At 69.4% G+C, this 112731-nt stretch carries 117 protein-coding genes and 1 tRNA gene (2 of these 118 running past the window's edge); 71 read left to right on the top strand and 47 right to left on the bottom strand.

Annotated elements, in window-relative coordinates; genetic code table 11:
* Positions 1–440, bottom strand: the 5' portion of a protein-coding gene (locus ACQEU1_RS25195) for a tryptophan 2,3-dioxygenase (protein WP_433206385.1). The gene continues 376 nt to the left of window position 1, outside the view; only the first 440 of its 816 coding nucleotides appear in the window; it begins with the start codon at positions 438–440; the stop codon falls past the left edge of the window.
* Positions 441–546: 106 nt separating this feature from the next.
* Between ACQEU1_RS25195 and ACQEU1_RS25190 the strand changes: the two genes are divergently transcribed.
* From ACQEU1_RS25190 to ACQEU1_RS25180, 3 genes are all read left to right on the top strand, one after another.
* Positions 547–987, top strand: a complete 441-nt coding sequence (locus tag ACQEU1_RS25190) for an Lrp/AsnC family transcriptional regulator (protein WP_211257779.1) — start codon at positions 547–549, stop codon at positions 985–987.
* Between the two features lie 333 nt (positions 988–1320).
* On the top strand, positions 1321–1752 hold the full coding sequence (locus ACQEU1_RS25185; protein ID WP_433206381.1) for an RrF2 family transcriptional regulator: 432 nt from the start codon (positions 1321–1323) through the stop codon (positions 1750–1752).
* Positions 1749–2879 carry a globin domain-containing protein gene (locus ACQEU1_RS25180; protein WP_433206378.1) on the top strand — a complete coding sequence of 377 codons (1131 nt, stop codon included), beginning with the start codon at positions 1749–1751 and terminating at the stop codon, positions 2877–2879. The genes ACQEU1_RS25185 and ACQEU1_RS25180 overlap by 4 nt, the downstream gene beginning before the upstream one ends.
* On the opposite strand, the gene ACQEU1_RS25175 is transcribed toward ACQEU1_RS25180, so the two are convergent.
* From ACQEU1_RS25175 to ACQEU1_RS25165, 3 genes are all read right to left on the bottom strand, one after another.
* Positions 2868–3779 (bottom strand): N-acetylmuramic acid 6-phosphate etherase, encoded by a 912-nt coding sequence (locus ACQEU1_RS25175; RefSeq protein WP_433206375.1) that lies wholly within the window; start codon positions 3777–3779, stop codon positions 2868–2870. The two genes, ACQEU1_RS25180 and ACQEU1_RS25175, sit on opposite strands and share 12 nt — an antisense overlap.
* Positions 3776–4696 (bottom strand): MurR/RpiR family transcriptional regulator, encoded by a 921-nt coding sequence (locus tag ACQEU1_RS25170; RefSeq protein ID WP_433206372.1) that lies wholly within the window; start codon positions 4694–4696, stop codon positions 3776–3778. The genes ACQEU1_RS25175 and ACQEU1_RS25170 overlap by 4 nt, the downstream gene beginning before the upstream one ends.
* A gap of 71 nt (positions 4697–4767) precedes the next feature.
* Positions 4768–5214, bottom strand: a complete 447-nt coding sequence (locus tag ACQEU1_RS25165) for a carboxymuconolactone decarboxylase family protein (RefSeq protein ID WP_433206369.1) — start codon at positions 5212–5214, stop codon at positions 4768–4770.
* Positions 5215–5263: 49 nt separating this feature from the next.
* Between ACQEU1_RS25165 and ACQEU1_RS25160 the strand changes: the two genes are divergently transcribed.
* Complete coding sequence (locus ACQEU1_RS25160; protein ID WP_433206366.1) at positions 5264–6598, top strand: PLP-dependent aminotransferase family protein; 1335 nt, start codon at positions 5264–5266, stop codon at positions 6596–6598.
* Here ACQEU1_RS25160 and ACQEU1_RS25155 read toward each other — a convergent pair.
* The 4 genes from ACQEU1_RS25155 to ACQEU1_RS25140 all read right to left on the bottom strand — a co-directional run bounded on the left by ACQEU1_RS25155 (position 6581) and on the right by ACQEU1_RS25140 (position 12391).
* Positions 6581–8104, bottom strand: coding sequence for a serine hydrolase domain-containing protein (locus ACQEU1_RS25155; protein ID WP_433206363.1), 1524 nt, complete (start codon positions 8102–8104; stop codon positions 6581–6583). The two genes, ACQEU1_RS25160 and ACQEU1_RS25155, sit on opposite strands and share 18 nt — an antisense overlap.
* A gap of 7 nt (positions 8105–8111) precedes the next feature.
* On the bottom strand, positions 8112–9317 hold the full coding sequence (locus ACQEU1_RS25150) for an exo-beta-N-acetylmuramidase NamZ family protein (RefSeq protein WP_433206360.1): 1206 nt from the start codon (positions 9315–9317) through the stop codon (positions 8112–8114).
* Entirely contained in the window at positions 9314–10969 is a 1656-nt protein-coding gene (locus ACQEU1_RS25145; protein ID WP_433211740.1) for a glycoside hydrolase family 3 protein, read from the bottom strand. Before ACQEU1_RS25145 ends, ACQEU1_RS25150 begins: the two co-directional genes overlap by 4 nt.
* 630 nt (positions 10970–11599) lie before the next feature.
* Positions 11600–12391, bottom strand: a complete 792-nt coding sequence (locus ACQEU1_RS25140; RefSeq protein WP_433206357.1) for an HAD-IB family hydrolase — start codon at positions 12389–12391, stop codon at positions 11600–11602.
* Positions 12392–12849: 458 nt separating this feature from the next.
* Between ACQEU1_RS25140 and ssd the strand changes: the two genes are divergently transcribed.
* From ssd to ACQEU1_RS25095, 9 genes are all read left to right on the top strand, one after another.
* Positions 12850–13884 carry a septum site-determining protein Ssd gene (gene ssd, locus ACQEU1_RS25135; RefSeq protein ID WP_433206354.1) on the top strand — a complete coding sequence of 345 codons (1035 nt, stop codon included), beginning with the start codon at positions 12850–12852 and terminating at the stop codon, positions 13882–13884.
* A complete protein-coding gene (locus ACQEU1_RS25130; protein WP_433206351.1) occupies positions 13881–14054 on the top strand; it encodes a hypothetical protein in 174 nt (57 codons plus the stop codon). The genes ssd and ACQEU1_RS25130 overlap by 4 nt, the downstream gene beginning before the upstream one ends.
* Before the next feature lie 494 nt (positions 14055–14548).
* Entirely contained in the window at positions 14549–15664 is a 1116-nt protein-coding gene (locus ACQEU1_RS25125) for a TadA family conjugal transfer-associated ATPase (protein WP_433206348.1), read from the top strand.
* On the top strand, positions 15661–16425 hold the full coding sequence (locus ACQEU1_RS25120) for a type II secretion system F family protein (protein WP_433206345.1): 765 nt from the start codon (positions 15661–15663) through the stop codon (positions 16423–16425). The genes ACQEU1_RS25125 and ACQEU1_RS25120 overlap by 4 nt, the downstream gene beginning before the upstream one ends.
* Positions 16422–16949, top strand: coding sequence for a type II secretion system F family protein (locus ACQEU1_RS25115; protein ID WP_433206342.1), 528 nt, complete (start codon positions 16422–16424; stop codon positions 16947–16949). Before ACQEU1_RS25120 ends, ACQEU1_RS25115 begins: the two co-directional genes overlap by 4 nt.
* Before the next feature lie 10 nt (positions 16950–16959).
* Complete coding sequence (locus ACQEU1_RS25110; RefSeq protein WP_433206339.1) at positions 16960–17121, top strand: DUF4244 domain-containing protein; 162 nt, start codon at positions 16960–16962, stop codon at positions 17119–17121.
* Positions 17102–17431, top strand: coding sequence for a TadE family type IV pilus minor pilin (locus ACQEU1_RS25105; RefSeq protein WP_433206336.1), 330 nt, complete (start codon positions 17102–17104; stop codon positions 17429–17431). Before ACQEU1_RS25110 ends, ACQEU1_RS25105 begins: the two co-directional genes overlap by 20 nt.
* The gene (locus ACQEU1_RS25100; RefSeq protein WP_433206333.1) at positions 17428–17853 is read left to right on the top strand and encodes an Rv3654c family TadE-like protein; all 426 of its coding nucleotides are present in this window, start codon (positions 17428–17430) and stop codon (positions 17851–17853) included. The genes ACQEU1_RS25105 and ACQEU1_RS25100 overlap by 4 nt, the downstream gene beginning before the upstream one ends.
* Before the next feature lie 197 nt (positions 17854–18050).
* Complete coding sequence (locus ACQEU1_RS25095; protein ID WP_433206330.1) at positions 18051–18671, top strand: bifunctional DNA primase/polymerase; 621 nt, start codon at positions 18051–18053, stop codon at positions 18669–18671.
* A gap of 454 nt (positions 18672–19125) precedes the next feature.
* Here the strand turns inward: ACQEU1_RS25095 and ACQEU1_RS25090 are convergent, their stop codons facing one another.
* Entirely contained in the window at positions 19126–19899 is a 774-nt protein-coding gene (locus ACQEU1_RS25090) for an aminoglycoside adenylyltransferase domain-containing protein (protein ID WP_433206327.1), read from the bottom strand.
* Between the two features lie 277 nt (positions 19900–20176).
* Positions 20177–22474 carry a DEAD/DEAH box helicase gene (locus ACQEU1_RS25085; protein ID WP_433206324.1) on the bottom strand — a complete coding sequence of 766 codons (2298 nt, stop codon included), beginning with the start codon at positions 22472–22474 and terminating at the stop codon, positions 20177–20179.
* A gap of 216 nt (positions 22475–22690) precedes the next feature.
* Between ACQEU1_RS25085 and ACQEU1_RS25080 the strand changes: the two genes are divergently transcribed.
* From ACQEU1_RS25080 to ACQEU1_RS25025, 12 genes are all read left to right on the top strand, one after another.
* Complete coding sequence (locus tag ACQEU1_RS25080) at positions 22691–24991, top strand: sodium-translocating pyrophosphatase (protein WP_433206321.1); 2301 nt, start codon at positions 22691–22693, stop codon at positions 24989–24991.
* Positions 24992–25058: 67 nt separating this feature from the next.
* On the top strand, positions 25059–25631 hold the full coding sequence (locus tag ACQEU1_RS25075; RefSeq protein ID WP_433206318.1) for a hypothetical protein: 573 nt from the start codon (positions 25059–25061) through the stop codon (positions 25629–25631).
* Between the two features lie 29 nt (positions 25632–25660).
* Positions 25661–26221, top strand: a complete 561-nt coding sequence (locus tag ACQEU1_RS25070) for a hypothetical protein (protein WP_433206315.1) — start codon at positions 25661–25663, stop codon at positions 26219–26221.
* A gap of 81 nt (positions 26222–26302) precedes the next feature.
* The gene (locus ACQEU1_RS25065; RefSeq protein ID WP_433206312.1) at positions 26303–26911 is read left to right on the top strand and encodes a hypothetical protein; all 609 of its coding nucleotides are present in this window, start codon (positions 26303–26305) and stop codon (positions 26909–26911) included.
* The gene (locus ACQEU1_RS25060) at positions 26908–27495 is read left to right on the top strand and encodes a hypothetical protein (protein WP_433206309.1); all 588 of its coding nucleotides are present in this window, start codon (positions 26908–26910) and stop codon (positions 27493–27495) included. Before ACQEU1_RS25065 ends, ACQEU1_RS25060 begins: the two co-directional genes overlap by 4 nt.
* Before the next feature lie 4 nt (positions 27496–27499).
* A complete protein-coding gene (locus tag ACQEU1_RS25055) occupies positions 27500–28039 on the top strand; it encodes a hypothetical protein (protein WP_433206306.1) in 540 nt (179 codons plus the stop codon).
* Between the two features lie 64 nt (positions 28040–28103).
* Positions 28104–28676 (top strand): hypothetical protein, encoded by a 573-nt coding sequence (locus ACQEU1_RS25050; RefSeq protein WP_433206303.1) that lies wholly within the window; start codon positions 28104–28106, stop codon positions 28674–28676.
* Positions 28677–28817: 141 nt separating this feature from the next.
* Entirely contained in the window at positions 28818–31589 is a 2772-nt protein-coding gene (gene topA / locus ACQEU1_RS25045; RefSeq protein WP_433206300.1) for a type I DNA topoisomerase, read from the top strand.
* A 17-nt stretch (positions 31590–31606) separates the two neighbouring features.
* Positions 31607–32026: a hypothetical protein gene (locus tag ACQEU1_RS25040; protein ID WP_433206297.1), complete on the top strand. Its 420-nt coding sequence runs from the start codon at positions 31607–31609 to the stop codon at positions 32024–32026.
* A 72-nt stretch (positions 32027–32098) separates the two neighbouring features.
* Positions 32099–34135 (top strand): bifunctional MFS transporter/dTMP kinase, encoded by a 2037-nt coding sequence (locus ACQEU1_RS25035; RefSeq protein ID WP_433206294.1) that lies wholly within the window; start codon positions 32099–32101, stop codon positions 34133–34135.
* Positions 34136–34158: 23 nt separating this feature from the next.
* Positions 34159–35355 (top strand): DNA polymerase III subunit delta', encoded by a 1197-nt coding sequence (locus tag ACQEU1_RS25030; RefSeq protein WP_433206291.1) that lies wholly within the window; start codon positions 34159–34161, stop codon positions 35353–35355.
* Positions 35348–35749, top strand: coding sequence for a hypothetical protein (locus ACQEU1_RS25025; RefSeq protein WP_433206288.1), 402 nt, complete (start codon positions 35348–35350; stop codon positions 35747–35749). The genes ACQEU1_RS25030 and ACQEU1_RS25025 overlap by 8 nt, the downstream gene beginning before the upstream one ends.
* Here the strand turns inward: ACQEU1_RS25025 and ACQEU1_RS25020 are convergent.
* The 4 genes from ACQEU1_RS25020 to ACQEU1_RS25005 all read right to left on the bottom strand — a co-directional run bounded on the left by ACQEU1_RS25020 (position 35726) and on the right by ACQEU1_RS25005 (position 39332).
* Positions 35726–36343: an IclR family transcriptional regulator gene (locus ACQEU1_RS25020; RefSeq protein ID WP_433206285.1), complete on the bottom strand. Its 618-nt coding sequence runs from the start codon at positions 36341–36343 to the stop codon at positions 35726–35728. The genes ACQEU1_RS25025 and ACQEU1_RS25020 overlap by 24 nt on opposite strands.
* A complete protein-coding gene (locus ACQEU1_RS25015) occupies positions 36340–37065 on the bottom strand; it encodes an SDR family oxidoreductase (protein ID WP_433206282.1) in 726 nt (241 codons plus the stop codon). Before ACQEU1_RS25015 ends, ACQEU1_RS25020 begins: the two co-directional genes overlap by 4 nt.
* Entirely contained in the window at positions 37062–37889 is an 828-nt protein-coding gene (kduI, locus tag ACQEU1_RS25010; RefSeq protein ID WP_433206279.1) for a 5-dehydro-4-deoxy-D-glucuronate isomerase, read from the bottom strand. Before kduI ends, ACQEU1_RS25015 begins: the two co-directional genes overlap by 4 nt.
* A 72-nt stretch (positions 37890–37961) precedes the next feature.
* Positions 37962–39332: a hypothetical protein gene (locus tag ACQEU1_RS25005; protein WP_433206276.1), complete on the bottom strand. Its 1371-nt coding sequence runs from the start codon at positions 39330–39332 to the stop codon at positions 37962–37964.
* 108 nt (positions 39333–39440) lie between these two features.
* Here ACQEU1_RS25005 and ACQEU1_RS25000 point away from each other — a divergent pair.
* Positions 39441–39514, top strand: a tRNA-Thr gene (locus tag ACQEU1_RS25000).
* Between the two features lie 84 nt (positions 39515–39598).
* Here ACQEU1_RS25000 and ACQEU1_RS24995 read toward each other — a convergent pair.
* Positions 39599–40174, bottom strand: a complete 576-nt coding sequence (locus ACQEU1_RS24995; protein WP_433206273.1) for an HNH endonuclease family protein — start codon at positions 40172–40174, stop codon at positions 39599–39601.
* Positions 40175–40442: 268 nt separating this feature from the next.
* Between ACQEU1_RS24995 and ACQEU1_RS24990 the strand changes: the two genes are divergently transcribed.
* The gene (locus ACQEU1_RS24990) at positions 40443–41258 is read left to right on the top strand and encodes an endo alpha-1,4 polygalactosaminidase (RefSeq protein ID WP_433206270.1); all 816 of its coding nucleotides are present in this window, start codon (positions 40443–40445) and stop codon (positions 41256–41258) included.
* On the opposite strand, the gene ACQEU1_RS24985 is transcribed toward ACQEU1_RS24990, so the two are convergent.
* Both ACQEU1_RS24985 and ACQEU1_RS24980 read right to left on the bottom strand, forming a co-directional pair.
* Positions 41231–41971, bottom strand: a complete 741-nt coding sequence (locus ACQEU1_RS24985; protein ID WP_433206267.1) for an SRPBCC family protein — start codon at positions 41969–41971, stop codon at positions 41231–41233. The genes ACQEU1_RS24990 and ACQEU1_RS24985 overlap by 28 nt on opposite strands.
* A complete protein-coding gene (locus tag ACQEU1_RS24980; RefSeq protein WP_433206259.1) occupies positions 41968–42570 on the bottom strand; it encodes an ArsR/SmtB family transcription factor in 603 nt (200 codons plus the stop codon). The genes ACQEU1_RS24985 and ACQEU1_RS24980 overlap by 4 nt, the downstream gene beginning before the upstream one ends.
* A gap of 145 nt (positions 42571–42715) precedes the next feature.
* Here ACQEU1_RS24980 and ACQEU1_RS24975 point away from each other — a divergent pair, with 145 nt between their 5' ends.
* On the top strand, positions 42716–42889 hold the full coding sequence (locus ACQEU1_RS24975) for a hypothetical protein (protein WP_433206256.1): 174 nt from the start codon (positions 42716–42718) through the stop codon (positions 42887–42889).
* On the opposite strand, the gene ACQEU1_RS24970 is transcribed toward ACQEU1_RS24975, so the two are convergent.
* From ACQEU1_RS24970 to ACQEU1_RS24960, 3 genes are all read right to left on the bottom strand, one after another.
* Positions 42871–43833 carry a TIGR03617 family F420-dependent LLM class oxidoreductase gene (locus tag ACQEU1_RS24970; RefSeq protein ID WP_433206253.1) on the bottom strand — a complete coding sequence of 321 codons (963 nt, stop codon included), beginning with the start codon at positions 43831–43833 and terminating at the stop codon, positions 42871–42873. The genes ACQEU1_RS24975 and ACQEU1_RS24970 overlap by 19 nt on opposite strands.
* A gap of 13 nt (positions 43834–43846) precedes the next feature.
* On the bottom strand, positions 43847–44566 hold the full coding sequence (locus tag ACQEU1_RS24965) for an excalibur calcium-binding domain-containing protein (protein WP_433206250.1): 720 nt from the start codon (positions 44564–44566) through the stop codon (positions 43847–43849).
* A 99-nt stretch (positions 44567–44665) separates the two neighbouring features.
* Positions 44666–45118 (bottom strand): DUF4442 domain-containing protein, encoded by a 453-nt coding sequence (locus ACQEU1_RS24960; RefSeq protein WP_382443127.1) that lies wholly within the window; start codon positions 45116–45118, stop codon positions 44666–44668.
* A 249-nt stretch (positions 45119–45367) separates the two neighbouring features.
* On the opposite strand from ACQEU1_RS24960, the gene ACQEU1_RS24955 reads away from it, so the two are divergent.
* Together ACQEU1_RS24955 and ACQEU1_RS24950 are read left to right on the top strand one after the other, a co-directional pair.
* Entirely contained in the window at positions 45368–45820 is a 453-nt protein-coding gene (locus ACQEU1_RS24955) for a MarR family winged helix-turn-helix transcriptional regulator (protein WP_433206246.1), read from the top strand.
* Between the two features lie 2 nt (positions 45821–45822).
* Positions 45823–47463, top strand: a complete 1641-nt coding sequence (locus ACQEU1_RS24950; protein WP_433206243.1) for an MDR family MFS transporter — start codon at positions 45823–45825, stop codon at positions 47461–47463.
* Positions 47464–47521: 58 nt separating this feature from the next.
* Here the strand turns inward: ACQEU1_RS24950 and ACQEU1_RS24945 are convergent, their stop codons facing one another.
* On the bottom strand, positions 47522–48028 hold the full coding sequence (locus ACQEU1_RS24945) for an inorganic diphosphatase (protein WP_433206240.1): 507 nt from the start codon (positions 48026–48028) through the stop codon (positions 47522–47524).
* 454 nt (positions 48029–48482) lie between these two features.
* On the opposite strand from ACQEU1_RS24945, the gene dacB reads away from it, so the two are divergent.
* Genes dacB through hpt form a run of 4 tightly spaced genes read left to right on the top strand, consistent with a single transcriptional unit; the run spans position 48483 to position 52699 of the window.
* Positions 48483–50153 (top strand): D-alanyl-D-alanine carboxypeptidase/D-alanyl-D-alanine endopeptidase, encoded by a 1671-nt coding sequence (gene dacB, locus ACQEU1_RS24940; RefSeq protein ID WP_433206237.1) that lies wholly within the window; start codon positions 48483–48485, stop codon positions 50151–50153.
* A 28-nt stretch (positions 50154–50181) separates the two neighbouring features.
* Complete coding sequence (locus tag ACQEU1_RS24935; RefSeq protein ID WP_433206234.1) at positions 50182–51225, top strand: zinc-dependent metalloprotease; 1044 nt, start codon at positions 50182–50184, stop codon at positions 51223–51225.
* A complete protein-coding gene (gene tilS / locus ACQEU1_RS24930; protein WP_433206231.1) occupies positions 51222–52133 on the top strand; it encodes a tRNA lysidine(34) synthetase TilS in 912 nt (303 codons plus the stop codon). Before ACQEU1_RS24935 ends, tilS begins: the two co-directional genes overlap by 4 nt.
* Before the next feature lie 17 nt (positions 52134–52150).
* Positions 52151–52699, top strand: a complete 549-nt coding sequence (gene hpt / locus ACQEU1_RS24925; protein ID WP_030477529.1) for a hypoxanthine phosphoribosyltransferase — start codon at positions 52151–52153, stop codon at positions 52697–52699.
* 118 nt (positions 52700–52817) lie between these two features.
* Here hpt and ACQEU1_RS24920 read toward each other — a convergent pair whose 3' ends face one another.
* Positions 52818–54479 (bottom strand): substrate-binding and VWA domain-containing protein, encoded by a 1662-nt coding sequence (locus ACQEU1_RS24920; protein WP_433206227.1) that lies wholly within the window; start codon positions 54477–54479, stop codon positions 52818–52820.
* 366 nt (positions 54480–54845) lie between these two features.
* Between ACQEU1_RS24920 and ftsH the strand changes: the two genes are divergently transcribed.
* The 7 genes from ftsH to ACQEU1_RS24885 are packed head-to-tail and all read left to right on the top strand — an operon-like array spanning position 54846 to position 61330.
* Complete coding sequence (ftsH, locus tag ACQEU1_RS24915) at positions 54846–57026, top strand: ATP-dependent zinc metalloprotease FtsH (protein WP_433206224.1); 2181 nt, start codon at positions 54846–54848, stop codon at positions 57024–57026.
* Positions 57023–57670, top strand: coding sequence for a GTP cyclohydrolase I FolE (gene folE / locus ACQEU1_RS24910; RefSeq protein WP_433206221.1), 648 nt, complete (start codon positions 57023–57025; stop codon positions 57668–57670). Before ftsH ends, folE begins: the two co-directional genes overlap by 4 nt.
* 32 nt (positions 57671–57702) lie before the next feature.
* The gene (gene folP / locus ACQEU1_RS24905; RefSeq protein ID WP_433211737.1) at positions 57703–58488 is read left to right on the top strand and encodes a dihydropteroate synthase; all 786 of its coding nucleotides are present in this window, start codon (positions 57703–57705) and stop codon (positions 58486–58488) included.
* Positions 58481–58873 (top strand): dihydroneopterin aldolase, encoded by a 393-nt coding sequence (gene folB / locus ACQEU1_RS24900; RefSeq protein WP_433206218.1) that lies wholly within the window; start codon positions 58481–58483, stop codon positions 58871–58873. The genes folP and folB overlap by 8 nt, the downstream gene beginning before the upstream one ends.
* Entirely contained in the window at positions 58870–59364 is a 495-nt protein-coding gene (gene folK / locus ACQEU1_RS24895) for a 2-amino-4-hydroxy-6-hydroxymethyldihydropteridine diphosphokinase (RefSeq protein WP_433206215.1), read from the top strand. The genes folB and folK overlap by 4 nt, the downstream gene beginning before the upstream one ends.
* Positions 59361–59813 (top strand): DUF3180 domain-containing protein, encoded by a 453-nt coding sequence (locus tag ACQEU1_RS24890; RefSeq protein WP_433206212.1) that lies wholly within the window; start codon positions 59361–59363, stop codon positions 59811–59813. Before folK ends, ACQEU1_RS24890 begins: the two co-directional genes overlap by 4 nt.
* A 50-nt stretch (positions 59814–59863) precedes the next feature.
* Complete coding sequence (locus tag ACQEU1_RS24885; RefSeq protein WP_433206209.1) at positions 59864–61330, top strand: DUF6779 domain-containing protein; 1467 nt, start codon at positions 59864–59866, stop codon at positions 61328–61330.
* A gap of 167 nt (positions 61331–61497) precedes the next feature.
* On the opposite strand, the gene ACQEU1_RS24880 is transcribed toward ACQEU1_RS24885, so the two are convergent.
* Positions 61498–62577, bottom strand: a complete 1080-nt coding sequence (locus ACQEU1_RS24880; protein WP_433206206.1) for an NADH-quinone oxidoreductase subunit D — start codon at positions 62575–62577, stop codon at positions 61498–61500.
* Between the two features lie 124 nt (positions 62578–62701).
* The gene (locus ACQEU1_RS24875; RefSeq protein WP_433211734.1) at positions 62702–63004 is read right to left on the bottom strand and encodes a DUF1203 domain-containing protein; all 303 of its coding nucleotides are present in this window, start codon (positions 63002–63004) and stop codon (positions 62702–62704) included.
* Here ACQEU1_RS24875 and ACQEU1_RS24870 point away from each other — a divergent pair.
* Positions 62937–63116, top strand: a complete 180-nt coding sequence (locus ACQEU1_RS24870) for a hypothetical protein (protein ID WP_433212017.1) — start codon at positions 62937–62939, stop codon at positions 63114–63116. The two genes, ACQEU1_RS24875 and ACQEU1_RS24870, sit on opposite strands and share 68 nt — an antisense overlap.
* A gap of 25 nt (positions 63117–63141) precedes the next feature.
* Here ACQEU1_RS24870 and ACQEU1_RS24865 read toward each other — a convergent pair whose 3' ends face one another.
* Positions 63142–64056 carry an SAM-dependent methyltransferase gene (locus ACQEU1_RS24865; protein ID WP_433206203.1) on the bottom strand — a complete coding sequence of 305 codons (915 nt, stop codon included), beginning with the start codon at positions 64054–64056 and terminating at the stop codon, positions 63142–63144.
* Positions 64057–64185: 129 nt separating this feature from the next.
* On the opposite strand from ACQEU1_RS24865, the gene ACQEU1_RS24860 reads away from it, so the two are divergent.
* The 5 genes from ACQEU1_RS24860 to ACQEU1_RS24840 all read left to right on the top strand — a co-directional run bounded on the left by ACQEU1_RS24860 (position 64186) and on the right by ACQEU1_RS24840 (position 68462).
* Positions 64186–65289, top strand: coding sequence for a PrsW family intramembrane metalloprotease (locus ACQEU1_RS24860; protein WP_433211731.1), 1104 nt, complete (start codon positions 64186–64188; stop codon positions 65287–65289).
* 102 nt (positions 65290–65391) lie between these two features.
* Positions 65392–66282 (top strand): Rossmann-like and DUF2520 domain-containing protein, encoded by an 891-nt coding sequence (locus ACQEU1_RS24855; protein WP_433206200.1) that lies wholly within the window; start codon positions 65392–65394, stop codon positions 66280–66282.
* A gap of 1 nt (position 66283) precedes the next feature.
* On the top strand, positions 66284–67174 hold the full coding sequence (gene panC / locus ACQEU1_RS24850) for a pantoate--beta-alanine ligase (protein WP_433206197.1): 891 nt from the start codon (positions 66284–66286) through the stop codon (positions 67172–67174).
* 9 nt (positions 67175–67183) lie between these two features.
* Positions 67184–67654 (top strand): aspartate 1-decarboxylase, encoded by a 471-nt coding sequence (panD, locus tag ACQEU1_RS24845; protein WP_433206194.1) that lies wholly within the window; start codon positions 67184–67186, stop codon positions 67652–67654.
* Between the two features lie 10 nt (positions 67655–67664).
* Positions 67665–68462, top strand: coding sequence for a type III pantothenate kinase (locus ACQEU1_RS24840; protein ID WP_433206191.1), 798 nt, complete (start codon positions 67665–67667; stop codon positions 68460–68462).
* Here ACQEU1_RS24840 and ACQEU1_RS24835 read toward each other — a convergent pair.
* Complete coding sequence (locus ACQEU1_RS24835; RefSeq protein ID WP_433206188.1) at positions 68452–69207, bottom strand: class I SAM-dependent methyltransferase; 756 nt, start codon at positions 69205–69207, stop codon at positions 68452–68454. The two genes, ACQEU1_RS24840 and ACQEU1_RS24835, sit on opposite strands and share 11 nt — an antisense overlap.
* A 169-nt stretch (positions 69208–69376) precedes the next feature.
* On the opposite strand from ACQEU1_RS24835, the gene lysS reads away from it, so the two are divergent.
* The 5 genes from lysS (at position 69377) to ACQEU1_RS24810 (ending at position 74500) form a co-directional block, all read left to right on the top strand.
* The gene (gene lysS, locus ACQEU1_RS24830) at positions 69377–70831 is read left to right on the top strand and encodes a lysine--tRNA ligase (protein WP_433211728.1); all 1455 of its coding nucleotides are present in this window, start codon (positions 69377–69379) and stop codon (positions 70829–70831) included.
* 113 nt (positions 70832–70944) lie between these two features.
* Entirely contained in the window at positions 70945–71295 is a 351-nt protein-coding gene (locus ACQEU1_RS24825) for a histone-like nucleoid-structuring protein Lsr2 (protein ID WP_285647728.1), read from the top strand.
* A 315-nt stretch (positions 71296–71610) separates the two neighbouring features.
* Positions 71611–72603, top strand: a complete 993-nt coding sequence (locus tag ACQEU1_RS24820) for a FecCD family ABC transporter permease (RefSeq protein ID WP_433206184.1) — start codon at positions 71611–71613, stop codon at positions 72601–72603.
* An 11-nt stretch (positions 72604–72614) separates the two neighbouring features.
* On the top strand, positions 72615–73685 hold the full coding sequence (locus ACQEU1_RS24815; RefSeq protein WP_433206181.1) for a FecCD family ABC transporter permease: 1071 nt from the start codon (positions 72615–72617) through the stop codon (positions 73683–73685).
* On the top strand, positions 73682–74500 hold the full coding sequence (locus ACQEU1_RS24810) for an ABC transporter ATP-binding protein (protein WP_433206178.1): 819 nt from the start codon (positions 73682–73684) through the stop codon (positions 74498–74500). The genes ACQEU1_RS24815 and ACQEU1_RS24810 overlap by 4 nt, the downstream gene beginning before the upstream one ends.
* A gap of 21 nt (positions 74501–74521) precedes the next feature.
* Here the strand turns inward: ACQEU1_RS24810 and ACQEU1_RS24805 are convergent, their stop codons facing one another.
* A complete protein-coding gene (locus ACQEU1_RS24805) occupies positions 74522–75325 on the bottom strand; it encodes a (2Fe-2S)-binding protein (protein ID WP_433206175.1) in 804 nt (267 codons plus the stop codon).
* Positions 75326–75642: 317 nt separating this feature from the next.
* Between ACQEU1_RS24805 and ACQEU1_RS24800 the strand changes: the two genes are divergently transcribed.
* The 6 genes from ACQEU1_RS24800 to ACQEU1_RS24775 all read left to right on the top strand — a co-directional run bounded on the left by ACQEU1_RS24800 (position 75643) and on the right by ACQEU1_RS24775 (position 82480).
* Entirely contained in the window at positions 75643–78204 is a 2562-nt protein-coding gene (locus ACQEU1_RS24800; RefSeq protein ID WP_433206172.1) for an ATP-dependent Clp protease ATP-binding subunit, read from the top strand.
* 188 nt (positions 78205–78392) lie between these two features.
* Positions 78393–79061: a YbaB/EbfC family nucleoid-associated protein gene (locus tag ACQEU1_RS24795; protein WP_433206169.1), complete on the top strand. Its 669-nt coding sequence runs from the start codon at positions 78393–78395 to the stop codon at positions 79059–79061.
* Positions 79058–79378, top strand: a complete 321-nt coding sequence (locus ACQEU1_RS24790) for a WXG100 family type VII secretion target (protein ID WP_433206166.1) — start codon at positions 79058–79060, stop codon at positions 79376–79378. Before ACQEU1_RS24795 ends, ACQEU1_RS24790 begins: the two co-directional genes overlap by 4 nt.
* Positions 79379–79387: 9 nt before the next feature.
* A complete protein-coding gene (locus ACQEU1_RS24785; protein ID WP_433206163.1) occupies positions 79388–80548 on the top strand; it encodes a WXG100 family type VII secretion target in 1161 nt (386 codons plus the stop codon).
* Positions 80548–81363 (top strand): hypothetical protein, encoded by an 816-nt coding sequence (locus ACQEU1_RS24780; RefSeq protein ID WP_433206160.1) that lies wholly within the window; start codon positions 80548–80550, stop codon positions 81361–81363. Before ACQEU1_RS24785 ends, ACQEU1_RS24780 begins: the two co-directional genes overlap by 1 nt.
* A gap of 73 nt (positions 81364–81436) precedes the next feature.
* A complete protein-coding gene (locus ACQEU1_RS24775; RefSeq protein ID WP_433206157.1) occupies positions 81437–82480 on the top strand; it encodes an endonuclease/exonuclease/phosphatase family protein in 1044 nt (347 codons plus the stop codon).
* Here the strand turns inward: ACQEU1_RS24775 and ACQEU1_RS24770 are convergent.
* From ACQEU1_RS24770 to ACQEU1_RS24760, 3 genes are read right to left on the bottom strand one after another with little or no spacing between them, the layout of a single operon-like run.
* Positions 82452–83246 (bottom strand): SIR2 family NAD-dependent protein deacylase, encoded by a 795-nt coding sequence (locus ACQEU1_RS24770; RefSeq protein ID WP_433211725.1) that lies wholly within the window; start codon positions 83244–83246, stop codon positions 82452–82454. The two genes, ACQEU1_RS24775 and ACQEU1_RS24770, sit on opposite strands and share 29 nt — an antisense overlap.
* Positions 83246–83557 carry an antibiotic biosynthesis monooxygenase family protein gene (locus tag ACQEU1_RS24765; RefSeq protein WP_394614285.1) on the bottom strand — a complete coding sequence of 104 codons (312 nt, stop codon included), beginning with the start codon at positions 83555–83557 and terminating at the stop codon, positions 83246–83248. Before ACQEU1_RS24765 ends, ACQEU1_RS24770 begins: the two co-directional genes overlap by 1 nt.
* A gap of 10 nt (positions 83558–83567) precedes the next feature.
* A complete protein-coding gene (locus tag ACQEU1_RS24760; RefSeq protein ID WP_433206153.1) occupies positions 83568–85013 on the bottom strand; it encodes a M1 family metallopeptidase in 1446 nt (481 codons plus the stop codon).
* Positions 85014–85028: 15 nt separating this feature from the next.
* On the opposite strand from ACQEU1_RS24760, the gene ACQEU1_RS24755 reads away from it, so the two are divergent.
* Positions 85029–85775, top strand: a complete 747-nt coding sequence (locus ACQEU1_RS24755) for an alpha/beta fold hydrolase (protein ID WP_433206150.1) — start codon at positions 85029–85031, stop codon at positions 85773–85775.
* Here ACQEU1_RS24755 and ACQEU1_RS24750 read toward each other — a convergent pair.
* The 3 genes from ACQEU1_RS24750 to ACQEU1_RS24740 all read right to left on the bottom strand — a co-directional run bounded on the left by ACQEU1_RS24750 (position 85724) and on the right by ACQEU1_RS24740 (position 88356).
* Complete coding sequence (locus ACQEU1_RS24750; RefSeq protein ID WP_433206147.1) at positions 85724–86233, bottom strand: 2'-5' RNA ligase family protein; 510 nt, start codon at positions 86231–86233, stop codon at positions 85724–85726. The genes ACQEU1_RS24755 and ACQEU1_RS24750 overlap by 52 nt on opposite strands.
* A 670-nt stretch (positions 86234–86903) precedes the next feature.
* Entirely contained in the window at positions 86904–87773 is an 870-nt protein-coding gene (locus tag ACQEU1_RS24745; RefSeq protein ID WP_433206144.1) for an A/G-specific adenine glycosylase, read from the bottom strand.
* Positions 87774–87843: 70 nt separating this feature from the next.
* Positions 87844–88356, bottom strand: a complete 513-nt coding sequence (locus tag ACQEU1_RS24740) for a beta-class carbonic anhydrase (RefSeq protein WP_363845665.1) — start codon at positions 88354–88356, stop codon at positions 87844–87846.
* Positions 88357–88510: 154 nt separating this feature from the next.
* Between ACQEU1_RS24740 and ACQEU1_RS24735 the strand changes: the two genes are divergently transcribed.
* Positions 88511–89182: a hypothetical protein gene (locus tag ACQEU1_RS24735; RefSeq protein ID WP_433206141.1), complete on the top strand. Its 672-nt coding sequence runs from the start codon at positions 88511–88513 to the stop codon at positions 89180–89182.
* 3 nt (positions 89183–89185) lie between these two features.
* On the opposite strand, the gene ACQEU1_RS24730 is transcribed toward ACQEU1_RS24735, so the two are convergent.
* Together ACQEU1_RS24730 and ACQEU1_RS24725 are read right to left on the bottom strand one after the other, a co-directional pair.
* Positions 89186–90289, bottom strand: coding sequence for a LacI family DNA-binding transcriptional regulator (locus ACQEU1_RS24730; RefSeq protein ID WP_433206138.1), 1104 nt, complete (start codon positions 90287–90289; stop codon positions 89186–89188).
* Positions 90290–90423: 134 nt separating this feature from the next.
* A complete protein-coding gene (locus ACQEU1_RS24725) occupies positions 90424–91461 on the bottom strand; it encodes a LacI family DNA-binding transcriptional regulator (protein ID WP_433206135.1) in 1038 nt (345 codons plus the stop codon).
* 222 nt (positions 91462–91683) lie between these two features.
* Here ACQEU1_RS24725 and ACQEU1_RS24720 point away from each other — a divergent pair, with 222 nt between their 5' ends.
* Genes ACQEU1_RS24720 through ACQEU1_RS24710 form a run of 3 tightly spaced genes read left to right on the top strand, consistent with a single transcriptional unit; the run spans position 91684 to position 94816 of the window.
* Positions 91684–92943 carry an extracellular solute-binding protein gene (locus tag ACQEU1_RS24720; RefSeq protein WP_382445976.1) on the top strand — a complete coding sequence of 420 codons (1260 nt, stop codon included), beginning with the start codon at positions 91684–91686 and terminating at the stop codon, positions 92941–92943.
* Positions 92944–93002: 59 nt separating this feature from the next.
* Positions 93003–93920, top strand: coding sequence for a carbohydrate ABC transporter permease (locus ACQEU1_RS24715; protein WP_433206132.1), 918 nt, complete (start codon positions 93003–93005; stop codon positions 93918–93920).
* Positions 93920–94816: a sugar ABC transporter permease gene (locus tag ACQEU1_RS24710; RefSeq protein WP_433206129.1), complete on the top strand. Its 897-nt coding sequence runs from the start codon at positions 93920–93922 to the stop codon at positions 94814–94816. Before ACQEU1_RS24715 ends, ACQEU1_RS24710 begins: the two co-directional genes overlap by 1 nt.
* 1 nt (position 94817) lies before the next feature.
* Here the strand turns inward: ACQEU1_RS24710 and ACQEU1_RS24705 are convergent, their stop codons facing one another.
* Positions 94818–95507 carry a phosphotransferase family protein gene (locus ACQEU1_RS24705; RefSeq protein WP_433206126.1) on the bottom strand — a complete coding sequence of 230 codons (690 nt, stop codon included), beginning with the start codon at positions 95505–95507 and terminating at the stop codon, positions 94818–94820.
* 117 nt (positions 95508–95624) lie between these two features.
* On the opposite strand from ACQEU1_RS24705, the gene ACQEU1_RS24700 reads away from it, so the two are divergent.
* The 4 genes from ACQEU1_RS24700 to ACQEU1_RS24685 all read left to right on the top strand — a co-directional run bounded on the left by ACQEU1_RS24700 (position 95625) and on the right by ACQEU1_RS24685 (position 99329).
* Entirely contained in the window at positions 95625–96719 is a 1095-nt protein-coding gene (locus ACQEU1_RS24700) for an ABC transporter ATP-binding protein (RefSeq protein WP_433206123.1), read from the top strand.
* A gap of 98 nt (positions 96720–96817) precedes the next feature.
* Positions 96818–97729, top strand: coding sequence for a metal ABC transporter solute-binding protein, Zn/Mn family (locus tag ACQEU1_RS24695; RefSeq protein WP_433206120.1), 912 nt, complete (start codon positions 96818–96820; stop codon positions 97727–97729).
* Positions 97726–98517, top strand: coding sequence for a metal ABC transporter ATP-binding protein (locus ACQEU1_RS24690; protein WP_433206117.1), 792 nt, complete (start codon positions 97726–97728; stop codon positions 98515–98517). The genes ACQEU1_RS24695 and ACQEU1_RS24690 overlap by 4 nt, the downstream gene beginning before the upstream one ends.
* Positions 98514–99329: a metal ABC transporter permease gene (locus ACQEU1_RS24685; protein WP_433206114.1), complete on the top strand. Its 816-nt coding sequence runs from the start codon at positions 98514–98516 to the stop codon at positions 99327–99329. Before ACQEU1_RS24690 ends, ACQEU1_RS24685 begins: the two co-directional genes overlap by 4 nt.
* On the opposite strand, the gene ACQEU1_RS24680 is transcribed toward ACQEU1_RS24685, so the two are convergent.
* The 6 genes from ACQEU1_RS24680 to ACQEU1_RS24655 form a co-directional block, all read right to left on the bottom strand.
* Entirely contained in the window at positions 99315–100673 is a 1359-nt protein-coding gene (locus tag ACQEU1_RS24680; RefSeq protein WP_285647682.1) for a GGDEF domain-containing protein, read from the bottom strand. The genes ACQEU1_RS24685 and ACQEU1_RS24680 overlap by 15 nt on opposite strands.
* A gap of 309 nt (positions 100674–100982) precedes the next feature.
* Positions 100983–102209 (bottom strand): MFS transporter, encoded by a 1227-nt coding sequence (locus ACQEU1_RS24675; RefSeq protein ID WP_433206110.1) that lies wholly within the window; start codon positions 102207–102209, stop codon positions 100983–100985.
* 564 nt (positions 102210–102773) lie between these two features.
* Positions 102774–103745 carry a 23S rRNA (guanosine(2251)-2'-O)-methyltransferase RlmB gene (gene rlmB, locus ACQEU1_RS24670; RefSeq protein ID WP_433206107.1) on the bottom strand — a complete coding sequence of 324 codons (972 nt, stop codon included), beginning with the start codon at positions 103743–103745 and terminating at the stop codon, positions 102774–102776.
* Between the two features lie 5 nt (positions 103746–103750).
* Positions 103751–105145 carry a cysteine--tRNA ligase gene (gene cysS / locus ACQEU1_RS24665; protein WP_433206104.1) on the bottom strand — a complete coding sequence of 465 codons (1395 nt, stop codon included), beginning with the start codon at positions 105143–105145 and terminating at the stop codon, positions 103751–103753.
* Positions 105142–105765 (bottom strand): HAD family hydrolase, encoded by a 624-nt coding sequence (locus tag ACQEU1_RS24660; RefSeq protein WP_433206101.1) that lies wholly within the window; start codon positions 105763–105765, stop codon positions 105142–105144. Before ACQEU1_RS24660 ends, cysS begins: the two co-directional genes overlap by 4 nt.
* Before the next feature lie 25 nt (positions 105766–105790).
* Positions 105791–106735, bottom strand: coding sequence for a toll/interleukin-1 receptor domain-containing protein (locus ACQEU1_RS24655; RefSeq protein ID WP_433206098.1), 945 nt, complete (start codon positions 106733–106735; stop codon positions 105791–105793).
* A gap of 53 nt (positions 106736–106788) precedes the next feature.
* Between ACQEU1_RS24655 and ACQEU1_RS24650 the strand changes: the two genes are divergently transcribed.
* Entirely contained in the window at positions 106789–107082 is a 294-nt protein-coding gene (locus ACQEU1_RS24650) for a DUF6191 domain-containing protein (RefSeq protein ID WP_433206095.1), read from the top strand.
* On the opposite strand, the gene ACQEU1_RS24645 is transcribed toward ACQEU1_RS24650, so the two are convergent.
* The 4 genes from ACQEU1_RS24645 to ACQEU1_RS24630 are packed head-to-tail and all read right to left on the bottom strand — an operon-like array spanning position 107079 to position 109160.
* Positions 107079–107474: a PPOX class F420-dependent oxidoreductase gene (locus tag ACQEU1_RS24645; protein ID WP_433206092.1), complete on the bottom strand. Its 396-nt coding sequence runs from the start codon at positions 107472–107474 to the stop codon at positions 107079–107081. The two genes, ACQEU1_RS24650 and ACQEU1_RS24645, sit on opposite strands and share 4 nt — an antisense overlap.
* 4 nt (positions 107475–107478) lie before the next feature.
* Entirely contained in the window at positions 107479–107946 is a 468-nt protein-coding gene (gene ispF / locus ACQEU1_RS24640; protein WP_433206089.1) for a 2-C-methyl-D-erythritol 2,4-cyclodiphosphate synthase, read from the bottom strand.
* Positions 107943–108635, bottom strand: a complete 693-nt coding sequence (gene ispD, locus ACQEU1_RS24635; RefSeq protein ID WP_433206086.1) for a 2-C-methyl-D-erythritol 4-phosphate cytidylyltransferase — start codon at positions 108633–108635, stop codon at positions 107943–107945. The genes ispF and ispD overlap by 4 nt, the downstream gene beginning before the upstream one ends.
* A gap of 36 nt (positions 108636–108671) precedes the next feature.
* Complete coding sequence (locus ACQEU1_RS24630; protein ID WP_012782996.1) at positions 108672–109160, bottom strand: CarD family transcriptional regulator; 489 nt, start codon at positions 109158–109160, stop codon at positions 108672–108674.
* A 254-nt stretch (positions 109161–109414) separates the two neighbouring features.
* Between ACQEU1_RS24630 and ACQEU1_RS24625 the strand changes: the two genes are divergently transcribed.
* A complete protein-coding gene (locus ACQEU1_RS24625; protein ID WP_433206081.1) occupies positions 109415–110179 on the top strand; it encodes a hypothetical protein in 765 nt (254 codons plus the stop codon).
* Positions 110180–110238: 59 nt separating this feature from the next.
* Here ACQEU1_RS24625 and ACQEU1_RS24620 read toward each other — a convergent pair whose 3' ends face one another.
* Positions 110239–110676 carry a hypothetical protein gene (locus ACQEU1_RS24620; RefSeq protein WP_433206078.1) on the bottom strand — a complete coding sequence of 146 codons (438 nt, stop codon included), beginning with the start codon at positions 110674–110676 and terminating at the stop codon, positions 110239–110241.
* A 525-nt stretch (positions 110677–111201) separates the two neighbouring features.
* Between ACQEU1_RS24620 and radA the strand changes: the two genes are divergently transcribed.
* Together radA and ACQEU1_RS24610 are read left to right on the top strand one after the other, a co-directional pair.
* Positions 111202–112593 carry a DNA repair protein RadA gene (gene radA, locus ACQEU1_RS24615; RefSeq protein WP_433206075.1) on the top strand — a complete coding sequence of 464 codons (1392 nt, stop codon included), beginning with the start codon at positions 111202–111204 and terminating at the stop codon, positions 112591–112593.
* A gap of 89 nt (positions 112594–112682) precedes the next feature.
* On the top strand, positions 112683–112731 hold the start of the coding sequence (locus tag ACQEU1_RS24610) for a hypothetical protein (protein ID WP_433206072.1). 485 nt of this gene lie beyond the right edge of the window; 49 of the gene's 534 nt are visible here — the first part of the coding sequence; its start codon is at positions 112683–112685; the stop codon falls past the right edge of the window.

The raw sequence follows: 112731 nt of genomic DNA, 5'->3' as shown, positions 1-112731 counted from the left end.
TGCATCGCCGGCACGGCGCGGTGCGGCACGAGCATCGAGGCGGACTTCTCGCCGAGCAGGAACTCCATCTCGCGGTACATGCCGGACTGGAACCCGGAGCCCTCGCCCAGGGCGTCGCGGAACGAGTTGAACTCGGTCGGGGTCATCCTGGCGATCGGGCGCCAGGCCGCGGACAGGGCTTGGAGGTGCAGGTCGGACCTGCGCAGCGTGCTGACGGCGGCGCGGATGTCGTTCTTGCGCAGTTCGCTCTGGGCCTGGCGCCACTCGAAGCAGAGCAGGCCGAAGTACAGCTCCATCACCTGCGTGATGACCAGGAACGACATCTCGCGGGGATCCTTGGACCACTGCTGTTGAAGGGTGTGCAACACCGACGCGTGCACGTAGTCCTCGTACGGCGTGGTGCCGCCGAAATCCAGCTTGGGGGACACGGGGCAGCTCATGCCCTCAATCGTCGCTGGCTCGGGCCGTCACCTGAATGGGCGTCTGAAGGCGTTCGGCCCGAACTTCTTCCGAACGTAAAGTGCCTGGCCTTGTAGCTTTGTGGTCATGTTGGACGAGGTGGACAAGGCCTTGTTGGAGGCCCTCCAAGAAGACGCGCGGCTGTCGTACAACGAGCTGGCGCGCCGCGTCCACGTGTCGCCGCCGACCGTGGCCCAGCGGGTGCGGAGGCTGGAGAACATGGGGGCCATCACCGGGTACCGGGCCGTCGTCGACCCCACGGTGGTCGGGCGTCCGGTCGTGGCGTTGGTGCGGATGAAGTGCTACGGGCCGCGGTGCATCACCGTGCACCCCGAGTTGCTGGACGACCTGCCGGAGGTGGTCGAGGTCGTGCGGCTGACCGGGGACATCTGCTCGGTGGTCAAGGTCGTGACGACTTCGATCGTGGAGTTGGAACGGTTGCTCGTTCGGTTGGCGGCTCATGGGGAGACGTCCAGCGCGATGGTGCTGTCGACGCCGATCCCGTGGCGGCCCGTTCTGCCTGGGTGAGGTTGCTGTGGCCCGGTTTCGCAGGCCGGTTCCTGTTCCAGCGGGGTTGGTTGCGTTTTGTTGGTTGGGCTGCGGTTGCGAGGGTGGTCCAGCGGGTCCTGTCGAAGTGCGGGGTGGCGATTGGGGCTGATCGCTGACCAGCCGGGCAGCAGCCCGTTCGGGCTCGCCTTCGGCTTCGCGTGCCAGGACTCGTAGGTGGTTGGCTTGCGTTGACGGCTGTCCGGTCGAGAGTGCGCGCCGGGCCTGCGTGCGTGGTCGGCTTGCGTTGACGACTGCGGTTGGGTGTGCCAGATAACATGCATCTGAGATTCCAATTAAGCTAGCCTCGATCTTGTGAGGCTGACCAAGAGCACCGACATCGCGCTGCGCATCGTGATGCGGCTGGCCGTCGCCGGCGAGGCGAACCCGACCACCCGCGACGTCGCCGAGGTCATGGGCGTGCAGTACACCCACGCCGCGAAGGTCGTCGCCCAGCTCCAGCACCTCGGTGTGGTCGAGGCCCGGCGCGGCCGGGGCGGTGGGCTCACGCTCACCGGCACCGGCCGGACCACCTCGATCGGCCGGCTGGTGCGGCAGCTCGAAGGCGTTGGCGACGTCGTCGACTGCGAGGGCGACGTGCCGTGTCCGCTGGCTGCCGCCTGCCGGTTGCGGCGGGCGTTGCGCCAGGCGCAGGAAGCCTTTTACGCCTCGCTCGATCCACTGAGCGTCGAGGACCTCGTCGCTGATCCCACCGGACCTGTGCTGCTCACCCTGCAGCTGAAGTGAGGAAGACGATGCTGTCCGCGAAGTCCAGGGAGTTGGTCGAGGCCACGCTGCCCGCCGTCGGTGAGGCGATCGGCGAGATCAGCAAGTTGTTCTACGCGCGCATGTTCGAGGAACACCCTGTGTTGCAACGGGATCTGTTCAACCGGGGCAACCAGGCGAACGGCACGCAGCCGCAGGCGTTGGCCGGGTCGATCGCGGCCTTCGCTGCCGGGTTGCTGGCCGGGCGGACGCCGGACGCGATGTTGCGGCGGATCGCGCACAAGCACGTGTCCGTCGGTGTGACGCCGGGGCAGTACGCGGTGGTGCACAAGCACTTGCTGGGGGCCGTGGCCGACGTGCTCGGGGTGTCGGAGGAGGTCGGCGCGGCCTGGAGCGAGGTCTACTGGTTGATGGCCGACACGTTGGTCGGGATGGAGAGGTTCCTGCCGCGCGGGTGGGAGGAGCACCGGGTGATCGCGCGGTTCCAGGAGACCGAGGACGTCGTGACGTTCGTGGTGCGGCCGCTGGACGGACCGGTGCCGGCGAGCAGGCCGGGGCAGTACGTGTCGGTGCAGGTCGAGCTGGCGGACGGGGCCCGGCAGATCCGGCAGTACAGCCTGTCCGGGCGGACCGACGACGCGTTGCAGTTCTCGGTCAAGCGCGACGGCGAGGTGTCGAACCACCTGCACGACCTGGCGGTGGCGGGCACCACGATCAGCGTCAGCCAGCCGTCCGGGGACGTGACCTTGGTGCCGGGGGACGGGCCGGTGGTCCTCGCGTCGGCCGGGATCGGGTGCACGCCGATGGTGGCGATGCTCGCCGAGCTCGCGGCCGTCGGCTCACCGCGGCAGGTCGTGGCGATTCACGGCGACCGCGACCAGTTCTCGCACGCGTTCCGCAACGAGCTCGGCCAGCTCGTGGCGAAGCTCGACGACGCGCAGGCGCACGTGTTCTACGAGCGGCCCGTCGGGGAGTGGCCCGCTGAACGCACCGGGTACGTGGACCTCGGGAGCATCGAGGTGCCCGCGGACGCCACGGCGTACCTGTGCGGGCCCACGCCGTTCCTCCAGGCCATGCGGGCCCAGCTGCTCGCGGCGGGTGTCACGGACATCCACTACGAGGTGTTCGGGCCCGACCTAACCCGCTAGCCGGTCCAGCGCGTTGCGGACGTGGCCCTTGGTGTCCTCCAGCGCGGCGGCGGCCCGGTCTGCCGGGACGCCTGCGAGGAGGTGGACCAGAGCCACCTTGAGGTCGCCGGACGCGTCCGCGAGTGCCTGTTCGCAGGCGGTCTCGGGCTGGCCGGTGGCCTCGTGGAGGATGCGGATCGTGCGGCCGCGCAGCTTCGCGTTGGTGGCGCGCATGCTGACCATCAGGTTCGAGTAGGTGCGGCCGAGCTTGACCATCACGGCCGTGGAGAACGACGTCAGCACGAGCTTCTGGGCCGAGCCCGCCTTCATCCTGGTGGAGCCTGCGATGGCCTCCGGACCGGTGTCGAGGACGACCAGGACGTCCGGCGTGAACGGCACCGAGGTGTTGTTCGAGACCAGGACGGTGTGGGCGCCAAGCGCTTGCGCCTCTTCCAAGGCGCCGATCACGAACGGCGTGCGCCCGGACGCCGTCACGCCCACGACCAGGTCCTTCGACGTGGCGTGGCGGCGGATCTGGGCGGCGCCGGAGTGGTCCTCCACCTCTTCGACGGCGCGGACGAGAGCTTCCGAACCGCCGGCGTGGTGGGCGACGAACCAGTCCGCCGGGGCGTTGAAGGTAGGGACGAGCTCAGCCGCGTCCAGGGTGGCGAGACGCCCGGACGTGCCCGCGCCGACGTAGTGGACGCGGCCGCCGGACATGATCGCCGCGACGCCCAGGTCCACCGCGCGGGCCAGGTCCGGCAGTGCCTGCGCCACCGCGGCCGGGACCGTGCGGTCCTCGTCGTTGATCATGCGGAGCACGTCGATCGTGGAGACCCGGTCGATGTCCGCGGTGCGCGGGTTCCGTTGCTCGGTCGGAGAGTTCACGCGCACCACCACACCGTTCCGGGGGGAGGTCATTTAGACGTCTCCCGCGGCCGTCGCCGGCCGTCTGGTCTTGCCCCGAGACGGTGACCCGAGACCGCCTCGTAGGTCGCTTCGAGCGCCGTCTTCGCCGTGTCCACGTGGTGCTGGGCGACGCCGATGAACAGGCAGTCGATCACCGTGAGCTGGGCGATCCGGCTCGCCATCGCGCCGGAGCGGAACGTCGTCTCGCGCGCGGCCGTGGTCAGCACGTGGTCGGCGACCTCGGTGATCGGCGAACGCGGGAAGTTCGTCAGCGCGACGGTCGTGGCGCCGGACTCGCGGGCCACCCGCAGGGCCTCGACGGTCTCCGCGGTCGAGCCGGTGTGCGAGATGCCGACGGCGACGTCCGCCTCGGTCAGCACGGCGGCCGACGTCAGCGCGATGTGCGTGTCGTTCCACGCGAAGCAGGTGAGCCCTATGCGGTGCAGCTTCTGCTGGAGGTCGAACGCCACGAACGCGCTGGCGCCGAAGCCGTAGACGTCCACGCGGCGGGCGCCCGCGACGGCCTGGACGACCTTGTCGAGCGACTCGACGTCGAGCTGCTCCGCGGTCTCCTCGACGGCGCGGGCGTCGGCGAACGCGACCTTGCCTACGACCTGCTTGAGGTCGTCGCCGGGGCCGATGTCGCCGCCCATGTCGTGGTTGGCCCGTGCCTGGCTGCGCGCGGTGTCGGCAGCCAGTGCGATCCGCAGCTCGGGGTATCCACCGACGCCGATGGCCTTGCAGAACCGCGTCACCGTCGTCTCGCTGGTGCCCGCCTGCTCGGCGACCTCGGTGATGCTGCGGTGTGCGACCGTCGCCGGGTTCTCCAGCACCACCTTCGCGACGCGCTGCTCGGCGCGCGCGAGACCCGGCAACAACGACCGGATCCGCACCAGCGGGCTGGACTCGGCACTGCTCTCAGTGGACACGTGGGAAACTTACTAACCGCAACACCGACGGTCAACGCACTGTGTCCGAAAGTCACTCTGTCGCGAGCGGTCTAGTGGACGTCCGGCTTCATCCGGGTGGACACGGCGATCCGGTTCCACGCGTTGATGGTGAAGATCAACGCGATGAGCTGCGCCAGCTCCTCCTCGCCGAAGTGCTTCGCGGCCTGCGCGTAGACGTCGTCGTTCACGTACTCGTGGCTGCTCAGGACCGTGATCGCCTCGGTGAGGCGCAGCGCGGCCTGCTCCTTCTCGGTGTAGACGTCGCCTGCCTCCTCCCACGCGTTGAGGAGGTAGATGCGAGCCTCGGACTCGCCGAGCTCGCGGGCGTCGGTCGTGTGCATGTTGATGCAGTGGGCGCAGTGGTTGAGCTGCGAGGCCCGGATGCGGACCAGCTCGGCGAGCTGCTCGTCGAGGCCCTCCCGTGCGGCGGAGTCCAGCGCGATCATGGCGCGGTAGACCTTCGGGGCCTTCTTGGCGAGGTTGATGCGGTTCGTCATGGCTCAAACCTATGGCGCGGATTGGCCCTGGGCGTGGTGCAATCCCCTGGTGGAAACGTGGGCCAATCTTGACTTCCACCTGGATCTGTCCGGTCCGGGCGGGCTGCGGCAGCGGTTGACGGCGTCGTTGCGCGAGGCGGTGCGGTCGGCGCGGCTGCCGGCCGGTACCCGGTTGCCCGCCTCGCGGTCGCTCGCTCTCGACCTCGGGATCGCGCGCAACACCGTCGCCGACGCGTACGCGGAGCTCGTCGCCGAAGGGTGGCTGACCGCGCGTCAGGGGTCGGGAACCGTTGTCGCGCAACGGGTCGAGCCACCTCCGCCGGTGACGCGCCGGGTGGCGGAGGCCGTCCGGTTCGACCTGTCGGTGTCGACGCCGGACGTCACGGAGTTCCCGCGCGCGGACTGGGTGCGGTCGACGCGGCGGGCCGTGCTGGCGGCGCCTTCGGAGGCGTTCGGGCCTGGCGATCCGCAGGGTCGGATCGAGCTGCGGATCGCCTTGGCCGAGTACCTGGCGCGGGCTCGCGGGGTGCGAGCCGATCCCGAACGGATCGTGCTGTGCTCCGGGTTCGGCGGTGCGGTCAAGATGTTCGACCGGCTGCTGAAGCCGCCCGTGGTCGTGGAGGAGTACGGGCTGGGCTTCCACCGGTCGATGTGGACGTCGACAGTGCCGTTGGCGGTGGACGACCACGGGGCGAACACCGAGCAGTTGCCTGATGACCGGCGTGCGTGCGTGTTGACGCCCGCGCACCAGTTCCCGTTGGGCGGCCCTCTGCACCCGAGGAGGCGCGCGGCGGCGGTGGCGTGGGCACGGCGCGTGGGTGGCGTTGTGCTGGAGGACGACTACGACGGGGAGTTCCGCTACGACCGGCAGCCCGTCGGTGCGGTGCAGGGGCTCGACCCGGAGCACGTCGTGTACCTCGGCACGTCCAGCAAGGCGTTGTCACCGGCGTTGCGGATCGCGTGGATGGTGCTCCCGGACCGGTTCGTGGACCCGATCCTGGCGTTGAAGACCGACCGTGAGCAGCACATCAGCATGATCGACCAGTTGACGTTGGCGGACTTCCTGTCGTCGGGCTCGTACGACAGCCATGTGCGCCGGATGCGGTTGAAGTACCAACGGCGGCGGGACAAGCTCGTGGAGGCCGTGTCGCCGTACGTCTCGGTGTCGGGCATCGCGGCGGGGATGCACGCTGTGCTGGAGACGCCGCACGAGGAGGAGGTCGTGCGCACGGCTCGTGAGCGTGGCATCGAGGTCAATCCGCTCTCGTGGTTCCGGCACGAGAAGAGCGACGACGACCGGACGGGGATCGTGGTGAGCTTTGGAGCGCCCGCGTTTCCACGGGCGCTGCCAGGGTTTGTCGAGGCGCTAGCGGCGTGCCACTGACCAGCCATCGGCCGTGACGTCGCCACGGGCGTGCACGTAGACGCCGCGGCCGTTGTACAGGCCCGCCTTGGTGTAGACGAACCTCGACTTCACGGATTCCGTTGGCACCCAACGACGTCCGGTCGTCGTGATGGTGCGGGCGTCCTGCCAGTCCGTGCCGTTCCAGTGCTGGATCGTGAGCTTGTCGCCCTTGTCGACGTCGACGAAGACCTCGACCGGGCGGTCCGCGGTCAGCGTTCCGCCGGAAGTCGTTGCGCGCCACTGCTTTCCGTGCGACTGCACGGCGAGCGCGTTGGCGAGGCCGTCGGCGACCGCCCGGCGTGCGGGGTTGACGCTGCCCCAGTCACGGCTCGGGTGCACGCGGTTGGTCAGCAGGATCGCGATCGAGCGCGAGGCCTTGTCGATCACGAACGACGTGCCGGTGTACCCCGTGTGACCTGCGGTTCCGGGGCCGCTCAGCGCGCCCATGTACCAGCGTTGGTCGAGCTCGAAGCCGAGGCCGTGGGCGTTGTCGGGGAACTGCTGGTTGAAGTTCGTGAGCATCAGCTCGACGGAGTGCTCGCTGAGGATGCGGCGGCCGTTGTACGTGCCGCCGTTGAGGATCGTCTGGCCGAGGATCGCGAGGTCTTTGGCCGTGCCGAACACACCGGCGTGTCCTGCTACTCCTCCGAGGGACCACGCGTTCTCGTCGTGCACCTCGCCGCGAACGATGCCGCGTGGTGGTGCCGTTTGGAACTCGGTGGCGGCCATGCGGTCCTTGGCCTTCGGGTTGTAGCCGGTGTCCTTCATGTTGAGCGGCCTGGTGATGCCGTCTTTCACCGCCTGGTCGAGGCGCTTGCCACTGACCTTGAAGACCAGCTCGCCGAGCGTGATCAGGTTCAGGTCCGAGTAGACGTAGGTGGTGCCCGGCGTGGACTTCGGCGTCACGTCCATCACGGCCTTGATGCGTGACGGGACGTCCGGGTACTTCTGCCACAACGGGATGAACGGTTCCAGGCCGCTCGTGTGTGTGAGCAGCTGCTTGACGGTGATGTTCTCCTTGCCGTTCACGCCGAACTCGGGCAGGTAGGTGGCGACTTTCTCGTCGATGGCGACGCGCCCCTGCTCGACCTGCTGGATCACCGCGATCGACGTGAAGAGCTTGGAGATGGAGGCGAAGTCGAAGATCGTGTCCTTCTTCATCGGGATGCGTTCTTCTTCTGGCAGCTGGGTTTGCTGGTCCTTGTAGAGCACCGCGTAGCCCGTGCGGTCGTGCGTGACGATCTTGCCGTCGTGCACGTACATCGTGACGGCGCCGGCGAACAGCGGTTTGCCGTTGGCCTGGGGTTTCTGGAAGTCCCGGAGCTGACGAAGGGCGGTGTTGATCGGCTCGGGGTCGAGGTTCGCCCAGTACGGGTTCGACTCGCGCAGGGTCGTCCACGCGGGCGCGAAACCGTCCTGGGGCTGGTCGAAGTGGCCGGGGAGCGCGGTCGTCACGAGTGCGACGGCCAGGGCAGGGATGAGCATGGCGTCCTCACCGGTAGCGCAGGTAGGGCAGGCGGGTGCGGCGGAACTGCTGGAGCTCCTGCTGCCACGCGCCGGTGATCTCGGCCAGCGGTGCCTGGGCGTCGATCATCTTGCGCAGCCGGTCGGAGCCGCTGAGCTTGTCGATCCAGTTGTCGGGACGCCACGCGAACACACCGGGGTACAACGACTTCGCGGTGATCAGCATGGCGACGGCTGCCTGGATCGCGTCGAACTTCACCGCGTCGGTGACGTGCAGGGTGACACCGCCGCAGGTCTTGCCCTGGAACTTGTTGAAGGTGGGGGAGAAGTAGGTCTCGCGGAACTGGACGCCCCTGAGGCGCAGGGCGTTCAGCGCCTCGGCCCAGCGCCAGTCGATGCCGGGAGCGCCGACGGTCTCGAACGGGCGGGTGGTGCCGCGGCCCTCGGACAGAACCGTGCCCTCGAACAGGCACGTGCCGGGGTAGACCAGCGCGGTGTCCTGGGTGGGCATGTTCGGGCTCGGCGGGACCCACGGGAGGCCGGTGTCGAGCTGGGTGCGGCGCCAGTTGCGGACGTTGACGACCTCGAGCCTCGTCTTGAGGCCGAACTCGCCCTTGAAGAGCCTGGCCAGTTCACCGACCGTCATGCCGTGCTGCTGCGCGATCGGTTTGAGGCCCACGAACGTGGCGTAGGCCGGGTCGAGCTGCGGGCCGTTCGCGGTGCCGCCGATGGGGTTCGGGCGGTCCAGCACGATGAAGTCGAGGTTCTGCGCGGCTTCCATCGCCTGGTACAGCGACCAGATGTAGGTGTAGAAGCGCGCGCCCACGTCCGCGATGTCGAACACGACCGTGTCGATGCCGGCCTTCTCGTACATCGCCTGGATCTTCGCCGGAGTGGCCTGGTAGGTGTCGTAGACCGGGATGCCGGTGCGCGGGTCGGCGTAGTCGCCCTCGGAACCACCTGCCTGCGCGGTGCCGCGGAAGCCGTGTTCAGGGCCGAAGACGGCGGTTGGTTTCGCGCCGTGCGCGACCATCGAGTCGACGATGTGCGTCTGGTCGTTGAGGATGCCCGTCGGGTTCGTGAGCACGCCTGCCTTGCGGCCCTTGAGCTTGCGCCAGCCGTCACCGGCCAGTTGCTCGGAGGCGGTGGCGAGCTTCGGGGCCGCGTTGGCCGGGGTGGTGTTCAGGAGGGGGACGGACAGGGCGCCCGCGGCGAGGAAGCTCCGCCGCCTCACCACGTCACCCCGTGGCCGAACGGGTAGGGGGTCGGGCCTGGGACGTCGACCGGGAGCTTGCCCTGCGGCTTCGCCTCGCCGAGCAGGATCCTCGCCAGCGCCTCCATCGACACGGTGGTGGTCGAGTAGGTGGCGAGCCAGGTCTTGGCGTTGCTGTGGGCGACGTCGTAGGGGTTGGCGGTGGCGGCCGCGACGACCGGTTTGCCGGTGGCGACGAGCTGGTTGATCAGGTCGACCTGGGCCGGCCTGGTGCTCGCGTTGTTGGTCAGCACGACGATCTTGTCGGCGTTGGCCGCGGCCGTGAGCGCCTGCTGGATCTGGGCGGGCGTCGGCGACGTGGCCGTGACGACCTTGGTGCCCTTGAGGCGCGTGGCCAGTGCGGCGACCTGGGCGTCGCTGGTGCCGACGATCAGGGGCGCGGTGGCGTTGAGGGGCAGCGCCTGGCCGTCGTTGCGGACGACCGTGATGGTGCGGTCGGCGATCTTCTGCGCCTGTTCGGCGTTGGAGCCGACGACCTGGTCGACCTTGTTCTCGTCGACCTCGGCGGTGAGCATGACGCCGCGCAGCAGCTTCATCTTGAGGATGCGCAGGACGCTCTGGTCGATGCGCTGCTCGGTGATCTCACCCGACTTGACCGCCTTGACGACGCTGTCGATCGCGAGGCCGAGGTTCGGCGGCATCAGCAGCTGGTCGACGCCCGCCTTGATGGCCAGCACGGGGATCTCGGCGTCGGAGTGCAGCTTGCGGACGCCCGCCATCTCCAGCGAGTCCGTGACGACGACCCCGTCGTACTTGAGCTCTTCCCGCAGCAGCCCGGTGATGATCTTCGGGCTGAGCGTGGCCGGGTTGCCGGACGGGTCGATCTGCGGCACCTGGATGTGCGCGGTCATGATCGAGTCGATCTTGGCGGCGATGGCGGCCTGGAACGGCGGCGCGTCGATGGTGCGCCACTGCTCCAGGCTGCGGTTCGAGACCGGGAGGGCGGTGTGGCTGTCCTCGGACGTGTCGCCGTGGCCGGGGAAGTGCTTGGCGGTCGAGGTCACCGAGCTCATGTCGAACCAGCGGCGGCCCTCGTAGCCCTGGACCTGCGCCTTCACCATGTCGGCCGCGAGCTTCGGGTCGCTCGAGAAGCTGCGCACGCCGATGATCGGGTTCGCCGGGTTGGAGTTGACGTCGGCGTCCGGCGCGAAGTTCTGGTTGATGCCCATCGCGCGGAGCTCCTGGCCCGTGATGCGGGCGGCCTCCTCGGCGTCCTGGGTGCTGCGACCCGCGCCGAGGGCCATGTTGCCCGGCAGCTGGGTGGCCGGCGGGCCGATGCGCGTGACGAGACCCATCTCCTGGTCGGTCGAGATGAGCAGCGGGATCTTGCTGGCCTTCTGCAGGCCGTTGGAGAGCCGCGCGATCTGCTTGGGGGTGTCGATGTTGTCGCGGCTCGAGTTGTTGAAGTAGATGACGCCGCCGGGCTGGTACTTGCGCACCATCTCGGCGGGCGTCGCCACTCCGAAGTCGGTCTGGTTCTTGGGGTGCGGGACGTCGGCGGCCTGGCCGTTGACGTACGTGACGAAGAGCTGGCCGACCTTCTGTTCCAGCGACATCCCGCGCAGGGTGGTCACGGCGGCGTCCGCTCTCGCCACCGGCGTGAGGGCGACCATGGCTGTGACCAGCGTCAACGCGGCGAACTTCCGCACTTGTCCGTGCCTCCCGGTGATGTTCCCACAGGTAACTGGCGCATTTCGCAAGTTACTCACGGCTGCGTGGTGGGTCAACGGGGGTTGATTCTGCCGTTAGAAGGCATTTTCGACGGAACAAGCAGACGGGGCACCCTCGGAAGGGTGCCCCGTCTTCAGCGCGGGCTTGCGAGTTACCAAGCGTGCAACTCCAGTCGTACAACCCTGGCCTCGGCGTCCGGCGTCCCGGTACGCAGGCCCTAGACGACAAGCCTCCCGCGGCGTGCTGCGCGTGGGTACTCGAAGTCCGCGCACGGAGCCCTGCCGGGGTGGATTCTGGCTTCTCTTCGCCAGGTCCCTGGCCGACCCGAGTTCCGCACCACCCATTTAAGTGCGTGGGCCCGGTCACAGCAAGGGCTCGGACGGGTGCACCGTTCAAGCCACGTTCAGTAAGGAAAGTACTGGCGTTTCTGGATTTGTGAGCTCGTGTTCGTGTTCGGGTACCGCTGGGCGGGCGGCTCGTGCCACTCACGCGGGCACCACGTGTGCGGGGCGTTGCCGCTACTCGTCAGTACCCGCCACTTCCCGGTGCTTGTGGTTGCCGGGGCTTGACTTTCAGCTGTTGCGGCGGCGGCGAAGGCCGTACCAGGCGGCACCCGCGGCGGCGACGGCGCCGAGGCTGATGGCCGTGACCGCGACCGCCTTGCCCGACGGGGTGGGGATGCGGGCGCGCAGGCTGACCGGGTCGACGAACTGCTGGATCGGCCAGTCCTTCTCCGTGGCGACGCGGCGCAGGCCCCGGTCCGGGTTCACGACCGTCGGGTGGCCGACGACCTCCAGCATCGGGAGGTCCGTGACGCTGTCCGAATAGGCATAGCTCCTGGCGAGGTCGTAGCCGTGCTCCGCGGCGAGCTGCTTGATCGCGACGGCCTTGTTGTCGGCGGCGCAGTAGAACTCGACGTCGCCGGTGTAGCGGCCGTCCTGGATCACCATCTTCGTGCCGACGCTGTAGTCCGCCCCGATCATCTGGGCGATGGGGGCGACGAGCTCCTCGCCCGACGCGCTGACGATGACCACGTCGTGGCCCTCCGCCTTGTGGTCGGCGATCAACTGTGTCGCTTCTTTGTAGACGAGCGGGTCGACGATGTCGTGCAGCGTCTCGCTGACGATGCTGCGGATCTGCTCGACGTCCCAGCCGGCGGCCAGCGCCGTGATGTGCGCCCGCATCCGGTCCATCTGATCCGCGTCCGCGCCCGCGAGCATGAAGACGAACTGCGCATAAGCGCTCTTCAGCACCGCGCGGCGGTTGATCAGTCCCTCCTGGAAGAAGGGGCGGCTGAACGCCAGCGTGCTCGACTTCGCGATCACGGTCTTGTCGAGGTCGAAGAAGGCGGCGATCCGGCTCATGGGGCTCAGCTTAGGTGTACTCGTCAGTAGGCCGTTCGGGCGGCATTTCGTTCGTGTACGAAACCGTTGCGCTGCACGGTTACCGAAACTTGGCCCTCAGCTGTTGCGGAAGTTGCGCGCGGCACTGGCGCATGGGGATACAGTAGGAGAGTCCGGTTCGACGGACGGGTTCAGTCCGACCCCCCGGGACTGAACCATTGACGACCCCCGTCCCTCCCCCCTGGCGGGGGTCGTCCCATATCCAGACCCCGTTTCCAGCGGGTTGAGACTGGACCTCTGCCTCTTTCGCGGCCTGTGCCCGCGCGCCGTGTGCCCAACCCTCCAGAGTCGCACGCACCCCCGACACTTCCGCCCTGCCAAGGGTTTCAAGATCGCGACTTGTCCACAGCCGCTGGTTTGTCCACATGTGGATCTTCACCCCGTTGTGTCGTTCATCACGACCGACCAGGTTCGATCCCATGACCCACCCCACCGCCCTGCTCACCGACCAGGACCTCCTCGACGAGGTCCTCCGCGTGGCCGCCGCAGCCGACTGCCACCTGACCTGCGCGCCCGACGTCACGGCCCTCCGCGCCGCCTGGCACACCGCCCCGCTGCTGGTCCTCGACCCGGCCGCGGTGGTCGCCTGCCTGGACGCGGGCCTCCCGCGCCGCCCAGGCGTCCTGGTGGTCCACGGCGGCGACCCTCCCTGGTCCCCGGCGGTGGCCCTGGGAGCGGACGGCGTCCTGGAACTCCCGGTGGAGGCCCGCGCCCTGGTGGCGGCCCTGACCGACCTGGGCGAAGGCCCGCCCTCGGACCGGGGCAGGGTCGTCTCCTTCATCGGCGGCCGAGGAGGAGCAGGAGCCTCCACCCTGGCCATAGCCTGCGGCCGCGAAGCCGTCCTGACCGGCGGCGAGGCGATGCTGGTCGACTGCGACCCGCTGGGCGGTGGCATAGACCTGGCCCTGGGCACCGAATCCACCAAGGGAGCCCGCTGGCCGGGCGTCCACGCCACCGGCGGCAGAGTCCCGATGTCGGCACTGAGGGCAGCCCTCCCCACCACGGGCAACCTGAGCGTCCTGGCCTGCGACCGAGCAGCCCCGGACCCGGACCCGGCCGCAGTGGCAGCCGTCCTGGACGCCGGCCGCCGAGCAGGCTGCACCGTGATCTGCGACCTCCCGCGCTTCCCCACGTCCGCAGCCTCGGCGGCCCTGGACCGCACCGACCTGACGATCCTGGTGGTCCCAGCAGAGGTACGAGCCACCGCGGCAGCCAGCCGAGTGGCCACCCGCCTCCTCACCACCGGCCGCACCCTCCGCCTGGTGGTCCGAGGCCCGTCCCCGGGCAACCTCCGCCCGTCCGAGATGGCGGACGTGATCGGCGTCCCCCTGCTCACCTCGATGCGAGCGGAACCAGGCCTGGCCGAGGTCCTCGAACGAGGCCGCTTCCCCCGCAACCCCAAGGGACCACTGGCAACGGCAGCCAGAGCGGTCCTGAAGGAGCTGCACCCATGACCACGGTGACCCTGACCGACGACACCGACGAAGCCGAGTACCTGGCAACCCTCGCCGCCCTTGCCGAACCCACGCCCACCTGGCAAGCCTGCGGCTGCGTCCCGCTCTTCCCCGAGCTCCCGCGATCCGGCCCAGAGATCCCGTTGGCACGAAAGGAACTCGCGTCGTGATCGTCCTCCAGATCCTGTGGGGTATGGCCCGCAACCTGGTGCGCTACCGCCGCCTCTTCCCACCGCAGTACGTCTTCAAGAAGGAGCCCAAATGACCCGCTTCCTGGCCTGGTGCCAAGAAACCTGGCACCGCCTCCGAGGCCGCGAAGTCACGCACGGCCGCCACGCCCGCCGCCCCACCCCCGCGACCTAGCCGCCACCCAACCCCCGCCGCGCCTCAAGGGGCAACCGCCAAACCCCACCGGCTCGCCCGCGCGCCATCTGGCGCCGCCCTGACCTCACAGCCCTGACCTCACCGACCCCACCGCCCCACCGCACCGACCCCACCGCACCGCCCGACCTCACCGCACCTCACCGCACCGCCCGACCGCACCGCACCGCACCGACCGCACCGCACCGCACCGCCCGCACCGCACCGCCCGACCGCACCGCCCGACCGCACCACCCACGCCTCACTTCCCAGCCACAGCAACCACTTCCGCGAGGTATCCGCCATGACCTCCACCCTCATCGACCGAGTCCGGCACCGTCTCGCCGGCACCAGCACCGACGTCGAGATGACCGCGGCCGTAGTGGCCCACGCGGTCCGCTCCGAAGCAGGCGGCATCCTGGCCGACTCCGACGTCCTCGACGCACTCCAGGTCCTCCGCCAGGAGTTCAGCGGCACCGGCCCCCTCGACCCGCTGCTCGCCGACCCCGGCACCACCGACGTACTCGTGACCGCACCGGACCAGGTCTGGGCGGACGGCACCGCCGGCCTGCACCGCACCACCATCACGTTCCCCGACGAAGACGCCGTCAGACGCCTGGCCCAACGCCTTGCCGTGGCTGCGGGCCGCCGCCTCGACGACGCCTCCCCCTGCGTCGACGGCTGGCTTCCCGGCAGCGGTGTTCGCCTCCATGCCGTCCTGCCCCCGATCGCCGACCGGACCTGCCTCTCCCTCCGCGTCCTCAGACCGGCGACCCACGACCTGACCGCCCTGCAGAACCTGGGCACGTTCGACGCGGAAACGGCCGACACCCTGCGTGCGATCGTCAAGCGCCGCATGGCTTTCCTCATCATCGGCGGCACCGGGTCCGGCAAGACGTCGTTGCTGTCGGCGCTGCTCGGTTGTGTGCCGAAGCACGAACGGATCGTGTGCGTCGAGGACGCGAGCGAGCTGAATCCCGACCACCCGCAGTTCGTGCGGCTCACCGCGCGGCCCGCCAACGTCGAAGGGGCCGGCGAGATCACCACCCGGCAGCTGGTGCGGGAGGCGTTGCGGATGCGGCCCGACCGGATCGTCGTCGGGGAGGTGCGCGGTGGCGAGGTCAGGGAGTTGCTGACCTCGTTGAACACCGGGCACGAAGGTGGTGCGGGGACGTTGCACGCCAACTCGGCGAGTGAGGTGCCGGCGCGGCTGGAGGCGCTGGGGGCGTTGGGCGGGCTGGAGCCGCAGGCGTTGCACAGTCAGGTGGCGGCGGCCGTCAGGGTCGTGTTGCACATGCGGCGCGACGGGAATGCCCGCCACCTCAACGAGATCGGCGTCATCGAAAGCCACACCGGACTCAAGGTGCGTCCTGTCTGGACGCGTGAGCACGGTTGGCGGGAGAAGGAGTTGCTGTGGTGAGCCTTCTTCTGGCGGCGGCATTGCTTGTGTGGCCGCACGTCAGGTCGATCCGGCGGCTGCGGCCGAAGGACAAGCGGGAAATCGTTGTGCCGCCGTACATCTGGCTGGCGGCAGCGGCCGTGGTGACCTACCTCGTCGCGGGCGTCGGTGGGCTCGTCGCGGCGACCGTGCTGGGGGTCACCGCGAAGAGAATCCGCAGGCAGCACAAGAAGAACAAGGCGCAAGGGGAAGCGACCGAGGCGCTGAGCAGCGGGCTGGGCGGGGTGATCGACGAGCTGCGGGCCGGTGCGCATCCGGCCCACGCGGCGGAGGGTGCGGCCGAGGACACGCCGGCGCCTGCCAAGGAGGTGCTCCGGGCGGCCGCGGTGGCGTCGAAGCTCGGTGGTGACGTCGAGCGGACGTTGCGGGAGTTGCGACAACCCTTGCTGGGCAGAGCAGTGGAGCAGTTGGCCAGGGCCTGGCGGGTGTCGGCCAGGCACGGGGTGGCGCTGGCGGACGTGCTGGACGCCACCAGGAGGGACCTCGATCAGCGGGCGGCGTTCGCCCGGCAGGTGCACGCGCGGATGGCGGGGCCTCGGGCCAGTGCGGCGGTGCTGGCGGTGTTGCCGGTCGTCGGGGTGGCGCTGGGGGAGTTGAGCGGGGCCGGGCCGGTCCACGTGCTCACGGCGACGGCCGTGGGGCAGGTGCTGCTGGCCACCGGTGCGGTGTTCGTGGCGGCCGGGGTGTGGTGGACGCAGCGGATCACGGAGGTGCGGCCGTGACGTTTCTGCTGCTGGCGCTGGCCGTGCTGGTGTTGCCGCGCGCACCGGAGGCGATCGAGCGGCTCCGGCCGAAGGGGCACGATCCGCCGCCCACGACCAAGGAACCGCACGGGCCCTTCGAACGGGCCGCGGCCTGGGACCTGCTGGCCGCGTGCCTCAAGGCCGGGTTGCCGGTGCCCACGGCGATCCAGGCGGTGGAGATCAAGGAACTCGCGCAGGTCGCGGAGCTGCTGCGGCTCGGTGCCGACCCGGTCACGGCGTGGGCGTCCGCGCTCGACCAGCCGGCCACCGCGCTGCTGGCGAGGGCGGCGCGCAGGACCGCGCGGTCCGGAGCGGCGCTGGCCAGGCAGACCGCCGAGCTCGCCGCGCGGACCAGGGCGCAGGCGGCCGACGAGGCCGAGGCCGAGGCGCAACGGGCCGCCGTCGCGGTGGCCGCTCCGCTCGCACTGTGTTTCCTGCCGGCGTTCCTGTGCCTCGGCGTCGCGCCGGTGGTGCTGGGGCTGGCCGGTCAATTCCTCGGATAGGAGAAGACAGATGGAACTGCTCAAGGACGACAGCGGCATGAGCACCGTGGAGTACGCGATCGGGACGTTGGCCGCCGCCGCGTTCGCCGCGTTGTTGTACGTGATCATCACCAGTGACGGCTTCCGGAATCTGGTGGAGGAGCTGATACGGCGTGCGCTGGAGACCGTCTGACGACCGGGGGATGGTCACGGTCGAGGCGGCCGTCGCGGTCAGCGCGTTGCTGGTGGCCGTGTGGCTGGGGGCGAACGGGCTGACGGCCGTCACCGAGCAGATGCGGTGCGCGGACGCCGCCCGCGAGGCCGCCCGGCTCGCGGCTCGCGGTGAACGGCAGCGCGGTGAGGAGGCGGCCGGGCGGATCGTGGGTGGCGCCCAGGTCTTGGTGGACGTCCAAGGCGATGCGATCTCGGTGGTGGTCAGCAAACGGGGGCCGCTCGGCTTACCGCTCAGCGCTCGGGCGTTCGCCGTGCCGGAGCCGCGATGAGCGGTGAACGGTCGGGCTGCGACCGGGGTTCTGCCGCGGTGAGCGGTGTGGCGGCCATGTTGTTGCTGATCATCGTCGTGGTGGCCGGTGCACAGGTCGGTTCGGCGGTCGTCGCGCGGCATCGGGTGACCGGTGCGGCCGATCTGGCGGCGCTCGCGGCGGCCGCTCGGCTGGCCGATGGCGCCGAAAGTGCTTGTGAGCAGGCAAAACGCGCGGCGCTGGAGAACAGGTCCGAGCTGACGAGCTGCACGGTGAGCGGAGAGGAGGTGGTTGTCGAGGCGTCGGCGATTACGCCGTTCGGCCCGGTGAACGCCCGTGCCAGGGCAGGTCCGGCCGAAGATCGAAGCGTTTGGAGCACGACGAGCGGTCGGCTCACAGCGGTGAGCGGACTCACACCCGCGCCGGGACATGCTGAACGGTGATCGAACCAAACGCGCGGAGTTCAGCGGCCCGTTCTCGCCGAGGACGTTCGCCGTCCCGTAGCTACCAGTTGTCGAGCGGGGGTTACGGAGGCCGGTGCCGGTGTCGTTAGTTGTAGTGGCGGCACCGACGCGGTGTCCCTACGGAAACCGGCACCACGTCGATGTCGAGTCAGAGCCTAGGAAGAAGGCGACGGAAGATGGATTGGTCGGACAGCTGGCGCGGGGCCTTCCGCATCGAACTGCGTGCCGAGGCGATCAGCCTCGCGTACCGCGGTTGGCCCGTACTGCCCGGCACGTACCCGGCCGGTTCGGAGAACGGCGTCACCCAGTGGGCGGGCCGCAGCGGCCTCGAGCTCCACGGCCCCATCCCGGTGCACCGCGACTGGGTCGACCGGATCGGAACGCGTCCCGACCAGGTCGCCACGTGGTGGGCCGGCCGTTCGTACAGCCTTCTCGTCGCCACCGGCCACGTGGTGGACGCGATCGAGGTCGGCACCGACCTCGGCCGCCGCGCGGCCGTCGCACTGCGGCAGATCGGTGTTCCCGTGCCGATCGCCGCGACCCCGTCCGGCCGGTGGATGTTCCTCGTGAAGTCCGGCTCCAAGCTCAACGCCGAGCTCGCGAACAACGCGGACGTCCACCTGTACGGCAAGGGCGAGTACATCCCGCTGCCGCCCACCACGATGGCGCACGGCGTCGTGCACTGGCGGGTCAAGCCGCAGGTCTGCGGCTGGAACCTGCCGGACGCGCACGTCGTGCAGGAAGCACTCGTCGAGGCCGTGCACGCCCCGTCGCGCTTCCAGCTCGAAACCGTCTGACACAACTAAAAGAACAAGCCCGGCCGCGCTGGGTGTCGTCGTGGACTCTCCCCGACAACCCCGAAGACGATGCCCTGCGCGGCCGTTCCACCAAACCCGATCCGATGATCGGCCTCCGCACCCCGCACGTCGGGGGCCGCAGAGGACCGGGTGAAAAGCCGAACACGCACCCCGAAGGACAGCCTCCCGTTGTAGTGACCGGACCGAGGAACGTTAGTGGCGGAGCACCTGCTCTGCCGCGGTCGGTGAAGCCGGCTCCTCCCCGGAGTTCGTCAGCAGACAGTCGACACCGTCGCCTCCCGCGTGTCCTGTCGAGACGAACGAACCTGATTCCACCGATGTTCTGCGGAATCCGGTCACGAAGCGGTAGCAGGCGGGAACACGGTGTTCGGCACGTGGAGAGCGCGGCGGGGGTACCCGTGAGCCCCCGCCGCGCCCACGAAAAGCAGGAGAGCTAGAGCCGGAGCCCCTCCGCGTAGGCGGCGAAGGCGACGGTCTCCTCCATGGATCCGGGCCGCGGTACCGCGTCGGCGTCCCAGCCGAGGTCCCGGTCCTGCAGGACCTGCTCGATCAGCGGGTGCCACCGCTGATCGAGCATTTTCTTTGCCCACACCAAGGCGCCGCGCTTGGACTCCACCATTCCCGTGTGGATGGTGTAGAGCGTGCGGCAGTAGGCCGAGACGATGTAGCGCTGCGTCCAGGCGTTGCCCATCGGCGCCCACTCCTCGATGCCGGACAACACGTTCGGCAGCTCGGCGCGCATCGACTCCCGCAGAGCGGACGCGGGCACCTCGTCGACCAGCGATGTGATCGGCGGCCCGGCCAGCACGATGCCGTGGTGGCGCAGGATCCAGCGGGCGTGCGGGCTGTTGCAGTGCAGATCCCACGCCAGGGTGCGGGTGCCGTGGTCGTTGAACAGCCACGGCACCCCCAGACCCGCCACCGAACGCAGGGAGTCCACGTCGGCGTAGGAACCCTCGATCTCCGTCGACCAGCGGCCGGGACGAAGGGGGATCTCGGCGTGCAGGGCGCGGAGACCGGCTTCGCGGTCGCCGGACGGGAGTTCGGTGCAGGCGACGACGAAGTCGCAGTCGCTGTGGACGTCGCCGGCGCCCAGGGCGAACGAACCCTGGAGGTAGGTGCCGACGTAGGTGGGGCCGAGGATCTCGCGCTGGGAGGCGACGAGGTCGGCGAGAAGGACGTTCAGGTCGGAGAAGGGCGTGAACAAGGCAGACTCCCAAGAACCCGTGGCCAGAAGGGGACGGGCGCGGCGGAGCGATCGACACCGCCGCGCGGAGGCGCGGCGGGGTTGGGGCCCGGCCGTGCGCGATGGCACAGCGGGGATTCGGCCAGCCGCGCCAAGGAGCATGACCGGCTTCCAGCTCGCCGCGCCAAGGAGCACGACGGCTTCCGGCTCGCCGCGCTTAGAGGCGACGGGTCCGGTCGGTGGCGTTGCAGCCGCAGGCGTTCACGCCCCCCAACATAACCGGGCGCGGCGGCCCCGGTCAGGCGATTTTGGCCAGCACCACGTCCAGCACCAGCACGGCGCCCGCCTTGTCGAGCGGGTCGTTGCCGTTGCCGCACTTGGGCGACTGCACGCACGACGGGCAGCCCATCGGGCACGTGCACGCCTTGATCGCCGCACGGGTCGCCGTCAGCCATGCCCGCAGCGCCGAGTGGCCCCGGTCCGCGAAGCCCGCTCCGCCGGGGTGGCCGTCGTGCACGAAGACCGTCGGCATGCCGGTGTCGGGGTGCACGGCCGTGGAGACGCCGCCGATGTCCCAGCGGTCGCACGTCGCGAACAAAGGCAGCAGGCCGATGGCGGCGTGTTCGGCGGCGTGCAGGGCGCCCGGGATGCGTTTGGGTTCCACGCCCGCCGCCACCAGCAGCGACTCGTCGACGGTGTACCAGACGGCACGGGTCCGCAGGGTCTGTTCCGGCAGGTCGAGCGGGATCTGGTCGAGGACCACGCCGGACGGCAGGCGGCGCAGGTAGCCGACGACCTGGGTGGTCACCTCCACCTCGCCCAGGGACACCGTGACGCCGTCGAACGACGCCTGCTCGGCCTCGCCGATCACGGTGATGTCGACGCAGTCGCGGGGCTGGGTGGTCCACTCCGGGTCCTCGCGGTGCACCATCGCGAGGCCGCTGTCCAGGTCGAGCTCGTCGACCACGTAGGCACGGCCCTGGTGCAGGTACACGGCGCCGGGGTGCACCTGCCAGCTGGCCGAGCCGGGGTCGACGGTGCCGAGCATGCGGCCCGAGTCGGACTCCACGACGGCCACCTGGTCGCCGCCGGAGCCGCGGATGTCGACTCCGGCGTGCGGGCGGTCGTGCGAGGCCCAGTACCAGCCCGCTGGACGCCGGCGCAGCAGCTTCTCCGCCACCAGGTCGTCCAGCACCGCTTCGGCCAGCGGGCCGCCGAAGTCGCCCAGGCAGGCCGGGGTCAGCGGCATCTCGGAGGCCGCGCAGGCCAGTTGCGGGCCCAGCACGTACGGGTTCAGCGGGTCGAGCACGGTGGCCTCGACCGGGCGGTCCAGCACTGCGGCCGGGTTGTGCACGAGGTACGTGTCCAACGGGTCGTCGCGCGCGACGAACACCACCAGGGCGCTGTCACCGGAACGGCCCGCGCGGCCCGCCTGCTGCCAGAACGACGCCAGCGTGCCCGGGAAACCGGCCACGACCACGGCGTCCAGGCCCGCGATGTCGACGCCGAGCTCCAGGGCGTTGGTGGTCGCCACGCCGAGCAGGTCTCCGGTGGACAGCGCCTTCTCCAACGCCCGGCGCTCCTCCGGCAGGAAGCCTCCCCGGTACGCGGCGACGCGCGGCGGCAGCTCACCGTCCACTTCGGACAGAATGCGCTGGGTGCCGAGCGCGGTCAGCTCGGCGCCGCGGCGGGACCGCACGAAAGCGAGCGAACGTGCGCCCTCGACCACCAGGTCGGCCAGGATGCGCGACGTCTCCGCGCCCGCCGACCGCCGGACGGGCGCGCCGTTCTCACCCTCCAGAGAGGTCAGTGGGGGTTCCCACAACGCGACCGTGCGCGACGCACGAGGCGAAAAGTCGTCCACGACAGCGGAAACGGGCACGCCGAGCAAACGCTCCGCCGAACCAGAAGGATCAGCCACTGTGGCCGATGCCAAAACGAAGATCGGATCCGCGCCGTATTTCCGGGCGACCCGGCGGAGACGCCGCATCAACAACGCGACGTGCGACCCGAAAACGCCGCGGTAGGAATGGCACTCGTCGATCACCACGTACTTCAGGCGGCGGAAGAACCGCAGCCATTTCGGGTGCTGCGGAAGGATTCCGCGGTGCAGCATGTCCGGATTGGTGAAGACCCAGTTGGCGTGGGCCTTGACCCAGTCGCGTTCGGCCATCGGGGTGTCACCGTCGTAGGCCGACGCGCGCACCCCCTTGATCCCCAGCTCCTCGAGCGATCGGAGCTGGTCCGCCCCAAGGGCTTTGGTCGGTGACAGGTACAGCGCGGTGGCCTTCGTGTCCGCCAAAAGAGTGGAAAGCACGGGCAACTGGTAGGCAAGTGACTTGCCCGACGCCGTGCCCGTCGCGAGGACCACGTGCTGCCCGGACCACGCCAGCGAGGCCGCCTCGGCCTGGTGCCGCCACGGCTCGCGCACGCCCGCCTCCACGAACGCCTCGACGACCGCCGGGGCCGTCCACGCAGGCCAGTCCACATGATCTGCCTGCCGCAACGGCAGATCGCGCGCGTGCGTGAGGGGCGACTCCCCGGCGGGAACTCCCGCCAGCACGCGGTCCAGCAGCCGGCGTCCCTGATCCACCACGGGATCGAGCTTCGCATACACCACCGACAGTCCTGACCGGGCCGCACTCGACTTCCTGCGCAGATAACGGTGTGTGCACGGATCGGGACGTTTCGTTGCCTCCTTGCAACAAGCCCCTAGACTCCCCGCTCATCGCATCCAATGAGGGATGCGTCACGTCGCGCTGGGCGGCTGGTCTGCCTTGGCGCTGCACATGGCAACTCACCAGGAGGACGGATGTCCCGGCAATTCCTCGCGGAGAGCCTCGAGCTCTCCGGGGGTGATCGCGGCGTCGTAGCCGTGGTCGCCGTGGTCGCCCTGGCTGCTCTCGCCGTCGGGTACGTGCTGCTCAAGGAGGTGCTGGCCGCCGGCCAGGGCACCGACAAGATGCAGGACATCGCCAAGGCGGTTCAGGAGGGCGCAGCGGCCTACCTCAACCGGCAGTTCCGCACGCTCGGCATTTTTGTCGTGGTCGTGTTCGTTCTGCTGTTCGCGCTCCCGGCAGATGATTTGGCCGAGCGAATCGGTCGATCATTGTTCTTCCTCGTCGGTGCGGCGTTCTCGGCGACTATCGGCTACCTGGGCATGTGGTTGTCCACGCGCGCCAACGTGCGTGTCGCCGCCGCCGCCAACGAAGAAGGCGGCCGGGAAAAGGCGACGCGCATCGCGTTCCGCACCGGTGGTGTGGTCGGCATGACCACCGTCGGTCTCGGCCTCTTCGGCGCGGCGCTCGTCGTGCTCGTCTACGCCGGTCAGGCCCCGAAGGTCCTGGAGGGCTTCGGTTTCGGTGCCGCGCTGCTCGCGATGTTCATGCGCGTCGGTGGCGGCATCTTCACCAAGGCCGCGGACGTCGGCGCCGACCTCGTCGGCAAGGTCGAGGTCGGCATCCCCGAGGACGACCCCCGCAACGCCGCCACGATCGCGGACAACGTGGGCGACAACGTCGGTGACTGCGCCGGCATGGCCGCTGACCTCTTCGAGTCCTACGCCGTGACGCTCGTCGCGTCGCTGATCCTGGGCACGGCCGCGTTCGGCGTGCAGGGCCTGCTGTTCCCGCTGATCGTCCCGGCGATCGGCGTGCTCACCGCGGTGATCGGCGTCTACACGACGAGGGCGAAGGCGGGCGAGAACGGCCTCGCGGCCATCAACCGCGCCTTCTACATCTCCGCGGTCATCTCCGCGGTGCTGTGCACCATCGCGGCGTTCACGTACCTGCCGAGCTCCTTCTCGGACCTCAACGGCATCAGCGACGCGCTCAAGGCCGACAGCGGCAACCCGGCGCTCATCGCGTCCGTCGCGGTGATCATCGGCATCGTGCTGGCGGGCATCATCCTCTGGCTGACCGGCTACTACACCGGCACCGACCACAAGCCGGTGAAGGAGGTCGGCGAGACCTCGCGGACCGGTGCGGCCACCGTCATCCTGTCCGGCATCTCGGTCGGTTTCGAGTCGGCCGTCTACACCGCACTGGTCATCGGTGCCGCCGTCTACGGCGCGTTCCTGCTGTCCGGTTCGGTCGTCGTCGCGCTGTTCTCGATCGCGCTCGCCGGTTGTGGTCTGCTCACGACCGTCGGCGTCATCGTGGCGATGGACACCTTCGGCCCGGTCTCGGACAACGCGCAGGGCATCGCCGAAATGTCCGGTGACGTGCACGGCGAGGGCGCGCAGATCCTCACCGAGCTCGACGCGGTGGGCAACACCACCAAGGCCATCACCAAGGGCATCGCGATCGCGACGGCCGTGCTCGCCGCGACGGCGCTGTTCGGCTCCTACCAGGACGCCATCTCGCAGGCGCTGGCGAAGGCCGGGCAGACGGCGCTGGACTTCACGGACTTCGTGGTGTTCTCGCCGAACGTCCTGGTCGGCATCGTGATCGGTGCGGCCGTCGTGTTCATGTTCTCGGGCCTCGCGGTCAACGCCGTGACGCGCGCCGCCGGTGCCATCGTGTTCGAGGTGCGCCGTCAGTTCCGCGACAACCCCGGCATCATGGACTACTCGGTGAAGCCGGAGTACGGCCGCGTCGTCGACATCTGCACCAGGGACTCGCTGCGCGAGCTCGCGACCCCCGGTCTGATGGCCGTGCTCGCCCCGATCGCCGTCGGCTTCGGCCTCGGCGTCGGCCCGCTGGCGGGCTACCTCGCCGGCGCGATCGCGACCGGCACGCTCATGGCGGTCTTCCTGGCCAACTCCGGTGGTGCCTGGGACAACGCCAAGAAGCTGGTCGAGGACGGCAACCACGGCGGCAAGGGCTCCGAAGCCCACGCCGCGACGGTCATCGGCGACACCGTCGGCGACCCGTTCAAGGACACCGCCGGTCCGGCCATCAACCCGCTGATCAAGGTGATGAACCTGGTCTCGGTGCTGATCGCGCCCGCCATCATCACCTTCACCATCGGTGACAACGCGTCCGCGCCGATCCGCATCGCGATCGCCGTCGTCGCGGTGCTGATCATCGTGGGTGCGGTGGTCGTGTCGAAGCGCCGCGGCACGTCGATCACGGACACCCCCGCGGAGTCCGTGAGCAACGGCGCCGCGTAGGTCCAGCCCCTCGGGTCGGGGTACGTTCGGGTCTTCCCCCGACGTACCCCGACCGAGGAGTTCCGACATGAGGCGCAGCCTCGTCGCCACTGCCGCTGTTGCCGCCCTAGCGCTGGCCGGGTGCACCAACGGCGGCAACTCCGGCACTTCGCCGACGCCGTCCAGCGGCGTCAACAACGCGGCCGCCGTCGAGTACATGAACAAGGTGTGCTCCGCGGCCTCCGAGTTCGCCAAGATCGAGAAGACCGCCCCGAAGGTCGATCCGGCGGACACGTCCAAGCTCAAGGCCGAGATGGCCGCCTACATGGGCCAGCTCGCCGACGCCTTCACCAAGTCGGCGGAGGGCCTCACGAACGTCGGCCCGTCGCCCGTCGCGGGTGGCGAGGAGGCCGTGAACAAGATGGCCGAGACGTTCACCTCCCTCGGCACGGTGTTCACCGACGCCAAGACCAAGATCGAGAAGGCGGACGGCAACGACGCCACGGGCGGCATCCAGGCCGCCGGTGAGGCCATCGCGAAGCTCTCCGAGCTCGCCGACCCGCTGCGCGACATCCAGGGCGTCCCCGAGCTGCAGAAGGCCACGCAGACCGCGGAGAAGTGCCAGGAGATGCAGCGCCTCAACGTCACGCCGACGAGCTGAGCGGGGCCGTCCGGAGTAACTTCCGCCCCATGCGCCGCACAGTCATCGCCGTTGTGACGACCTGTCTGCTCGTGGTCTCCGCGTGCAGCAGTGGAGGTTCGTCCACATCCACGCAGGCCACCCCGAACGAGGCCGACGTCGTGGCGTGGATGGACAAGGTCTGCGGTGCCGTCGGCGGCACCGTGAAGTCCCTGTCCGACGAGCCCCCGATCGACATGAGCGACCCGTCCAAGCTCCAGGCGGGCATGTCCGAGTGGCTCGGCACGAAGGTGACCGCCGTCGACAAGTCGATCGCCGACCTCAAGAGCCTCGAGAACGGCCCGCACCCGAAGTCGAAGGAGCTCGCCGTCGCCGCCGAGGACGGCATGGGGCAGATCAAGACGCTGCTCGCCGACACCAAGTCGAAGCTCGACGCCTCGACCGACGTCAACCAGGTCGTCGCCGCGTTCACCGAGATGGCCTCGAAGGCCGGTGAGCTGGAGAAGGCGGGCGCCGACGTGCAGAAGAAGTTCGACGAGACGGGCCTCGGCGGCGCCGCTGCGAAAGCGGCCAACTGCAAGGAGTTGCAGACCTCTCCGCCCACCACCTGAGCACGCGAATGACGCCCTGACCGGATCGCCCGAACGTGTACTGTTCGGCGGTCCGGTTAGACGTTTCTGGGGGAAATCACCGTGAACGCACGTTTGTCGATCGCTGCTGCCTGCGCAGGCGCGGCTCTTGTCCTCACCGGCTGCGGCACCAGCGCCGCGCCGTCCTCGCAGTCCTCCGCCGCACCCACGACCACCACCACGACGGCGGCCGCAGCCGACCCGGTCAAGTGGGCGGGTGCGTTCTGCGCCGGCACGACGCCGGTCCTCACCGGCGCGGTCGAGCTCATCACGGTCGTCGCGAGCAACGCCGACAACCCGGCCGCCATCAAGGAGGGCATGCTCAAGCTGCTCGACACCGGCGGCAAGGCGATGGCCGACACCGAGGCCAGGCTCAAGGAGGTCGGCGCGCCCGGCCCAGAGCACCAGGCCGTGCACGACGAGCTGGTCAAGATGTTCGGCGACGGCGCCAAGGAGTACAAGTCCGTCCACGAGCAGATCAGCAAGATCGACGCGAGCTCGCCCGACTTCCTGGGCCAGGTCGAGAAGATCGGCGGCGACTCCGCAGACCCGTCGAAGCTCTCCGACCAGATCAAGAAGCTCGACGCCGACCCGAAGCTCAAGGACGCCGTCACCAAGGCGCCCGAGTGCACCGAGATGCGCACGAAGCTCGGCAAGCTGATCGGCCAGTGACCGGGTCTCGCCTGATCGCGGCCGTGCTGAGCGCGGCCGCGATCACCGCTTGCAGCACCCCGCCGCCTGCCGCTCCGGTGCGGCAGGCAGCGCCCACGACCACCACGACTGCGCACGTTCCGGGCGCCGACCCGGCGGCGTGGTTCGACGCCTACTGCGGCCCGATGGGCGTGACCGAGATCGCCCGCGTGGCCATCGGAGTCGACGGCGCGCGGGGAGCCGAAGCCATGAAGGTGGCCGCGGTGCGGTGGGCGTCGACGGCCGCCGCGTCGGACCGGAAGATGGCGGACGGCCTGGAGAAGGTCGGTGCGATGAGTTCCGACGTGCAGAACCTGCACGATCGCTTGGTGAAGTCGTTGCGGCTCGAGGCGACCGGCTGGGACGACGTGGCCGGTCGCCTGCAGGGGCTCGCGGCCGACGCCAAGTTCCCAGAACGGTTCCAGCAGGTCACCGCCAGCCGTGGGGGCAACTCCGACGGGGTGGCGGCACTGTTCGAGCAGATCGTGAAGATCCCGGCGTACACCGAGGCGTTCCGCGCCAACGAGGTCTGCTCGGAGTGGCAGCGGCTCGCCAAGGGAAACTAGCCGGGTGAGGACACGCCTGATCGCCGCCGTGCTGGCCGCCACGACCGTTCTGACCAGCGCCTGCGCGTCCGACGAGGAGAAGCCGCTCACGGACGCGCAGAGCCGCTGGGTGGACGCCTTCTGCGGTGCGTTCGTGCCCGGTCTCAAGGCCGGCAAGGCGCTCCAGGCGCAGGACGCGGCGAACCCGGCCGCGGTCAAGACGGCCTACCTGAAGCTCGTGGACGACAACGCGGCGGCGTTCAAGAGCGCCGCGCAGGAGCTCGGGGAGCTCGGGCCACCGTCCGACGACCTCAAGGACCTGCACGACCGGCTCGTCGCCTACGTCGGCGAGTCGGCCAGGTCCTACGAGGCGGCGAAAGCGCCGGTCACGGCCCTGGAGGCGAACGCGGCCTTCTGGGACGCGGCCGAGAAGGTGCTCGCCGACACGTCGCAGGTGAGCAATCCCGAGCAACTGAGGGCCACGTTCGACGCGCTCGAGAAGTCGCCGAAGTACTCGGACGCGATCGGCAAGGCCCAGGCGTGCGACGAGCTGAAGGCCGGGTAGTCCGGCCGGTGTGTCACAGCCGCACCACTGGTCACAGTCGAACGTCTGTTCTACCCTGTGGGCCGTGGTTGGGCAGCTGTCCTTCTTCTCGGCCGAGGCGCGCACGCCGGCCAAGGCGGACCTCGCCGGCTTCCTCTGCGGGCCGGGTCAGGCCGTCAGCTTCGCGCGCGGTACGGCCGCCCGCGTGTACACCGAGCTGCGCGACGACTGGCGGCTGGGCCCCCTCAAGCAGGCCTGCGCCGAGCGCGGGGTGACCACGGAGCTGTGCGTCAACGAGGAGGGCACCCACTTCGTCCGCACGCCGTTCCGCACGGATCTCACCCCTCTGGCCGCCCGCTGGCTGACTGGTTCGGTCAAGACCGTCCCGGCGGACTTCGAGCTGAACGGCGCAGTGCTGCGCGTCTGGGCGCTGGCCGCGGGCAGCTGGATGGAGTCCGCGTACCTGCTCGGTTTGGACCCCAACGCACCGCAGACACACCTGCCGTTGCAAAATGCCCTGCTCGCATCCGGACTTCCGTGCACCCTGGTAGGGGCACCGGCGTTGCGGGTGACCGGCCGGCGACGGCTGGCGCGGCTCGCTGAGCTGGTCGGAAGCCCTCCTCAGGGAGTGGCGATGAGCACCTGGCCGGCGGCCTGAGCGGGCGGTCCGGCATGGTTGTGTCACTCTGTCTCGTCGTACAGGCGTCGCGGAGACATGACGGACAGGTGTGCTTTTCGGCCGACGCTGGGCAACACTGGCGGGCCTGGGAACCGGGTTTGGAAGAGAGCGGGACGGCGAGTGGCTGGATCGACACGGACGAGAAAGAGCAGCGGAGGCGCGGGCAGCACCCGACGACTGGTGATCGTCGAGTCGCCCACGAAGGCGCGCAAGATCGCCTCGTACCTCGGCAGCAACTTCGTCGTGGAGTCCTCCAGGGGACACATCCGCGACCTTCCGCGCGGTGCCGCCGACGTCCCCGCGAAGTTCAAGGGCCAGGCCTGGGCCAGGCTCGGCGTGGACGTCGACCACGACTTCGAACCCCTCTACGTGGTCTCCGCCGACAAGAAGTCGCTGGTCACCGAGCTCAAGGAAGCGTTGAAGGACGTCGACGAGCTCTACCTCGCGACAGACGGTGACCGCGAGGGTGAGGCCATCGCCTGGCACCTCCTCGAGACCCTGAAGCCGAAGATCCCGGTCCGCCGGATGGTGTTCCACGAGATCACCGAGTCCGCGATCCAGGCCGCCGCCGCGAACCCCCGCGACCTCGACCAGGACCTGGTCGACGCGCAGGAGACCCGCCGCATCCTCGACCGCCTCTACGGCTACGAGGTCAGCCCGGTGCTGTGGAAGAAGGTCATGCCGAAGCTCTCGGCAGGCCGCGTGCAGTCCGTGGCGACGCGTCTGGTCGTGGAGCGCGAACGCGAGCGGATGAAGTTCGTCTCCGCGAGCTACTGGGACATCTCCGCGCAGATGGACGCCGGTGCGGACGCCACGCCGCGTCAGTTCGGCGCGCGTCTCGTGGCCGTCGACGGTACGAGGCTCGCCACGGGCCGCGACTTCGGTTCGGACGGCAAGCTCACCGGCAAGGCCGACGTGACCGTGCTGGACGAGCAGCAGGCCCGCGCCATCGCGGCCGGGCTGCAGAACGCGCCGGTCAAGGTCTCCTCGGTCGAGGAGAAGCCGTACACCCGCAAGCCGTACGCGCCGTTCATGACCTCGACGCTGCAGCAGGAGGCGGGCCGCAAGCTGCGGTTCTCCGCCGACCGCACGATGCGCACGGCGCAGAAGCTGTACGAGAACGGCTACATCACCTACATGCGCACCGACAGCACCACGCTGTCGGAGACCGCGATCAACGCGGCCCGCACGCAGGCCACGGACCTGTACGGCGCGCAGTACGTCGCCGACAAGCCGCGCCAGTACACCCGCAAGGTCAAGAACGCGCAGGAGGCCCACGAGGCCATCAGGCCGGCGGGAGAGGTCTTCCGCACGCCCGGCCAGGTCGCGGCGGAGCTCGACTCGGACGAGTTCAAGCTCTACGAGATGATCTGGCAGCGCACGATCGCCTCCCAGATGGCCGACGCGCGGGGCAACACGACCTCGATCCGCATCCAGGGGCGTGCCGCGACGGGCCAGGAGGTCACGTTCGCCGCCTCCGGTCGCACGATCACGTTCGCCGGCTTCCTCAAGGCCTACGTCGAGACCGTCGACGCCGAGGCCGGTGGCGAGTCGGACGACGCGGAGTCGCGCCTGCCGCTGCTGGTCAAGGACCAGGACCTGACGATCGCGGAGCTGTCCGCGGACGGGCACACGACCTCGCCGCCGTCGCGCTACACCGAGCCGTCGCTGATCAAGACGATGGAGGAGCTCGGCATCGGCCGTCCCTCCACCTACTCGTCGATCATCAGCACCATCCAGGACCGCGGTTACGTGTGGAAGAAGGGCGCGGCGCTGGTCCCGTCCTGGGTCGCGTTCGCCGTGGTCGGGCTGCTGGAGCAGCACTTCGGCCGGCTGGTCGACTACGACTTCACCGCCGCGCTGGAAGACGAGCTGGACGGCATCGCCGCAGGTCGTCAGGGCCGCACGAACTGGCTGTCCGGGTTCTACTTCGGCGGCAGCATCGGCCCGGACGGCTCGATCGGCCGTTCCGGTGGCCTGAAGAAGCTGGTCGGCACGGGCGTCGAGGACATCGACCCGCGCGAGGTCAACTCGATCCCGCTGTTCAGCGACGACGAGGGCCGCACGGTCGTCGTCCGGGTGGGCCGCTTCGGGCCGTACCTGGAGCGCGAGGTCGACGAGGCCGCGCAGCGCGCGAACCTGCCGGACGACCTGGCGCCGGACGAGCTGACCAGCGAGATCGCCGAGAAGCTCTTCTCGACGCCGCAGGAGGGCCGCTCGCTCGGCACCGACCCGGTCTCGGGCAACGAGATCGTCGCCAAGGAAGGCCGCTTCGGCCCGTACGTGACCGAGGTGCTGCCGGAACCGGCCGAGAACGGGTCCACCCCGAAGTCCAAGGCCAAGGCGCCGAAGCCGCGCACCGGGTCGTTGTTCAAGTCGATGTCGCTGGACACGATCACGATCGACGACGCGCTGAAGCTGCTGTCGCTGCCGCGGGTGGTCGGCAAGGACCCGGAGACGGGTGCCGAGATCACCGCGCAGAACGGCCGCTACGGCCCGTACCTGAAGAAGGGCACGGACTCGCGGTCGCTGACCGACGAGTCGCAGATCTTCACGGTCACGCTGGACGAGGCGCTGAAGATCTACTCGGAGCCGAAGAAGCGCGGTCGCGCGGCCGCCGCACCGCCGTTGCGCGAGATGGGCAACGACCCGGTGTCCGGCAAGCCGATGGTGATCAAGGAGGGCCGGTTCGGCCCGTACGTCACCGACGGCGAGGCGAACGCGTCGCTGCGCAAGACCGACAGCGTCGAGTCGATCACCGACGAGCGCGCGGCCGAGCTGCTGGCCGAGAAGCGCGCCAAGGGGCCGGTCAAGAAGAAGGCCCCCGCCAAGAAGCCGGCGGCGAAGAAGCCCGCCGCGCCGAAGAAGGCTCCGGCCAAGTCCAAGAGCTGATGTCGTAGGGGGTGGCGGTGCCGGCGAACGAGTTCGGACCCGACGGGACTCAGGCCCCGCCGCCTCCCCGGCTGTACCCGGACCCGCTGGCCGGGCTGGTGACGGCGGACACTTACGTCACTCCTCAGTGGACGTCGTTCAGCTCACCTGTGGCGGTGCCGACACCTCCGGCGCCGACCGAGCAGATGCGGCAGGCGATCCACGAGCAGATGCAGCGCGAGCAACGGCGTCCGCGTGGCCGGGCGCCGCGCCCGCAGCACCAGTACGCTCCGCAACAGTTCGCTCCCGCTTACCAGATGCCGGCGCAAGCGCCTGTGCCGCAACGACAACAGCCCGCGCAGCAGACGAGCGGGGTGGCCGCGTTCATCGGCTGCCTGGTCGTCGTCGGGTTCTTCGTGCTGGTCCTGGTCAGCATCCTCGGAGCGATCTTCAGCTAGCCGTGTCCCGAGTCCGCGTTTTCGACTCACCACATCCGGTTACGCTGATCGCACGGGAGTGGCGATTTAGGGGTGACGGAAATTCAGGACGCGGACACACCGGCGACCGAGGCAGGCCAGGCAGGGCAGGCCCAGTCCAGCGTGTCCACGGTTCACCGGCTTCGATCGGTACTCGCCATCCGGCCGTTCCGGCGGCTCTGGCTCGTCACCTACCTGTGCAGCGTTGGTGACTGGCTGTCACTGCTCGCGTTGACCGGTCTGGTCTCCACGATGATGAAGAGCTACGAGTGGCAGTCGTTCGCGCTGCCGCTGGTCGTGCTGACCCAGCTGCTGCCGGGCATCCTCTTCGCGCCGATCGGCGGCGTGCTCGCGGACAAGTTCGACCGCCGCAAGGTCATGGTGGTCTGCGACGTCCTGCGCGGGTCGCTGTTCATCTCGATCGCGCTGGTCGGCTCGCCGATCTGGCTCTTCGTCGCGAACTTCCTGGTCGGCTGCTGCGCGATGCTGTGGATCCCGGCCAAGGAGTCGGCGGTCCCGAACCTGCTGCGCCGCCCCGACCAGGTGGAGTCGGCGAACCAGCTCGGCCTGGTGATGACCTACGGCATCTCCACGATCAGCGGTTTCGGCCTGTACTCGCTGATCTCGGGCATCCCCGCGTACCTGAACCTGCAGGGCGGGAACCTGGAGTTCAACATCGCGACGATCGCGGTGGTGATCAACGGCCTGCTGTACTTCACCTCGGCGATCCTGGTCGCGACCCGCCTGCCGGAGCTGTCCGGCCGCGTGTCCTCGACCCGCAGGAAGGGTGACGAGGACAAGCCGGGGTTCGTCGCGATGTTCCGCGAGGGCCTGAAGTTCGCCGGCAAGACACCGCTGGTCCGCGGCCTGCTCATCGGCATGATCGGCGCGTTCGCCGCGGCCGGCGCCGTGATCGGCACGGCCAAGCTCTACGCGTTGTCGCTGCTGGGCGGCGCCTCGACGTTCGGCCTGCTGTTCGTGGCCGTGTTCCTCGGGCTCGCGGTCGGCATGGCCACGGCACCGCGGCTGGCGCAGCGGCTCGCCTACAACCGCCTGTTCGGCGTCACGATCGTGCTCGCCGGCATCTCGCTCGCGCTGGTCGCGCTCGCCCCGCACCTGTGGATCGCGCTGCTGACGGTGGCGCTGGTCGGCGCGTGCGCGGGCGTGGCGTTCCTGACCGGCCTCACGATCGTCGGCTCGCAGGTCCAGGACGACATGCGCGGCCGCACGGTCGCGTTGATCCAGACGTTGCTGAAGGTCGTGCTGTTCGGCGCCTCGGGTGGCGCGCCGCTGCTGCTGACGTTGCTGCAGAAGCAGCAGATCAGCGTGTTCGGCCACCCGATGGAGGTCGACGCGAGCCGTCCGGTGATGCTCGGCGGCGCCGTGATCGCGATCGTGCTCGGGCTCGTCGCGTACCGGCAGATGGACGACCGGCGCGAGGAGCCGGTGCTCTCGTCGTTGTTCGCGGCGATCCGGGGCAGGCGGCACACCACGGGCATGCTGATCGCGGTCGAGGGCGACACCCGCGAGGACACGTCGGTGCAGGCCAGGCGCCTGGCCGCCGCGTTGCGCGCCGAGGGTCTGGACGTGCTGCTGGCCGCCGATCCCGAGCACGACGAACGCCGGTTGCGCACGATGCTGTCGTCGGCAGAACTGGCGGGCGTGCGCGCGCAGGCCCTCGTGGCTGCCGCCGTCCGCGCCGACGTCGTCGAACGGCAGGTGCGTCCCGCGCTGGACTCGGGCTCGGTCGTGGTGATGGAGCGGTACGTCGACTCGCCGCTGGCGCACTTCACGGCCACGAGCACGCTGGAACACCAGGAGCTCGAAGGCCTGGTCGACTGGGCCACCGGCAGGCTGCGCCCCGACCTGACGATCCTGCTGGACCGCCCGGTGGTGGACGGCAAGGGCATCGGCCCCGAGCACCACTGGCGCGTGCAGCGGCTGCTGAGCGAGATGGCCGCCTCCGACCCCGACCGGTACCTGGTGGTCGAGGCGGACGGTGACACCGACGAGGTGGCCGACCGGGTGCGCGCCGCCGTGGTGCCGTTGCTCGCCGGTCGCAGGCGCGCGGTCCCCGAAGCCGCGGTCTGACCCGCCGCTGGAAGACTGCACTCATGAGCGTGTGGCACGAGGTGGTCGGCCAGCCCGACGCGGTGGCGACCCTGTCGGCGTCCGCGGAGGCAGCGGCCACGATCGTCTCCGGCGGCACCCCCGCACCGGGCGTGATGACGCACGCCTGGCTCTTCACCGGCCCGCCCGGCTCCGGCCGTTCGTCGACCGCCCGCGCCTTCGCGGCCGCGTTGCAGTGCGTGGTGACCGACGACCGCCCCGGCTGCGGCGAGTGCACCGGCTGCCGCACGACGTTGCACGGCACCCACGCCGACGTGCGCGTCGTCGCCCCGGAAGGCCTCTCGATCTCCGTCGCCGAGATGCGGTCGCTGGTGCAGATCTCGGCCCGCCGCCCCACCTCCGGCCGCTGGCAGGTCGTGATCATCGAGGACGCCGACAGGCTGACGGAGGGCGCCGCGAACGCCCTGCTCAAGGCCGTCGAGGAACCGCCGGAGCGCACCGTCTTCCTGCTCTGCGCTCCGTCCGACCACCCGGACGACGTGTCGGTGACCATCCGTTCCCGCTGCCGCCTGGTGTCGCTGGGCTCACCGCGACCCGCCGCCATCGCCTCGGCCCTGGAGGACGTCGACGGCGTCTCGCCCGAGATGGCCCAGTGGGCGGCCTCGGTCTGCGGCGGGCACGTGGGCCGTGCTCGTCGCCTGGCCTCGGACGCGCAGTCGCGCTCCCGCCGCGAGGCCGTGCTGCGGATCCCCCTGGCGTTGCGCCGCCCCGCCGACGTCTTCACCTGCGCCGACGAGCTGATCAAGGCCGCGGAGGACGACGCCTCCACCGCCAACGAGGCCCGCAACGAGGCCGAGCGCGAGGCCCTGGAGACCGCGATGGGCGCCGGCGGCACCGGCAAGGGCACCGCCGCCGCCACCCGAGGCGCCAAGGGAGCGCTGAAGGACCTGGAGAAACGCCAGAAGTCCCGCGCCACCCGCACCCAGCGCGACTCGCTCGACATGGCCCTGGTCGACCTGGCCGGGTTCTACCGCGACGCCCTGGTCGTGCGCACCGGCTCCGAGGCGGCCCTGATGCACCCGGACCGCTCGGCCGACTCGCGCACGGCCGCAGCCCAGTGGACGCCGGAGTCGATCCTGCGCCGGCTGGAAGCCGTGCTGGCGTGCCGCGAGGCGATCGAGGTCAACGTGAAGCCGCGGATCGCCGTCGAGGCAATGGTCACCACCCTGCACCGTGGCTGACTTCGGCGTGACCGTGACACCGGAGACGGCCGCGCGCCTGCGACCGGACCTGGAACGGCTGATCGCGGAGTTCCGCGCGCTGGCGCACCTGCTGGTGGACGCGCTGCCGGACCCCGACGAGTCCGACGAGGTGCCGGACTCCGTCGAGGTCGCCGGGCGGACGTGGTGGATCCACCACCACGACCCGCACTACCTGTGCGAGGACGACGACGGCGTGACCGTCGAGGCGCACGTCTACGACCCGGACCTGCTCGATCCGTGGTTCCTGCTGCTGTACGCGAAGTCCGTCACGGGACACGAGGCCGTCGTGGAGGCGTGCCCGGCGGGGTTCCACGACATCGCGCGCCTGCTCGACCTGCTGCCGGACCTCTCAGCTCCACCCCAGCGCGGCTGACACCTCGTCCGCCGCCCGCAGCACCCGCGGCCCGAGCGCGATCAGCTCGGGCAGCGAGTGCTCCAGTGCGAGCGAGGACGCCGACAGCCCGCCGATCACCGTGCCCGCGTGGTCGCGGACCGCGGCGCCGACGCAGCGCACGCCCACCTCGTTCTCCTCGTCGTCCAGCGCGAAGCGGGACCGGCGGACCCGCGTGAGCTGCGCCTTCAGCCTGGGGGAGGAGGTGATCGTGTGCGGGGTGCGGCCGGGGAGGCCGGTTCGCGAGAGGTAGGCGTCCAGGTCGGACTCCGGGAGCGAGGCCAGCACCGCTTTGCCGATGGCGGTGCCGTGGGCGGGCAGGGACGTGCCCAGCCGTGACGCCATGCGGTACGGCTTGTCGGCCTCGATCTTGTCCACGTAGACCAGTTCGTCGCCGAACAGCACGGCCAGGTGCACGGTGCAGCGCGTCGACCGCTGCAGTGCGCGCAGGGCCGGTCGTGCCCGCTCGACCGTGTCCACCGGCCGCAGCACCTTGCCCGCGATGTCGGTGATGCGCGGGTGGTCGGCCAGGGCCTCCAGCGCGGCGAGCGTCTTCTCGACGGCGGTGTCGGTCATCTCGCCAGCCAGCCTCCGTCCACGACCAGAACGTGTCCGGTCACATAATCGGACGCGGCGCTGGAAAGGAACACCGCCGGGCCCACCAGATCTTCCGGCGTGCCCCAGCGGCCTGCCGGGATGCGGGTTCTGATCGCGGGCTCGCGGTCGGGGTCGGCACGCAGAGGTGCGGTGTTGTCCGTCGCGATGTAACCCGGTGCGATGGCGTTGACCTGCACGTTCGACTCCGCCCACTCGTTCGCGAGCAGCTTGGTCATGCCGACCAGGGCGTGCTTCGAGGCGGTGTAGGCGGAGACGAGGATGCCGCCCTGGAACGACAGCATCGAAGCGATGTTGACGACCTTGCCGCCGCCGTTCGCGATCATCCGCCGCCCGCAGAGCTTCGAGATCTCGAACGCCGAGTCGAGGTTGACCGCCATGATCCGCTGCCAGTCGGCCAGCGAGACGTCGACGGCGGCGCCCCGGTGGATCGTGCCGGCGTTGTTGACCACGATGTCGACGCGGTGCTCTTCCAGGACCGGGGCGAGCGCCGGTTCGACGGACCGCGGTTCGGCGAGGTCGATCGAGACCGTGGCGAGCGCCGGTGCCACGTCGGACAGGTCGCCACGGCCGACGAGGACTAGTTGCGCGCCCGCCTCGTGCAGACCGCGTGCGATGGCACGGCCGATGCCCGTGCGTGCGCCCGTCACGAGCGCTGTCCTGCCTTCCAGCGAGAAGCTCATCGCAGCTCCGTCACGGCGACCTGGTCCATGTCGTCGTAGGCCTGGTTCTCGCCACCCATGGCCCAGACGAACGTGTACGCGTGCGTGCCCGCTCCACTGTGGACGGACCAGGACGGCGAGATCACCGCTTCTTCGTTGCGCACCACGATGTTCCGCGTGTTCTGCGGTTCGCCGCACAGGTGGATGACGCGGTGGTCCTCCGGCAGGTCGAAGTAGAGGTAGCACTCGGTGCGCCGGTCGTGGGTGTGCGGCGGCATGGTGTTCCAGACGCTGCCCGGCTTCAGCGACGTCACGCCGAGCACCAGCTGCGACGAGCGGATGCCGTCCGCGTGCACGAACTTGCGGATCTCACGCGCGTTCGCGGTGCTCTGGTCGCCCGCGTTCATCACCTCGACCTCGTCGTAACGCGCGACGGCCGTGGGGTGCGGCGCGTGCGAGGGCGTGGAGAACAGGTAGAAGCGGGTGTCCTCGCCGGACGCGTGGAACTCGACGTCCTGCGCGCCCTGTCCGATGTAGAGGCAGTCCCGCGTGCCGAGCTCGTGCTCCGTGCCGTCCGCGGTGACCGTCCCGGTGCCGCGGACGGCGACCACGGCGAGCTCGCGCCGTTCGAGGAAGTACCGCGACCGCAAGGGGGAAGCGCTTTCCAGCCTCAGCGGCTCGCCCGGTTTCGGCGTCGCTCCGCCCAGGACGATGCGGTCCTCGTGCGTGTAGACGGTCCGGACCTCACCCGGTGCGAAGAGGTCGTCGACGAGGTAGTGCTGCCGCAGTCCGTCCGTGTCGAGGCCCGGTAGCTGGGCAGGGTGGGTCGAGTGCCTGATCTGCATCGAGGCGTGCCTTCCGATCTGGCGGCGGAATGGCTATCCGCATGGAACTACGTTCCGCCGGCCAGAACAACCTCACTGTCCGTCAGGTGGGACGGACGCCTTGGTCCGCCGCCTGGACGGCAGCGCCGCGAAGACCACGACACCCGCGAGCAGCAACGCCGTTCCGGTCCAGAACAACGGGATCGAGTTGTACGCGGCGTTCGTGTAGGCCAGCGGCGGCGCGCCCTTCGGCGGGGCGGCCGGCGCCCCCGGCTGCTGCGGCACGGTCGTCTGCGGCGGCTGCGACGTCCCGCAGATCACGCCACCCTGCGGTGCCGCGGCCCGCACGATCTGCTCGCCCAGCGAGATCTGCGCGAGCGCCGTGGGCAGGTTCGGCAGCTTCAGCTTGTCCGTCGGCAGCAGCTGCACGTCGAGCATCCGCGCCGTGGCGCCGAGCTGGAACCCGCTGAACCCGTTGCCGGAGAACGCCGCCTTCTTCTCGGTGAGCCCGGCGATCTGCAGCTTGATGACGACCAGGTCCAGCAACAACGGGATGTCCAGCGTCGGGTGCGCGGCGTCGAGCGTGCCGAGCTCCTTGCCGTTCTGGCTGACCTTCAGCACCGGCGCGGAGTACGTGATCTTCGACGTCTGCTCGTCCCCGGTCGACGTGGCCGTGAGCGTCGGCGGCGTGGCCACGTCGATCTTGACGCCACCGGCCAGCTCCACGCTGACCGCGCGCATCGTCGACGTCGACTCGACCGCCTTGTTCCTGCTGCCGGGCAGATCGACGAGCTTGACGACCGAGTTGGCCTCGAACGTGTCCGGAATGCTGATCAGACTCGTCTTCACCGGCAACGGCACCTCGGCCGGCAACGCGCTGAGCACCTCCAGCCCCGCCAACGACGTCTTGGCCGTGGCCAGCGGACTCACGCACGGCCCGACCTTCTCGTCCCACCGGGCCTGCACGCTGCCGTTCAACGCCCTGAGCTTCGCGAGCGGCGTCTCCGGAATCGGCAGCCCGCCGTTGGTCGGCTGAGGGTTGTCCGGAATCGCCGTCTGCACCAACGTCCCCGGCGTCTGCGGCGCCCGCCCGGCCACCGCGAACCCGAACGGGTTGGCCTGCGTCACCACCCGCTCCGTCGCGAGGAACGCCTCGGTGTTGACCTGCGCACTCGCGAGCCCCAACCCGAACTCGGTCACCGACTGCTTCGGCAGCTGGTCCCCGAACCCGGGCAGGATCGTGCTGGTGGGAACCCCCTGCGGCCCGAGCCGCAGCACGCTCAACCCGGTCCCCGCGTCCCCGACCGCGTGCGCGAGCGGCTGGGGCCCGTTCGGCGCCGACGCCGGTGGCTGGTTGGGATCGCGCGGCCCCGGCACCGGAGTGGTCGGAGGCTGCGCGAGCGCGGGCATCGCGACGAGCGCGAGCAGCAACCCGGCCAGCGGCACGGACAACGAACGGCGCATGGACCACTCCTCGGCGGTGGGGAGGTGGTGACCTCGGTCACTGTCCGTACAACGAGGGGGACCCCCGTGAGTAACGCGCTTGCGGGTCGGTTATAGTTATCGCGTCTCGCCGCCTTAGCTCAGTCGGCCAGAGCGGCTCACTCGTAATGAGCAGGTCATCGGTTCGATTCCGATAGGCGGCTCGGTGAGACGGAAGGGCCAGGTCACTCGCTGACCTGGCCCTTCCGCATTTCCCATCGAGGCCAACGCGGCACTGCGGACTTCGTTCAGCCGCACGTCGTGAGGGCCTGCTCCAGCGCCGAACGTTCCGCCGGCGCCACCGAAAGCCCGTAAGCCGCCTTCACCGTCACGTACATCCGCCCGTACGAACACGCGTATCCGGCGGCAGGCGGCATCCACTCGTCGGGCGTCTTGTCGCCCTTCGACTGGTTCACCTTTCCTTCCACCGCCACCAGGTTCCGCAGGTCGTTCGCCGCCGCCACGCGCTGGTCCGGCGCCCAGGAAGCCGCACCGCTGCGCCACATCTCCGCCAGCGGCACCACGTGGTCGATCTGGATCTTCGACACCGTGGTCACCTGCTTGCCGGTGTACGGGTCGTCGAGGACGCCGGACTGCACGCCGCAGCGGCCTGGCTTGCGCTGCACCTCGGCCAGGTCGCGGGCCAGCACCTGGCTGCGCTGGTCGCAGCCGTCGCCGTCGGTGTCGAACCAGGGCTGACCGAAGACGCACGCCTTGCCGTCGTCGCAGTCGCGCACGTACCCGTCCAACCTCCCCGGTGCGGCAACGGGAAGAGCGGCCAGGGACGTGCGGGCCGCGGGGGCGTCCAGCGTCCCGGCAGGCACTCGGTCCACCTGGGTGGCTGGGGACGACGAGAGGGGGATCGCCGAACAGCCCGTCAGCAGAAGGATCAGCAGCAACCACCGCATGAACGGGAACTACCCGCGGCACTTGGACTTCATGGCCGCCCAACGGCCTAATTCGGCGGACGCCCCGGCGGGGAGGAGCAACGACGTGCGGGCCGCGGACGTCCATCATCGAGGGGCCGACAGCGAGGAGGTGACCTCCCTGGTGTTACGCGTGCGCTATGCCGCGAGTGTCAGACTGCCGCGCATGAAGACCGCCGCGGCGGTGGCCGCGCTGCTCCTGGTGCTCGCGTCCTGCGGTAGCGAGCCCGAGATGCCGCCGCGCGAGAATCCTCCTGCCGGTGGGCAGCTCGACTACCAGCTCGGGGGCGCCTACCAGCCCGACGTGCCGGTGAAGATCGTGGTGCGGGACCGCAGCAAGATCATCGACGGGCGGCGGTACAACATCTGCTACCTCAACGCGTTGCAGACGCAGCCGAACTCGGCCGAGGGCGGGCTCGACTGGTGGCGCAAGAACCACGACGACCTGCTGGTCAAGCGCAACGGCGAGCCGGCGATCGATCCCGAGTGGCAGGAGGGAATTCTCGACATCTCCACCGGCGAGAAGCGGGCGAAGATCCTGGAGATCCAGAAGAAGTGGATCAAGGACTGCAAGACGTCGTTCTTCAAGGGCATCGAGCCGGACAACCTCGACTCGTACCAGCGCTCGCAGGGCGCGTTCGACCTCAACGCCACCAAGGAGTTCATGAAGGCGTTCGTGCGGTACGCGCACGAGCAGGGGCTCGCGGTGGCGCAGAAGAACGCCGCCGAGCTGGGGGACGCGGGGAAGAAGGAGATCGGCTTCGACTTCGCGATCACCGAGGACTGCCAGGTGCAGAACGAGTGCGGCGCCTACGCCAACGCGTTCGGCAACGACTTCTTCCAGATCGAGTACACCGAGGCCGGGTTCAACAAGTCCTGTGCCGATCGCGGCGGCAAGGTGTCGATCATCCGCCGCGACCGGCTCGTCGTGCCGTACGGGCACGAGGACTACGTCTACGAGGTCTGCCCGCCGACGGTCTGAGTCAGGAACGCCTGCCACCGCTCGGCTTCACCGGTGGCGTCGCCGAAGACGTGGTGGCCGAACGCGCTGGTGCCGTGGAAGCGGTAGATGCCGGCAGGGCCGCGCACGCCGAGGAAGTTGTGCAGGTCGTGGCGCACCACGTAGTCCACGACGCCGTGGATCCCGAACGGCCGCAACGTGACCTCGTCGCCGACCTCCGCGTCCAGTGGCACGCCCAAGGCCTCCAACAGGACCGGCCAGTTGTCCGCGCCCTCCGGCTGCTCCGGCCACTGGGCGAAGACGTACGTGCCCGGCTGACCGGGGAAGTGCTCGACGTACTCCGCCAGCGTGAACAGGTACATGTCCCAGCCCTTCGACTGCTGGTCGACGAACTCGTCGCCCCAGCCGTCGGCGAGGATGCCGCTGTGCACGAACCGCAGCACGGTGGTGCCTTGCTCGCGGCCTTCGATCAGGTACTCCATCGCGTGGAACGTGCCGTCCTCGCCCTTGTCGCCCTCGTAGGCGAGGTGCTTGCCGGGCTCCCACGTGGTGATCGTCGATGACTCCTGGAAGAAGCCGAGGTCGAGCGTCATCCGGCCGCCCTCCCTGCCGTCGACCGTGTGCGGGCCCATGAACCACGAGTCGATGCCGGGCCCGGTCGCGATGGCCTCCCAGACCTGCTCCGGGGTCCCCGCGACCTCGACCTCCTTGCTGATCTCGAACCGGTGGGTCACGACTCGTCCTCCTTGGCGACGGCGTTCACGCTCGGGTGCAGGGCGACGACGACTCGGTGCGGACGCCCTCCTTCTGCCTGTTCGTCGTGGTACTTGGCGACGAGCTGCGTCATGAACCCGGCGAGCTCCTCGGCGAACGCCGCGCGGTCGCCCGCGGAGGCGAAGCGGACCTCGCCGTCCAGCGCGAACGTCGCCAGCCGCTTCTTCGCCCTGGTCGCCCCGGTGATCAACGTGCCCACGTCGCGCACCAGCCGTGCCGAGACCGCGAGCAGCCACCGCGCGGACAACCGGTCCGGCGAGCGCGCCGGGTCGGGCTGCACGGCCGCGAGCGCCGTCGGGGAGATGACGTAGGACGCGGCGGTCGCCTGCAGCAGGCGCTCGTTCACGTTGCCCTTGCGCCGTTCCTCGACGAGCTCCACCAGGCCGTGCTGCTCCAGCGTGCGCAGGTGGTAGTTCACCTTCTGCCTCGGCAGGCCGACCTTCGCGGCGAGCATCGTCGCCGATCCCGGCTCTGCCAGCTCCGCGAGCAGTCGCGCTCGCACCGGGTCCAGCGACACCTCGGCCGCGGCCGGGTCCTCGATCACCGCCACTTCGAACATGGATCCAGCGTCACACCGAAAACAAAATTAGTCAAGAACCAATCAACTGTCGGTGACTTTGCTCCACCTGGGTGGCGTTCGAGCCGGTACCGTAAGCGACGTCTCGATTGGTCGTTGCTTGTTCGCAACCCCCTGAGGAGACGACATGACCATGGCGCTGATCCTGACCCTGCTGGCCCTTCCCTTCGCCCTGACCGCGGCCAACGTCGGCAGACGCCGGTGGATCCGCAAGAGGGGCGTCGCGAGGGTGCGCGCCGAGCTCGACGGGTTCCACGCCGAGCTCGCCCGGCAGGGGCTCAGTCACTTCTCCGGTCGCTGAAGCACGTTCTGCGACGGGGAGATCCGGGTGACGACGTCGCCGTAGCGTTCCAGGAGCAGGCCCGTGACGGTCTCCGGAGTGCCGAGCACGCAGAACTCGGCCAGCACCTCGTCCGTGATCAGCTCGCTCATCTCCGCCCACTGCTGCCGCCGTGACATCCGGTGCAGCTCGTCGTGCAGCGCACCCCAGCCGTGCAGGTCCAGCACCGGCTTGTACGCGGGCGTCGACCCGTAGAACGCGATCTGCCGCTTGACGTCGGCGATCTCCTCGTCGCTCGTCGCGGTGAACACCGGGCCGCTGATCTCGAAGCCCTCCAACGACTTCCCCGCCTTGGCACGGCCGCGTTCCAGCGCCGGCAGGGTCACCTCGCGCAGGTACCGCTCGGTCGTGAAGTTGTGGCACAGGAAGCCGTCCGCGACCTCGCCCGCCACCTCGGTCATCCGCTCGCCGACGCCCGCCAGGTAGATCGGCGCCTGGCCGTGCGGGTTCGGGCCGGGGTCGAAGAACGGCGTCATCAGCGTGTGCTTGTAGAACTCGCCGCGGAACGCCAGCCGCTCGCTGGTCTCCCAGGCGTGCCAGATCGCACGCAGGGCCAGCACGAACTCCCGCATGCGCGCCGCCGGCCTGCTCCACGGCATGGCGAACCGCTTGGTGATGTGGGCCTCGATCTGCGAGCCCAGGCCGAGGTTGAACCGGCCGCCCGACAGCAGTTGCAGGTCGTTCGCCGTGGTGGCGACGGTCATCGGGTTGCGCGCGAACGCCACCGCGATCGCCGTGCCGAGCTCGATCCGCTCGGTGGCCGAGGCGGCCCCTGCCAGCGCGAGGAACGGGTCGTGCTTGGTCTCGGCGAGCCAGAACCCGTCGTAGCCGCGGTCCTCTGCCTGCTTCGCGATGTCCCCGGCGCTCGCGGGGCTGTACTCGACGGCGGCCTTGTCCAGCTTCATGCCGCTGAGGTTATTAGCGGTAGCGGGTCGTCTCGCAGGCGATGCCGTTGCGGTTGTCGTCGAGCTCGACCCGGTAGCCCGGCTGGCCCCAGTAGAGCGGCGCGGCACCGGCCCTGCGCACCTCGTCGCAGTTCGCGAAGAAGGTCTGCTTCGGCGTGGTCGGCGTCGTCGTCGGCTTCTTGGTCGTGGTGGTCGTCGGCGGAGGGGCGGGCGGAGGCGGGGGAGTCGAGGTCTCCAGGACGTCCTTGCCGCCGCACGGCGTGCCCCAGAGGCCCATCGGCACGCGCTGGGCGGCGCCCTCGGCCTCCTTCTGGCCCGGCGTGGGGGTCCCGGCGGTGCGTCCGGCGCCGTTGCCCAGCGCGAGCAACGCGTAGTCGGTGCCGTCGGTGAGGGAGAGGACGCCGGTGGTCCGGTCGTAGCGCACCTGCTGGTTCAGCAGCATGCTCTTGGCGAAGCTCGTGGCCGCGTCCGCCCAGCACGCTCCGGGCTGCGCGAGGCCGCTGACCTCGGCTTTCGAGCCGTCGGAGAGCATCACGGACCGGCCGTCGACGATCGACGCCACGCTGATGTCGAGCTGGGCGGGCGGCACCGACGGCGAACTGGACGTCGCCGTCACCGGGTCGTCCAGGGCCGGCTTCTCGACGGCCACCGGCCTCGACTGCTGCACCTGCGCGGCACATCCCGCGGTGAGCAGGACCAGCACGACCCCGCCCACAGTTCTCCACCCCGACATGACCTCGATGGTGCACGCGGGGCGGAGAGCGGCCAAGGTTACGTATTTCGCGGGTTTCGGTTCATTGCGATTTCCAACCGAAATACGGAGATGCCCAGTTCAGCGTGCGGGCTTGAGCGTCCAGACGACGGTCATCTCGCCGGTGGTCACGCCCTCGGCGTTGCTGATCGTGATGGTGACGGGGAACTCGGGCCGCGTGCCGGCCTCCAGCTCGGCCAGGACCTCGTCCGCCGACCGCCCGAGCACGGCCTCCGCGCGCAGCGGGCCCATGGCGATCTTCTTGTAGGAGATCTCCGCGCTGACGGCGAGCGGCGTGGCCTTCGCGAGGTGCGCGGCGAACGCGGCCATCACGACGGCGCCGGACGCGGACTCGCCGAGGCCGAACATCATCGCGGCGTGCGGGCCGCCGATGTGGTTGTGCAGCTCGGGGGTGTCCGGCAGGGACGCCACGATGCGGCTCGCCGACACCTCCTCGAACTCGATGCCGGTCGTCTTCACGTACGGCACTGCCTGCTTCATGGCGTCGGCGATGAACGACACGTCTTGGCTCATGAGACGGATGCTACCGGCGAGTAACCCCGTGGGCTACCCGTCGGTAGCGGCTACCCGGAGCGTGCGTACCACTCCACTGTGGAGTGAGACTTGAAACTCACTTGCGAAACAGTGGACCGGGATGGATGCTTGTAGCGAGCAACTAGTTGGGTGATACAAGCAACGAGGTGTCAGATGGTCGATCCGGGCAGGTGCACAGGCTTCGCCTTCGCCGTCGATCCCGAGCACGAGCTCGCGGACCGAGTAGGTATGGCGATGGTGCGGCTGAACAAGATGCACGCCCAGGTCACGCACCAGATGGCCAAGCAGGGGATGGACAAGTCCGCCTTCGTGCTCCTCGCGACGCTCTCCGGACTCGGGGAATGCCGTTCGAGCGCGCTCGCGGAGGCGGTGCTCTCCGACCCGTCCACGATCAGCCGGCAGGTGGCCGCGCTGGTGAAGGACGGGCTCGTCGAGAGGCGTGCTGACCCGGCGGACGGCCGGGCCAGTGTTCTCGCGGTCACCGAAGCGGGCCGCGAGCTGATCATGAACCGACGCCGGCAGCGCAACGAGGCGATCGAGCAGGTGTTCGCGGACTGGGCCGACGGGGACTTCAAGGGCTTCGCGGATCTGTTCGAACGCTTCGTTCAGGACTACGAGCGCGTTATCCCGGCGCTTTTGACCTACCGCGGGACGGGGCCCCGCGCAGAAGGGGAAGACTAGAAATGTCATCGACAACCGAGGCGACACCCACGCCAGGGGTTTCCCTGTCGCATCGCCAGATCATGACGATCCTGTCGGGTCTGCTGCTGGGCATGTTCCTCGCCGCGCTGGACCAGATGATCGTCGCCAGCGCCATGAAGACCATCGCCGACCAGCTGCACGGACAGACGTTGCAGGCGTGGGCGACCACCGCCTACCTGATCACCGCGACCATCACGACCCCGTTGTACGGCAAGCTGTCGGACATCTACGGGCGCAAGCCGATGTACCTCGCGGCGATCTCGCTGTTCCTCGTCGGCTCGCTGCTCTCGGGCATCGCGACGTCGATGTACGAGCTGGCCGCGTTCCGCGCGGTGCAGGGCCTCGGCGCCGGCGGTCTGATGTCGCTCGCCTTCGCGATCATGGCGGACATCATCTCGCCGCGTGAGCGCAGCAAGTACTCCGCGTACTTCATGGCCGTGTTCGGTTCGGCCAGCGTGCTCGGCCCGGTCATCGGCGGCGTGTTCGCCGGTCTCAGCTCGTTCCTGGGTGTCACCGGCTGGCGCTGGGTGTTCCTGGTCAACGTGCCGATCGCGCTGCTCGCGCTGTTCGTCGTGGCCCGCGTGCTGAACATCCCGCACCAGCGGGTGAACCACCGCATCGACTTCGGTGGCGCCATCGCGCTGACCGTCGGCCTGGTGCCGCTGCTGATCGTGGCCGAGCAGGGCCGCGAGTGGGGCTGGGCGTCGGCGCTGTCGATCTCCATGTACGTGATCGGCGTGCTGGGCCTGGTGGCGTTCGTGTGGGTCGAGAACCGCATGGGCGACGAGGCGCTGCTGCCGATGCGGATGTTCCGCAACCAGACGTTCTCGCTCGGCAACACGATCAACTTCGTGCTCGGCATCGGCATGTTCGGCGGCATGGTCTCCATCCCGCTGTACCTGCAGATCGTCAAGGGCGTCACGCCCACGACGTCGGGTCTGATGCTGCTGCCGATGACGTTCGGCATCATGTCGGCCACCGCGATCGCCGGTCGCGTCACGTCGAAGACCGGCCGCTACAAGATCTTCCCGATCATCGGCGCCGGCCTGATGGCGATCGCGTTGTTCCTGCTCAGCACCATCGGCACGGACACGCCGAGCTGGCTCGTCATGGGCTACATGTTCCTGATGGGCGCGGGCCTCGGCCAGTGCATGCAGACGCTGCTGCTGGCGATCCAGAACGACGCCGAGCCGCGTGACATGGGCGTGGCGACCGCTTCGGCGACGTTCTTCCGCCAGATCGGTGGCACCGTCGGTACCGCGGTGTTCCTGTCGATCCTGTTCAGCACGGTCGGCGACAAGATCGCGGAGGGCCTGAGGGCCGCCGCGCAGACCGACGCCTTCCGCGCCGCCCTGGGCCAGAACCCGGAGTTCGCGAAGATGCTGCAGGGCGGTGGCGGTTCCGGGGTGGACATCAACAACACCGAGTTCCTCAACGGCCTCGACCCGGTGCTCGCCAAGCCGTTCCTCGACGGGTTCTCCGGCGCGATCGACACGGTCTTCATGACCGGCGGCATCGTGATGATCGCCGCGTTCGTCCTCGTGTGGTTCCTGCGCGAGAAGCCGCTGTCGACCAAGTCGGGTCTGGAGCGGGTCGCGGACGCCGAGGCCATCGCGGTCTAGTCGCGCAAACGAAGAAGAGGGGGCTGCTCCGAGCAGCCCCCTCTTTTCGCGTGTGTTCCTAGTGGAACGACTCGCCGCGCGCCTCGGCGTCCTTCAAGCGCTGGTAGGAGCGCTTGATCTCGGCCTCGGCCTCGGTGCGGCCGACCCAGGTCGCGCCCTCGACGCTCTTGCCCGGCTCGAGGTCCTTGTAGACCTCGAAGAAGTGCTGGATCTCCAGGCGGTCGAACTCCGCCAGGTGGTGGATGTCGCGCAGGTGCTCGTGGCGCGGGTCGAAGGCCGGGACGCACAGAACCTTGTCGTCGCCGCCCTTCTCGTCCGTCATGCGGAACATGCCGATCGCACGAGCGGCGATCAGGCAGCCGGGGAACGTCGGTTCCTGGACGAGCACGAGGGCGTCCAGCGGGTCGCCGTCCTCACCCAGGGTGTTCTCGATGAAGCCGTAGTCGGCGGGGTACTGCGTCGACGTGAACAACGTCCGGTCGAGGCGGATGCGGCCACTCTTGTGGTCCACCTCGTACTTGTTGCGCACGCCCTTGGGGATCTCGATCAGGACGTCGAATTCCACTGGTCCTCGCTCATGTAGCCCATTCGTGATGCCCACTAGTGTGGACCACAACGCCTTGTCAACCCTCATCGGAGCCGTGGTTGGTGGGTGTGAGATTGCCCGTACCGAGCTAGCGGAGGCCCACTTGCCGGACGAGCCCCAGTGGCCGACCGAGGACGACGACGCAGGGTCGGTCGCCGCCGCGCAACAGCCAACGGTGCAGGTCAGCCGCCCTTCGGTGGATCAGCCGACGATGCGTTTCCCGCTCGCGGCCGTGCTCTCGCCGCCGTCCACACCGGAGCCGCCGAGGTCGTCGCCGATCCGTTCCGCCCCGAACGGTGCGGGTGCGGCCTCCGGCCCCTCGGGTGTGCCAGTGCCCGGTTTCGGAGGTTCTCCGGCGCCCTCCGCGGAAATCGCCGGTGGGAAGTCTCACGGCCCGATTGGGCCGGAAGTCGGCCAACCTCGGGCCGTCCCGGTGCGCGTCGAGCCGAAGGCCGACCAGCGCACGACCGAGCTGGCCGTGCCGAACGCCAAGACGGCGCGCGTCGACCAGCTGCCGCACCTCGACCAGTCGTGGTTCGACCAGCCCGTGCGGCCGGAGCCGGCGCCGTCGCGTCCCGAGCAGACGAAGCGGGTCGACCAGCTGCAGAGCGCCCCGCCGCCTCCGCCGCGTCCCGAGCAGACCCGTCCGGTGGCGCCTCCGCCGCCGCGGCAGGAACCGCGCGACCTGCCCGTCACGGGCTACGAGGAGGAGCCGGAGGACCGGCTCACGACCGACGAGCCGCGCAAGAGCCGCAAGGGCCTCGTCGTCGTGCTCAGCCTGGTCGTCGTCGCGGCTCTCGCGGGCGCCACGATCTACGCCGTGCAGGAGTTCGGCGGCACGAAGGCGGTCGAGACCAGGCCCCCTGCCGCTCCGGCCAACGTCCAGCCGCTGGTCAAGGCCGTCACCGCCGGTGGTCCCGCGCCGTCCGCGACGGGCGTGAAGAGCGTGCTGACCGGACCGGCGGGCAACGGCGCGCTGGGCACGCTGACGGGCAGCGTGATCGACCCGGCGAGCGGCACGGCGCTGTGGCAGCAGGGCGACACCACGCCCGCGACCCCGGCGTCCAGCCTGAAGATCCTCACGGCCGCGGCCGCGCTGCTCAGCCTGGAGAAGACCGACCAGCTCTCCACCAAGGTCGTGGCGGGCGCGGAACCCGGCACGGTTGTGATCGTCGGCGGCGGTGACCCGACGATCTCCGGCCTGCCCGGCAAGTCGGTCTACCCCGGCGCCGCGACGCTCGACGACCTCGTCGGCCAGGTCAAGGCCAAGGGGCCGGTGACCAAGGTCCAGTTCGACCTCAGCCGGTACGCGGGCGAGGCGCTCGGGCCGCAGTGGGAGACCGCGGACATCGCGGGCGGGTCGGTCGCGCCGATCGTGCCGTTCATGCTCGACGGCGGACGGGTCGACCAGTCCAACGTCAACGGTGCGCGCACGGCGAGCCCCGGCCAGGCGGCGGCGGACGCGTTCGCGCAGCGACTCGGGGCTCCTGGAGCCACCGCCGGTGCGGCTCCGGCCGGCGCGCAGGTGCTCGGCGAGATCAAGTCGGCGCCGATCGAGCAGCTCGTCGACAACATGATGCAGATCTCGGACAACGTGCTGACCGAGGCGGTCGCGCGCGAGATCGCTCTCAAGACGGGCAACGAGGCGTCGTTCGCGGGGGGCGTGAAGGCCGTCCGCGACGTGCTGACCAAGGCGGGCTTCGACCTCACCGCGGCGAACCTCGTGGACGGCAGTGGACTGTCCGCCTCGAACAAGATCCCGGCCAAGCTGCTCACCGACGTGCTGACCGCGGCGGCCAAGCCCACGCTCGACGACGCCCGCACCGCGAAGCTGCGGCCGTTGCTGACGGCGCTGCCGGTCGCGGGCGGCAGCGGCACGCTGGCCGGTCGCTACGACGGCGACGCGGCGTCCGGCAAGGGCTGGGTGAGGGCCAAGACCGGCACGCTCACCGGCGTCAACGCGCTCGCGGGCGTCGTGGTCGACAAGGACGGACGGGTGCTCGTGTTCTCGTTCATGTCCGCGAGCAACCGCAACCCGGAGACCGAGGTGCGCCCCGCACTTGACGTGATGGCCGCTGCGTTGCGGGGTTGTGGCTGTTCGTAGCGGGCCGTGCGCAGGTAGCGTCGGAAGCGTGAACGGCGCGACGGAGGCAGAGCTCGGCCCGGTGGACTGGGAGCTGGCGGTTTCGACCGCCACACGTCTCGTCCGGCCAGGCCCGGTGATCGGCAAGGACGAGGCGGACCACGTCGTCGGCAGGCTTCGCGCTCTCGCGCCACAGGCGGAGGTGCACGTCCGCGAGCTGACCGGGCTGGGGCCGGGGTTGCCCCTGCTGCCCGGTGAGGTCGTGGACCGGCCGGCCTGGGTGGCGGCCGCGGCGCAGGGGCTCGCGGCGCTGACGGGGCCCGCGATGCCCCGGCAGGCGGGGCCGATGGCCGGGCTGCTCGCCGGGACCGCGGGTGTGCAGGCGGGCGTCGTGATGGCGTTCCTGTCGTCGCGGGTGCTCGGCCAGTACGACCCGTTCAGCCCGACCGACCAGCTCGCAGGGCGGTTGCTGCTGGTCGCGCCGAACATCGTTGGGGCGCAACAGGCTCTCGACGTGCCGGACGACGACTTCCGGATGTGGGTGTGCCTGCACGAGTGCACGCACCGGCTGCAGTTCACCGGCGTGCCGTGGCTGCGCCAGTACTTCTCCGACCAGGTCACCGCGCTGCTGTCCTCAATGGACGAAGAGCGCGCGCCGCTGACCGACCTGATCCGCGACTTCCGCACCAAGCTGCGCGCGGGCGACGGCCCGATGGGGCTGATCGAGCTCATCCAGTCGCCGCAGCAGAAGGCCGTGCTGGACCGGCTGATCGCACTGTCCACTTTGCTCGAAGGCCACGCCGACCACGTGATGGACGCCGTGGGCCCGTCGGTCGTGCCGTCGGTGTCGACCATCCGCACCCGCTTCAGCGCCCGGCGCAAGGGCGGCGGCCTGCTCGACCGCGTGCTGCGCACCGTGCTGGGCGTCGAGGCGAAGGTGCGGCAGTACGAGGAGGGCGCCGAGTTCACCTCGTACGTGGTCGAGCGGGTCGGCATGGACGGCTTCAACGCGATCTGGACGTCCGCCGACACCCTGCCGACGCGGGCGGAGATCGCCGAGCCGATGAGCTGGCTGCGCCGCGTGTCGCCGTGAACGGTCCGGTCGCCGAGATCCGTTCGGCGGTCCGCCGCTTCCTGGACTCCGTGCGGCCCGACGCCGTGACCGTGGCCGTGTCCGGCGGCGCCGACTCGCTGGCGCTGGCCGCCTGCGTGGGCCGGCTGGTGCCCGGCGCGTCGGCCGTGGTGGTGGACCACGGTTTGCAGCCCGGCTCAGCCGACGTGGCGTTGCGCGCCGCGCAGCAGTGCGCCGATTTCGGGCTCGTGTCGCGAGTGGAGCCCGTCGTGGTGTCCGGCCCCGGTGGGCCGGAGGGCGCGGCCCGTGCGGCGCGCTACGCGGCGTTGAGGCCCGCGGCCGGGGTGGTGTTGCTGGGCCACACGCTGGACGACCAGGCCGAGACCGTGCTGCTCGGGTTGGGTCGCGGGTCAGGGCCGAGGTCGATCGCAGGGATGAAGGTGTTCGACGCGCCTTGGGGACGGCCGTTGCTCGGGGTGTCGCGTGCCGTCACCCGTGCCGCGTGCGAGGAGCAGGGGATCCCGGTGTGGGAGGACCCGCACAACGTCGACCCGTCGTTCACGCGGGTGCGGCTGCGTGCCGAGGTGCTGCCGCTGCTGGAGTCGGTGTTGCAGGGCGGCGTGGCGTCGTCGCTGGCGCGGACCGCGGCCCAGCTGCGCGAGGACTGTGACGCACTCGACTCGCTCGCCGCCGCCTTCGCCGGCGACTGCTGTGCCGTTGACGACATCTGCGAGTTGCCGGTCGCGTTGCGCCGGAGAGTGGTCAGGGCGTGGCTGCTCGAGGAGGGCGTGCCTGAACTGTCTGATTCGCACCTGCGCCGCGTCGACGCACTGGTGAGTGAATGGCGCGGTCAGGGCGGTGTCTGGCTACCTGGCGGCTTTGTCGTGCGGCGCGCGCATGGCAGGCTCGTTGTGGAACCACAGTCTTAAGCAGAGGGGACCTGTCCGTGTACGACGGCGACATCGCATCCGTGCTCATCACCGAGCAGGAGATCAGCGACAAGGTCACCGAACTCGCCAAGCAGGTCGCGGCTGATCACCCGGAGGGTGACTCCGACCTCGTGCTGATCACGGTGCTCAAGGGCGCCGTGATGTTCATGGCCGACCTTGCCCGCGCGCTGCCCGTCCCGGTGCAGCTCGAGTTCATGGCCGTTTCGTCTTATGGGTCCTCGACTTCGTCCTCGGGCGTGGTGCGGATTCTGAAGGACCTGGATCGCGACATCGCGGACCGGAACGTGGTGATCGTCGAGGACATCATCGACTCCGGGCTCACGCTGTCGTGGCTGTTGAAGAACCTGCAGTCGCGCAAGCCCCGGTCGTTGCAGGTGTGCACGCTGCTGCGGAAGCCGGACGCGGTGAAGGTGGAGGTGCCGGTCAAGTACGTCGGGTTCGACATCCCCAACGAGTTCGTCGTGGGGTACGGCCTCGACTACGCGGAGAGGTACCGGGACCTGCCCTACATCGGCACGCTGGACCCCAAGGTCTACTCGAGCTGAGGTTTCTGAACGGGGCTCGACGTCGAGCCTCTGGCGGAACGCGCGTCCCGCCTCCCGGGACGAAGAAAGCCTGGCCTCCCCTTCGGGAAGCCCGGCTTTGTTGTTTCGCTCGGGTCGGTCAGCAGTTCGGGCGGCAGCGCCGCTGCGAGACCGCGTCCAGCAGGACGGAGCGGATGTCCTCCGGGTTGCGGGCCTGGTAGGCCTTGCCGCCGGTCGCCCCCGAGATGGCGCGCAGGGCGTCCATGTCCACCTCGTCGCCCAGGCCCACCATGATGATCGGCACGGGCTTGGCCGGGTCTGACTCGCGCTTCAGGGTCTCGATCAGGGCCTGGGTGTCGATCGACGAGATGTCGTCGTTGACGCCGTCGGTCATGAGCACGACCGAGTTGACCTTCGAGGCGTCGTAGCCCTGCTTGACGTGGCGGAAGGCCGCCAGGGTGGTGTCGTTCAGGGCCGTGCCGCCGCCGACCAGGCCGGGGAGCTGGGAGGCTCCCGCCTCCAGGCGCTTGCGGCGGGTGACGCCTGCCAGGGGTTCGCCGAGTGGCCCTATCGGGACGAGTTCGATCCAGTCGTTCGGCGGCTTCTTGTCGGTGGAGAACGCCCAGAGGCCGATGGCCGTGGTGTCCGGGAGCATCGACAGGGCCGTCATCGAGGCCTCGGTGGCGGCCTCGACGCGCGTTTTGCCGTTGCTGCCGCTCTTCTCGATCATCGAGCCGGAGACGTCGATGACGGTCAGCATGCGCATGTCGAGGCTGATGGCGCCCCAGGTGCGCAGGAGCTCGGAGACCTGGTCGGCGTTCGGGGTCTCGATCAGCTTCACGTCGCCGGCCTGGACGCCTTCGACGTCGGTCGACCACTTGGCGGGAGCGGCGCCCTGGACGGTGCGGAAGCCCGCCTCGCCGAAGCGCTTCGAGGTCTCGGGGGAGCGCAGCGCCCTCTCGAACTCGGCCGCCGCCTCGCCGATGCCCTCCGGCTCGTTCGGGCGGGAGACCCGGACCAGGGGGTAGTCGAACGAGAGGGTGCCCTCCTTCGGCGGGGCGCCCAGCACCGCGTTGTCCTTCACGGCCCTGTTGTTGGCCACGACGGACTGCTCGGTCGCGGCGAAGAGCGGGGCCTTTTCGGCGTCGGTGGTGACTTTGCCGAAAGCGTCGCGAACGGACGGAACGGCGCTGCGGCCCACGCGGAGAAGAGTGCCCACCAATTCCGGTTTGGGCGTTCCGTCCGCATTACCCAGCAAAGTACGAATCACGAAGAGCGAGGCGAGACCTTCCGAGGTCATCGTCGGGTCGCTCATCGAGATCTGGACGCGCGGGTCGACGACCTTCGACCAGGAAACCGGGGTGACCGGGAAGCCGATCTTGGACATCGCCTGTTCGGAACCTGCCATGACCAGCGGGCTGGTGGCGAGGGACGGCTTGATGTCCAGTTTCGGGGCTTCCGGGCCGGTCTCTGCCGACTGGCGCTGGGCCTCTGCCGCCCACATCGACGAGTCGGGGATCCAGAGGGAGTGGGGGTTGATCTGCGCGGTCGGGAGCTCGTTGGCCACGTCGGCCGCGTTGCGGGACTCGACCTGGACCTGGACGCAACGGCCGTTCACGACCGGCTGTGACCGCTGGTAGTCCTGCGCGGCGGCGTTCACGACATCCAGCGCGGCCGGGGTGACGGCGACCTTCAGCGGCAGCGCGCCGGAGCAGTCGGCACCGCTGGTGACACGCAGTGCCACGACCGTGACGCCCGCCGCCGCGACCACTCCCAGCAGGGCGGCCACGGGGACGGCCACCCGCCGGAACAATCCGGGGGACGTATGACGTGCTGACATACAGTTACTTACCTTCGGTCACGTGTTCACTCTTTCGAGTGGCGGGGGAACACTCGGGGGATGAACGAGGATGACATGTGACCGCCAAACGTACTGAGACGGCGTGACCTGCGTCACTCGTCTGGGTGGCGGTATTTGTTCCGGATGAACCAAAGTGCGTGAACATGCGTGGTGGGGATCACCTGTGGGAACCCCGGACCGCCGCCGCCCGTTGGTTGTCCAGTACCCGGCCAGCGAGCGGTAGGCTGGTCGGACGCGGTATGTGGGTCTTCCACTGCCCGACGCGCAAGTCAGGGAGGGTCGAGGCCGCCCGCCGGCCGTAAGTGCATGGACCGCAAGCGCCTGCTTCGCAACCCGCTGCTGTGGATCGCTGCGGTGTTGCTGCTGTACTTCGTCTTCACCGTTCTCTTTGACGACTCGCGGGGATATCACCCCGTGAAGACCTCCCAGGCACTCCAACAGGTGCGGGACGGCAAGGTCAAGGAAGCCACGATCGAGGACAAGGAGCAGCGTCTCCGACTCACCCTCACCGACGGCACCAGCTTCGAGGGCAGCAACCGCCTGATCACGCAGTACCCGGCCAGTGCGACGGACGAGATCTTCAACGTCCTCGACCAGGCCACCAACAAGCCGACCGTCGAGACCAAGGTCAGCCAGGAGTCCATCCTGATGCAGATCTTGATCTACCTCGTGCCGCTCGGCCTGCTGTTGCTGCTGCTCATGTGGATGATGAACAACGCTCAGGGCGGCGGCAACCGCGTTCTGAACTTCGGCAAGTCCAAGGCCAAGCAGCTCTCCAAGGACATGCCCAAGACGACGTTCGCCGACGTCGCCGGCGCCGAGGAGGCCGTCGAGGAGCTGGAGGAGATCAAGGACTTCCTCCAGAACCCCGGCCGCTACCAGGCGCTCGGCGCGAAGATCCCCAAGGGCGTGCTGCTCTACGGTCCGCCGGGAACCGGTAAGACGCTGCTCGCCAGGGCCGTCGCCGGTGAGGCCGGCGTGCCGTTCTACTCGATCTCCGGTTCGGACTTCGTCGAGATGTTCGTCGGTGTCGGTGCCTCGCGTGTGCGCGACCTGTTCGAACAGGCCAAGCAGAACGCGCCGTGCATCATCTTCGTCGACGAGATCGACGCGGTGGGCCGCCACCGCGGTGCCGGTCTCGGCGGCGGGCACGACGAGCGCGAGCAGACGCTGAACCAGCTGCTCGTCGAGATGGACGGCTTCGACTCGCGCGGCGGGATCATCCTGATCGCGGCGACGAACCGCCCCGACATCCTCGACCCGGCCCTGCTGCGCCCCGGCCGCTTCGACCGGCAGATCCCGGTGTCCGCACCGGACCTGAAGGGTCGCAAGCAGATCCTGCGCGTGCACTCGAAGGGCAAGCCGCTCGCCGCGGACGCCGACCTCGACGGCCTCGCGAAGCGCACCGTCGGGTTCTCCGGCGCCGACCTCGCGAACGTCATCAACGAGGCCGCGCTGCTCACCGCCCGCCAGAACGGCCACACCATCACGGGTGCCGCGCTGGAGGAGTCGGTCGACCGCGTGATCGGCGGTCCGGCCCGCAAGAGCCGGATCATCTCCGAGAAGGAGAAGAAGATCACCGCGTACCACGAGGCCGGGCACGCCCTGGCCGCGTGGGCGATGCCGGACATCGACCCGGTCTACAAGGTCACGATCCTCGCCCGCGGCCGCACGGGTGGTCACACCCTCTCGGTGCCGGAAGAGGACAAGGACCTGATGACCAGGTCCGAGATGATCGCGCGACTGGTGTTCGCACTGGGTGGCCGGTCCGCCGAGGAGCTCGTCTTCCACGAGCCCACGACGGGCGCGTCCAACGACATCGAGCAGGCGACGAAGATCGCCCGCGCGATGGTCACCGAGTACGGCATGAGCGCGAAGCTCGGCGCCGTGAAGTACGGGCAGGAGCAGGGCGAGCCGTTCCTCGGTCGCTCGGCCGGCCGCCAGGCGGACTACTCGCTGGAGGTCGCGCACGAGATCGACGAGGAGGTGCGCAAGCTCATCGAGGCCGCGCACACCGAGGCGTACGAGGTGCTCAACACCTACCGCGACGTCCTCGACGACCTCACGCTCGAGCTGATCGACAAGGAGACGCTGCACCAGAAGGACCTGGAGCGGATCTTCGCCCGCGTCGAGAAGCGCCCGCGGATCACCCAGTTCAACGACTTCGGTGACCGCACGCCGTCCGACATCCCGCCGGTCAAGACCCCTGGCGAGCTCGCCAAGGAGCGCGGGGAGCCGTGGCCGCCGGTCGTCGAGGACGCGATCGAGGAGGAGCTGAAGCAGGAGGACGAGGCCGCGGTCGCGGAACCCGTCACCGAGCAGCTGCCCTCGGCCAACGGCTCGAACGGTGCGCACCAGCCGACCAACCAGGCGGTCCCGCCGAACTACGGCGCGCCTCCCGGGTGGACTCCGGCGACCGTGCCCGGCAGCAAGCCGCACAACGTGTGGGAGCCGAAGCCGCAGCCTGACCAGGACGAGCGGCAGTGACAGAGCAACAACAGCTCGACGGAGACGCCGGCCTCACCCACCACGGGGAGGCCGGCGTCTCCGCGCGGCGGGCTTTCGACCAGGCGCGGGCAGAGGCAGCGGTGCGCGAACTCCTGATCGCGTGCGGTGAGGATCCGGACCGGGAGGGTCTGCTCGAGACACCCGCACGGGTGGCGCGGGCTTACCGGGAGTTGTTCGCGGGCCTGCACACCGAGCCGGACAGCGTGCTGGAGAAGACGTTCGGCGAGAGCCACGAGGAGCTCGTCCTCGTCACTGACATCCCGATGTTCAGCTTCTGCGAGCACCACCTGCTGCCGTTCCACGGCGTCGCGCACGTGGGGTACATCCCGAACGAGCAGGGCCGGGTCACGGGGCTGTCGAAGCTCGCCAGGCTCGTCGACCTCTACTCGAAGCGGCCGCAGGTGCAGGAGCGGCTGACGTCGCAGGTCGCGGACGCCCTGGTGCGCAAGCTCGAACCGCGCGGCGTGATCGTCGTGATGGAGGCCGAGCACCTGTGCATGGGCATGCGCGGTGTGCGCAAGCCCGGTTCCCGCACGACGACGTCCGCGGTGCGCGGTTTACTGCGCACGTCAGCTTCCACCAGGGCAGAAGCGATCGAGCTGATCAGGGGCCGGACGAGGTGACCGGACTGCCTCGTCCCGGCCGCTGTGTCGTGATGGGCGTGCTGAACGTGACGCCCGACTCGTTCTCCGACGGCGGGCGCTACATCGACCGGCGGGACGCGGTCGCGCACGGCGTCGAGATGTTCAAGCGCGGCGCCGACATGATCGACGTGGGCGGAGAGTCGACCCGGCCCGGCGCCCAGCGGGTCGAGCCCGCCGAGGAGATCGCCAGGATCGTGCCGGTGATCCGCGCGCTGGTGTCCGACCAGGTGCCGGTCAGCGTGGACACGATGCGCGCTTCCGTCGCCGCGGCGGCCTTGGAGGCGGGCGCGTCGATCGTGAACGACGTGTCCGGTGGCCTCGCCGATCCGGAGATGGCGTCGGTCGTCGCGGCCGCCGGTGTGCCGTACGTGCTGATGCACTGGCGCGGGCACAGCACGGAGATGGACGAGCTGGCGACGTACGACGACGTGGTGACGGACGTTCGTTCGGAGCTGCTGGAACGGGTCGAGGCCGCGCTGGCCGCCGGCGTCGCGGAGTCGTCGATCGTGCTCGATCCCGGGCTGGGGTTCGCGAAGCTCGGCGACCACAACTGGGAGTTGCTGCAGCGTCTGGACGAGCTGGTCGAGCTGGGCTTCCCGGTGCTGGTGGGGGCGTCGCGCAAGCGCTTCCTCGGCACGTTGCTCGGCAACCGGCCGCCGGACGGCAGGGAGGACGCGACGGCGGCGATCTCGGCGCTGGCCGCGTTCAACGGGGCTTGGGGTGTGCGGGTGCACGACGTCGACCGGACCTTGGACGCGGTCGCCGTCGCCGGTGCGTGGAGGCGGGGACATGGCTGACCGGATCGCGTTGACGGGGCTGCGGGTGCGCGGCCACCACGGGGTCTTCGAGCACGAGAAGCGCGACGGGCAGGAGTTCGTCGTCGACATCACGCTGTGGCTGGACCTCTCGTCGGCGTCCCGCACGGACGACCTGAAGGAGACCTACCACTACGGCGAGCTCGCCGAGATGGCCGCGAAGATCGTCGGCGGCGAGCCGTACGACCTCATCGAGACGGTGGCGGGCAAGATCGCCGACGCCGCGATGGCGGACACCCGGCTGCACGCCGCCGAGGTGACGGTGCACAAGCCCTCGGCGCCGATCCCGCTGACGTTCGACGACGTGTCGGTGACGATCCGCCGGTCGCGCCGGCTCGCGGCACCGCTGCCGAAGGAAAAGCCTTGAGCCGCGCCGTTCTGTCGATCGGGTCGAACCTCGGGGACCGGTTCGCGTTCCTGCAGTCCGTGGTCGACGGGTTGCGGCCGTTCGTCGTCGCCGTCTCTCCGGTGTACGAGACGGCGGCATGGGGTGTCGAGGACCAGCCGGACTTCCTCAACGCCGTCCTGGTCGTCTCGGCGGACGACGTGGACGAGTGGGGCTGGCTGCGGCGCGGGCAGGCGTTGGAGAACGCCGCCGGGCGTGTGCGGGAGCAGCGCTGGGGACCGCGCACGTTGGACGTGGACGTGGTTTCGGTGGACGGGGTGACCTCCGACCACCCCGACCTGCTGCTGCCGCATCCTGGGGCGTTTGAGCGCGCAACAGTCCTCATCCCGTGGCTCGACGTGGAGCCGGACGCCGTGCTGCCGGGGCACGGACCCGTTGCGGCGCTGGAGTTCTCGGCCGACGGCGTGCGGCGGCGTGACGATCTCGTGCTTTCCGGTTGGATGGACTCGTGAGGTTCACCCGTCCCCGCGACCTGACCGCGGTCGCGCTCATCGCCGCGTTGCTGGCTCATCTGCTGCTGCGACTCGCGTACGACACGTTGCCGCCGTTGCCCGTGCTGGCCGGGTCGACGCTGGTCGTCATCGCGGTCGTGGAGGTCGTTCTCGCGTTCTCGCTGCGGGCGCGGATCCAGCGCAAGCCCGGTGCGCGTCCGGTGCAGCCGCTGACGGCCGCGCGGGCCGTCGCATTGGCAAAGGCTTCGTCTGTTTTGGGCGCTTTGATGCTCGGTGTCTGGACCGGGGTCCTGGTGTACGTGATCCCCGTCCGCGACTCGTTCCCGGCGGCCGCGAACGACCTGGTGGCGGCGGTGATCGGGATGATCTCGGCCGCTGCTCTGACTGGCGCCGCGCTGTGGCTCGAGCACTGCTGCAAGACGCCCAATGAGAGTTCCGGGACGGAATAGATACCCGGCCGTAGGTCTCAGTCGCATAACTACGCGGTACCGTAGTGCGCATGACCGGGCGAGGCGCGTCGACCGACGACGAGCAAGAAGATCACGGTCGTGGCTCCGGGCGGTTGCTGTTAGTAGCGGCACTGGCGCTCGCCCTCGTGGCCGCGGCGGTGCTCGTGCTGAGCGACAGCGCCCGCATGCTGCGGTTGGCCGTGGTGGCCGCGTTGTGGGCGGCTCTGGTGGGTGCGTTCCTCGCCGCGAAGTACCGCAAACAGGTCACCGAGCGTGACGACGAGGTGGCCGACCTCCAGTCGGTCTACGAGCTCGAGCTGGAGCGCGAGGTCGCCGCCCGGCGCGAGTACGAGCTGGAGATCGAGTCCGAGACCCGCAAGCGGATCGAGGAGGAGTCGCGGGCCGACATCGAGGCCCTGCGCGCCGACCTCCACGCCCTGCGCGACAACCTCCAGGGGCTGCTGGGCGGTGACGTCCTGGTCGAACGCGTGGCGTTGCGCGCGGAGTCGACCCGCCTGCGTTCGCTCGCCTCCGAGGCCTCCCGCCTGACCGCCGGCGCCGAGCAGCGCATCATCAACGCGAAGCCCGCGATCACCGCCTCCTCCGTTCCGGCCGAGAAGCCGTCCGAGCGCACCGAGCTGATCGAGCGCGTCGCCCACGAGGCCGCCAAGGTGCAACCGCCGCGCCGGGAGCCCGCCCGTCCCGAGCCGGTGCGCCCTGAGCGCGTGCCGAGCTCGCCGCGCCCGCAGCCCGCCGTGATCCGCCGTGATCCGGTGAAGGCCGCCGTGAAGCAGGAACCCCCGCGCCCGCAACAGCGTCCGGGTGCCGCCGCGGCCTCCGTCTCGGCCCGTCTGTCCACCCCCGCCGCTCCGAAGACGCCGCCGCCTCCTCCCACCGTGCAGGCGCAGCCCGTCCAGGCGCAGGTCCACCGCACCGAACGCGTCCAGCGCCCGCAGCCCACCGCCCGCGTCGAGGCTCCCGCGGTCCCGAAGCCGACTCCGAAGCCGGTCGAGGCCCGCAAGCCGCGCCAGGCGGAGCGCACCGAGATGATCGACCCGAAGTCCCTCCAGCAGGCCGGTGGAGGCCGCCGCCGGGCCGACGACCGTCCCGCCGCCGCGGCAGCCCCGGCGCCGGTGCAGGACAGCGGCTCGTGGGAGACCCTGAAGCCGGACGCCCCCTCGTCGAGCCGCCGCCGGCCCGAGGAGCCGTCCCGCCGCACCGCGTCCGAGGACTCGCTGGTCTCGCTCCCGCCGGTGGGCCGCCGGTCGGCCTCGGAGCAGTCGTCGACGAGGCTCCCGGCCGTGACCCCGAGCCGCCGCACCGCGGACGAGCCCTCCGTGTCCGGCCGTCGCGTGGCCGAGGACTCCTCGACGCGCCTGCCGGTCGTCTCGACGGGCCGCCGTGCCGCGCCGGAGGACCCGTCAGGTGCCCACGCGGACGGCAAGTCCGTCAGCGAGCTCCTCGCGTCCCTGGGCGGCGGAGACGCCCCGCGCCGCCGCCGTCGCCGCGACGACTAGGCCCTGTCCTGCAAGTTCGTCAGGTGAGAGGCGCGGGCGAGCGACCCGGAGACGGTGCCGCCGCGATTCCCTCATACCGGGCGTATTCGGGCATCGCGGCGGTGCCGTCTCCGGGGCCCTCGGCTGCCACTGTCGCCCGACGGACTTGCAGGACAGGGCCTAGCCCGCTACTTGTCGATGTCGCCGACGATGACGGCGAACGAGCTCAGCACGTGCGGCAGCTGATCGACGTGTGTGCCGGGCAGCAGCGCTGACAACGCCTGCACGTTGTTGAACGACGGCGTCCTCAGCTTGAGCCGCCACGGCGTCTTCTCGCCGCGCGACGACAGGTGCACGCCGGACGTGCCGAGCGGCGCCTCGACCCGCGTGTAGACCGACCCCTCCGGCGCCTTGATCGCCTTGGGTAGCCGCAGGTTCACCGCCCCAGCGGGCAACCGCTCGAGGCACGCGGTGGCGAGCTCGACCGACTTGGCGATCTCATCTTGGAGGCACCGGACGCGCGCGGCCGCGTCCCCTTCGGTGCGGACGATCGGCGTGAACCCGAGCTCCCGGTACGCCGGCAGCGGGTCGTCGCGCCGGAGGTCGAAGTCGACCCCGCTCGCCCTGCCGATCGGTCCGGTGACGCCGTACTGCTCGGCGCTCTCCCTGCTGAGCACGCCCAGCCCTTCGAGCTTCCCGAAGTCGATGTCGAGCGGGTCCACAGTGGACAGAAACGCCGCGACCCGGTCCGTCCAGCCCGCCGGAACGTCCTCCCGCAGCCCGCCGATCCGGTTGAACATGAAGTGGATCCGCCCGCCCGACGCCTCCTCCATGAGCGCCTGCACGCCTTCGCGGTACACGGCGGCGTTGGGCGCCAACGGCGTCAGGAACACCATGTGCGCCATCAGCCGGTTGAGCTCACAAAGCAGCGCCCGCAACCACTGCGCCCGAGCCGGCACGTCCATGCCCGTCATGCGCTCCACGGCCAACGCGACCGCGAGCTCGTTGCAGAAGGCCGACAACCAGTCGTGCCGGTTGGCGAGCGTCAGCACCTGCCGGTAGTCCCGCACCTCGAACAACTTCTCGGCCCCGCGGTGCAGGTGCCCGACCAGAGGCTCGGCCCGCGTGATCACCAACTCGGGCGTGACGGTCAGCCGGAGTCGGTACGCGCCGTGGGCGGAGGGGTGCAGGGGCCCGAGGTCGACGACGCGGTCAACGCCGAGGTACCGGGCGCCCGCGCCCACGCCGACGGTGATCTGCTCGCTCACCCGAGCATGGTTTCACGGGCGGTGAGGTGGGGCGCCGCACGGTGGAGCGGGTGGCGGGTGGGGGTGCCCCGCGATGGAAGAAGGCGTGTGTGGCTGCGGCGCGGAATCGGAAAGCGGCTGGGCGTCAGCCCCTCGTCACCCCGAAGAAGAAGCAGCCGTGCGACACGCTCCGCACCTGCACCGCCTCGATCGAAGGATCGTTGAACAATCCCTCGATCGCACGATCGAACGCCCCCGGCTCCACCACCGCACCGTCATGGATCTGACCTGCGGCGTTGTAAGCCCGCAAGATCCGCGGATTGTTCAACAACTCAACAGGCAGACGATCCACCAAAGCCCCGCCTGGGCACTCCACGTGCGTGAACACCGGCCCCACCTCGGCGTACGGCCCGGCCCCGAACGGCGCCGAGTACCGGAACAGCCACACGGGCTCGCCGTCCAGCGACTTCCGCAGGCAGCACCGCAACGGCACCCCGGGCGAGGAAGCGCGGTACTCCCGCCCGGGGTCGGCGAAAGAAGCATCAGGCGACACGGTGTGAATCAGCATGCCCCCAACGATCGACGTCAGGACGACCGAAAGCTGGCGGGATTCGGACGCCAAGCAGGCAGCGGTGGCAGCAGGTCCGCCACCGCCACCCCGCGCCCGTGCAGCAACCACCCGAACGCCCCCAGCCCGGCAGGAGACCGCAGCTCGGCGACACGCCCGGCACGGGCGGCGGACTCCAGCCACGACCACCCGGACCCCGCCACCTCCGAGCTCAACCCCAAGGCCCCCAACGCATCCCGCTGCGACACCAGCACGAAGTCCCCGCCGGCAGCCGAGGCACAAGCGTCCAACGCTACGTGCGCCGTGATGTCGCAGGACCCGTCGAACACCACGGGAACCTGACGGCCGTTCCGATATCCGGTCAGGGAGAAGTGCCGCGACGACACCAGGTGCCCGTAGTCGATCGCCAACGCGGCCCCGTGCACCGCGCCCACCGCCGCGGCCCACGCGGCGTCTCGAGGTGCACCGACCTCGGCCTGCTCGCCGTCCCCCAGCGAAGGCCACCACCGAGTGATCCACGGGTCAGCAGAAGGCCCGGTCACCACCGGGCAAGGCACGGCGTCCAGCCACTCGTGCGCGACCAGCAGCCCGACGCACGAAGGCACCGAGGAGGTCCAGGAAACTCCTGGCAGCGGAACGAAAGGACCGACCTCGACGGCGGTCACCCGCAGCCGCGCGGCCAGCGACCCGGAGGCCAGGGACCGCACGGCGCAGGCGAGCTCGCCCCCGCCCGCTCCGACGTCCACGAAGTCCACGACCGGGGGAGACCCGAGCGCCGAGTCCACCCGGGACAGCAGCTCCACCAGCGCCTCGGCGAGTTCGGGGCCGACCAGCGGGGACGTCCTGAAGTGCGCGGCGGGCTTCTCGCCGCGGGCGAAGAAGCCACCGGGGCCGTACAACGCGGCGTGCCAAGCGGCTTCCCAGTCGAACATCGGACAAGTGTGCATCTAAGGTCATTTCTCGTGACCGACGCCGACCTCACGCCGACGCCGAACAGGCCTCCGACGCCGCCGACACCGGCCAGGCCGGGTGGTGCGACCGCCGCGCCCACCAAGAAGCGCATCGAGCAACGCCGCTGGACCGTCCTGTTCCCGGTCGTGGCGCTCATCGCGCTGGCCGCGGCCGGGCTCGTGCTGTTCGCGCTGGGCACGTCGAGCATCGGCATCGAGCCGCTGCTCGTGGGGGCCGCGGCCGCGCTGATCCCCGTCGCGTTCGTCGTGACCGCGTTCCTGTGGATCGACCGGTGGGAGCCGGAGCCGGCGAAGATGCTGCTCTTCGCGTTCATCTGGGGCTCGTGCGGCGCCACGATCAGCTCGCTCGCGTTCAACCAGACGTCCAGGGTCCTCGGCGACCTGCTGACCAACGACGGCGCCACGTTCACGGCAGTCGTCGGCGCGCCGATCGTGGAGGAGGCGACGAAGGCCGCGTTCCTCATCGCCGTGTTCCTGCGGCGCAGGCACGAGTTCGACGGCGTCGTCGACGGCATGGTCTACGCGGGCATCACGGCCGCGGGCTTCGCGTTCACCGAGAACATCTGGTACTTCGGCCGGGTCTTCGTCACCGACGGCCTCGGCGACATGGGCGGCGGCGTGGTCGCGCTGTTCATCCTGCGCGGGGTGCTGTCGCCGTTCGCGCACCCGCTCTTCACGGCCATGACGGGCATCGGCGTCGGCATCGCGGCGGTGACGAGCAACGCCAAGGTGCGGATCCTCGCGCCGATCGGCGGCTACGTGCTGGCGGTCGGGCTGCACTCGCTGTGGAACTTCAGCACCACCGTCGGCACGGGCGCGGAGTTCATCAACCTCTACTTCCTGATCATGGTGCCGGTGTTCGCCGGTGCCGTGACGATCGTCGTGTGGCAGCGCAGGCGGGAGCAGCGGATCGTCGCCGGGCAGCTGGCCGCGATGGCGCAGAACCGGTGGATCGCCAACAGCGAGGTCGCTCTGCTCGCGAGCCTGAACGGCCGCCGCAACTGGCTGCGCGCGGTCAAGCGCAAGTCGGGGGAGCAGTCGGTCAAGGCCGTGCGGAGCTACCAGATCGCGGTCACCGAGCTCGCCTTCCTGCGGCACCGGATCGAACAGGGAACGGCCGGTCAGAGCGCCGAGCAACGCCACGGCGTGCTGCTCGACACCCTGCACGCCGCCAGGGCCGCCGCCCGCCGGTGAGACCGGTCACCGACAGCGGAATGCCAGTACCGGCGGGGCTACCCTCGGCCACGTCGTCCGGTACCCGCGCCAGGGACTGGAACGTCAGAAGGAGTTAGTCGCATGGACGCGACCCCACGTCCGGCGAGGCTTGCCGTAGGTGTCGTCTCGGCCGGCCGCGTCGGTTCCGTGCTGGGCGCCGCGCTGGCCAGGACGGGCCACGTGGTGACCGGCGTTGCCGCCGTCTCGCAGGCCTCCCGCAACCGCGCTGAGGAACTGCTGCCCGGCGTCCCGGTCGCCGACCCCACCGAGGTCGCCCAGAGAGCCGACCTGGTGCTGCTCGCGGTGCCGGACGACGCGCTGGAAGGCCTGGTCAAGGGCCTCGTCGCCACGAACTCGCTGCGCGCGGGCCAGATCGTCGTGCACACCAGCGGCGCGCAGGGCGTCCAGGTCCTCGAACCCGCCGCCGAACTGGGCGCGCTCACGCTCGCGCTGCACCCCGTCATGACGTTCACCGGCCGCTCGGAAGATCTGCAGCGGATGAGCTCGGCGTGCGTCGGCGTCACGGCCGCGGACGGCGACGAGGTGGCGTGGAGCGTCGGCGAGGCGCTGGTCGTCGAGATGGACGCGGAACCCGTCCGGATCCCCGAGGCCGTCCGCCCGCTCTACCACGCGGCACTGGCCCACGGCGCGAACCACCTGATCACGCTCGTGCGCGACGCCGCCGACCTGCTCACGAACGCGGGCGTCGCCAACGCCGAACGCCTGCTCGGCCCGTTGCTGTCCGCCGCCCTCGACAACGCGCTGCGCCACGGCGACAGGGCCCTAACCGGTCCGGTCGCGCGCGGCGACACGGGTACCTTGCGCAAGCACCTCGGCGTGCTCGCGCGGCAGGCGCCCGAGACCCTCCCCGGTTACCGCGTGCTCGCCCGCCGCACCGCCGAGCGGGCCGAGCGGGCAGGGCTGCTCAAGCCCGACGCGGCAGAAGACGTTCGCACCACTCTTGAGGACTGACGTGACGAAGCCACTGACCAAGGACGACTACCGCCCGGACGACGTCACGGTGCACCGCGACCCCGAGCGGCTGAACCGGGTGATCAAGGCCCTGCGGGGCGCCGGCCGCAACGTCGCGCTGGTGCCCACCATGGGCGCCCTGCACGCGGGCCACCGGCAGCTGATCCGCGAGGCCAAGGTCATGCAGAACACGGTGATCGTCGTGTCGATCTTCGTGAACCCGCTGCAGTTCGGGCCGAACGAGGACCTCGACGAGTACCCGCGCCAGTTCGAGTCCGATGTGGACATCTGCCGCGAGGAACGCGTCGGCATCGTCTTCGCGCCGTCCGTCGAGGACATGTACCCCGCCGGCGCGCAGGTCACGATCAACCCGGGCCCGCTCGCCGACGAGCTGGAGGGCGCGGTCCGGCCCGGCCACTTCGCGGGCGTGCTCACGGTCGTGTCGAAGCTGTTCAACATCGTGCAGCCCACGTACGCCGTGTTCGGGCAGAAGGACTACCAGCAGCTCCAGCTGATCCACCGGATGGCGCGCGACCTCAACTTCCCGCTCGACGTCGTCGGCGTGCCGACGGTCCGCGAGCACGACGGCCTCGCGCTGTCGTCCCGCAACGCCTACCTGACCCCGGAGCAGCGGCACAGCGCCGTCACGCTGTCGGCGGCGCTGACCGCCGGCGCGCACGTCAGCGCGGCCGGTGCCGACGCCGTGCTGAAGGCAGCGCACGACGTGCTGGCGCAGGTGCCCGAGGTCGAGCTCGACTACCTGGAGCTGCGCGGGCCGGACCTCGGTCCCGCGCCGGAGAACGGCGACGCGCGGCTGCTCGTGGCGGCCCGCGTCGGTTCCACCCGCCTGATCGACAACATCGCGGTGTTGCTCGGCGAAGGCGACGAGTAGGGGGATGCCATGTTCCGCACGATGCTGAAGTCCAAGATCCACCGCGCCACCGTGACGCAGGCGGACCTGCACTACGTCGGCTCGGTGACGGTGGACGAGGACCTGATGGAGGCCGCCGACCTGCTGGCGGGCGAGCAGGTCGCCATCGTCGACGTCACCAACGGCGCCCGGCTGGAGACCTACGTCATCCCCGGCGAGCGCGGCACCGGCGTGCTGGGCATCAACGGCGCCGCGGCGCACCTCGTGCACCCCGGCGACATCGTGATCCTGATCGCCTACGGGCAGATGGACGACGCCGAGTCGCGGACGTACAAGCCGCGCGTCGTGTTCGTGGACGCCGACAACAGGGTCGTCGACCTCGGCGCCGACCCCGCGCACGCGCCGGAGGGGTCCGGTCTGGTGAACGGCTCCACGAGCGCGCCTTCTTCTGAGACCGTTGAGGCGACCGCGCTCGACGCGTTGATCAAGACCGAGAACTGAGGAACCACACGTGCTGCTCGCCATCGACGTCGGCAACACCAACATCGTGCTCGGTCTGTACGACGGGGTCGGCGACTCGGCCCCGCTCGTGCGCGACTGGCGGATGCGCACCGACGCCAGGATGACCGCCGACGAGCTCGCGCTGACCATGCGCGGCCTGCTCGGCGAGTACGCCGACAAGATCACCGGCATCTCCGCGCTGTCCACCGTGCCCGCGGTGCTGCGCGAGCTGCGGGTCATGCTCGGCCGCTACTACGACGCGGTGCCGAAGATCCTCGTCGAGCCGGGCGTGAAGACCGGCGTGCCGCTGCTCGTCGACAACCCGAAGGAGGTGGGCTCGGACCGCGTGATCAACACGCTGGCCGCGCACCACCTCTACGCGACCTCGTGCATCGTGGTCGACTTCGGCACGTCCACGAACCTCGACGTGATCTCGTCGCGCGGCGAGTTCCTCGGCGGCGCGCTGGCGCCCGGCATCGAGATCTCGGTCGACGCCCTCGCGTCGCGTGCCGCCCAGCTGCGCAAGGTCGAGCTGGTCAAGCCGCGCAACGTGATCGGCAAGAACACCGTGGAGTGCCTGCAGTCCGGCATCGTCTACGGGTTCGTCGGGCAGGTGGACGGGCTGGTGCGCAAGATCACCGAGGAGCTCCAGCAGATCGACGCCGGCCCCGTGACGGTGATCGCCACGGGCGGGCTGGCGCCGCTGGTGGTCGCGGAGTCCTCGACGATCGCGCACCACGTGCCCGACCTGACCCTGCTGGGGTTGCGCATGGTCTTCGAGCGCAACATGCCATCGGTCACTCGCTGAGTCGCACCATGCGGTAGGCCTCCGCGCGCAAGGGGACGTCGAACGGACCGTTCGACGTCTCCGGGCGTTCGCGCAGGAACGCCAGCATCTTCTTGTTGATCGCGGCACGTTCCTCGTCGTCGATGACGAGCATCCGCGAGTACGTGTTGGTCGTGGCGACGACCTCCTCCGGAGACTCCCTGCGCAGCGCGTGCGGGAACACCGCGTTGTCCGCCGGGCCGAACGCCGGGTGCGCCATGATCTCGCTCGGGGTGTTGCGGCCGGACTCGACACTGCCCTCCGACACCTCGGAGAGCTCGGACAGCCACTCGACGTCCGGGTCCTCCACGATCCACATCGCGACCAGCACACCGCCGGGCCGCAGCACGCGGGCGATCTCGGGAAGTGCCCTCTCCTGGTCGAACCAGTGGAACGCCGTGCCGACGAACACCGCGTCGACGGTCTGGTCAGGAACGGGAATGTGCTCTGCGTGGCCCGGCAACGCGCGCACGCCGTGCACACGGCGCACCAGTTCGGACAACATCTGCTCGTTGGGCTCCACCGCTGTCACGCGGTGGCCCTCGGCGCACAGGACCGAGGTCAGCTTGCCGGTGCCGGCGGCCAGGTCGAGCACGTCGAGGCGCTCGGTCGTGCCCAGTGGCTCCAGTGCCCACCGGATCGCCGCCACGGGATAGTCAGGGCGGTGTTCGGCGTAGGCCTCGGCCTGCGCGCCGAACGAGTCCGCTCGTCTCGCGTGTAGATCCATCCGTCCAACTTAGTGAGAGAACCGGCGCACATGTTGGTCCGGTCGGCGCTGTCCGCCGAATTAGCGGTATCCGGTTCGCTCTGTCATAGCCGGTGTCCGTACCCTTCTCGGCGTGAGTGAGCAGCCGAAGCAAAACCTCGTGACCAGCGAAGAAGACCTGCCAGAGCAGATGCGCGTGCGCCGGGAGAAGCGTGCGCGGCTGCTCGCTTCCGGTAAGGAGCCGTATCCCGTCGAAGTCGCGCGCACGCACACGTTGCGCGAGATTCGCGACGCGCATCCCGAACTCGAACCCGACACCCAGACCGGTCAGGTCGTGGGCATCACCGGCCGGGTGATGTTCATGCGCAACACCGGAAAGCTGTGCTTCGCCACGTTGCGCGAAGGCGACGGCACCGAACTGCAGGCGATGCTGAGCCTCGCCGGTGTCGGTGAAGAAGCGCTTTCCGAGTGGAAGACCGACGTCGACCTCGGCGACCACGTTTTCATCCACGGCGAGGTCATCAGCTCGCGCCGCGGTGAGCTTTCCGTGATGGCCGACGAGTGGCAGCTGACGTCGAAGTCGCTGCGCCCGTTGCCGACCCTGCACCAGGAACTCGGCGAGGAAACCCGCATTCGCCAGCGATACGTCGACCTGATCGTGCGGCCGATGGCGCGCGACACTGTTCGGACCCGTGCGAACGTGGTTCGTTCCTTGCGCGACTCGTTCCACCGGCGCGGATTCCTCGAAGTCGAGACGCCGATGTTGCAGTCGCTGCAGGGCGGCGCGACCGCGCGTCCGTTCATCACGCACTCGAACGCGCTCGACATCGACCTGTTCCTGCGCATCGCGCCGGAGCTGTACTTGAAGCGCTGCGTCGTCGGTGGCATCGAGAAGGTCTTCGAGATCAACCGCAACTTCCGCAACGAGGGTGTGGACTCGTCGCATTCGCCCGAGTTTTCGATGCTGGAGTACTACGAGGCGTACGCCACGTACGACTCGAACGCGGTACTGACGCGCGAGCTGATCCAGGAAGCGGCGGAAGCCGTGACGGGTTCTCAGATCGTCACGTTGGCGGACGGCACCGAGTACGACCTCTCGGGTGAATGGACGACGCTCAGCATCTACGAGTCGTTGTCGGATGCTGTTGGTGAGGAAATCACCCCCGAGACGCCGGCCGAGACGCTGCGCAAGCTTTGTGACCGCCACGAACTCGAGGTCAACCCGAAGTTCGGGCACGGCAAGCTGGTCGAGGAGCTGTGGGAGCACCTGGTGTGCGACTCGCTCTACGCGCCCACGTTCGTGCGTGACTACCCGGTCGAGACGTCCCCGCTGACCAGGCAGCACCGCAGCAAGCCGGGTGTCGCCGAAAAGTGGGATCTGTACGTGCGCGGATTCGAACTCGGCACCGGTTACTCCGAACTGGTGGACCCCGTCATCGAGCGGGAACGCCTGGAAGCACAGGCTCGTCTTGCGGCCGCGGGTGACAACGAGGCGATGCCGGTCGACGAAGACTTTCTGCGATCACTGGAGTACGGAATGCCACCGAGTGGTGGCGTCGGAATGGGTATCGATCGCCTCCTGATGGCCCTCACGGGTCTGGGTATCCGCGAGACCATCTTGTTCCCGCTCGTTCGCCCTGAATGAGTAACTTTCCGGATGTCGATAGGTGCAATGCGGCACCCGTGCGCTAACCTGCCTCGCAGAAGGCTTTAGTTGGCGACGCGGGTGACCGCGCATTCGGGGTCCTGGAGGAACGCATGGCGCAGAAGGTCACGGTGACCCTCGTCGACGATCTGGACGGTTCCACTGCGGAGGAGACCGTCGAGTTCGGGCTGGATGGTGTCAGCTACACGATCGACCTTTCCTCGGGCAATGCGGGCAAACTGAGGGACGCTCTCGCGGACTTCGTCGGAGGCGCCCGTCGCGCCGGTGGCCGCAAGCGCATCGGACCGGGTCGTCCGGCGGGCAGCGTGAAGGCGCGCCCCGCCTCGGCGGATCGTGAGCAGAACCAGGCCATTCGCGAGTGGGCCCGCAAGCAGGGCATGAAGGTGTCGGACCGCGGCCGCATCCCGGCCGAGGTGCTCGACGCCTACCACCAGCAGGGCTGAAAATTCGGTAAAGCACGAAGGGGTTCCGGGGATGATTCCTCGGAACCCTTCGCGTTATGTGAGTGACTGATCAACTACTTGCGGGCAGAACGATGCGATCCAAACGATGTCGTGAAACGTTTTGCTTCTGATCTTTTAGTTGATCTGACAACGGGTTGGTATTTCTCTGCTCACTACTCGGTCTCGCCGGCCGCGCGCACGCGTGGAGCTGTGGTCAGTGGTGGTGATGTGACCAGAACTTCCGTCCTGAGTCTCGGTCCTCCCGTCTCGGTCAGTTAGGGTTACCTGTCCTAACTGGAGCGAGGAGGGTGGGCCTTGGGTCGAAGGTCGTCAGGCCTGCTCTTCCTGCTGGTCGTGCTGGTCGCCGTCTGCCTGGCGAGCATCGCGATCGGCTCGAAGGAGATCCCCCTGTCGGGGGTCTGGCACGGTCTCTTCACGCCGACCGGCGTCGAGGACGACGTGGTGATCCGCGAGCTGCGGATCCCGCGCACGTTGCTCGGCGTCGTCGTCGGCATCGCGCTCGGTGTGGGCGGCGCTCTCATGCAGGGCCACACGCGCAACCCGCTCGCCGATCCCGGCATCCTCGGCGTCACGCACGGCGCGGCACTCGCGGTGGTGTTGTCGATCTTCCTGCTCGGGGTGAACTCGCTGGTCGGGTACATCTGGTTCGCGTTCGCCGGCGCGATGATCGCGAGCGTCGTGGTGTTCCTGCTCGGGTCCGCCGGGCGAGGTGGCCCGTCACCGGTGACGCTGGCGCTCGCCGGCGCCGCCGTGTCCGCGCTGATGAACGGCCTGGTGTCGGCGATCGTGCTGCTCGACCAGCAGTCGCTCGACGCGTTCCGGTTCTGGCAGGTCGGCGCCATCGCGGGCCGCGACCTGGCGGTGCTGACGCAGGTGGCGCCGTTCCTCTTCGCCGGCCTCGTCATCGCCGCGTTCAACGCGCCCGGCCTGAACGCCATGTCGCTCGGCGAGGACGTGGCGAAGTCGCTCGGCGTCGACGTGAAGCGGACGCGCGGGCTCGGCATCTTCGCCATCACGTTGCTGGTGGGCGGGGCCGTCGCCGCGTGCGGGCCCATCGGGTTCCTCGGGCTCGTGGTGCCGCACGTCGCGCGTGCGTTCACCGGCCCGGACTACCGCTGGATCCTGCCGTACTCGGCCCTGCTCGGGGCGATCCTGATCCTGTTCGCCGACATCGTCGGCCGGGTGGTCGCCCGCCCGTCCGAGGTGGAGGTCGGCGTGATGCTGGCGCTGATCGGCGCGCCGTTCTTCATCTACCTCGTGCGGCGCAAGAAGCTGGTGAAGATTTGACGACGACAGAGGTGAAGAGGACCCCCGCGGCCGCGAAGCCCGCTCTCCGGCTGGGCGCCGCCTCGTTCCGCCTGCGCCGCCGCCCGCTGCTGGTGGTGGCGGTGGCACTGGTCGTGCTGGCGTGCCTGCTGGTCGCCGACATCATGATCGGAGACTTCCCGCTCACGGCCGGCCAGGTCGTCGACGTGCTGTTCGGCGGAGGAACGCGCCGCGACCAGTTCGTGGTGATGGAGCTCCGGATGCCGCGCGCGCTCACCGGCCTGCTGGTCGGTGCCGCGCTGGGCCTGTCCGGCGCGATCTTCCAGGCCATCGTGCGCAACCCGCTCGCGTCGCCGGACATCCTCGGCGTCACCTGGGGCGCGGGCGCGGGGGCCGTCTCGGTGATCACGTTCGCGGGGTCGCTGGGCGTCGTCACGGGCAGCGCGGCGTCGATCGGCGTGCCGCTGGCCGGGTTGCTCGGCGGCCTGCTCGCTGGTCTGCTGGTCTACGCGCTGGCGTGGCGGCAGGGCATCGAGGGCTTCCGGATGGTGCTGGTCGGCATCGGCGTCACGGCCGTGGCCGGCAACTTCACCCACTACCTGCTGACCGTCGGCGACGTGCAGGACGCCGGCCGCGCGATGGTGTGGATCACCGGCTCGCTCAACGGCCGCGGCTGGGAGCACGTCGTCCCGGTGGCCGTCGCGCTGGTCGTGCTGGTCCCCGTCGCGCTGATCGGCGGCCACGTGCTGGGCGCGCTGCAGTTCGACGACCAGACGTCGCGCGGCCTGGGCATCCGGGTCAACGTCGCCAGGTCGTTCCTGATCATCGTGGCGATCGTGCTGGCGTCCGTGGCGACGGCCGCGGCGGGCCCGATCACGTTCGTCGCGCTGGCCTCGCCGCAGATCGCGCTGAGGCTCTGCGGCACCGCGCAGCCGCCGTTGTTCGGCTCGGCCGTGATCGGCGGCGCGCTGGTCGTGCTGTCGGACCTGGTCGCTCGGACGATCTACACCACCGAACTGCCCGTCGGGGTGATCACCGCCGTGCTCGGTGCGCCCTACCTGATGTTCCTGCTGATCCGAAGCCGCCGGGAGGCGCGGGTATGAGTGTGCGTCTTGAGGCTTCGTCGCTGTCGATCGGCTACGGCGAGCGGCTGATCGTCGACAGCCTGGACCTGTCGATCATGGGAGGGACGGTCACCGCGGTGATCGGCCCGAACGGCTGCGGCAAGTCGACCCTGCTGAAGGCGCTGGGGCGGCTGCTCCCCGCGCGGTCCGGCGCCGTGCTGCTCGACGGCAAGCAGATCGAGTCGATGTCGACCAGGGACGTCGCCCGCGTGCTGGGGATGCTGCCCCAGTCGCCGTCCGCGCCGGAGGGCCTGACGGTCGCGGACCTCGTCGCGCGCGGCCGGCACCCCCACCAGTCCTGGTACAAGCAGTGGTCCTCGGACGACGCCGCCGCCGTCGACGCCGCGCTGGAGATGACCGGCATCCTCGACCTGGCCGAGCGGACCGTCGACGAGCTGTCCGGCGGGCAGCGGCAGCGGGCCTGGATCTCGATGGCGCTGGCCCAGGGCACGGACCTGCTGCTGCTCGACGAGCCGACGACCTACCTGGACCTCGCGCACCAGATCGACGTGCTGGACCTGGTGCAGGAGCTGCACGCGTCGATGGGCCGCACGATCGTGATGGTGCTGCACGACCTGAACCTCGCGGCTCGCTACGCGGACAACATCGTCGCGATGAGGGCGGGCAGGATCGTGTCGCAGGGGACGCCGGCCGAGGTGCTCACCGAGCAGATGCTGCTGGAGGTCTTCGGACTGGACGCCCGCGTCGTCGAGGACCCGGTGTCCGGCACCCCGCTGGTCGTCCCGGTCGGGTCGCGGCACCGGCTGCCGGAGCCGGAGGCTCAGAGCGGGTAGGGGCCGCGACGGGCCCGCGCGTCAGGTGCAGGTGCGCGGGCACGCCGAGCAGGGCTCGGCGTTCGGCAGCACGTAGTGGAAGCAGCAGCTGTTCCGCTTGCGCTTCCAGCCTTCGTCGGTGAGGTGCAGCGTCGAGGCCGACACGAACGGCTCGAGCTTCTCCGGCAGGATCAGCGCCGCGTCCGTGACGCCCGCGTTCTCGTCGCCGAACAGGCGCCCGGCGGCCCACGGGCCGTACTCCAGCATGTCGGTCGCGGCAGCCCAGAGCGTGCGGCGGCCGAAGCGGACCACCTTGCCGAAGGACGCGACGAACTGGGCCGCGTGGGCGGCGTAGCGGGCGCGCAGGATCGCGGCCAGCGCCGCCTCGTCCGCGACGACCGTGGCGGCCGGGTGGTTAGAGGCCGGGTCGTCGGGCAGGCACGCGAACTCGTCGCACATCAGCGCGATGCCGTTGGGGTGCGGGCGGCCCTCGGTGCTGATCCGGAACGCCAGGTCGGCCGGCTTGAGCGTCGGCACCCGGCGGGCGGTGTGGAAGAGCAGGCCCGCGAGGTAGCCGGGCTGGTGCAGGTACCAGCCCATGATGTAGCCGGCGGTGGCGCGGTCGTCGGACTCGCCGTACTGCTCGACCATCCACTCGGCGAGGTCCTTGCGCCACAGGTCGAACCGCGACGGCTCGGCCAGCAGGTCCGAACAGATCGTCCATTCCTGCGCGGGCACGGGCGTGCCGAACCTGATCTCGGAACCGGTCTGCAGGCGGGCGATGGATTCGGCCAGTGGCGTGAGCGCGCGCGGGTTCTGCTGTGAGACCCTCGCAGGTACGGTCAACGCGCAAGTCCAATCTCATCTATGAGGCTTGCCTAACCTTACCCAAGATCGCGCGTCTTATGCCTCCCGAGGTGTCCCCGGTCACAGGAGTATCGCTCAACGGTGGCTTGTTCGCGTTCAGCGGACATCGCCCGATCCGTGGAATCCGTCGCTCCCGACCTGCGTTGATGCAGACGTCAACGTTCACCGGACGCGGCTTGCCGCTGATGGGAACCACAGGCCTCGGTACCGCCCACTACAGTGGAGCCACGGTGCCGCGCTCACCAGGGTAGATCGGTGGAGCCGAGGACCGCCGACGCAGCAGTCAGGGAGTGCGAATGTTCGAAAGGTTCACCGACCGCGCGAGGCGGGTGGTTGTCCTTGCCCAAGAAGAGGCACGGATGCTCAACCACAACTACATCGGCACCGAGCACATCCTCCTGGGTCTGATCCACGAGGGTGAAGGTGTCGCCGCCAAGGCGCTCGAGTCGTTGGGGATTGCGCTGGAAGGCGTCCGCCAGCAGGTCGAGGAGATCATCGGCCAGGGGCAGCAGGCCCCCAGCGGTCACATCCCCTTCACCCCACGTGCGAAGAAGGTCCTGGAGCTCTCACTGCGTGAGGCGCTTCAGCTCGGCCACAACTACATCGGCACCGAGCACATCCTGCTCGGCCTGATCCGCGAGGGCGAGGGCGTCGCCGCCCAGGTCCTGGTGAAGCTCGGCGCCGACCTGAACAGGGTGCGGCAGCAGGTGCTGCAGCTGCTCTCCGGCTACTCCACCGAGAAGGGTGCGGCGGAGTCGACCGGTCGTGGCGAGGGCACGCCCTCGTCGTCCCTGGTGCTGGACCAGTTCGGGCGCAACCTCACTGCCTCGGCGCGTGAGGGCAAGCTCGACCCGGTCATCGGGCGCACCAAGGAGATCGAGCGGGTCATGCAGGTGCTGTCCCGCCGCACCAAGAACAACCCGGTCCTCATCGGCGAGCCCGGCGTCGGCAAGACCGCCGTCGTCGAGGGTCTCGCGCAGATGGTCGTCAAGGGCGAGGTGCCCGAGACGCTCAAGGACAAGCAGCTCTACACGCTCGACCTCGGCTCGCTGGTCGCGGGCTCGCGCTACCGCGGTGACTTCGAAGAGCGCCTGAAGAAGGTCCTCAAGGAGATCCGCACGCGCGGCGACATCATCCTGTTCATCGACGAGATCCACACGCTCGTCGGTGCGGGTGCCGCCGAGGGCGCGATCGACGCCGCGTCGATCCTCAAGCCGATGCTGGCTCGCGGTGAGCTGCAGACGATCGGTGCCACCACGCTCGACGAGTACCGCAAGCACGTCGAGAAGGACCCCGCGCTGGAGCGCCGCTTCCAGCCGATCCAGGTGGGCGAGCCGTCGCTCGAGCACACCATCGAGATCCTCAAGGGCCTGCGCGACCGGTACGAGGCGCACCACCGCGTCTCGATCACCGACTCCGCGCTGGTCGCCGCCGCCACGCTGGCCGACCGGTACATCAACGACCGGTTCCTGCCGGACAAGGCGATCGACCTCATCGACGAGGCGGGCGCGCGCATGCGCATCCGCCGGATGACCGCGCCGCCGGACCTGCGCGAGTTCGACGAGAAGATCGCCGACGTGCGTCGCGACAAGGAGTCCGCGATCGACGCGCAGGACTTCGAGCGCGCCGCCAAGCTCCGTGACGCGGAGAAGCAGCTCCTGGGCCAGAAGGCCGAGCGGGAGAAGCAGTGGAAGGACGGTGACCTGGACGTCGTCGCGGAGGTCGACGAGGAGCAGATCGCCGAGGTCCTCGCCAACTGGACCGGCATCCCGGTGTTCAAGCTCACCGAGGAGGAGACCTCGCGTCTGCTCCGCATGGAGGACGAGCTGCACAAGCGGATCATCGGCCAGACCGACGCGGTCAAGGCCGTGTCGCAGGCGATCCGCCGCACCCGCGCCGGCCTGAAGGACCCGAAGCGCCCCTCCGGCTCGTTCATCTTCGCCGGCCCGTCCGGTGTCGGTAAGACCGAGCTCTCGAAGGCGCTCGCGAACTTCCTGTTCGGCGAGGACGACGCGCTCATCCAGATCGACATGGGCGAGTTCCACGACCGCTACACGGCGTCGCGGCTCTTCGGTGCCCCTCCCGGTTACGTCGGCTACGAAGAGGGCGGCCAGCTCACCGAGAAGGTGCGCCGCAAGCCGTTCTCCGTCGTGCTCTTCGACGAGATCGAGAAGGCGCACAACGAGGTCTACAACACGCTGCTCCAGGTGCTGGAGGACGGCCGCCTGACCGACGGTCAGGGCCGGACGGTGGACTTCAAGAACACCGTCATCATCTTCACGTCGAACCTGGGCACGTCCGACATCAGCAAGGCCGTCGGCCTCGGCTTCACCTCGGGTCAGGACACCGCGTCCAACTACGAGCGCATGAAGAACAAGGTCAACGACGAGCTGAAGAAGCACTTCCGCCCCGAGTTCCTCAACCGCATCGACGACATCATCGTCTTCCACCAGCTGACTCAGGACGAGATCATCAAGATGGTGGACCTGATGATCGCCCGCGTCGAGACGCAGCTGAAGAACAAGGACATGGCCCTCGAGCTGACCGACAGGGCCAAGTCCCTGCTCGCGAAGCGCGGGTTCGACCCGGTGCTGGGCGCCCGCCCGCTGCGCCGCACGATCCAGCGCGAGATCGAGGACCAGCTGTCGGAGAAGATCCTGTTCGGCGAGATCCAGCCGGGCCAGATCATCATCACCGACATCGAGGGCTGGGACGGCGTCTCGGACGACCACGACAAGGCGAAGTTCGTCTTCCGCGGCGAGGCCAAGCCGAACCGCGTGCCGGACGCCCCGCCGGTCGACCTGACCGCCACGGCGGCCATCGAGCAGCAGGACGCCCCGGCGTCCGAAACCGAGTGATCTAGGCACCACGCGCAGACCGGCCCCCAGGCTCACCGAGCCCGGGGGTCGGTCTCGTTCTGTCACGCGCCTCACTCAGCCGGGTGGATTCGCCCGTTTTGCTGCCGGACAGCCGGTTCACTGCCAGCATGGACCCTGCCCGCACGATCAACTCGGTCGCGCGCTGACGAGGGACTCGGGGGACGGTCGTGGCGGCGGAGTTCGACCAGTTGATCGCTCAGTTCGAGCGATTTCAGGCCCAGGTGCATCGGGTCGACCAGCAGTTCGGGAACCTCGGTGAGATGCAACAGCAGCTGACCGAACTGGAGGCGGTGGCCACCTCGGCCGACCGCGCGGTCACGGTGGTGGCAGGCCCCTCGGGGTCCATCAAGGACATCAGGCTCACCGACCAGGCGATGCGCCGCCCACCACACGCGCTGGCGGCCGAACTGATGTCGACCTTGCAGAAGGCGGTAGCGGAAGCAGCGCGCCGCCAGGCCGGGATCGTCGAAGGCGCCCTGGGTGACGACATGCACCTCAAGGACCAGGTGCTCGAAACCCAGGCCCAGCTGTTCGGCATGAGCACCGAGGACCTGCGTCGAGCAACAGCGGACGAAGGCACTCAGCCCACTGCCGCACCACCTGCCGCGGCGCCTCCGCCACCAATGCCACCACCACCCGCGTCACCGAGCCAGGGCCGTCCACCGGCTCCCCCTCCGCCGCCTCGCCGACCCGCGGCCGACCCGGCTGATGACTTCTCCGACCAGAACGTCCTGCGCGGCGACACCTGGGCCACGGGGTCGTCCCAGACGCCGCCGCCGTCCAAGAAGGACGATCGGTTCCTCAACCTCTACGACGACGAGGACGGTGGCCGATGAGCGGCTTCGACGTCAATCCGGAGGAACTCCGGCAGTTCGCGGGCAAGCTCGAAGCTCACCAGAGCCGGGCCGCGCAGATCGCCGGGCTCGTCGACATGGCGGACGTCGGCGACAAGTCGTGGGGCGTCGTCGGCCTCATCACCAAGGACGAGTACACCCAGATGCTCGGTGACCTGAAAGACCTGTTCACCGACATGCAGGAAGGGCTTCAGTCCGGCGCCGGCAAGTTCCGGGGCACCGCGCAGGGCTACGCGGACCAGGAAGAGGCGTTGAAGAAGATCTTCAACGGCATCCAGGTCGAGATCGACCGGAAGTAGGGACGCACCGTGGCGGAGCAGAAGACCAGCGCCGGTGGCGTCGAGATCACGGTCGGGGAGAAGACCACCGGCAGGAAGATGGCGGAGGCCGCCCCGTTCTACGGGAACTACCTCAAAACCGCCGACGCGGCCGGCAAGTTCAGCGATGGCGCGGACGGTTCCGAGGTGACCGCACTGGTCTCGGAGGGTGCAGCTGTCGTCGGTTCTCTCGGAACGTCGGCTTACGGCATCGCGACCGACCCGATCGGCTGGTTGGTCGGGCAGGGGCTGAACTTCCTGATCAGCGTGGTGCAGCCGCTCGAAGACGCGATCCACTTCGTCAGCGGCGACGGTCCCGCGTTGCAACAGGCGGCGGAGAACTTCAACAACATCGCCAAGGGCGTTGCCGACATGAGGGCGAAGTTCGACGCTGACCTGCAGAGCGCCGTGCAGACCTGGGGCGGGCAGGCGTCCGAGGTGGCCGGCACGAAGCTCGGCGAGTTCGCCAACGGCATCGACGGTGTCGCGGGTCAGGCGGGCGAACTCGCGAGCATGCTCCAGATCTCCAGCATGATCATGACGATCGTCGAGGACTTCATCAAAGCGATCCTCACCGAGCTGATCACCTGGCTGGTCATGATCTGGATCCCGGCCCTGGCGGCCGCGGTACCGAGTTTTGGTGCGTCGACTGCCGCGGCGGGGGCGGCCACGGGTGTTCGTGTCGCGACGACCGGCAGCCGGGTCGCGCGCATCGTGGCGAGGTTGCGCCAGTTCCTCGACAAGATCCTGGCTTTCCTGCGCGGCCTTGCGGGCAGGGTCAAGAACGTGCGGACAGCTTTTCAGAAGTCCATGGCGGACAAGAAGACGAACGTCGCGCTGGCCGATCTCACCAAAGAGGTCAGCAAGAAGGACCTGGATCGCGGCTTTCCCGGCGTTCCGGTGCCGGCAGTCGCCAAGTTGTGGGGCAGCGACGGGGGCTTGATTGGCGAGCGTGTCGCGAGCGGATTCCCCAAGGCGATGGGCAAGGCGGCGATCGACGCGGTGCGCGGCCAGTTGGGTGTCGGCGCGGGAGCGAACGCGGGCGTCGACAAGCCCGTGCGGAACTTCGGCAACTATCAGAAGAGCACCGAGTACGACGACACGGGCGCAGACCGTCAGAAGCAGCGGATCGAAGGAGATCTCGACCTCTGATGGAGATCTTGAAGTTGTTGTGGCCCAGTCTTGCTGTGATCGCGTTCTCGCTCAGCGCCGTGGCCGTGCGGCGGTGGTGGCAGCTCCGCCGCAACCGCAAGGCCGACGCTGACCAGGCCGTCGCCCTGGCGCCGCTCGCCGCCGAACTCGGTGGTGAGGTGGTCGGTGCCGACCGGGCGGCCGCGTGGTCGGCTGATCTGCGGGGACCGCTCGCGAGCCACGTCACCGGGTTCGTCGACAAGCTCCTCCAGCGCTCCAAGCCCAGGTACGACCTGGCGTTGGACTTCCGGCGCGGGCCCTGGCACGTGCGGGTGGCGCAGGCCTCGATGAGGCGGCAGGGATCGCGGGGAGTGATCAGGCTGCAGGAGCACCGGTTCGAGGTGTCCACGGCCCGCATCGCTCCCATGCGGCTCACCCGGCGTCAGCACACCGACTTCCTCGGTCGCTCGGTCGCGCCGGGCTACCTGAGCGGGTGGCTCGCCGCGCAGCCGCTCACCGTGGCGCGCACGAACGCCGAGTGGTTGCCCCTGCGCCTGCCGCCTGAGACCGACCACGAGTTCGCCGTGTTCGCCAACGACCTCGCCGTCGCGTCCCGGGCCTTCACCCCCGAGGCGCTGGAATGGCTGGTGGACCAGGCCGACGCGTTGCCCGTCGTCATCGGGCGGTTCCTGTCGCTCACGTTCGAGAACGGGATCGTCTACACCACGATGCGCGGGCCGATCGACGAGCAGACGGTGCTGCCCGTCGTCGACGCGATCGTCGGGGCACTCGATCGCATGCCGGACGTGCGGCCGCGACATCCGGCAGCCGTGTGAGTCGCCGGAAACAGATCAGCCGAAGTCACCTGGACATCTGAACGGCGATTTTCGGTGGGGCAACGAGAAGGGCTTGCCGGCCGTCCTCTGGAGCATGGGCACCACACCGGAGACTGACGACCGGTCGGCGACACTGCACGGCGTGGTCACCACCGAGGTGAAGGCGCCGAGGAGCGGTTTCGCCACGTTCTTGCTGTTCGTGTGCGCGCTGGCGTTCGTCGCGGCGGCGCTGGTCAGACTGCTCGGCATCGACGGGACGCGGTACATGATCGCCGCGACGTCCCTCACGCCCTACTACACCGTCGTGGGGCTGCTGATCGGGTTGTTCGCGCTCATGCGCAGGCGCTGGGTCATCGGGCTGACGATGACGTTGGTGGGGATCGTGCTGGTCGCGAACGTGGCGCCGCGGGCGTTCTCCGACGCGCGGCCCAACGGGGTCGGGCAGCAGGTCCGGTTGATGACCTCGAACCTGCTCACCGGCATCGCCGACGCCGAGTTCCTCGTGCAGGAGGTGAAGAGGCGCGGCGTCGACGTCCTGGCCATGCAGGAGCTGACGCCGGAGATGGTGCGCGACCTCGAACGGGCCGGGCTGAACCAGGTGCTGCCCAACCGGGTGTTCCTCGACGAACCGGGTGGGTCCGGCAGCGGGATCGCGTCGCGGTTCCCGCTGCAGCGGCGGAACCTGACGCCTCCCGGCACGTTGCAGCAGGCAGGGGCGGTGGTCGACCTGCCGGGCAAGGACATCGAGGTGGTGTCGGTGCACCCGTTGCCGCCCGTGGTCACCGACGGGCCGGAGGCGTGGCAACGTGAGCTGGCCGGGCTGCCCTCGCCCGACTCGACCGGTGCGCTGCGGGTGCTGGCGGGCGACTTCAACGCCACGCTCGACCACGTCGGGCTCACCCGGCTGCTCAACAAGGGGTACGTGGACGCGGCCGACCAGGTCGGCAAGGGGCTGATCCACACCTGGCCCAGCGACAGCGGGGTCTGGCCGCCGCCGGTCACCATCGACCACGTGCTGGTCGACTCGAAGATCCTCGTCGACACGGTGGACGTGTTCGACGTGCCCGGCAGCGATCACCGGGCCGTCGTCACGCAGTTCGTCGTGCCAAGGCTGTGAGGGCCTCCAGCGCGCCCGCGGGCAGGGAGACGCCCCTGCCGTGGCGGACGTCCGGTTCGCGCGTGTTGATGCGGATGAGGGCCCCGGAAGCGGCACTGGCGAGTTCGGCCTGACGTCGCACGGTCGGCACGGCGGTGCCGGCGCCGATCTCGACCACCACCAACCGCTGCCGCGCGCGCCGCCACTCGTTCAGCTCGTCGAGCTGCCGCTGGCTGCGGTGCGGCACCCAGCCCCAGTCGCCGAACATCAGGATGTTGGGCCGCGCCAGCCCGCCGCAGTTCGGGCACGACGGCAGATCGCCCACCGCCCGCATCGTCACCGGGTCGACCTCGACGTCGAACGAGCACTCCCAGATCTCGTCCGTGCACGGCTCCACGCACTGGGCGTGGTGGATCGACCCGTGCACCTCCGCGACGTCCGCGAAGCCCGCCTTCTGGAACTGACCGTCCACGTTGGACGTGAACACCCGCGCACCCCACGACCGCAGCACGGCGAAACCCTCGTGCGGCACGGTCTCGCGGTACAGCCGCAGCCGATGGCCGTAGAAACCCCACGCCAGCGCGGGATCGTCGGCGAAGTGCACGGGGTCGGCGATCTCCTCGAACTTCAGCCCGAGCCGCTCGTACGGCGGGTACGCCCGCCAGAAGCCCTCGGTGCCGCGGAAGTCGGGCAGACCGGAGTCGACCCCGATGCCGGCACCGGCGCAGACCAGAACGGCGTCCGCGCCGGCGATCAGCTCGGCGGCCCTGTCGTAGGCCTCTTCGATCACTGCTTGGGCTTGCTGCCCAGCACGACCTCGAACTCCAGCAGGTCGGCCCCGGACGACACGGGCCTCGCCCGCTCGCCGGAGTGCGCCTCCGCGCTGGCCTGGCTCCCGCGCCACGCCACGAAGTCCTCGTGCGTCTCCCAGTGCGTCACGACGAAGTAGCGGTCGTCGCCGGAGACGGGCCGCAGGAGCTCGAAGCCCAGGAAGCCGGGCTGCTCGTCGACCGCGCCCAGCCGCGCGGCGAACCGCTTCTCGAGCTCGGGGCCGTTGCCCTCGGGGACCTTGATCGCGTTGATCTTCACGACTGCCATGACACCGACTCTAGCGGCGCACACCGACAGGCAGCAGGTACTGATCGTCGGGAATGCCCGAGTCCCGGAACCACGCCTTGAAGAACCCGGTCAGGTCCTGCCCGGAGGCCTTCTTGAAGTGGTCCTCGAACTCCGGCCACGACGCGTTGCCGTCGCGGTGCCCGGTCACCCAGGACTGCAGGGCCTTGAAGAACACGTCGTCGCCGACCTGCTTGCGCAGCGCGTGCATGCCGAGCAGGCCCTTGTCGTAGACGCCGCGGAACTCGTTGCCCTTGCCCATGTCGTAGAGCTTCGGCGCCCAGAACGACGACCGCTCGCGCCGCTGCTCGACCTGGTCGCGGTAGCGCTGGTCGAGGTCCTCGCCCTCGTGCTCCAGCCACAGCCACTGCGCGTAGGAGGCGAGGCACTCGTTGATGCAGATGTCCGCCCAGTTCTTGATCGACACCGCGTCGCCGAACCACATGTGGGCGTTCTCGTGCACGAGCGTCTCCAGGTCGGCCCAGGCGGCGTAGATCGGGCGCGTCTGGGTCTCCAGCGAGAACCCGATCTGGTCGGCCACCCAGATGCCGCCGGCGGCGCGCTGCGGGTAGGGGCCGAACTTCGTCGCCAGGTACGCCAGTACCTCCGGGGCCTGGTCCTGGATCGGCTTCTTGGCCGCGGAGGTGCCGGGCGCGTAGGCGTCGACCACCGGCGTGCCGTCCGGCAGCGTCGACCGCACGACCTCGAACTTGTCGATCGCCACCGTGGCCACGTAGGTCGCGAGCGGGGTCTCCTCCGACCAGTTGAACGTCGTCCAGCCGCCGTCGCGCGTGACAGGTCCCTCGAGGCCGTTGGAGATCGCCGTCCAGCCGTCCGGGACACGGGCCGCGATCTTGAGCGCCGCCTTGTCCTTCGGAGTGTCGTTGGCCGGGAACCACGTCGTCGCGGAGTGCGGCTGACCCGCGGCGAAGGCACCGCCGGTGGACGAGATCTGCCAGCCGCTGCGGCCCAGCGAGGCGTCGTTGATCGTCGTGGGCTCGCCGCCGTAGGTGACGACGGCCGTGAACGGCCTGCCCTGCGCGAGCGGCGCGGACGGCGTGATCACGAGCTCGTGGTCGCCCTGCTGCGCGAACTTCGCGGCCTGCCCGCCGACCTTCACCTCGCTGACCTTCAGGCCTTCGAGGTCGAGGTTGAAGCGCGAGAGGTCCTCCGTCGCCGTTGCGGTGATGGTCGCGACGCCGTCGAGCTTCTTGGCTTCCGGGTCGTAGGTGATCGCGAGGTCGTAGAGCGTCACGTCGTACCCGCTGTTGCCGTCCGTCGGGTAGTACGGGTCGCCCGCGCCCGCCCCGGCCTCCACCGCGGCCTCGGACGACGTGTCCTGACGCGCCGGGTCGTTGCTCGGCGTTCTGAACACCACGAGCAGACCTGCGACGAGCACGATCAACACCAGGGCGATCAGGTACGGGCGGGCCTTCATGCGTTAATCATCCCTGTGTCGGTGGTCGAGTTCGGCGGAACGGGTCAGGGCGTGCTGCTCCTGCACGGCCTGATGAGCAGGGCCACCGCCTGGTGGCCGGTCGCGCAGTGGCTCCAGCCCTTCGGTCGGGTGGTCGGCATCGACCAGCGCGGACACGGCCGCAACCCGACGCGGGGCCCGTTCCGCACCGAGGACTTCGTCGCCGACGCCGCCGCCGCGATCGAGGACCTCGGCCTCGGGCCCGCCGTGGTCGTCGGGCACTCCATGGGCGGGCTGCACGCGTGGTGTCTCGCGGCGACCCGCCCGGACCTGGTGCGCGCGATTGTGGTCGAGGACTTCGCCCCGGACAACAGGGGCCGCACCGTCGACGAGTGGAAGTGGCTCTTCGACGCGTGGCCGGTGCCCTTCCAGTCGCTCGGGCACATCACCGCGTACTTCGGCTCGCCGCTGTTCGGCGAGTACTTCGAGGAACGCGCGGACGGCTGGCACCTGATCGCCTCGATGGACGACCTGTACGCGATCGCCGGCCACTGGGGCACGCGCGCGTACTGGGACTTCATCGACGCCGTGGCGTGCCCGTCGCTGGTCATCGAGGCAGGCCGGGGCGGGCAGCTACCAGGGCAGATGGCAGAGGCGGCACGACGATCCGGCGGCCGGTACCTCTACGTCGAGGAGGCCGGGCACGTCGTGCACGACACCGCGCCGTGGGTCTACCGCGGGGCCGTGGAGGCCTTCTTGAGCACGTCGATCTCGCCGGTCTGAGTGTCGACGACCGAGACCTCGCGGACCTTCGCGCGGATCGGCTCGACCGGGAAGACCTGGGCGAACGCGGCCTTCATCGCCTCGTCGTCGACGTCGTGCACGAGGGTGCAGTGCGGGACCCAGTTGCCCGGCAGGTAGTACGCGCTCGGGTTCTTGACCTTGCTCGCCAGGACGTCGTGGATGGCGCTGTGCACCGCCAGCAGTTCGGTGTCGACGACGGCGGCGAGCATCAGCACGTTCTCGGACGTGGAGAAGGTGCTGAGGGAGTGCAGGTAGAGGTCCGGCATCCAGAGGCGTTCGAGGTCCTCGCGCAGTTCCTTGCGGACCTTGGGGCCGATGGTGGTGGCCACGGCGTAGGTGAGGTGCGGCGGGTACTTGAAGGTCCCGCCGGCCCGCTTCTGCAGCTCGCGGACGCGCTTGTCCGCCGCGTCGTCGAAGAACGCCACCAGCGCGTGCATTCGCTCGCCCCCTTGTCGGATTGTTCAACGATCAGTGTGTGGGATTGTTCAACGATTCGGCCGTTGGGTGTCTCGCCGGCTCGATCGGGATCGGTTCGCGGGCGTGGCGCCGTCGTTCGCACCGGACTCCGCCGCTGGTAGTGCGTGCAGAGGGAGAATGCTTCCGGTGGCCGGGTGGCCGGGTGGCCGGGTGGCCGGGTGGCCGGGTGGCCGGGTGGCCGGGTGGCCGGGTGGCCGGGTGGCCGGGTGGCCGGGTGGCCGGGTGGCTGTGGTGCTGCGTGTCGGACGCCTTCGGGCGGCGCGGTGGCCAGAGCCGGGTCGTGGCTGTGAGCCGAACGCCTCCCCGCCGCGGAGAAACAGCCGGACCGGTTCCGAACGCCTCCCCGCCGGAAACAGCCGGACCACTGCGGTGCTGCGCGCCGAGCACCTCCCAGCCGCAGGCCGACGACCTCATCGCCGCGGCCGACCCTGCAGCGCTCGAGCCTCCGTCGGCGAGGTCGGCCCTGCCGCGCCCGAACCTCAGCCTGCGAGGTCGGCCTGCCAAGGAGCCGGGTCGGAGCTTGCGAGTCGCAGGCCGGCAGGACCGGCTCGCCGGGAGATCGTTCAACGATCCGATCGAGGGATTGTTGAACGATTCCCATGTCGGATTGTTGAACAATCCGACGTCGCATCAGTGCTCGCCGGGCAGCGCGAACAGGCCGTCGCGCGTCTGCTCCACCAGCCCGTCGTCCAGCAGCGACACCAGGCACTTCTCCCGCTGCGTCACGTCGTTCCACACGATGTCGAGCTGGATCTTCGGCACCGGCCCCGGCGCGCCCCGCAGCACGTCCAGCAGCTTCCCGCGCACCTGCCGATCGGTGCCGGCGAACTTCTGCACCTTCTTCTCCGGCCCCGCGTACGCGGGCCGACCGGCCAGCTGCCACGCGCACACGTCGAACAACGGGCAGTCGGCGCACTTCTGGTTCTTGGCCGTGCAGATCAACGCCCCGAGCTCCATCAACGCCGCCGAGAACACCGCCGCGTCGTGCTGGTCCTCGGGCAGGATCGCCTCGGCGTCACGCAGGTCGCGCTTCACGGACGGCGGCCCGGCGTCCCCGGCCCCGTGCACAGCGCGCGCTACGACGCGTCGGACGTTCGTGTCGACGACGGCGCACTTCTGGCCGTACGCGAACGTGGCCACCGCACGTGCCGTGTAGCTGCCGATGCCCGGCAGCGACTCCAGCGTCTCGACGTCGGACGGCACCACGTCGCCGTGGTCGCGGGCAATTGCGGTCGCGGCCTCGTGCAGGCGCATGGCACGGCGGGGGTAGCCGAGCTTGCCCCACATCCGCAGCACCTCGCCCTGGGAGGACGCGGCCATCGCGGACGGCACGGGCCAGCGCGCCAGCCACTCGTGCCAGATCGGTTCTACGCGGGCGACCGGCGTCTGCTGGAGCATGATCTCGCTGACCAGCACGCCCCAGGCGGTGCAGTCGGGACGGCGCCACGGCAGGTCGCGGGCTGCGGTGTCCCACCAGCCCAGCAGCAACTCGTGATTCATCGCCCGCCATTCTCGCGCAGAGGCCCCTCCCGGTTCTCCGGAAGGGGCCTCAACGCAAGCGTTTGGCGGTTCAGGCCGCCGCGGTCTCCGCCGCGTCGACCTCGCGCAGCTCACCGGTGTGCACGTCGTACACGAAGCCGCGGATCTTGTCGGTGTGCGGGATGAACGGGCTGCGCCGCAGCCGCGCCATCGACCCGCGCACGCTCTGCTCGACCACCTTGAACGCCTCGACGGCCCAGGTCGGGCGCAGGCCGGTGTCGGCCTCCAGCTCGTCCTTGAAGTCGTCCTCGGTGACCATCTCCAGGCCGCAGTTCGTGTGGTGCACGAGCAGCACCTCACGCGTGCCGAGCTTGCGCTGGCTCAGCGCCAGAGAGCGGATCGCGTCGTCCGTGACGACGCCGCCCGCGTTGCGCAGCACGTGCGCCTCGCCCTGCTTCAAGCCGAAGATCTCGAACACCCGGATGCGCGAGTCCATGCAGGTCAGGATGGCTACCTGCAGGGACGGCTTCGCGGACGAACGGTCTCCGGGAACCACGTTCCCGAGTTCGTAGTTCCGCTTGAGCAGTTCGTCGATCGCGGTCATGTGACACACCTCCATGGCCTACCGGCGGACCCCGCGTCGATTGGAACCGGAGTTAGCGCACGTTCACAAGGGGTTTCCGCTCTATGTCACGTTCAACCGATCGAGCGATGCTCGCCTACGCCTGGATTCCGCACGACCCGGTTACGTTCGGGCCGTGATCGAGCCCACAGGTCCGTTGCCGTCCACGGTGTACTGGCGCCGCCGCATCGCCGCGATCGCCGCCGCCCTGGTCACACTCCTGCTCGTGATCTGGATCGTCGGGATGTTCGGCTCGGACGCCGAGACGTCGAAGCCGTCCAACGCGGCCTCGACCTCCGCCTCGAACCCGCCGCCGAGCGGCTCCGAGAGCCCGGCGGCCGCGTCGTCGTCCTCCACGACCCCGCCGCCCTCGCCGACGGAGACCACGCCGCCGCCTCCGCCTCCCGGACCGCCGCAGCCGTGCCCGGACGACGTGATCGGGGTCGTGGCGAAGGCCAACAAGCCCTTCTACACCATCGGTGACCAGCCGGAACTGTCCATGGACCTGGTCAACAACGGGCCGGTGCCGTGCATCAAGGACATCGGCCGCCAGCACCGCGAGCTCACGATCCTGACGGCGGACGGCGCGACGGTGCTGTGGTCGAGCAACCACTGCCTCGCGGCCACCGGCACCGAGACGCGCGTGATGCAGCCGAAGGAGGTCTTCAACTACGGCACGAACTGGGCCGGCTCGACCTCGCAGCCCGGCTGCGGCGCGCACACCCGCGTCGGCCCCGGCGACTACCTGCTGGTGGCGAAGCTGGCCGGAAAGGCCAGCTCACCCGCTGTCTTCAGGCTCGAGCGGTAGGACTCACGGCCCGAACCAACGCTCCTCGGCACCGCCGCGCGGCGCCCCCGACGTCTTTCCGATGATCAGCTCGGTCGACAGGTTCACCGACCGCGGCCGCGACCGCTCGTTGGTGTCGAGCAGCAGCTTGCCCGCCGCCCTGCCCTTCTCCAGCACCGGCTGGCGCACGGTCGTGAGCCCGGCCTCCTCGCCGGCGCGGATGCCGTCGAAGCCGGTCACGGTGATGTCGTGCGGCACGCGCAGGCCGCGGCGGGCCGCCTCGGTCATCGCGCCCAGCGCCAGCACGTCCGACGTGCAGATCAGGGCGGTGACCTGCGGGTCCCGGTCGAGCACCTGGGCCGCGCCGGACGCGCCCGAGGCCATGTTGTGGTCGAAGCGCTCGACGACCGGCACCTGCGACCAGTCGACGCCCGCCTCGCTGAACGCCTCGGCGAGGCCCGACAGGCGGTTGCGCTGCACGTGGAAGTGCGCGGCGTGCTGGCGGTCCGGCGTCACGAAGCCGTCGTTGCGGTCACGCGCGAGACGCATGCACACGACGCCGATGCGGCGGTGGCCCAGGCCGATGAGGTGCTTCGCGAGCTCGTACATGGCGCCGCGGTCGTCGATGCCGACGCGGTCCACGGTGCCGAGGTCCGGCTGGTCGCAGACGACGGTCGGCACCGGGCGCTCCAGCACGGCGGCGAGGTGCGGGTCGTCGTCCGGCACGGAGTAGACGACGAAGCCGTCCACGCCGGCGCGGTGCACGGACGCGACGTCCTCGCGTTCGGGGTTCGCGGGCACCAGCAGCAGCCCGGTCCCGGCGTCCTCGCACGCCAGCGCGAGGCCCTCCAGGAACCCGATCGCGGCGGGGTCGCGGAACGCGTAGGAGAGGTTCTCGGTGAGCAGCAGGCCCACCGCCCCGGCCTTGCGCGTGCGCAACGAACGCGCCACAGGATCCGGGCCGGGATAACCCAGCCTTCGGGCCGTGTCCAACACCCGCCGACGCAGCTCGGGAGAGAGCTGGTCGGGCCGGTTGTACGCGTTGGACACCGTTGTCCGGGAAACGCCCAGCTCAGCGGCCAGAGAGGCCAACGTTGCCGGACGTCGCACATGCATCGACCGCGCCATGAAAGGACCGTAACGGTTCAGAACCAATTCGTGAAGTCAGGGTGACCCGCGTCCCTCAAATGACGCATCGGCGCTGGTTGACCCATCTGCCTTGTCAAGAAGTTGGTCCAGACCAATTAGGTCAATCGGTCATCTCACTTCGGCGGCGCAGACGATTCCCTCGCGACGAGCCGCGGCCGGAACACGCGGGTGTAGTTGTCGGTCCCCTGCCTGCGGCGATCCGGGTCGAGGCGCAGCACGAGCTCGTCGATCGCGGCCGCCGCCATCTCCTCGATCGGCTGCGCGAGCGTCGTCAAAGCGGGCGACGAGTAGGCGGCGAGCGGGATGTCGTCGAACCCGACGACCGAGAGCTGTTCCGGTACCGAGATCCCCCGCTGGTGCGCCTCGCGCATGACCCCGAGGGCCATGTGGTCGGACGAGCAGATCACCGCCGTCGGGGTCACCGTGTCCAGCAGCTGCGCCACGGCCTGGCCGCCGCCCTCCGCGCTGAACGGCGCGTGCGCGACGTACTCGCCGCCCGCCGGCAGGTGGTCCTCCTCGAGCGCCGCGGCCCAGCCGGCGCGCTTCAGCCGGGACGGCAGCGAGCGCGCCGGGCCCGACACGAACCCGATCCGCTCGTGGCCGAGCTCGATCAGGTGCCGGGTGGCCATGTAGCCCGCGAGCTGCTCGTCGACCGTCACGTCCGGCACGTCCAGCGCGGGCGTGGCGCCGTTGAGGAACACCATGTGCACGCCGTCGGCGAGCAGCTTCGCGTAGTAGCTCGGCCGGGGCGCCTGCCCGAGCGGCACCTCGACGTTGGTGATCTCCGGCGACACGAACACCATGCCCTCGACGCCGCGCGCGAGGAGCATCCGGACGTACTCCTCCTCGCCCATGGGGGCGCCGCTGCGGGTGTTGCACAGCAGCGACGAGTAGCCCAGGCGGGCGGCCCGCGTCTCCAGCGCCTCGGCGAACGCGGGGAACACCGGGTTCGAGAGCTCCGGCACGAGCAGGCCGATCACGCCGGTGCGTTGCAGCGCACCGAGTCCGCGCGGGGTGTACGGCATCTCCGCGAGGACCGACAGCACCCGCTGCCGGGTCTCCTCGTTCACACCCGCGCGCCTGTTGAGAACACGGCTGACGGTCGAGATGGACACCCCGGCTGCCCTGGCGATCTCGGACAGTCCGGACACGTTGCCTCCCAGCTCAGATCACGTTTGACGCAAGCCTGCCCGCTTCAGAAAAAATTTGCAACGAGCGTTTGCAAGACAGCGCCGTTACGGCTTGGTTACGGTCCTGGTCTTGACCTGACCATGGTTCTGGTAGTGAAATCGCCCGCAACATTCTCGCAAAACCTTGCAAGACCCTTGTCTCACTCGGAGACGAGGCCCCAGCTGGAGGGAACGGCAGCAACGATGCGACGGACAACCCTCGTGACCGCCATGGCGACGGGTGTCGCCCTCGTGCTCACCGCGTGCGGAAGCGGCGGATCGAGCAGCAACAGCGGATCCGACTCGGGTGAAGTGACCTTCTGGGACACCAGTGGCCCGAACGAGAGCCCGGTGTTCAAGAAGATCGCGGAAGGCTGTGCCACCAAGGACGGCTACAAGGTCAAGGTTGAGACGCAGGCCTTCGACGGCGCGCTGAACAACTACAAGACCGCCGCCCAGGGCGGCCAGGGCCCCGACGTCTTCCGCTCCGAGGTCGCGTGGGTGCCGCAGCTCGCGAAGCTCAGCTACGTCGCAGACCTGTCCGACACCGACCTCGCGAAGGACACGTCCGACTTCCTGGAGGCCCCGCTCGGCTCCACGAAGTACGAGGGCAAGACCTACGCCGTGCCGCAGGTGACCGACTCGCTCGCGTTGCTGTACAACAAGAAGAAGCTCGCGGACGCCGGCGTCGAGGCGCCGAAGACGTGGGACGAGCTCAAGGCCGCGGCCGCCAAGCTGGGTGGCGAGAAGGCGTTCTTCCTCAACAACGACGCGTACTACGCGCTGCCGTTCATCTACGGCGAGGGCGGCGACCTGGTCGACGCGTCCGCCAAGAAGATCGTCGTGAACTCCGCGCAGAACGTGAAGGCGCTGGAGACCGCGAAGGGCCTGCTGGACTCGAAGTCCGCGACGACGGCTCTCGACGCGACGAACTCGTACTCGAACATGCAGGCCGCGTTCTCGTCCGGTGAGGCCGCCATGGTCATCAACGGCCCGTGGGCCGTCGCCGACTACCTCAAGGGCGCCGCGTTCAGCGACCCGGCGAACCTCGGCATCGCCGCCGTTCCCGGCCCGTCAGCGGGCAAGGGCAGCGCGCCGGTCGGCGGCCACGACTACGTGATCCGCCAGGGCACCAAGGCGAAGCAGTCGTCCATCAAGTTCATCACCTGCATGGCGTCGGTCGAGTCGCAGGCGACCATCGCCAAGGAGCTCGGCCTGCTGCCGACCCGCAAGTCGGCCTACCAGAACGCCGACGTCAAGGCGAACGCCGTCGTGGCCGCGTTCGAGCCGGTCACCAAGGTCGCGCACGAGCGTCCGTGGATCCCCGAGGGCGGCGAGCTCTTCGACCCGCTGAAGGTCGGCTACGCGGACTTCCTGGCCGGCAAGAAGGACGCCAAGACCGCCCTTGACGACGTCGCGAAGGCGTACAAGGAGAAGGTCGTCACCGAGTACTCGATCGGCTGATCGTGTTGAACGGCCGGGGTTCTCCTGAGCCCCGGCCGTTCGCCGGAAGGGGAGTCTCGGTGCGTCGGTTCCTGGACAGGTACTGGTACGCGTATGCGATGGTGCTGCCGGTCGTGGTGGTCATCGCGGTGTTGGTGCTCTACCCGCTCGCGCAGGGCGTGTTCTTCACCTTCACGAACATCAACGAGGGCAACATCGCCAACCCGATCCTCGAACGCCCCGCCACCTACGACGTGGTGGGCTTCAAGAACTACCTGAACGTGCTCTCCGGCGGGGAGTCGTTCGGCGCGTTCTGGTCCACGTTGGTGCGCACGCTGATCTGGACGTTCTCGTGCGTGTTCTTCCACTACACCATCGGTCTGGGCTTGGCGCTGCTGCTGAACCGCCAGGTGAAGGGCCGCACGCTGTACCGCGTGCTGCTCATCCTGCCGTGGGCCGTGCCCGCGTTCATCAGCGCGTTCGCGTGGAAGTACATGTTCAACGCGCAGTACGGGATCATCAACCAGCTGCTGCGATCGGTCGGCCTGCCGGACCCCGTGTGGCTCGGTCAGTCGAACTGGGCGCTGGTGTCGGTGATCATCGTGAACGTCTGGCTGGGCACGCCGTTCATGATGGTGGCTCTGCTCGGTGGCCTGCAGTCGATCCCCGGTGACCTCTACGAGGCGGCCGAGATGGACGGCGCCACGCCGTGGCAGCGCTTCCGCCACGTGACGCTGCCGGGCCTGCGTTCGGTGTCGTCGACCGTGGTGCTGCTCGGCATCATCTGGACGTTCAACATGTTCCCGGTCATCTACCTGATCGCGGGCCCGAACCCGAACACGCGGATCCTGGTGACCTACGCGTTCGAGCGCTTCTTCTCCGGCGCGTCCCGCGACTACGCCATCGCCTCGACGTACGGCGTGCTGATCCTTTCGGTGTTGTTGGTGTTCGCCGCGGTGTACCGGCGGGCGCTGCGCAATCAGGGCGAGGTGTGGTGATGACGCTCGACGCTTCTTCTTTGAAGGTCGTCCAAGCCGCCGGTCCGGTTCGCAAGCGCACCGACCGCTCCGCCCTCGCTTCTGTCGGGCTGCACGGCGCTTTGGTGATCGCTTCGATCATCTCGGTGTTCCCGGTCTTCTGGGTGTTCATCACCTCGCTGAAGCCGGACGCCCGCGCGGTCGAGCCGTCCCCGAAGCTGTTCAACGAGTCCTCTGTGGACAACTACACGCGGATTCTGGCCGGGGACAAGGGGAACTTCCTCGCGTGGTTCGGCAACTCGGTCGTGATCGCGTTGCTCACCACGGTCATCGCGGTGTTCCTGTCGGCCACCACCGGCTACGCGGCGTCGCGCTTCCGGTTCCCCGGCAAGCGATCGCTGATGATGTCGTTCCTGCTGGTGCAGATGTTCCCGTTCGCGGTGCTGATCGTGCCGCTGTACAACATCCTGATCGCCCTCGGTTTGAACGGTTCCACGTTCGGCCTCGTGCTCGTCTACTGCACGACCGCGGTGCCGTTCTGCACGTACATGCTGAAGGGCTACTTCGACACCGTGCCGTCGGACATCGACGAGGCGGGGCGGGTGGACGGGCTGTCGCCGTTCGGCGTGTTCTGGCGGCTGATCATGCCGCTGGCCAAGCCGGGCCTGGCGGTCACGTCGTTCTACGCCTTCCTGACGGCCTGGGGTGAGGTGGCGTTCGCGTCGGCCTTCCTGTCCGCCGCGGACGAGTCGAAGACGCTGGCGGTCGGGCTGCAGGTGTTCGTGCAGCAGAACAGGACCGAGTGGGGGCACCTCGCCGCCGCGTCGATCCTGGTGGCGATCCCCGCGATCGTCGTGTTCTACCTGGTGCAGCGCTTCCTGGTGACCGGCCTCGCGTCGGGCGCCGTCAAGGGCTGAGTCACCCGGCTGGAGGCGGCTTCAGGGCCGCCTCCAGCTCTGCCCGGTGCGCCGTGAACCAGGCGTGGGCGGTGCGGACGGACCGGGCGGCGCCCGACTCGCGCAACCCGGCCAGTGCCGGGTCGGTCTCGATGCCGTGCGCGCACCGGTCCTGCCACCACAGGATCGTCTCCACGAGCCGGCCGCGGTCCTCCAGGCCGTACGCGTCGCAGATCGTGCGGAGTCCTTCCGCCACAACCGTTGGATCTTCAAGGTCCACGTACTGCCAGCACACGTGCGCGACGTCGTGGATGCGCTCGCCCGGTGCGGCGAGATCCCAGTCGATGAACGCGAACGGCACGCCGTCGCGGTAGACCGTGTTCTTGGGCGACAGGTCGTTGTGACACACGACCTCCTGGTCACCGGCCAGTTCGGTCCCCGCGGTCAGGTCGTGGAACTCCCGCACGAGCCGCGCCACCTCGGCCAGGCCCTCGGACGACCGCTCCGGCACGTGGCTGTCGAGGAACACCAGCACCTCCCGGTCCTTCCCGTCCACGCCGAGGTACCGCGGCGCACCCCGCCACCCCTGCTGTTCGAAGTGGAGCAACAGCCGGTGGACGAACGGCGAGCGGGCGCAGAGCGGCCGCCGGACCGTGTCGCCGATCCGGACGACCTCGTTGATGAAGCCGCCTGGCAGCGGCGTTTCGTTCATGCCTCTGAACGTAAGCGCTTACGTTGTGCCGCGCTGGAACGTAAGCGCTTTCGTCTGTTCACGTAAGCGCTTGCAACACCTAACGTCGCGTCCAGACAAGGGTGAAAGGTGCGTCACATGGCAGAGGTGTCCTACGTCAAGGCGTCGCGCGTGTTCTCCGGCAACCCGCCGGTCCGCGCGGTCGACGAGCTCTCGCTGGAGGTCGCCGACGGCGAGTTCCTGGTGCTGGTCGGCCCGTCCGGTTCCGGCAAGTCGACGGCGCTGCGCATGCTCGCGGGCCTGGAGGACATCGACGAGGGCGCCATCCACATCGGTGGCAAGGACGTCACGAACGTCCCGCCGAAGGGCCGGGACATCGCCATGGTGTTCCAGTCGTACGCGCTCTACCCGCACATGACCGTCGCGGAGAACATGGGCTTCGCGCTCAAGCTGCGCGGTGTGTCGAAGGCGGACATCCGGGCGAAGGTCGAAGAGGCCGCCAAGATGCTCGACCTCACCAAGTACCTGGAGCGCAAGCCGAAGGCGCTCTCCGGTGGTCAGCGCCAGCGCGTCGCGATGGGTCGCGCCATCGTGCGCGAGCCCTCCGTGTTCCTCATGGACGAGCCGCTGTCCAACCTGGACGCCAAGCTGCGCGTCGAGACGCGTGCCAACATCGCCGCCCTCCAGCAGCGCCTCGGCACCACCACGATCTACGTCACGCACGACCAGGTCGAGGCCATGACGATGGGCCACCGGGTCGCCGTGCTCAAGGACGGCCTGCTGCAGCAGTGCGACACGCCTCGCGCGCTGTACGACCGCCCGGCCAACGCGTTCGTCGCCGGCTTCATCGGCTCGCCGGCCATGAACCTCAAGACCGTCCCGATCAGCGCGGAGGGTGCCAAGCTCGACGGCATCATCGTGCCGCTGTCCCGTGCCGCGCTCGACGCCGCCGGCGGTCTGGACGAGGTCACCTTCGGCATCCGCCCCGAGGCTCTCGGCATCGTGCCGTCGGGCGAGGAGGGCATGGAGATGACCGTCGAGCTCGTCGAGGAGCTCGGTGCCGACGCGCTCGTGCACGGTGCCGTGAAGATCGGTGAGTCGTCGCAGCGCTTCGTCGTCCGCGTCGACGGCCGCACGCCGCCGACCCTCGGCCAGCACGTCAAGGTCGCCGTCCGCGACCACAGCGAGATCCACCTGTTCCACCCCGAGTCGGGCGAGCGCCTGGAGTCCTGAGTCACACGTTCGAGCCCCCGGCGTGACCGCCGGGGGCTTTTTCGTGTCGTAATATGAACTCGACAACGGTTTCCATTACCTGATCGAGGGACGGCGTGATGACTCTCCGCAACGCTCTGGTCGGCACTCTTGCCGTGGTGAGCCTGGCCGCGTGTGGCACGTCCACGCCGTCCGCCGACAACGGCAAGATCCAGGTCGTGGCCTCCACGAACGTCTGGGGGAGCGTCGTCAAGGCCGTCGGCGGCGACGCCGTCGAGGTGAAGGCCCTGCTGGACGACCCGAGCGCCGACCCGCACTCGTACGAGAGCAAGCCCGCGGACGCCGCGCTGGTCAAGGACGCCAAGCTGGTCATCTTCAACGGCGGCGGCTACGACGACTTCTTCGCCAAGCTGATCACCAGCGACGCCACCAAGAAGATCGAGGCGTTCCCGCTGGCCGACAACCACGCCGAGCCGTCCACGGGCACGCCGGACGCCGACGGGCACGACCACAGCGTGAACGAGCACGTCTGGTACGACCTGCACACCGTCGAGGCGGTGGCCGAGGCCGCGGCGACCGAGCTCAGCGGCCTCGCACCGGACCAGAAGGCGACGTTCGAGAAGAACGCGGCGGACTTCAAGGCCGGCATCGAGGAGCTGGAGAAGAAGGTCGCGGGCGCCGGTCAGGGCAAGAAGGTCGCCGTCACCGAGCCGATCGCGCACTACCTGATCGAGGAGTCCGGCGCGCAGGACGTGACGCCCGAGGCGTTCAGCAAGGCCATCGAGGAGGAGGCGGACGTGCCCGCCGCCGCGCTCGCGTCGATGAACCAGCTGGTCGAGGGCAAGCAGGTGAACGTGCTGGTCGAGAACACCCAGACGGAGAACCAGGTGACGAAGAGCGTGGTCGAGAAGGCTCGCACGGCCGGTGTGCCGGTCGTTGCCGTGACCGAGACGCTGCCCGAGGGCGTGACCGGCTACCTTGACTGGATGACCAAGCAGGTGGACGCGCTCGCGCAGGCGCTCAAGGCATGAGCGCGATCTCGCTGCGCGTGGCGAAGCTGTCCTACGGCGACAGAGTCCTCTGGGGCGGCCTCGACCTGGACGTCGAACCGGGTGAGTTCCTGGCCGTCCTGGGCCCCAACGGCTCCGGCAAGACCAGCCTGATGCGCGTGCTGCTGGGCCTCCAGCCGCTGTCGGCCGGCACGGTCTCCGTCGCCGGCGGCAGCCACGCCATCGGCTACATCCCGCAGCAGCGAGCGCTCGACCAGTCCATGACGTTGCGGGGCCGCGACCTCGTCGGCCTGGGCCTGGACGGCCACGCGTGGGGCTTCGGCTGGCGAGGCCGCCGCGAACGCCGCATCCGCGTGGACGCCGCCATCGAGTCCGTGGGCGGCACCCGCTACGCCGACTCGCCCGTGGGGCTGCTGTCCGGTGGCGAGCAGCAACGGCTGCGCGTCGCCCAGGCCCTCGTCGGGGACCCGACCGTGATGCTCTGCGACGAACCGCTGCTGTCGCTGGACCTCGCGAACCAGCGGGTCGTGTCCGAGCTGATCGACAAGCGCCGTCGCGAGTCCGACACGGCCGTGCTGTTCGTGACGCACGAGCTGAACCCGGTGCTGCCGCTGGTGGACCGGGTCCTGTACCTGGTGGGCGGCCGGTTCCGCGTCGGCACGCCGGAAGAGGTCATGAACTCCCGCACGTTGTCCGAGCTGTACCGGACGCCGGTCGAGGTCGTGCGGGTGCGCGACCAGATCCTGGTGGTCGGCGCCGGCGCCTGCGAGGAGCAGACGCACCACCTGTCGGCGGAGGCCGCGTCGTGAGCTTTCTGGACCTGCTCGAACTCGACTTCGTGCAGACCGCGCTGATCGCGGCCGCCGTGCTGGGGCTGGTGGCGGGCGTCCTGGGGCCGTTGGTCGTGACGCGCAAGATGGCGTTCGCCGTGCACGGGACCAGCGAACTCGCCTTCACCGGCGGTGCGGCGGCGCTGCTGCTCGGCGTCGGTGTCGGCTACGGCGCTCTGGCCGGATCGATCCTCGCCGCGGTGCTGCTCGGCGTGCTGTCCCGGCGGGAGAGCGACCGCGACTCGGTCATCGGGGCGATCCTCGCGTTCGGACTCGGCATGGGCATTCTCATGCTGGCGCTCTACAAGGGACGGGCCAGCAACAAGTTCGGGCTGCTGACCGGCCAGATCGTCGGCGTCGACTCGACGGACCTGAACCTGCTGGTCGGGTCGTCCGTCGTGGTGCTGGTGGCGCTGGCGTTCATCTACCGGCCGTTGTTCTTCGCGTCCGTCGACCCCGACGTGGCGGTGTCACGCGGGGTGCCGGTGCGGACCCTGTCGATCGTGTTCGCGGTGCTGGTCGGGGTGGCCACCGCGCTGTCGGTGCAGGTGGTCGGGGCGTTGCTGGTGCTGGCGTTGATGATCACGCCGGCGGCCGCGGCGATGCGGATCTCGGCTTCGCCGCTGCGGGCCACGGTGCTGTCGGTGGTGTTCGCCGAGGTCGCTGCCGTCGGTGGGATCTTGTTGTCGCTGCAGCCCGGGTTGCCCGTGTCCGCGATGGTGACGGCTGTCAGCTTCGTGATCTACCTGGTGTGCCGGCTGGTGTCGTCGCGCCGCTCACGCACTGCGTGAGCTGATCGGCTTCGTCACGTCGTCCTGGCGCGGCGCCGGCATCAGGCGCGGCGGGATGTCCAGGCCGGCGACCCGCACCTGGTTGCGGCCGTTCTCCTTGGCCTTGTACAGCGCCGCGTCCGCCGAGTGCTGCGCCGTCGCCATGTCCGGCCCGTTGTCCGGGATGACCGCCACGCCGATCGACGCCGAGATCGCCCGCAGCGACTCGCCCTCGGGTTCGGAGGGCTGGGTCTCGCGGCCGTACAGCGTCACCACGTTGCGGTGCTTGTCGGTGGTCGGCACGGCCAGGGAGCCGATGGCCTCGCGGATGCGTTCGGCGATCGTCACGCCCTGCGCGACCGGGGTGTCCTTCAGCGCCACGACGAACTCCTCGCCGCCGTCGCGGCCGGCCACGTCGCCGGGGCGCAGCTTCTCGCGCAGGATGCGGCCCACCTCGGCGAGCACGGCGTTGCCCGCGGGGTGGCCCCAGGTGTCGTTGATGCGCTTGAAGTGGTCGAGGTCGATGACGAGGACGGTCATCGGTTCGCCGTCGAGGCGGCAGCGTTCCGCGAGGCGGCCCGCGTACTCGGCCAGGCCGTTGGTGTTGAGCAGGCCCGTCCGGTAGTCGGTGTGGGCGTCCGCGGCCAGCCGCTGGTGGAGCTGTTCCTGTTCGCGCAGCAGGCGTTCGAGGTGCGCACGGCGTTCGCCCGCCTTGGACAGCAGGGCGTTGACGAGGATCACCGGCACGGCGAGCAGCAGCGGGCCCACCCAGTGGGTCGTCATGAGCATGCCGAGCATCGCGCCCGCGCCGAGCGTGCTCATTTCGAGCATGTTGTCGACTTTGGAACCGAGGAAGTCGAGGACCTTCGAGTTCGGCGTCACGATTTTGAATGCCACGGCGACTGTCATCACCTGGACGAACCAGTAGAGGACCGCGGCTATCGCGAGAATCAGGACCAGACTCAGGTCGGTCGGCACGTTTCCGGTCGCGGCGAGCGAAACGCCCGAAAGGTGCACCAACGCCCAGGAGAGGAGCGTTGAGGCGAGCATCGAGGCGGTGCCGAAGACGAAGCGGTACGGCTGGCGGCGGGCGATCGGCTGGATCAGGATGCGCATCCAGATCGTGGCGATCACGGCCAGGCCGCCGGGCAGTGCGACGGCCGCGGCGAAGGTCCAGACCGAGGTCAGGTCTATGTGGGGGCCGGAGGCCTCGTTGCGGCGGGCCTCTTCGGCTCTGCGCACGATCGTGAGGTGAATGGTGATCGCGGCGATCAAAGCGCCGAAGCGGAGCCAGTCGGCGGTCGAGACGGACGTGAGCTTCGTCAGGAGCCAGATGGAGGCAACGGCTACGGCCGCTTCGAGCACGAAAAAGTAAGCGATCGCACTAGGCGCAACGGTCCAAAGGTCCCAGTTGCGAATCGGAGTCAAGCCGAGTGCCCGCGATCGCCTGCGATCAGTCAAACTGTTCTTCACCACGACCCCCTACGCTCATGGCACTTCATGAGCCAAGCCGCCGCTGACCAGGTCGTAGACCACCACGCTGCCGCTCGTCGCAACGAGGAGGTGTCCTTCCATGTGCAACCGAGACTTCTAGCGCTGCCCTTCCTCCACTCGACTTCCACACCGCATCCTGATGCCTCTACGACGGATATCGCTATTGGTGACCGTTCTGTTTCAGATTGCCACCGCCTTCGTGTCGGCGCGACCCCTCGCCCGTCGCCAGGCGAAGGTGGCCTGCGTCGCCAGCAGCAGTCCGATACCGCCCGCTCCCGCGATCGTGGCCGTCACCGATCCGATCGAATGGGCGACGACACCCGCCAGCGCCATTCCACCGCCCTGGCTCGAACGCAACGCCGCGCGCCCAATGCCATAAGCCCTGCCGCGGTACTGGTCGGGTAGCAGGCGCATCCACGCCGAACGAGCGGGTGTGTGATAAGCCCCGCCTATACCGGCAATCACCAGCAAAACGATCGTCCAGGTCAGGTTCGGGTTGAATGCGAACATGATCAACGGCGCCAGCGACAGGATCGCCAGCGGCCCGATGAGCCGTTCCCGCTTCGCCGGATCCCTGACCAGACGGAAGAGCAACGCCACGCCCAGCACGTTCGCCGCGGGCTCGATGGCGAGGATCAGACCGACCGCCCAGACGGCGTTCAAGCTCGCCGCCAGCGGTACCGCGAGTCCTTCCGGGACCATGGCGAGGCCCGCGAGGAGACGGACGCCCAGCAACGTCCTGAGGCGCGGTTCCGACACCATCAGGGTCAGCACGCCGCGCGACTCTTCGTCGTCCTTCTTCTTGCGGCCCAGCGGATCCGCGGCCGGCCGGTGCTTCACCGACGTCTGCACGAGGACCGCGAGCAACACGAACGTGCCCGCGTTGATCGCGAGCGCGAGGCCGGGACTCGTGTGCGCGACCAGGAAACCGGCCGCCGCCAGACCCGCCATCTGCGCGATGTCGACGGACGTGCCGAACAACGCCACGCCGTCGTCGTAGCGCTTCGGCGGCAGCACGTTCGGCAGGCTCGCCTCCTGCGCAGCGAGGTACGGCGAGGAGATCGCCAGCACCACCACGAGCAGCACGATCATGGCCCACAGGGGCATGCCGGGAACGGCCATCGCACCCATCAGCACGGCCTGCATCCAGGCCGTCGTCACCATTACCGTGCGGCGCGGGAACCGGTCGGCGACCCAGCCGAGCAACGGCCCCGAAATCAGCGGCGGGAACAGCGTCAACGACCACGTGAGCGCGGTCCAGGCAGCGGATTGTGTTCGCTCGAATACGAGCAGTGACAATGCGACCGCCGCGAGTTGGTCGCCGGCGGTCGATGCGGTCGAGCCGATCCACATCGCGCGGAACTCGCGCAAACCCACGAGCTCGCGGAGGGTCCCGCGGGTCGTCATGCGGTGCCTCGCGGAGCCGCTGCCCGCGCGCGGCGAATCGGCACGTCCCGATTCGCTCTACGCCGAGTCACGTCGCCCCCGCCGGTGGTAATCAATTCCTATCGACAATCACGGTAGAAGCTGCCTGACCGTTCAACGTCTGTCCTACCACAGTGTGTACCTAAACGGAGCAGAGCAGTTACCTAAAGTAGTTACAATAGTGAAACACAGAGCTGATCTTCTTCACAGTTGACCTCGGGTTCGCCTGATTGGACCCCAAATGGTCACGCCATGTGTCAGCCGGTGCCAAACGGGTGCCGCGTGCTCGCCCAACCGGTGCAACCGGCTCCGACTCCTGACCGGCAGGACCCGTTAATGGCGATCGAGACGACGGTACCCGCGCTCGGGAGTGGCGCGTAATAGGCCACGCGGTTTGTCATGCGATCGGCAGCGTGGATCTGGCAAGAGTGAAAAGTCGACTTTCCCGCCCGCGAACCTAAACCGGTTTCGCGGGCAGGAAAACGATCACTAACGTCGGCCAATGAACGCCCTTGGCGTCACGAACCAGCCGATAACGTCAGGCAATCAGCCTTTGGCGTCGATACGCCGGCGGCGCGCCACCTCGGCCAGCACGACACCTGCGGCGACCGACGCGTTGAGCGACTCGACGCCCGCCGCCATCGGGATCGACACGGTCTGGTCGCACGTCTCCTTGACCAGACGCCCGAGCCCGCGGCCCTCGGAACCGACCACCACGACGAGCGGTCCGGTGGCGAGGTCGAGGCCGTCGACGTCCACGTCGCCGTCCGCGTCGAGGCCGACGATCATGAGACCGGCCTCCGCCCAGTCACGCAGCGTGCGCGTGAGGTTGGTGGCCATCGCGATGGGCGTCTTGGCCGCGGTGCCCGCGCTGGTGCGCCAGGCGACGGCGGTCATCGACGCGCTGCGCCGCTGCGGCAGCACCACGCCCTGCGCGCCGAACGCGGCCGCGGAACGGATGACCGCACCCAGGTTGCGCGGGTCGGTCACACCGTCCAGCGCCACCAGCAACGGCGGCCGGCCGGAGCGCTGAGCGATCTCCAGCAGCTCGTTCGGCGTCGAGTACTCGAACGGCGGCACCTGCAGGCCGAGGCCCTGGTGCATCGCGCCGCCGGTGATCCGGTCGAGCTCGCCGCGGGCCACCTCCAGCACGGAGATGCCCCGGTCGGCGGCCAGGCGCACGGCCTCCTGCACGCGGTCGTCGGCGTCGATGCCGAGCGCCACGTACAGCGCCGTCGCCGGCGTGCCCGCGCGCAGGCACTCCACGACGGGGTTGCGGCCCGCCACGGTCTCGGCCTGGGCCTTCTCGGTCTTCTGGCGACGCTGGGTCTTGCTCGCGTCGATCTTCGCCGCCACCTTCGCGCGCTTGTACGCGGGGTGGTTGGGGCGGTCGGTCGCCTTCGGGGTCGGGCCCTTGCCCTGCAGGCCCTTGGACTTCTGTCCGCCGGAGCCGGTGACCGCGCCCTTCTTCGAGCCCGGATTGCGCATCGCGCCCTTGCGCTTGGAGTTGCCAGCCACGGAAGTCAGTCGTCCTTCAAAGTCCACTGCGGACCGCCGGGGGTGTCCTCGACGGCGATGCCCGCATCGGAAAGCTGGTCCCTCAGCGCGTCGGAACGCGCGAAGTCCCTGCTCTTGCGGGCTTCCTGGCGTTCGACGAGCAGTCGCTCCACCAGGGTGGTCAACGCCTGCCGCATGCCGGTGTCGGCAGACGACGCGTCGTTCCACTTCGGCGACAACGGGTCGACGCCGAGGATGTCAGCCATCCGGCGGACGCACTCGGCCGCGGAACGGGCCGTGTCGTCGTCACCGTCGGCAAGAGCCGTGTTGCCCTGGCGCACCTTGTTGTGCAGTGCGGCCACGGCCTGCGGCGTGTTCAGGTCGTTGTCCATCGCGGCGACGAAGTCCGGGCACATGTCGCCCCGGAGCTCGATCGGCCCGAGCTTCTCCACGGCCCTGCGCAGGAACGACTCGACGCGGCCGTACGCCGTCACCGCCTCGTCCAGCGCGCCCTCGGAGTACTCGATGTGCGAGCGGTAGTGCGGGGAGACGAGGTAGTACCGCAGCTCCTGCGCGCGGACCTTGTCCAGCATCGCGGGGATGGACACGGTGTTGCCGAGCGACTTGGCCATCTTCTCGCCGGACAGCGTCACCCAGTAGTTGTGCATCCAGTAGTTCGCGAAGCCGTCACCGGCCGCCCGCGACTGCGCCTGCTCGTTCTCGTGGTGCGGGAAGATCAGGTCGAGCCCGCCGCCGTGGATGTCGAACGTGCCGCCGAGGTACTCGGTCGCCATCGCCGAGCACTCCAGGTGCCAGCCGGGCCTGCCGTCGCCCCACGGGGTCGGCCAGGACGGCTCACCGGGCTTGGCGGCCTTCCACAGCGTGAAGTCGCGCGGGTCGCGCTTGCCGCGCACGGCCGTCTCACCCTGCTCGACGGCGTCGAGCTTCTGCCCGGACAGCGCGCCGTACTCGGGGAACGAGCGCACGTCGAAGTAGACGTCACCGTCGACGTCGTACGCGTGGCCCTTGTCGATCAGGCGCTGCATGAGCTCGACCATCTGCGTGATGTGGCCGGTGGCGCGCGGCGCGTACGACGGCGGCAGGCAGCCCAGCGCGTCGTACGCGTCCTCGAACGCGCGCTCGTGCGTGTACGCCCACTCCCACCACGGCCGGTCGTGCTCGGCGGCCTTGGTGAGGATCTTGTCGTCGATGTCGGTGACGTTGCGGACCAGCGTGACGTCGGTGCCGTCGTGGGCGAGCCAGCGACGCAGGACGTCGAAGTTGAGGCCGCTGCGGACGTGCCCGATGTGCGGCACGCCCTGCACGGTCGCCCCACACACGTAGATCGACGCCGTTCCGTTGACCTGCGGGTGGAACTCCCGCATGGACCGGCTCGCCGTGTCGTAGATGTGGAGGCTCACACGGGAATGGTACGGGCCACATCCAAAAGAGCGTCCGGGCGGTCACTCGTCGGAACCGGGTTGACGAGCCGGAAGGAGCAACCGATGGCCTCCGCTCCGCCGTCCGCCTCCTGGCTGTCGCCGACCATCACCGCATCGCGGGGATCGACGCCCAGCCGTTCGCAGGCCGTGGTGAAGATCTTCGGGTCCGGCTTGATGACCCCTTCTTCGTACGAGAGCACGAACTCGTCGACGAGGTGCGTCAGGCCGTGCAGCTCGAACACCGTGCGGATGTCCCAGCCGATGTTGCTGACGACCGCGACGGGGATGTCCTCGAGGTGCTCCAGCGTCGCCTTCGTGTCCGGGTACGGCACCCACGACTCGGGGTGCAGCAGCTGGTCGTAGAAGGCCTCGGCGTCGGGCACGAGCGCGTCCTCGAGGACCCTCACGTGCACCCAGCGGTGCACGTCGACGTCGAGGTCGCGCCGGTGCCACGCGGCGACCAGCTCGGGGTCCATGCCGTCGGCGATGCCGACCGGGGCGGTGAGAGCACGCATCAGGTCACCGTTGGACTCCAGCTCGGGGTGCTCGAGCCGGAACAGCGTGCCGGAGAAGTCGAAGAGCGCGGCGCGGATCGTCACGCCCCCGACTCTACGTTCTCCGCGGCTAGGTGGTCTGGACCTTTTTGAGCTCGGCCTCGACCGCGCCCAGGTCGTACCGCAACGTCAGCCGCAGGTCGCCCGCACCGCGGTCACTGGCGGCCGCGAACTCCTCGACGAACTGCTCGATCTGCTTGAGCGGCTGGTCGGCGAGCTGGGCCGCGGCCCTGTACAGCGCGGTGTAGCGGTCCGGCGTCGTCGTGCCGCGCAGCTCCGCCGACCAGTCCAGCAGACCCTCGTACTGCTCCACGAAGCCGTTGGCGAGGTGCTTGATCTTGTCGCGGTCGCCGGGACGACCGGGCGGCCCGAACGCCATCTGCACGCGGCCGGGCGACAGCAGGTCCTCGACGGCGTTGAGGATGCCGTCCAGCGACCGGCTGCGCGCCCGGAACGTGTCCAGCGCGTCCACGTCCTCGGTGATCAGGCGCCTCGGCTTCGCCGTGCCCATCTCGTGGCTGACGCGCTTGTCCTTGAGGTTGCGCATGAGCATCGCGACCGTGTCGGAGAACAGCTGGTACTCCCAGCCCGGCTGCGGCGCGCTCACCGCCGTGCCGACCTTCCGCGCGATCATCTCGGCCAGCTCGCGCGGCGTGCGGTTGCTGATGTCCAGGTAGCCGGTGCCGACCCGCAGCGCCGGGATCTCCGTGTCGTCGAACCGCACGGGCAGCACGTACTCGGTGTCCGACACCAGCGCGCGGTCGAACGCGGCCTGCCGTTCGTGCTTGGTCCACATCTTCCGGGCGTAGTGCTCCGAAATGAACATCACGCAGAACCGCGAGTCGTGGCGGTAGATCTGGTCCAGGTGCTCGACGAGGTTCTTGCCCCAGAGATCGGCTTGCTCGTCGGTGTCGTAGAAGCGGGAAACACCCAGTTCGGTGAGGTGGCGGGCCACCTGGTCGACGTAGGGGCGGTCTTCGCCGGCGAAGGAGAGGCACACGTCGTACTTGGGCACCAGCCGAATGGTAGTGGCGGGAACCACAGCGCCGGCGGGGGAGTTGTCCAGTCATGAGCCTGGGGTTCCTGTTCGCCATGTCGCTGCCCGCGTTGGTGGCGGCCCTGTTCTTCCTCGCCGTGTTCGAGAGGTTCTTCCGCGGCAGGAAGAAGGGCACGCCGATGTCCTCGGCCGGGATCGGTGAGCTCGGGGCGACGTTCGAAGCGGGCAAGCGCGAGGAACTGGAGTTCCGCAAGGAGGAGCGGCAGCTGCGCGACGAGGAGGGCGACGCCGCGCCGCCGCGCGGTCCGGTGGACCTCGAAAGCGGCATGGCCGTGCTGAACGTGCCGGCGCAGCGGACCCGTTAGCGCACGTTGCCCGTGGTCTTCGAGACCTTGAGGCGGACGACCACGCGGACGGCGTCCGGGTCCTTGTCGCTGGGAAAGGGCTTGCCCGTGTACTTGTGGGCCAGGGCGTCCACGAGCTCGGCGGCGCCCTCGGTCGTCACCGTCGCCTCGCCGCGGAACTCCGCGTACCGGTAGGGGTTCGCGACGTCGATGACGGTGATGCTCGCCCGCGGGTCGTTGCGGAGGTGCCGGGCCTTCGCCCGGTCCTCGGCGGTGGAGAACAGCACGTCGTCGCCGTCGCGGGTGATCCAGACGACCGACGTCTGCGGACTGCCGTCCTCGGCGAGCGTGGCGACCGCGCCGTAGTTGAGGCCGTCGAGGAGCTCGTGCTGCGCTGCGGAGAGCGTGACCATGACCTCAGGCTACGGAGATCAGCAGCGCGGTGGCGATCGCCGCGATGCCCTCGTTCCGCCCTGTGAGACCCAGGCCGTCCGTGGTGGTGCCGGCGACCGAGACGGGGCCGCCGACGGCCTCCGAGAGGGTCTTCTGGGCCTCTTCGCGGCGCTTGCCGACGCGTGGCTGGTTGCCGATGACCTGCACTGTGGCATTTCCCACTCGGTAGCCCGCCTCCTCGATGAGGCGCCGCACTTCCGTGAGCAGGACCACACCGTGCGCGCCTGACCAGCGCGGATCGGACGTGCCGAAGACGGCGCCCAGGTCGCCCAGGCCCGCGGCGGACAGCAGCGCGTCGCACAGGGCGTGCGAGGCCACGTCGCCGTCCGAGTGGCCGGCGCACCCGTCCACGCCCTCCCACAGCAGGCCGGCGATCCAGCACTCCCTGCCTGCCTCGATCGGGTGGACGTCGACGCCCTGGCCGATCCTCACTCCTGGCCTCCGCTGAACAGTGCTTCCGCGACCGCTAGGTCGAACGGGGTGGTGATCTTCATGGCATGCGCGTGTCCGGGAACCGTGTGCACCGCGACGCCGTTCTTCTCTACGAGACCAGCGTCGTCAGTCGCGGCAATACCGGAGCAATAGGCGGCTTTGAGAGTCTCGGCGCGAAAACCCTGCGGGGTCTGCACGACCCGCAGGGCGGCCCGATCAGGTGTGGAGACGACCACTCCGACCTCGTCCACCTGCTTGATCGTGTCGGCGACCGGCAGCACCGGGATGACGGCGTCGTACCCGCCACGCACGGCGGCGACGACGGCGGCGATGACCTCGGGAGGGGTGAAGGCACGAGCGGCGTCGTGGACCAGCACGATCGAGGTGTCCGGAATCACGCTGAGCGCGTGGTCGAGGGCGAGGCGCACCGAGTCGGTGCGTTCGGCGCCCCCTGAAAGCACGTGCACCGCCCCGCCGGCCGGGGCCAGCGAGGCGGTTGCGGTGTGCACTTGATCCACATCGGACGGTGGAGCCGCGATGACGACGTGGTGAACCTGGCCTGACTCGAACAGGCCACGTACGGCACGCGTCAACAGCGGCACTCCGTTGACCGGCACGAGCGCCTTGGGCATCCCGTAGCCCAGACGCTCACCCCGCCCTGCCGCGGGCACGAGCGCGACAACACTCATGTTCGCGACTGAATCCGATGCTCTTTATGTGATTGGTTAAGAAGCAGTGGCGAGAACTTCGTCGAGGAGAACCTCGGCCTTGTCCTCGTCGGTGCCCTCGGCCAGCGCCAGCTCGCTGACCAGTATCTGCCGCGCCTTCGCCAGCATCCGCTTCTCGCCGGCGGAAAGCCCGCGATCCTTTTCGCGCCGCCAGAGGTCGCGCACCACTTCCGCAACCTTGTTCACGTCGCCGGAGGCGAGCTTCTCAAGGTTGGCCTTGTACCGCCGAGACCAGTTGGTCGGCTCCTCGGTGTGGGGAGCACGCAAGACCTCGAAAACCTTGTCGAGCCCTTCCTGGCCGACAACGTCACGCACGCCTACGATTTCGGCGTTGTCAGCGGGAACCCGAACGGTGAGGTCGCCCTGCGCTACCTTGAGAACGAGGTACTTCTTCTCCTCGCCCTTGATCACGCGGGTCTCGATTGCTTCGATGAGAGCGGCACCGTGGTGCGGGTAGACGACGGTCTCTCCGACCTTGAAAACCATGTGTCCTCTGCCCCTTTCGATGCCTCCATCCTATCACGTCCGGCAACCCTTCGATCGCTGCTCGATGATCCGTTAGTGCTGGTCAGGGCCGTGCGGGGGGTTGACAAACCACCTGTTCGCGTGCAAGGTACGTCCCATCGAAGATCGACTGGCAGCCAGTCGCGCCCTCGATTCGGGCCCCGGTTAGGCTCCTTGCCTGGTGGTTGTTCCCTAGGAAGGACGCTGGAGCCGTGAACTCAGGAGTGTCTCGCCGGATGATCGTGACGGCAGCGCTGGCCGCGGGCCTAGGCCTGGTGGCGGTCGGCTGCAGCGCCGGTCAGATCACCCAGACCGACACCCAGGTCGCCGCCGTCGACGGTGCGAGCGGCAACGCGGGCCCGATCGCGGTGCGCAACGTCATGCTCGCTTTCCCGCCGGACGGCAACCGGTACCACGAAGGCGACGACGTGCCGTTGACGTTCGTCATCGCCAACACGGGTTCCGACCCGGACAAGCTGCTCTCCATCAAGTCGGAGGCCGCCGAGTCCGAGGCCGAGGTCGTCGGCACGAAGGAGATCCCGGCGCAGTACGCGCTGCGGGCCGAGTACGACGCCTCGAAGGCCCCGGTGAAGCCGTCCACGTCGGCCTCCTCGTCCGTGGTGCCGACCTCGGGTGCGCCCTCCTCGAACGTGACGCCGTCCTCCGGCGCCCCGTCGTCGAACGTGACGCCTTCTTCCGGCGCCCAGTCGTCGGCCCCGTCCTCGGGCGCCCCGTCCTCCGGCAACCCGTCGTCGGCCGCGTCGTCCTCCGGCCGCCCGTCGGGTTCCGCCGCGGCGTCCTCGTCGGCCGCGCCCGTGGACCCGGACCTCGAGGTGCTGGAGATCCGCTGCACGCTGAAGAAGCTGAACCGCGACGTGGTGGCCGCGCAGACCATCAAGGTCACGTTCCTCTTCGAGAAGGCGGGCTCGCTGACGCTGGAGGTGCCCGTGGCGCCGTCCGAGCACAAGCGCACGAGCGAGAACGAGTCCGGCGGTCACTGACCCCCTGACACACGAAAACGCCGCCTCCCATCGCTGGAGGCGGCGTTTTTCGTCTTGCGTCAGGCCTTGAGCATCGGGCGGAACTTGTCGCGGTAGGCCCACGCGAGGCCGATCTCGGCGGCGACCACGACGACCGCCATGGCCGTGCCGCTCGGCTCCAGGAAGACGTGGAACAGGAAGATGTTCACGATCACCGGAGCCAGCAGGGCCAGCGCCAGCGGCACGAACCGCCCGGCCACGAGCAGCAGGCCCGCCACCAGCTGGACGCCGCAGGTGAGCTGCAGCATGTAGCCGGTCTCGTAGAGCGCGGCGTTGAAGGCCACACCTCCCGGGGCCATCGTGCTGGGATCGGGAGCGGGCATGAACATCAGGAAGCCGTTCAGGCCGGTCGTGGCGAACAGCAGGCCGGTCAGCACGCGGGTGACGACGGTGGCGTAGCGGCCGATGGCGAACTTGCGGGTCTGCGTCTGCGTCGCGGTGGCGGTGGCGGTGCTCACGGTGTCCTCCAGGCTGTGTCGTGTCCTTCCACTGATGCGTCGAACGGCCCCCGCGCCGGATTGACAACACACGCCAAGAAACTTCGAAAACTTTTCGTCGGCCAACCGCAACCCCGGAGAGCGGCCGGCCCGCCGCAGATGGAGAGGCCAGGCGGTCGGCCGCAGACCTGAAGGCCTGTAGGTCGCCCGCAGACGGGGAGGCCTGTTGGGCTCGCCGCAGATCGGGAAGGCCGCCGACCGCTCGCAGCCCCGGGATGGCTGCTGGGCCCGCCGCAGATGGGGAAGGCCGCCAGCCCTCCGCAGACCTGGAGGCCTGTCACCCGTCGCAGCCCTGAAGGTTGTCGGCTGATCGCAGACCTGGCGGGCTTTGCGAGTTCGCGTCGGTCGTCCGGGCCCCGCTTCGTGTCAACCGCCGAAGGCGATTAGGCGCGAAGCGGGGCCCGGACGACCGACTCCCCGGCGAACGAGCCGCCGTCTGCGAAGCAGCGGCCATCAAACACTGTCCCTTCCTCTAACGTTCGGTGTGTGGCGAAGACAGCGCGGCCGATCTTCCGTTGTGCCGAGTGCGGGCACGAGGTGGCGAAGTGGTTCGGCCGCTGCCCCGAGTGCCAGGCGTGGGGCAGCATCGAGGAACGAGGCACCGCGTCGGTGACGCGCGTGGTGGCGGGCGCGCCGACGTCGGCCGCCCGCCCCATCGGCGAGGTCGACATCGAGTCGGCACGGGCGTTGTCGACCGGTGTCAGCGAGTTCGACCGGGTGCTGGGCGGCGGCCTGGTGCCCGGCGCCGTCGTGCTGCTCGCCGGCGAGCCGGGCGTGGGCAAGTCGACGTTGTTGCTGGAGACGGCGCACCGTTGGGCGGAGTCGCACGGGCGTTGTCTCTACGTCACGGGCGAGGAGTCGGCGGGCCAGGTGCGGCTGCGCGCCGAACGCACCGGCAACCTGCACGCCGAGATGTACCTGGCGGCCGAGAGCGAGCTCAGCGCGCTGCTGGGCCAGGTCGACCAGGTGAAGCCGTCGATGTTGATCGTCGACTCGGTGCAGACCATGTCCACGGTGAGCGTGGAGGGCGTGCCCGGCGGTGTCACGCAGGTGCGGACCGTCGCATCTGGACTGATCGCGATGGCCAAGGAACGCGGCCTGCCGGTGGTGCTGGTAGGACACGTCACGAAGGACGGATCCGTTGCGGGGCCCAGGGTTCTGGAACACCTCGTGGACGTCGTGCTCCAGTTCGAGGGCGACCGCCACTCCAGCCTGAGGCTGCTGCGCGGCATCAAGAACCGCTACGGCGCCGCCGACGAGGTGGGGTGCTTCGAGCTGCGCGACGACGGCATCGTCGGTGTCCCCGACCCGTCCGGCCTCTTCCTGACCCGCCGCGAGAAGGCCGTCGAGGGCACCTGCGTCACGGTGATCGTCGAGGGCAAGCGCCCGATGCTGGGCGAGGTGCAGGCCCTAGTCGCGAAGACGAACCTGCCGGCCCCGCGCCGCGCGGTGAGCGGCCTCGACTCGGCCCGGATCTCGATGGCCCTGGCCGTCCTGGAGAAGCGCGGCAAGGTCAACCTCTTCCAGAAGGACGTCTTCACCGCGACGGTGGGCGGCATGCGCCTGACCGAGCCAGCCGCGGACCTCGCCGTGGTCCTGGCCGTCGCCTCGGCCGAGCGCGAGATCGCCCTGCCCGCCGACCTGGTGGTGCTCGGCGAGGTCGGCCTGGCGGGCGAGATCCGCCGCGTCAACGGCGTGGGCAAGCGCCTGCAGGAGGCGGCCCGCCTGGGCTTCAAGAAGGCCCTGGTCCCTCCGGACCACGGCCCGCTGCCGGACGGCGTGCGCGCCCTGGTGGCGAACGACCTCGTGTCGGCGCTGGACGTCCTGGGCCTCAACAGGAGGCGAGCCGCGAAGAAGGAGGAGAGGGAGGACGACTGAGCCGCTCCGCACCGCGCGCGAAGCCCAGCAACCCGAGCCGCACGAGGGACAGCCGGCGGCCGGCACGACGGCTGTGATCGAATACGCGGGTGTTGGGGAGACACGACAGCGAGATCGGCGAGTTGTTGCGGTTCGCCG

It is taken from the genome of Lentzea sp. CA-135723 (genome assembly GCF_050936595.1).
GTDB lineage: Bacteria > Actinomycetota > Actinomycetes > Mycobacteriales > Pseudonocardiaceae > Lentzea.
The sequence above is the reverse complement of the archived record's forward strand: the minus strand, read 5'-3'. Positions and strand labels throughout refer to the sequence as shown.

Coding starts and splice junctions, on each gene's coding strand:
- ACQEU1_RS24730 (WP_433206138.1), bottom strand. CDS start 90,289: ATGGCGCGGTCGATGCATGTGCGACGTCCGGCAACGTTGGCCTCTCTG.
- ACQEU1_RS24800 (WP_433206172.1), top strand. CDS start 75,643: ATGTTCGAAAGGTTCACCGACCGCGCGAGGCGGGTGGTTGTCCTTGCC.
- ACQEU1_RS25075 (WP_433206318.1), top strand. CDS start 25,059: ATGAGGCGCAGCCTCGTCGCCACTGCCGCTGTTGCCGCCCTAGCGCTG.
- ACQEU1_RS24720 (WP_382445976.1), top strand. CDS start 91,684: ATGCGACGGACAACCCTCGTGACCGCCATGGCGACGGGTGTCGCCCTC.
- ACQEU1_RS24990 (WP_433206270.1), top strand. CDS start 40,443: ATGAAGACCGCCGCGGCGGTGGCCGCGCTGCTCCTGGTGCTCGCGTCC.
- lysS (WP_433211728.1), top strand. CDS start 69,377: ATGCGCGTGCGCCGGGAGAAGCGTGCGCGGCTGCTCGCTTCCGGTAAG.
- ACQEU1_RS24650 (WP_433206095.1), top strand. CDS start 106,789: ATGAGCCTGGGGTTCCTGTTCGCCATGTCGCTGCCCGCGTTGGTGGCG.
- ACQEU1_RS25015 (WP_433206282.1), bottom strand. CDS start 37,065: ATGAGCTTCTCGCTGGAAGGCAGGACAGCGCTCGTGACGGGCGCACGC.
- ACQEU1_RS24630 (WP_012782996.1), bottom strand. CDS start 109,160: ATGGTTTTCAAGGTCGGAGAGACCGTCGTCTACCCGCACCACGGTGCC.
- ACQEU1_RS24695 (WP_433206120.1), top strand. CDS start 96,818: ATGACTCTCCGCAACGCTCTGGTCGGCACTCTTGCCGTGGTGAGCCTG.
- panD (WP_433206194.1), top strand. CDS start 67,184: ATGTTCCGCACGATGCTGAAGTCCAAGATCCACCGCGCCACCGTGACG.
- ACQEU1_RS25175 (WP_433206375.1), bottom strand. CDS start 3,779: ATGACCTCCCCCCGGAACGGTGTGGTGGTGCGCGTGAACTCTCCGACC.
- ACQEU1_RS25005 (WP_433206276.1), bottom strand. CDS start 39,332: ATGCGCCGTTCGTTGTCCGTGCCGCTGGCCGGGTTGCTGCTCGCGCTC.
- ACQEU1_RS24975 (WP_433206256.1), top strand. CDS start 42,716: ATGACCATGGCGCTGATCCTGACCCTGCTGGCCCTTCCCTTCGCCCTG.
- ACQEU1_RS24955 (WP_433206246.1), top strand. CDS start 45,368: ATGGCGATGGTGCGGCTGAACAAGATGCACGCCCAGGTCACGCACCAG.
- ACQEU1_RS25130 (WP_433206351.1), top strand. CDS start 13,881: ATGACCACGGTGACCCTGACCGACGACACCGACGAAGCCGAGTACCTG.
- ACQEU1_RS24960 (WP_382443127.1), bottom strand. CDS start 45,118: ATGAGCCAAGACGTGTCGTTCATCGCCGACGCCATGAAGCAGGCAGTG.
- ACQEU1_RS25100 (WP_433206333.1), top strand. CDS start 17,428: ATGAGCGGTGAACGGTCGGGCTGCGACCGGGGTTCTGCCGCGGTGAGC.
- kduI (WP_433206279.1), bottom strand. CDS start 37,889: ATGCAGATCAGGCACTCGACCCACCCTGCCCAGCTACCGGGCCTCGAC.
- ACQEU1_RS24710 (WP_433206129.1), top strand. CDS start 93,920: ATGACGCTCGACGCTTCTTCTTTGAAGGTCGTCCAAGCCGCCGGTCCG.
- ACQEU1_RS25070 (WP_433206315.1), top strand. CDS start 25,661: ATGCGCCGCACAGTCATCGCCGTTGTGACGACCTGTCTGCTCGTGGTC.
- ACQEU1_RS25080 (WP_433206321.1), top strand. CDS start 22,691: ATGTCCCGGCAATTCCTCGCGGAGAGCCTCGAGCTCTCCGGGGGTGAT.
- ACQEU1_RS24865 (WP_433206203.1), bottom strand. CDS start 64,056: ATGTTCGACTGGGAAGCCGCTTGGCACGCCGCGTTGTACGGCCCCGGT.
- ACQEU1_RS24675 (WP_433206110.1), bottom strand. CDS start 102,209: ATGACGACCCGCGGGACCCTCCGCGAGCTCGTGGGTTTGCGCGAGTTC.
- ACQEU1_RS24885 (WP_433206209.1), top strand. CDS start 59,864: ATGACCGGGCGAGGCGCGTCGACCGACGACGAGCAAGAAGATCACGGT.
- ACQEU1_RS25020 (WP_433206285.1), bottom strand. CDS start 36,343: ATGACCGACACCGCCGTCGAGAAGACGCTCGCCGCGCTGGAGGCCCTG.
- ACQEU1_RS24790 (WP_433206166.1), top strand. CDS start 79,058: ATGAGCGGCTTCGACGTCAATCCGGAGGAACTCCGGCAGTTCGCGGGC.
- ACQEU1_RS24855 (WP_433206200.1), top strand. CDS start 65,392: ATGGACGCGACCCCACGTCCGGCGAGGCTTGCCGTAGGTGTCGTCTCG.
- folB (WP_433206218.1), top strand. CDS start 58,481: ATGGCTGACCGGATCGCGTTGACGGGGCTGCGGGTGCGCGGCCACCAC.
- ACQEU1_RS25140 (WP_433206357.1), bottom strand. CDS start 12,391: ATGAGCCGGATCGCCGCCTTCTTCGACCTCGACAAGACCGTGATCGCG.
- ACQEU1_RS25190 (WP_211257779.1), top strand. CDS start 547: ATGTTGGACGAGGTGGACAAGGCCTTGTTGGAGGCCCTCCAAGAAGAC.
- ACQEU1_RS24740 (WP_363845665.1), bottom strand. CDS start 88,356: ATGACCGCGATCGACGAACTGCTCAAGCGGAACTACGAACTCGGGAAC.
- ACQEU1_RS24825 (WP_285647728.1), top strand. CDS start 70,945: ATGGCGCAGAAGGTCACGGTGACCCTCGTCGACGATCTGGACGGTTCC.
- ACQEU1_RS25110 (WP_433206339.1), top strand. CDS start 16,960: ATGGAACTGCTCAAGGACGACAGCGGCATGAGCACCGTGGAGTACGCG.
- ispD (WP_433206086.1), bottom strand. CDS start 108,635: ATGAGTGTTGTCGCGCTCGTGCCCGCGGCAGGGCGGGGTGAGCGTCTG.
- folP (WP_433211737.1), top strand. CDS start 57,703: ATGGGCGTGCTGAACGTGACGCCCGACTCGTTCTCCGACGGCGGGCGC.
- ACQEU1_RS24705 (WP_433206126.1), bottom strand. CDS start 95,507: ATGAACGAAACGCCGCTGCCAGGCGGCTTCATCAACGAGGTCGTCCGG.
- ACQEU1_RS25165 (WP_433206369.1), bottom strand. CDS start 5,214: ATGACGAACCGCATCAACCTCGCCAAGAAGGCCCCGAAGGTCTACCGC.
- ACQEU1_RS24760 (WP_433206153.1), bottom strand. CDS start 85,013: ATGAAGGCCCGCCCGTACCTGATCGCCCTGGTGTTGATCGTGCTCGTC.
- ACQEU1_RS25125 (WP_433206348.1), top strand. CDS start 14,549: ATGACCTCCACCCTCATCGACCGAGTCCGGCACCGTCTCGCCGGCACC.
- ACQEU1_RS24690 (WP_433206117.1), top strand. CDS start 97,726: ATGAGCGCGATCTCGCTGCGCGTGGCGAAGCTGTCCTACGGCGACAGA.
- ssd (WP_433206354.1), top strand. CDS start 12,850: ATGACCCACCCCACCGCCCTGCTCACCGACCAGGACCTCCTCGACGAG.
- ACQEU1_RS24750 (WP_433206147.1), bottom strand. CDS start 86,233: ATGCACGCGCTGGTGGCGTTCTTCGACGACGCGGCGGACAAGCGCGTC.
- ftsH (WP_433206224.1), top strand. CDS start 54,846: ATGGACCGCAAGCGCCTGCTTCGCAACCCGCTGCTGTGGATCGCTGCG.
- ACQEU1_RS24625 (WP_433206081.1), top strand. CDS start 109,415: ATGATCGTGACGGCAGCGCTGGCCGCGGGCCTAGGCCTGGTGGCGGTC.
- ACQEU1_RS24810 (WP_433206178.1), top strand. CDS start 73,682: ATGAGTGTGCGTCTTGAGGCTTCGTCGCTGTCGATCGGCTACGGCGAG.
- ACQEU1_RS25095 (WP_433206330.1), top strand. CDS start 18,051: ATGGATTGGTCGGACAGCTGGCGCGGGGCCTTCCGCATCGAACTGCGT.
- ACQEU1_RS24700 (WP_433206123.1), top strand. CDS start 95,625: ATGGCAGAGGTGTCCTACGTCAAGGCGTCGCGCGTGTTCTCCGGCAAC.
- ACQEU1_RS24745 (WP_433206144.1), bottom strand. CDS start 87,773: ATGAATCACGAGTTGCTGCTGGGCTGGTGGGACACCGCAGCCCGCGAC.
- ACQEU1_RS24950 (WP_433206243.1), top strand. CDS start 45,823: ATGTCATCGACAACCGAGGCGACACCCACGCCAGGGGTTTCCCTGTCG.
- ACQEU1_RS24780 (WP_433206160.1), top strand. CDS start 80,548: ATGGAGATCTTGAAGTTGTTGTGGCCCAGTCTTGCTGTGATCGCGTTC.
- ACQEU1_RS24980 (WP_433206259.1), bottom strand. CDS start 42,570: ATGTTCGAAGTGGCGGTGATCGAGGACCCGGCCGCGGCCGAGGTGTCG.
- ACQEU1_RS24765 (WP_394614285.1), bottom strand. CDS start 83,557: ATGGCAGTCGTGAAGATCAACGCGATCAAGGTCCCCGAGGGCAACGGC.
- ACQEU1_RS24645 (WP_433206092.1), bottom strand. CDS start 107,474: ATGGTCACGCTCTCCGCAGCGCAGCACGAGCTCCTCGACGGCCTCAAC.
- ACQEU1_RS25030 (WP_433206291.1), top strand. CDS start 34,159: ATGAGCGTGTGGCACGAGGTGGTCGGCCAGCCCGACGCGGTGGCGACC.
- ACQEU1_RS25155 (WP_433206363.1), bottom strand. CDS start 8,104: ATGCTCATCCCTGCCCTGGCCGTCGCACTCGTGACGACCGCGCTCCCC.
- ACQEU1_RS25145 (WP_433211740.1), bottom strand. CDS start 10,969: ATGGTCGCCCTCACGCCGGTGGCGAGAGCGGACGCCGCCGTGACCACC.
- ACQEU1_RS24970 (WP_433206253.1), bottom strand. CDS start 43,833: ATGAAGCTGGACAAGGCCGCCGTCGAGTACAGCCCCGCGAGCGCCGGG.
- ACQEU1_RS24835 (WP_433206188.1), bottom strand. CDS start 69,207: ATGGATCTACACGCGAGACGAGCGGACTCGTTCGGCGCGCAGGCCGAG.
- ACQEU1_RS24965 (WP_433206250.1), bottom strand. CDS start 44,566: ATGTCGGGGTGGAGAACTGTGGGCGGGGTCGTGCTGGTCCTGCTCACC.